The 87,134-nt window shown below is 70.9% G+C and carries 82 protein-coding genes, 3 tRNA genes, 1 pseudogene and 1 riboswitch (1 of these 87 cut by a window edge); of the genes and pseudogenes, 57 read left to right on the forward strand and 29 right to left on the reverse strand.

Annotated elements, in window-relative coordinates; all coding sequences use genetic code 11:
- The 4 genes from ACZ56U_RS33190 to ACZ56U_RS33205 all read left to right on the forward strand — a co-directional run.
- Window positions 1–1,099 carry the 3' end of a BTAD domain-containing putative transcriptional regulator gene (locus tag ACZ56U_RS33190; protein ID WP_469087630.1) on the forward strand. It extends 1,868 nt beyond the left edge of the window, so only the last 1,099 of its 2,967 coding nucleotides appear in the window; the start codon falls outside the window, past its left edge; it ends in the stop codon at window positions 1,097–1,099.
- Window positions 1,096–1,824: a prepilin peptidase gene (locus ACZ56U_RS33195; RefSeq protein ID WP_469087631.1), complete on the forward strand. Its 729-nt coding sequence runs from the start codon at window positions 1,096–1,098 to the stop codon at window positions 1,822–1,824. The genes ACZ56U_RS33190 and ACZ56U_RS33195 overlap by 4 nt, the downstream gene beginning before the upstream one ends.
- A gap of 91 nt (window positions 1,825–1,915) precedes the next feature.
- Window positions 1,916–3,115: a cyclic dehypoxanthinyl futalosine synthase gene (gene mqnC / locus ACZ56U_RS33200; RefSeq protein WP_391239898.1), complete on the forward strand. Its 1,200-nt coding sequence runs from the start codon at window positions 1,916–1,918 to the stop codon at window positions 3,113–3,115.
- A 7-nt stretch (window positions 3,116–3,122) separates the two neighbouring features.
- Window positions 3,123–3,569, forward strand: a complete 447-nt coding sequence (locus tag ACZ56U_RS33205) for an imidazolonepropionase-like domain-containing protein (RefSeq protein ID WP_469087632.1) — start codon at window positions 3,123–3,125, stop codon at window positions 3,567–3,569.
- Window positions 3,570–3,600: 31 nt separating this feature from the next.
- Here ACZ56U_RS33205 and ACZ56U_RS33210 read toward each other — a convergent pair whose 3' ends face one another.
- Complete coding sequence (locus ACZ56U_RS33210; RefSeq protein WP_469087633.1) at window positions 3,601–4,632, reverse strand: chitinase; 1,032 nt, start codon at window positions 4,630–4,632, stop codon at window positions 3,601–3,603.
- Window positions 4,633–4,939: 307 nt separating this feature from the next.
- On the opposite strand from ACZ56U_RS33210, the gene ACZ56U_RS33215 reads away from it, so the two are divergent.
- From ACZ56U_RS33215 to ACZ56U_RS33230, 4 genes are read left to right on the forward strand one after another with little or no spacing between them, the layout of a single operon-like run.
- Window positions 4,940–5,341, forward strand: coding sequence for a hypothetical protein (locus ACZ56U_RS33215; RefSeq protein ID WP_469087634.1), 402 nt, complete (start codon window positions 4,940–4,942; stop codon window positions 5,339–5,341).
- Window positions 5,342–5,360: 19 nt separating this feature from the next.
- Window positions 5,361–7,622, forward strand: coding sequence for a bifunctional polysaccharide deacetylase/glycosyltransferase family 2 protein (locus tag ACZ56U_RS33220; RefSeq protein ID WP_469087635.1), 2,262 nt, complete (start codon window positions 5,361–5,363; stop codon window positions 7,620–7,622).
- Window positions 7,619–8,920: an acyltransferase family protein gene (locus tag ACZ56U_RS33225; RefSeq protein ID WP_469087636.1), complete on the forward strand. Its 1,302-nt coding sequence runs from the start codon at window positions 7,619–7,621 to the stop codon at window positions 8,918–8,920. Before ACZ56U_RS33220 ends, ACZ56U_RS33225 begins: the two co-directional genes overlap by 4 nt.
- Window positions 8,917–9,612 carry a demethylmenaquinone methyltransferase gene (locus tag ACZ56U_RS33230; protein WP_469087637.1) on the forward strand — a complete coding sequence of 232 codons (696 nt, stop codon included), beginning with the start codon at window positions 8,917–8,919 and terminating at the stop codon, window positions 9,610–9,612. The genes ACZ56U_RS33225 and ACZ56U_RS33230 overlap by 4 nt, the downstream gene beginning before the upstream one ends.
- Window positions 9,613–9,826: 214 nt before the next feature.
- Here the strand turns inward: ACZ56U_RS33230 and ACZ56U_RS33235 are convergent, their stop codons facing one another.
- Window positions 9,827–10,138 carry a PASTA domain-containing protein gene (locus tag ACZ56U_RS33235; protein WP_469087638.1) on the reverse strand — a complete coding sequence of 104 codons (312 nt, stop codon included), beginning with the start codon at window positions 10,136–10,138 and terminating at the stop codon, window positions 9,827–9,829.
- A gap of 110 nt (window positions 10,139–10,248) precedes the next feature.
- The gene (locus ACZ56U_RS33240; protein WP_469087639.1) at window positions 10,249–10,776 is read right to left on the reverse strand and encodes a GNAT family N-acetyltransferase; all 528 of its coding nucleotides are present in this window, start codon (window positions 10,774–10,776) and stop codon (window positions 10,249–10,251) included.
- Window positions 10,777–10,873: 97 nt separating this feature from the next.
- Here ACZ56U_RS33240 and ACZ56U_RS33245 point away from each other — a divergent pair, with 97 nt between their 5' ends.
- Entirely contained in the window at window positions 10,874–12,181 is a 1,308-nt protein-coding gene (locus ACZ56U_RS33245) for a geranylgeranyl reductase family protein (RefSeq protein ID WP_469087640.1), read from the forward strand.
- A 260-nt stretch (window positions 12,182–12,441) separates the two neighbouring features.
- Here the strand turns inward: ACZ56U_RS33245 and ACZ56U_RS33250 are convergent, their stop codons facing one another.
- Entirely contained in the window at window positions 12,442–13,269 is an 828-nt protein-coding gene (locus tag ACZ56U_RS33250) for a C40 family peptidase (RefSeq protein ID WP_469087641.1), read from the reverse strand.
- 714 nt (window positions 13,270–13,983) lie between these two features.
- Here ACZ56U_RS33250 and ACZ56U_RS33255 point away from each other — a divergent pair.
- The 14 genes from ACZ56U_RS33255 to nuoN are packed head-to-tail and all read left to right on the forward strand — an operon-like array spanning window position 13,984 to window position 30,118.
- Window positions 13,984–14,343 carry an NADH-quinone oxidoreductase subunit A gene (locus ACZ56U_RS33255; protein ID WP_007383963.1) on the forward strand — a complete coding sequence of 120 codons (360 nt, stop codon included), beginning with the start codon at window positions 13,984–13,986 and terminating at the stop codon, window positions 14,341–14,343.
- A 14-nt stretch (window positions 14,344–14,357) separates the two neighbouring features.
- Window positions 14,358–14,912, forward strand: coding sequence for a NuoB/complex I 20 kDa subunit family protein (locus ACZ56U_RS33260; protein ID WP_056552623.1), 555 nt, complete (start codon window positions 14,358–14,360; stop codon window positions 14,910–14,912).
- Complete coding sequence (locus tag ACZ56U_RS33265; protein WP_469087642.1) at window positions 14,909–15,652, forward strand: NADH-quinone oxidoreductase subunit C; 744 nt, start codon at window positions 14,909–14,911, stop codon at window positions 15,650–15,652. The genes ACZ56U_RS33260 and ACZ56U_RS33265 overlap by 4 nt, the downstream gene beginning before the upstream one ends.
- Window positions 15,649–17,010: an NADH-quinone oxidoreductase subunit D gene (locus tag ACZ56U_RS33270; RefSeq protein WP_469087643.1), complete on the forward strand. Its 1,362-nt coding sequence runs from the start codon at window positions 15,649–15,651 to the stop codon at window positions 17,008–17,010. The genes ACZ56U_RS33265 and ACZ56U_RS33270 overlap by 4 nt, the downstream gene beginning before the upstream one ends.
- Window positions 17,007–17,924 (forward strand): NADH-quinone oxidoreductase subunit NuoE, encoded by a 918-nt coding sequence (gene nuoE, locus ACZ56U_RS33275; RefSeq protein ID WP_469087644.1) that lies wholly within the window; start codon window positions 17,007–17,009, stop codon window positions 17,922–17,924. Before ACZ56U_RS33270 ends, nuoE begins: the two co-directional genes overlap by 4 nt.
- Window positions 17,924–19,273: an NADH-quinone oxidoreductase subunit NuoF gene (gene nuoF, locus ACZ56U_RS33280; protein WP_391239861.1), complete on the forward strand. Its 1,350-nt coding sequence runs from the start codon at window positions 17,924–17,926 to the stop codon at window positions 19,271–19,273. The genes nuoE and nuoF overlap by 1 nt, the downstream gene beginning before the upstream one ends.
- The gene (locus ACZ56U_RS33285; protein WP_469087645.1) at window positions 19,270–21,774 is read left to right on the forward strand and encodes an NADH-quinone oxidoreductase subunit G; all 2,505 of its coding nucleotides are present in this window, start codon (window positions 19,270–19,272) and stop codon (window positions 21,772–21,774) included. Before nuoF ends, ACZ56U_RS33285 begins: the two co-directional genes overlap by 4 nt.
- On the forward strand, window positions 21,771–23,126 hold the full coding sequence (gene nuoH / locus ACZ56U_RS33290) for an NADH-quinone oxidoreductase subunit NuoH (RefSeq protein WP_469087646.1): 1,356 nt from the start codon (window positions 21,771–21,773) through the stop codon (window positions 23,124–23,126). The genes ACZ56U_RS33285 and nuoH overlap by 4 nt, the downstream gene beginning before the upstream one ends.
- The gene (nuoI, locus tag ACZ56U_RS33295) at window positions 23,119–23,769 is read left to right on the forward strand and encodes an NADH-quinone oxidoreductase subunit NuoI (RefSeq protein WP_469087647.1); all 651 of its coding nucleotides are present in this window, start codon (window positions 23,119–23,121) and stop codon (window positions 23,767–23,769) included. Before nuoH ends, nuoI begins: the two co-directional genes overlap by 8 nt.
- Window positions 23,766–24,614, forward strand: coding sequence for an NADH-quinone oxidoreductase subunit J (locus ACZ56U_RS33300; protein ID WP_469087648.1), 849 nt, complete (start codon window positions 23,766–23,768; stop codon window positions 24,612–24,614). The genes nuoI and ACZ56U_RS33300 overlap by 4 nt, the downstream gene beginning before the upstream one ends.
- Entirely contained in the window at window positions 24,611–24,910 is a 300-nt protein-coding gene (gene nuoK, locus ACZ56U_RS33305) for an NADH-quinone oxidoreductase subunit NuoK (RefSeq protein ID WP_004927567.1), read from the forward strand. Before ACZ56U_RS33300 ends, nuoK (ACZ56U_RS33305) begins: the two co-directional genes overlap by 4 nt.
- A gap of 15 nt (window positions 24,911–24,925) precedes the next feature.
- Window positions 24,926–26,896 carry an NADH-quinone oxidoreductase subunit L gene (gene nuoL / locus ACZ56U_RS33310; RefSeq protein WP_469087649.1) on the forward strand — a complete coding sequence of 657 codons (1,971 nt, stop codon included), beginning with the start codon at window positions 24,926–24,928 and terminating at the stop codon, window positions 26,894–26,896.
- Window positions 26,897–26,900: 4 nt separating this feature from the next.
- Window positions 26,901–28,472, forward strand: coding sequence for an NADH-quinone oxidoreductase subunit M (locus ACZ56U_RS33315; protein WP_469087650.1), 1,572 nt, complete (start codon window positions 26,901–26,903; stop codon window positions 28,470–28,472).
- Window positions 28,469–30,118: an NADH-quinone oxidoreductase subunit NuoN gene (gene nuoN / locus ACZ56U_RS33320; RefSeq protein ID WP_469087651.1), complete on the forward strand. Its 1,650-nt coding sequence runs from the start codon at window positions 28,469–28,471 to the stop codon at window positions 30,116–30,118. Before ACZ56U_RS33315 ends, nuoN begins: the two co-directional genes overlap by 4 nt.
- Window positions 30,119–30,190: 72 nt before the next feature.
- On the opposite strand, the gene ACZ56U_RS33325 is transcribed toward nuoN, so the two are convergent.
- The gene (locus tag ACZ56U_RS33325) at window positions 30,191–30,757 is read right to left on the reverse strand and encodes a hypothetical protein (protein ID WP_469087652.1); all 567 of its coding nucleotides are present in this window, start codon (window positions 30,755–30,757) and stop codon (window positions 30,191–30,193) included.
- Between the two features lie 279 nt (window positions 30,758–31,036).
- On the opposite strand from ACZ56U_RS33325, the gene recQ reads away from it, so the two are divergent.
- On the forward strand, window positions 31,037–33,070 hold the full coding sequence (gene recQ, locus ACZ56U_RS33330; protein ID WP_469087703.1) for a DNA helicase RecQ: 2,034 nt from the start codon (window positions 31,037–31,039) through the stop codon (window positions 33,068–33,070).
- A 359-nt stretch (window positions 33,071–33,429) separates the two neighbouring features.
- Here the strand turns inward: recQ and ACZ56U_RS33335 are convergent, their stop codons facing one another.
- The 6 genes from ACZ56U_RS33335 to ACZ56U_RS33360 all read right to left on the reverse strand — a co-directional run bounded on the left by ACZ56U_RS33335 (window position 33,430) and on the right by ACZ56U_RS33360 (window position 38,597).
- Complete coding sequence (locus ACZ56U_RS33335; protein WP_469087653.1) at window positions 33,430–34,371, reverse strand: M56 family metallopeptidase; 942 nt, start codon at window positions 34,369–34,371, stop codon at window positions 33,430–33,432.
- A 243-nt stretch (window positions 34,372–34,614) separates the two neighbouring features.
- Window positions 34,615–34,995, reverse strand: coding sequence for a GntR family transcriptional regulator (locus ACZ56U_RS33340; RefSeq protein ID WP_469087654.1), 381 nt, complete (start codon window positions 34,993–34,995; stop codon window positions 34,615–34,617).
- Between the two features lie 378 nt (window positions 34,996–35,373).
- A complete protein-coding gene (gene fahA / locus ACZ56U_RS33345; protein ID WP_469087655.1) occupies window positions 35,374–36,594 on the reverse strand; it encodes a fumarylacetoacetase in 1,221 nt (406 codons plus the stop codon).
- A 216-nt stretch (window positions 36,595–36,810) separates the two neighbouring features.
- A complete protein-coding gene (locus ACZ56U_RS33350; protein ID WP_469087656.1) occupies window positions 36,811–37,416 on the reverse strand; it encodes a hypothetical protein in 606 nt (201 codons plus the stop codon).
- A gap of 19 nt (window positions 37,417–37,435) precedes the next feature.
- On the reverse strand, window positions 37,436–38,002 hold the full coding sequence (locus ACZ56U_RS33355; RefSeq protein WP_469087704.1) for a glycosyl hydrolase 53 family protein: 567 nt from the start codon (window positions 38,000–38,002) through the stop codon (window positions 37,436–37,438).
- 28 nt (window positions 38,003–38,030) lie between these two features.
- Window positions 38,031–38,597: a glycosyl hydrolase 53 family protein gene (locus tag ACZ56U_RS33360; RefSeq protein ID WP_469087657.1), complete on the reverse strand. Its 567-nt coding sequence runs from the start codon at window positions 38,595–38,597 to the stop codon at window positions 38,031–38,033.
- Between the two features lie 290 nt (window positions 38,598–38,887).
- Between ACZ56U_RS33360 and ACZ56U_RS33365 the strand changes: the two genes are divergently transcribed.
- The gene (locus ACZ56U_RS33365) at window positions 38,888–39,703 is read left to right on the forward strand and encodes an HAD family hydrolase (protein WP_469087658.1); all 816 of its coding nucleotides are present in this window, start codon (window positions 38,888–38,890) and stop codon (window positions 39,701–39,703) included.
- Here the strand turns inward: ACZ56U_RS33365 and ACZ56U_RS33370 are convergent.
- On the reverse strand, window positions 39,700–40,146 hold the full coding sequence (locus ACZ56U_RS33370; RefSeq protein WP_391239819.1) for a transglycosylase SLT domain-containing protein: 447 nt from the start codon (window positions 40,144–40,146) through the stop codon (window positions 39,700–39,702). The genes ACZ56U_RS33365 and ACZ56U_RS33370 overlap by 4 nt on opposite strands.
- A 3-nt stretch (window positions 40,147–40,149) precedes the next feature.
- A riboswitch (cyclic di-AMP (ydaO/yuaA leader) is annotated at window positions 40,150–40,334 on the reverse strand.
- Between the two features lie 1,259 nt (window positions 40,335–41,593).
- Between ACZ56U_RS33370 and ACZ56U_RS33375 the strand changes: the two genes are divergently transcribed.
- The 4 genes from ACZ56U_RS33375 (at window position 41,594) to ACZ56U_RS33390 (ending at window position 46,137) form a co-directional block, all read left to right on the forward strand.
- Window positions 41,594–42,604 carry a polyprenyl synthetase family protein gene (locus ACZ56U_RS33375; protein ID WP_469087659.1) on the forward strand — a complete coding sequence of 337 codons (1,011 nt, stop codon included), beginning with the start codon at window positions 41,594–41,596 and terminating at the stop codon, window positions 42,602–42,604.
- A gap of 385 nt (window positions 42,605–42,989) precedes the next feature.
- Complete coding sequence (locus ACZ56U_RS33380) at window positions 42,990–44,219, forward strand: LolA family protein (RefSeq protein ID WP_469087660.1); 1,230 nt, start codon at window positions 42,990–42,992, stop codon at window positions 44,217–44,219.
- A 33-nt stretch (window positions 44,220–44,252) separates the two neighbouring features.
- The gene (locus tag ACZ56U_RS33385; protein ID WP_469087661.1) at window positions 44,253–45,245 is read left to right on the forward strand and encodes an ABC transporter ATP-binding protein; all 993 of its coding nucleotides are present in this window, start codon (window positions 44,253–44,255) and stop codon (window positions 45,243–45,245) included.
- The gene (locus ACZ56U_RS33390) at window positions 45,232–46,137 is read left to right on the forward strand and encodes an ABC transporter permease (protein ID WP_469087662.1); all 906 of its coding nucleotides are present in this window, start codon (window positions 45,232–45,234) and stop codon (window positions 46,135–46,137) included. Before ACZ56U_RS33385 ends, ACZ56U_RS33390 begins: the two co-directional genes overlap by 14 nt.
- A 7-nt stretch (window positions 46,138–46,144) precedes the next feature.
- On the opposite strand, the gene ACZ56U_RS33395 is transcribed toward ACZ56U_RS33390, so the two are convergent.
- Genes ACZ56U_RS33395 through ACZ56U_RS33405 form a run of 3 tightly spaced genes read right to left on the reverse strand, consistent with a single transcriptional unit; the run spans window position 46,145 to window position 48,410 of the window.
- The gene (locus ACZ56U_RS33395; protein ID WP_469087663.1) at window positions 46,145–46,729 is read right to left on the reverse strand and encodes a flavodoxin family protein; all 585 of its coding nucleotides are present in this window, start codon (window positions 46,727–46,729) and stop codon (window positions 46,145–46,147) included.
- A 35-nt stretch (window positions 46,730–46,764) separates the two neighbouring features.
- Entirely contained in the window at window positions 46,765–47,916 is a 1,152-nt protein-coding gene (locus tag ACZ56U_RS33400) for an amidase (RefSeq protein ID WP_469087705.1), read from the reverse strand.
- The gene (locus ACZ56U_RS33405) at window positions 47,913–48,410 is read right to left on the reverse strand and encodes a DUF6668 family protein (RefSeq protein WP_469087664.1); all 498 of its coding nucleotides are present in this window, start codon (window positions 48,408–48,410) and stop codon (window positions 47,913–47,915) included. The genes ACZ56U_RS33400 and ACZ56U_RS33405 overlap by 4 nt, the downstream gene beginning before the upstream one ends.
- 223 nt (window positions 48,411–48,633) lie before the next feature.
- Between ACZ56U_RS33405 and ACZ56U_RS33410 the strand changes: the two genes are divergently transcribed.
- Window positions 48,634–50,085, forward strand: a complete 1,452-nt coding sequence (locus ACZ56U_RS33410; RefSeq protein WP_469087665.1) for a tetratricopeptide repeat protein — start codon at window positions 48,634–48,636, stop codon at window positions 50,083–50,085.
- Here the strand turns inward: ACZ56U_RS33410 and ACZ56U_RS33415 are convergent.
- The 3 genes from ACZ56U_RS33415 to ACZ56U_RS33425 form a co-directional block, all read right to left on the reverse strand.
- Window positions 50,082–51,029 (reverse strand): M28 family metallopeptidase, encoded by a 948-nt coding sequence (locus tag ACZ56U_RS33415; RefSeq protein ID WP_469087666.1) that lies wholly within the window; start codon window positions 51,027–51,029, stop codon window positions 50,082–50,084. The genes ACZ56U_RS33410 and ACZ56U_RS33415 overlap by 4 nt on opposite strands.
- A 139-nt stretch (window positions 51,030–51,168) precedes the next feature.
- Entirely contained in the window at window positions 51,169–51,645 is a 477-nt protein-coding gene (locus tag ACZ56U_RS33420; RefSeq protein ID WP_469087667.1) for a VOC family protein, read from the reverse strand.
- Window positions 51,646–51,671: 26 nt separating this feature from the next.
- Window positions 51,672–52,181: a winged helix-turn-helix transcriptional regulator gene (locus tag ACZ56U_RS33425; RefSeq protein ID WP_469087668.1), complete on the reverse strand. Its 510-nt coding sequence runs from the start codon at window positions 52,179–52,181 to the stop codon at window positions 51,672–51,674.
- Window positions 52,182–52,345: 164 nt separating this feature from the next.
- On the opposite strand from ACZ56U_RS33425, the pseudogene ACZ56U_RS33430 reads away from it, so the two are divergent.
- Window positions 52,346–53,431, forward strand: a pseudogene (locus tag ACZ56U_RS33430) (MFS transporter); the annotation flags it as partial.
- An 80-nt stretch (window positions 53,432–53,511) separates the two neighbouring features.
- Here the strand turns inward: ACZ56U_RS33430 and rarD are convergent.
- The gene (rarD, locus tag ACZ56U_RS33435; RefSeq protein WP_469087669.1) at window positions 53,512–54,513 is read right to left on the reverse strand and encodes an EamA family transporter RarD; all 1,002 of its coding nucleotides are present in this window, start codon (window positions 54,511–54,513) and stop codon (window positions 53,512–53,514) included.
- Between the two features lie 128 nt (window positions 54,514–54,641).
- Window positions 54,642–55,496 carry an SDR family oxidoreductase gene (locus ACZ56U_RS33440; RefSeq protein WP_469087670.1) on the reverse strand — a complete coding sequence of 285 codons (855 nt, stop codon included), beginning with the start codon at window positions 55,494–55,496 and terminating at the stop codon, window positions 54,642–54,644.
- A gap of 93 nt (window positions 55,497–55,589) precedes the next feature.
- Here ACZ56U_RS33440 and ACZ56U_RS33445 point away from each other — a divergent pair, with 93 nt between their 5' ends.
- The 3 genes from ACZ56U_RS33445 (at window position 55,590) to ACZ56U_RS33455 (ending at window position 57,139) form a co-directional block, all read left to right on the forward strand.
- Window positions 55,590–55,994, forward strand: a complete 405-nt coding sequence (locus tag ACZ56U_RS33445; RefSeq protein WP_469087671.1) for a winged helix-turn-helix transcriptional regulator — start codon at window positions 55,590–55,592, stop codon at window positions 55,992–55,994.
- Window positions 55,995–56,328: 334 nt separating this feature from the next.
- Window positions 56,329–56,766 carry a DUF6082 family protein gene (locus ACZ56U_RS33450; RefSeq protein ID WP_469087672.1) on the forward strand — a complete coding sequence of 146 codons (438 nt, stop codon included), beginning with the start codon at window positions 56,329–56,331 and terminating at the stop codon, window positions 56,764–56,766.
- 115 nt (window positions 56,767–56,881) lie between these two features.
- Window positions 56,882–57,139, forward strand: a complete 258-nt coding sequence (locus ACZ56U_RS33455) for a hypothetical protein (protein WP_469087673.1) — start codon at window positions 56,882–56,884, stop codon at window positions 57,137–57,139.
- 55 nt (window positions 57,140–57,194) lie between these two features.
- Here ACZ56U_RS33455 and ACZ56U_RS33460 read toward each other — a convergent pair whose 3' ends face one another.
- The 5 genes from ACZ56U_RS33460 to ACZ56U_RS33480 form a co-directional block, all read right to left on the reverse strand.
- Window positions 57,195–58,274: a 2-oxoacid:ferredoxin oxidoreductase subunit beta gene (locus ACZ56U_RS33460; RefSeq protein ID WP_469087674.1), complete on the reverse strand. Its 1,080-nt coding sequence runs from the start codon at window positions 58,272–58,274 to the stop codon at window positions 57,195–57,197.
- A complete protein-coding gene (locus ACZ56U_RS33465; protein ID WP_469087675.1) occupies window positions 58,267–60,195 on the reverse strand; it encodes a 2-oxoacid:acceptor oxidoreductase subunit alpha in 1,929 nt (642 codons plus the stop codon). Before ACZ56U_RS33465 ends, ACZ56U_RS33460 begins: the two co-directional genes overlap by 8 nt.
- A gap of 288 nt (window positions 60,196–60,483) precedes the next feature.
- The gene (locus tag ACZ56U_RS33470) at window positions 60,484–61,173 is read right to left on the reverse strand and encodes a response regulator (protein ID WP_469087676.1); all 690 of its coding nucleotides are present in this window, start codon (window positions 61,171–61,173) and stop codon (window positions 60,484–60,486) included.
- A gap of 321 nt (window positions 61,174–61,494) precedes the next feature.
- Window positions 61,495–62,841 (reverse strand): sensor histidine kinase, encoded by a 1,347-nt coding sequence (locus ACZ56U_RS33475; protein WP_469087677.1) that lies wholly within the window; start codon window positions 62,839–62,841, stop codon window positions 61,495–61,497.
- 200 nt (window positions 62,842–63,041) lie between these two features.
- Window positions 63,042–64,322: a sensor histidine kinase gene (locus tag ACZ56U_RS33480; RefSeq protein ID WP_469087678.1), complete on the reverse strand. Its 1,281-nt coding sequence runs from the start codon at window positions 64,320–64,322 to the stop codon at window positions 63,042–63,044.
- Window positions 64,323–64,526: 204 nt separating this feature from the next.
- Here ACZ56U_RS33480 and ACZ56U_RS33485 point away from each other — a divergent pair, with 204 nt between their 5' ends.
- The 13 genes from ACZ56U_RS33485 to ACZ56U_RS33545 all read left to right on the forward strand — a co-directional run bounded on the left by ACZ56U_RS33485 (window position 64,527) and on the right by ACZ56U_RS33545 (window position 77,478).
- Window positions 64,527–64,934 carry an NADH-quinone oxidoreductase subunit A gene (locus ACZ56U_RS33485; protein ID WP_171146557.1) on the forward strand — a complete coding sequence of 136 codons (408 nt, stop codon included), beginning with the start codon at window positions 64,527–64,529 and terminating at the stop codon, window positions 64,932–64,934.
- Window positions 64,925–65,761: an NADH-quinone oxidoreductase subunit B gene (locus ACZ56U_RS33490; RefSeq protein WP_469087679.1), complete on the forward strand. Its 837-nt coding sequence runs from the start codon at window positions 64,925–64,927 to the stop codon at window positions 65,759–65,761. The genes ACZ56U_RS33485 and ACZ56U_RS33490 overlap by 10 nt, the downstream gene beginning before the upstream one ends.
- Complete coding sequence (locus tag ACZ56U_RS33495) at window positions 65,758–67,674, forward strand: NADH-quinone oxidoreductase subunit C (protein WP_469087680.1); 1,917 nt, start codon at window positions 65,758–65,760, stop codon at window positions 67,672–67,674. The genes ACZ56U_RS33490 and ACZ56U_RS33495 overlap by 4 nt, the downstream gene beginning before the upstream one ends.
- A complete protein-coding gene (locus ACZ56U_RS33500) occupies window positions 67,671–68,639 on the forward strand; it encodes a complex I subunit 1/NuoH family protein (protein ID WP_266889007.1) in 969 nt (322 codons plus the stop codon). The genes ACZ56U_RS33495 and ACZ56U_RS33500 overlap by 4 nt, the downstream gene beginning before the upstream one ends.
- Window positions 68,639–69,526 carry a NuoI/complex I 23 kDa subunit family protein gene (locus tag ACZ56U_RS33505; RefSeq protein WP_469087681.1) on the forward strand — a complete coding sequence of 296 codons (888 nt, stop codon included), beginning with the start codon at window positions 68,639–68,641 and terminating at the stop codon, window positions 69,524–69,526. The genes ACZ56U_RS33500 and ACZ56U_RS33505 overlap by 1 nt, the downstream gene beginning before the upstream one ends.
- Window positions 69,523–70,260 (forward strand): NADH-quinone oxidoreductase subunit J family protein, encoded by a 738-nt coding sequence (locus ACZ56U_RS33510; RefSeq protein ID WP_469087682.1) that lies wholly within the window; start codon window positions 69,523–69,525, stop codon window positions 70,258–70,260. The genes ACZ56U_RS33505 and ACZ56U_RS33510 overlap by 4 nt, the downstream gene beginning before the upstream one ends.
- Complete coding sequence (gene nuoK, locus ACZ56U_RS33515) at window positions 70,260–70,652, forward strand: NADH-quinone oxidoreductase subunit NuoK (RefSeq protein WP_469087683.1); 393 nt, start codon at window positions 70,260–70,262, stop codon at window positions 70,650–70,652. Before ACZ56U_RS33510 ends, nuoK (ACZ56U_RS33515) begins: the two co-directional genes overlap by 1 nt.
- Window positions 70,649–72,643: an NADH-quinone oxidoreductase subunit 5 family protein gene (locus ACZ56U_RS33520; protein WP_469087684.1), complete on the forward strand. Its 1,995-nt coding sequence runs from the start codon at window positions 70,649–70,651 to the stop codon at window positions 72,641–72,643. The genes nuoK (ACZ56U_RS33515) and ACZ56U_RS33520 overlap by 4 nt, the downstream gene beginning before the upstream one ends.
- Window positions 72,644–72,649: 6 nt before the next feature.
- The gene (locus tag ACZ56U_RS33525) at window positions 72,650–74,224 is read left to right on the forward strand and encodes an NADH-quinone oxidoreductase subunit M (RefSeq protein WP_469087685.1); all 1,575 of its coding nucleotides are present in this window, start codon (window positions 72,650–72,652) and stop codon (window positions 74,222–74,224) included.
- A complete protein-coding gene (locus ACZ56U_RS33530) occupies window positions 74,221–75,774 on the forward strand; it encodes an NADH-quinone oxidoreductase subunit N (protein ID WP_469087686.1) in 1,554 nt (517 codons plus the stop codon). The genes ACZ56U_RS33525 and ACZ56U_RS33530 overlap by 4 nt, the downstream gene beginning before the upstream one ends.
- Window positions 75,775–75,957: 183 nt before the next feature.
- Entirely contained in the window at window positions 75,958–76,821 is an 864-nt protein-coding gene (gene htpX / locus ACZ56U_RS33535; RefSeq protein ID WP_469087687.1) for a zinc metalloprotease HtpX, read from the forward strand.
- Complete coding sequence (locus ACZ56U_RS33540; protein ID WP_469087688.1) at window positions 76,818–77,213, forward strand: YccF domain-containing protein; 396 nt, start codon at window positions 76,818–76,820, stop codon at window positions 77,211–77,213. Before htpX ends, ACZ56U_RS33540 begins: the two co-directional genes overlap by 4 nt.
- 121 nt (window positions 77,214–77,334) lie before the next feature.
- Window positions 77,335–77,478, forward strand: coding sequence for a hypothetical protein (locus ACZ56U_RS33545; protein WP_469087689.1), 144 nt, complete (start codon window positions 77,335–77,337; stop codon window positions 77,476–77,478).
- 82 nt (window positions 77,479–77,560) lie between these two features.
- Here the strand turns inward: ACZ56U_RS33545 and ACZ56U_RS33550 are convergent, their stop codons facing one another.
- The gene (locus ACZ56U_RS33550; protein WP_469087690.1) at window positions 77,561–78,817 is read right to left on the reverse strand and encodes an APC family permease; all 1,257 of its coding nucleotides are present in this window, start codon (window positions 78,815–78,817) and stop codon (window positions 77,561–77,563) included.
- A 201-nt stretch (window positions 78,818–79,018) separates the two neighbouring features.
- Here ACZ56U_RS33550 and ACZ56U_RS33555 point away from each other — a divergent pair, with 201 nt between their 5' ends.
- Window positions 79,019–79,285, forward strand: coding sequence for a GlsB/YeaQ/YmgE family stress response membrane protein (locus ACZ56U_RS33555; protein ID WP_391239734.1), 267 nt, complete (start codon window positions 79,019–79,021; stop codon window positions 79,283–79,285).
- Window positions 79,286–79,439: 154 nt separating this feature from the next.
- Here the strand turns inward: ACZ56U_RS33555 and ACZ56U_RS33560 are convergent, their stop codons facing one another.
- The gene (locus tag ACZ56U_RS33560) at window positions 79,440–79,928 is read right to left on the reverse strand and encodes a YajQ family cyclic di-GMP-binding protein (RefSeq protein WP_353689719.1); all 489 of its coding nucleotides are present in this window, start codon (window positions 79,926–79,928) and stop codon (window positions 79,440–79,442) included.
- A 224-nt stretch (window positions 79,929–80,152) separates the two neighbouring features.
- On the opposite strand from ACZ56U_RS33560, the gene ACZ56U_RS33565 reads away from it, so the two are divergent.
- Window positions 80,153–80,234 (forward strand) — tRNA-Tyr (locus tag ACZ56U_RS33565).
- Between the two features lie 188 nt (window positions 80,235–80,422).
- Window positions 80,423–80,635 carry a hypothetical protein gene (locus tag ACZ56U_RS33570; protein WP_469087691.1) on the forward strand — a complete coding sequence of 71 codons (213 nt, stop codon included), beginning with the start codon at window positions 80,423–80,425 and terminating at the stop codon, window positions 80,633–80,635.
- Window positions 80,636–80,815: 180 nt separating this feature from the next.
- On the opposite strand, the gene ACZ56U_RS33575 is transcribed toward ACZ56U_RS33570, so the two are convergent.
- Together ACZ56U_RS33575 and ACZ56U_RS33580 are read right to left on the reverse strand one after the other, a co-directional pair.
- Complete coding sequence (locus tag ACZ56U_RS33575) at window positions 80,816–81,472, reverse strand: SDR family oxidoreductase (protein ID WP_469087692.1); 657 nt, start codon at window positions 81,470–81,472, stop codon at window positions 80,816–80,818.
- A 246-nt stretch (window positions 81,473–81,718) separates the two neighbouring features.
- Window positions 81,719–82,969, reverse strand: coding sequence for an amidohydrolase family protein (locus tag ACZ56U_RS33580; protein ID WP_469087693.1), 1,251 nt, complete (start codon window positions 82,967–82,969; stop codon window positions 81,719–81,721).
- 304 nt (window positions 82,970–83,273) lie between these two features.
- Between ACZ56U_RS33580 and ACZ56U_RS33585 the strand changes: the two genes are divergently transcribed.
- The 7 genes from ACZ56U_RS33585 to ACZ56U_RS33615 all read left to right on the forward strand — a co-directional run bounded on the left by ACZ56U_RS33585 (window position 83,274) and on the right by ACZ56U_RS33615 (window position 86,954).
- Window positions 83,274–83,346 (forward strand) — tRNA-Thr (locus ACZ56U_RS33585).
- 46 nt (window positions 83,347–83,392) lie between these two features.
- Window positions 83,393–83,465: transfer RNA gene (locus ACZ56U_RS33590), tRNA-Met, on the forward strand.
- A gap of 88 nt (window positions 83,466–83,553) precedes the next feature.
- Window positions 83,554–83,718: a 50S ribosomal protein L33 gene (rpmG, locus tag ACZ56U_RS33595; RefSeq protein ID WP_003948671.1), complete on the forward strand. Its 165-nt coding sequence runs from the start codon at window positions 83,554–83,556 to the stop codon at window positions 83,716–83,718.
- Window positions 83,719–83,844: 126 nt separating this feature from the next.
- Window positions 83,845–84,297, forward strand: coding sequence for an FAS1-like dehydratase domain-containing protein (locus ACZ56U_RS33600; RefSeq protein WP_391239722.1), 453 nt, complete (start codon window positions 83,845–83,847; stop codon window positions 84,295–84,297).
- Window positions 84,298–84,305: 8 nt separating this feature from the next.
- Window positions 84,306–84,734, forward strand: a complete 429-nt coding sequence (locus ACZ56U_RS33605) for a MaoC family dehydratase (RefSeq protein ID WP_469087706.1) — start codon at window positions 84,306–84,308, stop codon at window positions 84,732–84,734.
- A 116-nt stretch (window positions 84,735–84,850) separates the two neighbouring features.
- Window positions 84,851–85,420 (forward strand): TetR/AcrR family transcriptional regulator, encoded by a 570-nt coding sequence (locus tag ACZ56U_RS33610; RefSeq protein WP_469087694.1) that lies wholly within the window; start codon window positions 84,851–84,853, stop codon window positions 85,418–85,420.
- An 82-nt stretch (window positions 85,421–85,502) separates the two neighbouring features.
- Window positions 85,503–86,954, forward strand: coding sequence for an MFS transporter (locus tag ACZ56U_RS33615; RefSeq protein WP_469087695.1), 1,452 nt, complete (start codon window positions 85,503–85,505; stop codon window positions 86,952–86,954).
- The last annotated feature ends 180 nt before the right edge of the window (window positions 86,955–87,134 follow it).

Here is an 87,134-nt window from a genome sequence, read left to right on the forward strand (position 1 = left end):
TTGGGCCCCGCATCTCGTCCTGCTCGCCGCCGAGCCGTCCGCCGACGACGCGATGAAGCTCGCCGAGCTCGCCGCCGACGCCGGCCGGCTCGGCATCGGCTACCTCGTCGGCACCGAGAGCGGCGATCTGCCCGGCGCCGCCTGGGAGATGGAGATCACCGGCGAGGGCAAGCTGCTCGCCCCGCTGCTCGGCCTCGAACTCGACGCCCAGCTGCTGCCCGTGCCCCTCCAGCGCGCGGTCGTCGAGCTGTTCGTCGACTCCGACCCGGACCGCGACCCGCAGGGCCCGACCACCACGCCGCCGTTCCTCGTCGACATCAGCGAGCAGGGGCGGCCCGCGGTGTACGCGCGGCTCGTCGGACCGTACGAGATCATCGGCCTCGACACCCCCGACGGTGACCGCAGCGCCCTCCTCCACGAGGCGCTCGCCCTGCTGCTCCTGCACCGCGAGGGCGTCCACCCGCGCGTGCTGTCCTCCGCGCTGTGGCCGCGCGGTGTCACCGACGACGTCCGCGAGGCGCTCCTGGACCGGCTCCGCACCTGGCTCGGCACCGACCCCGACGGCAGCCCGCGGCTGCGGACCGACGCGACCGGGCGGCTCACCCTCGCCAAGTCCGTCGTCTCCGACCTGGACGTGCTGCGCTCGCTCTACCACGAGGCCACGCAGGGGCGCGGAGTCGACAGCCGGGTCGTGCGCGGGCGGCTGCTCACCGACGCGCTGGTGCTGGTGCGCGGCCCACTCCTCGCCGACCGGCCCGAGGGGCGCTACCGCTGGCTCACCCACGAGATCGTCGACGCCCAACTCCCGCTGCTGGTCGCGGACATCGGCCTCGCGCTCTCCGAGTTCCACCTGGTCAAGGACCGCGCGGAGAAGGCCATCGAGGCCCTCGGCGCCGCCCTCAACTCCGCGCCCGCCGACGAGCGGCTCTGGCACGAACTGCTCCGCGCCACCCACGCCACCGGCGACACCGACCGGCTCCAGGCCCTCGCCGCCGACCTCATCGCCCGCAGCGGGTCCCGCGGACTGCCGCCGCGCACCGAGGCACTCCTCGACGAGCTGCTGCCGACGTGGCGCGAGAACGTCGCGGCCGTGGGATGACCCTCCCGCTGATCGTCGCCGCCGCGCTCTGGGGCGCGGCGGCGGGCGCGTTCCTGCCGAGGGCCGCCTTCCGGTTCTCCGTGCCGGCGGGCGAGGCCTGGCGCGAGACCTGTCCCGCCGGCCACCCGATCACGGGGTGGCTCGGGCGGGGACGCTGCCGGCAGTGCGAGGGCGCGCCGTCCTACGGCCCTTCGGGCGCCCTCCTCGCCGCCGTCACCGCCGTCGTCTGCGCCGCCCTCGCCGCCGCCACCGGCACCCGGCCCGAGCTCGGCGTCTGGCTGCTGCTCGCCCCGCTCGGCGTGCTGCTCGCCGTCGTCGACCTGCGGGTCCAACGGCTGCCCGACCCGCTGACCCTGCCGCTCGCGGGCGCCGCTCCGGTGCTGCTGGGCGTCGTCTCCTTCGTGCCCGAGCACACCGGCGCATGGCTGACCGCGCTCTACGGCGCCCTCGCGCTGGGGCTCGCGTTCTTCGTGCTGTTCCTGATCAACCCCGCCGGCATGGGCTTCGGCGACGTGAAGCTGGCCCTCGGTCTCGGCGCGGTGCTCGGCTGGTACGGCTGGCCGACGGTCATGCTGGGCACCTTCGCCGGGTTCCTGCTGGGCGCGCTGTACGGCGGCGCGCTGGTCGTCGCGCGGAAGGCGGGGCGCAAGACGGCGATCCCGTTCGGACCGTTCCTGATCACGGGGGCGTTCGTCGGACTGCTGATCGGCGCGTACGCGGCCTGACGTCGGTGCCGCAAAGACGCTGGCGTAGGCTGGCCGGGTCCGTCCAATACCGATGGTTCCGTCCACAACCCTTGACGAAAGGGACACCCCGGTGACCGAGAAGGCCGACCTTCAGTCCGTCCTCGACCGCGCCGCCGCCGGTGGGCGGATCACTCCGGAGGAGGCGCTCGACCTCTACCGCGACGCCCCGCTGCACGCGCTCGGCGCGGCCGCCGACGCCGCACGCCGCCGCCGGTACGCCGGGACCGAGCACATCGCGACGTACATCATCGAGCGGAACATCAACTACACGAACGTCTGCGTGACGGCGTGCAAGTTCTGCGCGTTCTACGCCCCGCCGAAGGCCAAGGACAAGGGCTGGACCCGCGACCTCGACGACATCCTGCGCCGCTGCGCGGAGACCGTGGAGCTGGGCGGCACGCAGATCATGTTCCAGGGCGGGCACCACCCGGACTACGGCGTGGAGTACTACGAGGAGCACTTCGCCGCCATCAAGCAGGCCTTCCCGCAGCTGGTGATCCACTCCCTCGGCGCGTCCGAGGTCGAGCACATGGCGCGGATCTCGAAGGTGAGCGTCGAGGAGGCGATCCAGCGGATCCACGCCGCCGGGCTCGACTCCTTCGCGGGCGCGGGCGCCGAGCTGCTGCCCGAGCGCCCCCGCAAGGCCATCGCACCGCTGAAGGAGTCCGGCGAGCGCTGGCTGGAGATCATGGAGACCGCGCACCGGCTGGGCGTGGAGTCGACGTCGACCATGCTCATGGGCACCGGCGAGACCAACGCCGAGCGCATCGAGCACCTGCGGATGATCCGGGACACCCAGGACCGGACGGGCGGCTTCCGGGCCTTCATCCCGTACCTGTACCAGCCGATGAACAACCACCTGAAGGGCCGCACGCAGGCCACGATCCTCGAGTACCTGCGGATGATCGCGGTCGCCCGGCTCTTCATGGACAACATCGCGCACATCCAGGGCTCTTGGCTGACCACCGGCCAGGACGCGGGCCAGCTGACGCTGCACTACGGCGCGGACGACCTCGGCTCGGTGATGCTGGAGGAGAACGTCGTCTCGGCGGCCGGTGCCAAGCACCGCTCCAACCTCCAGGAAATGATCGACATGATCCGTACGGCGGGGCGGGTCCCGGCCCAGCGCTCCACCACATACGAGCACCTCGTCGTGCACGACGACCCGGCGAACGACCCGGTCGACGCGCGCGTGCAGTCCCACATCTCCTCGACGGCCATCGAGGGCGGGACGGCACACCCCGAGCTGAAGATCCTCGCGTCCAACTAGCCCGCCGATGGAGACCATTCACGCCGCCGACGCGGTCCGCTGCACCTGGGCCTCGGAGCCGATCAGGAACGGCGCCGTGCTGGTGGGGCGGGACCGGGTCGGCGCGGTCGGGACGCTGGAGGAGCTGCGGGAGCGGTTCCCGGGCGCCCGGGTCCGCGTCTGGCCCGGCGTCCTCGGACCCGCCCGAATCCACGAGGGGCCGCTCCCGGACGCCCCGACCCCACGGGAACGCATCCACGCCGTACTGAAGTCGGGTGCGGTGGCGGTCCTCGCGGAGTACGCCGACACCCCCGAACTCCGTGCCGCCGCCGAGCGGAACGACGTGGTCGTGCTCCCCCGCACACAGACCACCGCGATCAGGGAAGTGGGCCGCGCCGACCTGGCCGTCTTCGACGACGACGGCGAGTGCGTCGCGACCGTCTGCTCCGGCCGGCTGGTCCACCGCAGGCGCTGAGCGACCCCTCGGTGCCGACTGCCGGAGCCCCTCAGTTCTCCGCGAACGCCGCCGCGAAGGCGCCCGAACTCTGCTCCACCCCGCTGCAGTTCGTCAGCTCGTCGCCGTCGGCGCCGCACTCCTGGTCGCGGAAGGTCGACCACATCGACACCCAGGCGATCTCCTTCTCCTCGGCGTAGGACCGGACTTGGGCCGCGTCGGCGAGGGTGAACGTCTCGCCGTCGACGTCGTTGACCCCGATCATCGAGGTCAGCGCCATCGCGCGCCACGCCGTCGCCCCGGACGTGCCGAAGACGTCCATCAGCTGCGTGTGCGTGGCCTTGGCGGAGGCGATCGCGTAGCCGCCCATGTCCCCGTCGTAGGACTCGCTGTAGTTCATGGTCATGATGTTGACCGTCGAGACCTGTACGGAACTGTCGTTGGCGGACTCCAGCAGCGCGAGGCTGTCGTCGTCGAGCCCCGAGGGCATCACCGGCAGCGTGAACGACACCGTCAGGTCGCCGCGTTCCTCCTGGAGCAACGCGAGCGCCTCGGACCGCAGTTCCACCGACTCGGTGTCCGTCAGGGTGTCACCCTCGATGTCGAAGTCGGCCTGGGCGGAGCCGGCCGCGTCGAGTGCCGTGCCGTAGGCCTCGGCCAGCTCCGAGGCGCTGTCACAGCTCTCCGCGAGCTCCTTGCCGGAGGCACCGCCGAAGGAGACGCGGACGCTCGCGCCGTCCTCCTTGAGCTGCGAGATCCGGGACGCCACCGAGGAGTCGCCGATGGCGTGCGTGCCGTTCCAGGTGGGCGTGCACGTGCTGCCGTCCGCGATCACGAAGGCCAGGTTGTACGTCGTCGGCGAGCCGGCCGCGTCGTTGTCGGAGGCTTCGGTGGCGCTGACGTAGGGGGCGTAGGAGGTGCCGGAGGAGGTGCCGGAGGAGGTGCCGGAGGGGCTGTTCGTCGGGGGCGCCGACGTCGTGGTGGGTGCCGCGTCGGACGTGGTGTCGGTGTCGGCCGAACATCCCGCCGTGGCCAGGGCAAACAAGCAACCCAGCCCTGCCGCCGGCCTCAGGAAACGCCGCATTCCGCATGCACCCGCTCTCGTGATCTCTGTCTCAGGACGGAAACAAACCGTGTCGGCCGAGTGGAAATGTCTCACACCGGGCTGAGTCCCACGGGGACAGAATGCGCACAGCGAACCCATGGACATGGCGCCGCAAATCGGGCTCTTCGGGTGCCGAAAGCGGGCAATCGACGCCTTTCCGCTTCGCCGGAGTTGCGCAGGCTTTCCAGCAACCTCTCAGAGAAGAGACAGGTAAAGGCGTTTCTCATACGCGCCTCACAACGATCCCTGGGTTTTGGACACATAAAGACTCTCTAACGTCCGGGGAATGCATTCCGAGCCTGCCATCGAAAACCGCATCCCGCGCGGTCGCCGTCGCAAACGCCGCGGCAACGAGTCCGCCGAGGGGCCCGTGTTCGTTGACAACTCCGGACGCCGCTCCAGGCTGCTGCGCCGGATCGGCCTCCTCGTCGGCGTCCTGTGTGTCGGGTACGCCGTCGTCCTGGGCCTGGCCTTCCTGGGCATCGGCGCCTCGACCCCGTCCTCGCTGCTGCCCTTCGGTGGCGGCCAGGGCGGTCCGGGCGCCCAGAACGGCACCGGCCCCGGCACCGAGCCCCAGGGCGGCATCGGCGACAACGTGCGGCCCAGCGGCTCCCCGCCCGCCCCGCCCTCGGGCGCGCCCACGCCGTCCGACTCCGCGACCGCGACCGCGACCGCGACCGCGAACTGACCGGAGCGCAGCCACCGTTATGACGACGACTCCCTCCCGAGGCCGCCGCCGCGCCCCCTCCCGGCTCGGCCGGGCGGCGGGCCGGGCCGCGGCGCTCCAGAAGCCCCGCGTCCTGCTCGCGGGGCTGCTCCTGCTCGCACTGACCAGCGTGATGCTGCTCGACGGCTATCTGCGCGCCGAGGTCGGCGGCGACCAGCGGGTCCGCGACGGGGCCAGCTCCAGCAAGGTCCCCGACACGATCCTGAACGGCGGGCCGATCCTGACCTTCCGCGGCGGACAGGCCACGACCGTCTCCGTGCCGGACAAGACGATCGCGCTGACCTTCGACGACGGCCCCAACCCGACGTACACGCCACAGGTGTTGGAGATCCTGGAGAAGTACGACGTGCCCGCCACGTTCTTCGTGGTCGGCTCGATGGTGTCGCGCTTCCCGGACATCGTGAAGGACATGGTCGAGCAGGGGAACGAGGTGGGCATCCACACCTTCACCCACGTCGACCTCTCCTACCAGAGCGACGCCCGCGTCGACCGGGAGATGCAGCAGACCCAGCTGGCGCTCGCGGGCGCGGCCGGCATCACCACCACGCTGTTCCGGGCGCCGTACTCCTCGGAGACGGACGCCATCGACAACTACAGCTGGCCGGTCTACGAAAAGCTCGGCGCGGACGGCTACACCAGCGTCTTCGTCGACACCGACAGCGACGACTGGAAGAAGCCGGGCGTCTCGAAGATCGTTAAGTGGGCGACGCCGTCCCAGTCCAAGGGCGCGTCCGTGCTCTTCCACGACGCCGGCGGCGAGCGCTCGCAGACGATCAAGGCGCTGCCCGAGTACATCGAGAAGATGCGGGCGAAGGGGTACACCTTCACCACCATCAGCGGGGTGCTGGCCGCGGAGCGGACGGCCACCGGGCAGCTGCAGGCGGGCGCGCCGGCCGCCGTGAACGGGGAGCGGCCTGGTGCCGCGGGCAGCCTCCAGGCCGCCCACCGCGAGGCCACCGGCACGACCCTCTACGAGGGCAAGGCCTTGCTCGCGGCCGTCGCCGTCGCCGAGTACGCCGTCCCCACCCTGTCGGTCGGCCTCATGGTCGTCGGGGTCGCCGTCATGGGCCGGTTCGGGATGATGCTGATCCTCGCCCGCCGCCACTACAGACAGCGCAACAAACGCCGGTTCAGCTGGGGCCCCACGGTCGGCGGGCCGGTGAGCGTGATCGTCCCGGCGTACAACGAGAAGGAGTGCATCGCCAACACGCTGAAGTCGCTGGCGCGGAGCACCCATCCGATCGAGATCATCGTCGTCGACGACGGCTCCACCGACGGCACCTCCGAGATCGCCCGCGACGCCGCCCGCGCACTCGGCATGACCAACGTCCGGGTCATCCGCCAGGAGAACGCGGGCAAGCCCGCCGCCCTCAACCACGGGGTCCGCAGCGCCAGTTACGACATCGTCGTGATGATGGACGGCGACACCGTCTTCGAGCCGGACGCCGTGCACCAGTTGGTGCAGCCCTTCGCCGACCCCGCGGTCGGCGCGGTCGCCGGCAACGCCAAGGTCGGCAACCGCGACACGATCATCGGCGCCTGGCAGCACATCGAGTACGTGATGGGCTTCAACCTGGACCGCCGCATGTACGACCTGCTGCGCTGCATGCCGACGATCCCCGGTGCGATCGGCGCGTTCCGGCGCGAGGCGGTGCTCGAGGTCGGCGGGATGAGCGAGGACACCCTCGCCGAGGACACCGACATCACCATCGCCATGCACCGGGCGGGCTGGCGGGTCGTCTACCAGGAGCACGCCAAGGCCTGGACGGAGGCGCCGGGTTCGCTCAAGCAGCTGTGGTCGCAGCGCTACCGGTGGTCGTACGGGACCATGCAGGCGCTGTGGAAGCACCGCAAGTCCCTCACGGACAAGGGGCCTTCGGGCCGCTTCGGGCGGGTCGGCATGCCGCTGGTGGTGATCTTCCAGATCGTGACGCCGGTCTTCGCCCCGCTGATCGACGTCTTCACGGCGTACTCGATGATCTTCATCGACTTCGAGGCGGCGCTGCTGGCCTGGTTCGCGGTGCTGGCGGTCCAACTGGTCTGCGCGGCCTACGCCTTCCGGCTGGACCGGGAGAAGTACCGCTACCTGCTGATGATGCCGCTCCAGCAGCTGGCCTACCGGCAGATGATGTACCTCGTCCTCATCCACTCGTGCATCACGGCCCTCACGGGCGGCCGGCTGCGCTGGCAGAAGCTGAAGCGGACCGGCGAGGTCGGCACCCCGGCGGGGGCGAGCCGATGAGCTGGGAGCAGCAGGGGTACGAGTCCGGGTCCGAGTCCCATCCCGGCCACCAACAGAGTTACGCGTACGACTACGACTATGAGTACGGCTACGGCTATGGGTACGGGGGCCAGCAGCCGCCGTACCCGGACCACGGGCAGGCCACAGCGCCGCTGCCGGTCGTGGAGCCGGAGCCGGAACCCCAGCCCGTGCCGGAACCGGGGGAGGGGGCGGCGGAGGAGAAGCCGCCTGCCCTCTCCGCCGGTCGCGACCGCTACTTCGACACGCTCCGGGCGGTCGCCCTGATCCGGGTCGTCACCTATCACACCTTCGGGTGGGCCTGGTGCGGCCTGGTCTTCCCCTCCATGGGGATCATGTTCGGCCTGGCCGGCACCCTGATGGCGAAGTCCCTTCAGCGGCCGCCGCTGAAGGTGGTGCGCGGCCGCCTCCGACGGCTGCTGCCCCCCTTCTGGTTCTGGGGCTTCTTCGTGGTCCTGGCGATGCTGGTCCACGGCTGGATACCGCACTGGGACGTCGTCTACTGGATCGTGCCGTTCGGTGACCCGCCGGGCAGCCGGTGGGGCGTCCAGGCCTGGGAGATCCTCTGGTACCTGCGGACGTACCTCTGGTTCGTGCTGCTGTCCCCGCTCCTGCTGAAGGTGTTCCGGCTCGCCCCGCTCCCGGCGCTCTTCCTGTCCCTCGCGCCGATCCTGGTCCTGAACCTCGTGTGGCCCGGCCCCGACGGGCGGCTCGGCAACGAGATGTGGGACTTCTCCACGTACCTCTTCTGCTGGGTCCTCGGCTTCGCGCACCGCGACGGCGTGCTCCAGCGGCTGAGGCCGGCGCTGGTGGTCGCCCTGTCGTCGGCCGCGATCGGCTACGGCGGCTGGTACGCCTTCGCCCACCAGGGCGAGGTCGGCACCTACGACCTCGACGAGATCCCGCTGGCGCAGGCCTTCTGGTCAGCCGGGTACGTGATGCTGCTGATGTGGGCCAAGGCGTACTTCCGGATCGACTTCGCGTGGCTCACCCGCTTCCCGAGGCTCGACCGGGTCGTGACGGTCTTCAACGCGCGCGCGGTGACGATCTACCTCTGGCACGAGATCGCCTTGATCCTCGCCGTACCCCTGATCGACCAGTTCTGGAACGTGCCCGCCTTCGAGACGTATCTGCCGCTGGAGAGCCAGTGGTTCATGTTCGGGATCGGATGGGTGCTGATCGCGGCGTTCGTGCTGGTGTGCGGCTGGGTGGAGGACGTGGCCGGGAAGAAGAAGCCCCGGCTCGTGCCGGGAGGGCGGGCTGCAAGAATGGGCCCGTGACCCGCGCTTCCCTGAACAAGCAGCCGCACGAAGTCGCCTCGATGTTCGACGACGTGGCGGAACGGTACGACCTGACCAACGACGTGCTGTCGCTCGGCCAGGACCGGGCGTGGCGCAAGGAGGTCGCCAAGGCGGTCGACGCCCGGCCCGCGCAGAAGATCCTAGACCTGGCGGCCGGTACGGCCACCTCGTCCCTGCCGTTCGCGAGGACCGGCGCGTACGTCGTCCCCTGCGACTTCTCGCTGGGCATGCTCCGGGTCGGCAAGAAGAACCACCCGTGGCTGCCGCTGACGGCGGGCGACGCGACGAGGCTGCCCTTCAAGGACGACACCTTCGACGCGGTCACGATCTCCTTCGGGCTGCGCAACGTGCAGGACTTCGACGCCGCGCTGCGCGAGATGCACCGGGTGACCAAGCCCGGCGGCCGGGTCGTGATCTGCGAGTTCTCGCACCCGACCTGGGCGCCCTTCCGCACGGTCTACACCGAGTACCTGATGCGCGCCCTGCCGCCCGTCGCCCGCGCGGTCTCCTCCAACCCCGACGCCTACGTCTACCTCGCGGAGTCCATCCGCGCCTGGCCCGACCAGCCCGCGCTGGCCGAGCACCTGAAGAAGGCCGGCTGGTCGAAGGTGGCCTGGCGGAACCTGACCGGCGGCGTGGTCGCCCTGCACCGGGGATTCAAGGCGAGCTGAGGCCGTCCTGGGGCTTCTGGGCATGCCGGGGTCCTTGGGGACACTGGGTGCGCCGGGGGCCTCGGCGCGGGGCTGAGGGGGGCTCTGGGTGCGCCAAGGGCTCGGTGGGGCCGAGGACTCGGGGTACGCCGGGGTCCGCGGGGGCCGAGGGGGGACCCTGGGTGTGCCAAGGGCTCGGCGGGGCCGAGGACTCGGGGTGAGCGCTGAGGGGAACTCAGGACGGGCCCGCGACCGTACAGGGGTCTCCCGGCTCGTCCAGCTCGCGCCGCAGTCCGCCGCCCGACGGTTTCGGTGGGCGCGGCTCGCGGATGCCTCCGCCGCCGTCACCCGGGCCGACGTCGAACCACACGTAGACCATCGACTCCCGCGGCACCTCGGCACCGGGCTGCGGGTACTGGCGTACGACGTAGTCGACCACGGCGAGCGTGAGGTCCTGCCGGTCCGGCGTGCTGAGGAGCAGGCCCCGCGCCCGGGCCGTCTCGCGTGCGTCCACGGCCATCAGGCCGACCAGACGCGGTACGCGCACTTCGGGTGTTGCGGGTGTTATGCGCACAGATGTCACCCCCAGCGGTACTGGCAGGGTAACCGCACAGGGGTGCCGGTCGGAAGCGGCAGGTGTCTTTCCGTAGCCGACGGCTACTCGGAGTCACCGCGCGGAGCCAGATCCAGGCGGTAGCAGAGCGCGTCCTCCGCGAGCCGCGGGTGCGGGAACGTCTCCGCCAGCTCCATGCCCAGGCGCCGGGTCACCGCGACGGACCGCTCGTTGCCGGGTCTGACCATCGCCACGACGTTCCTGACGCCCGCCGCCCGGAGCCGTTCCAGCGTCATCCGCGCGGCGACCGTCGCGTACCCCCTGCCCCAGTACGCGCGCCCGAGCCGCCAGCCGATCTCGATCTCACCCGTCGGCCCCCAGTCCCGCGGCCACGGCTGGGCCCCGGTGAACCCGATGACCCGCTCGTCCTCGTCGACCATGGTCCACAGACAGAACCCGAGTTCGGCGTCGTGCCGGCGCTGGCGGGCGGTGAGTTCCTCGTAGACGGACAACTCCGCCGACCTGCCACCGTGGAACTCCATGACGTCCGGGTCGTCGAAGAGCCGGTGCCAGGCGACGGCGTCCTCGTCGGTGGGGACGCGCAGCCGTACTACGGGGAGAGCTCGGTTCACGGGGCAACCCTTCAGCCGGGTGATCAATCGTGCTGAATAGACTGCCCATGTCCAGTGCCGGTCGGCACGCAGATGTCGAACTTGGGGAGATCCCGCTGTGACCGAGCCCCACTCCGAGCCCGTCTCCGAGGCCCTTTCCGAGAACACCGCCGATGTGATCGTCGTCGGCGCGGGCCCGGCGGGCTCCACGACCGCGTATTACCTCGCCAAGGCCGGACTAGACGTACTCCTGCTGGAGAAGACCGCGTTCCCGCGCGAGAAGGTCTGCGGCGACGGCCTCACCCCGCGCGCCACGAAACAGCTCGTGGCCATGGGCATCGACATCTCCGAGGAAGCCGGCTGGCTGCGCAACAAGGGCCTGCGCATCATCGGCGGCGGCGTCCGCCTCCAGCTGGACTGGCCGGAGCTCGCCTCGTACCCCGACTACGGACTCGTCCGCAAGCGCGACGACTTCGACGAGCAACTCGCCCGCCAGGCCCAGAAGGCGGGCGCGCGACTGTACGAGCGGTGCAACGTCGGCGCGCCCATCGTCGACGACCGCACCGGCCGGATCACCGGCGTGCACGCCAAGCTGGGGGAGGACAAGCGGGAGGTCACCTTCCACGCGCCCCTGGTGGTCGCCGCCGACGGCAACTCCACCCGGCTGTCCCTGGCGATGGGCCTGCACCGCCGCGAGGACCGCCCGATGGGCGTCGCCGTCCGCACGTACTTCGAGTCGCCGCGCCACGAGGACGACTACCTGGAGTCCTGGCTGGAGCTGTGGGACCGCCGCGGCCCCGAGCCCCGGCTGCTGCCGGGCTACGGCTGGATCTTCGGCATGGGCGACGGCACCTCCAACGTGGGCCTCGGTGTGCTGAACACCTCCGACTCCTTCAAGGAGCTCGACTGGCGCGAGGTGCTCAAGGCCTGGTGCGCCTCGATGCCCGAGGAGTGGGGCTACACCCCCGAACACATGACGGGCCCGATCCGCGGCGCCGCCCTGCCGATGGCCTTCAACCGCCAGCCTCACTACACCAAGGGCCTGCTCCTGGTCGGCGACGCGGGCGGCATGGTGAACCCCTTCAACGGCGAGGGCATCGCCTACGCCATGGAGTCCGGCCAGATCGCCGCCGACGTCATCGTCCAGGCCCACGCACGGGCCACGCCGGCCCAGCGGGAGATCGCCCTCCAGCGCTACCCGCAGATCCTCAAGGACACCTACGGCGGCTACTACACGCTGGGCCGCGCCTTCGTGAAGCTCATCGGCAACCCGAAGGTCATGAAGATCGCGGCCCAGCGCGGCCTCACCCACCCGATGCTCATGAAGTTCACCCTGAAGATGCTCGCCAACCTCACCGACCCGACGGGCGGCGACGCGATGGACCGGATCATCAACGGGCTGAGCAAGGTGGCCCCGCGCGCGTGAGCGGGGGGAAGGCCTGAGCCTGGACCTGAATCAGGCCTTCCGCTTCTCGATGTCGGGGGCCCGGCGGGCGAGGACCTCGTCCCGCCGGGCCGCCACCTGCCGCTGCGCGTCCCCGCGTTCGCGCTGGTCCGTCCAGGCTCAGGGCACGCGGAGGGGCCGCTGGTCCGTCCAGGCTCAGGGCACGCGGAAGGGCCGCTGCCCCCGAGCGGCTGCGGCCCTTACGACGTTCCGTACGCGTGTGCGTCTTTGGTGCGGTCCCGTCAGAGTACGCGCACGGCACCCGAGGCCGGGTAGCCCGACAGGTCCTGGATGACGACGCCCTTGGACGGGTTGGCCGCGTCCAGGTACTGGCCGCCACCGATGTAGACACCCACGTGGTAGGCGGAACCCTTGCCGCCCCAGTAGAGGATGTCGCCGACCTGGATCTGCGACAGCGGGATGTCGGTGCCCCGCATCGACTGGTCCTGGGAGACTCGCGGCAGGTCGACACCGACCTGCTTGAACGCCGCCTGGACCAGGCTCGAACAGTCCCACGCGTTCGGGCCGGTGGCGCCCATGACATAGGCGTCGCCCACCTGCGCCTTGAGGAAGGCGATGACGGTCCCCACGGAGCCGCTGGCGGGCGCCGAGACGGTCGTGGAGGTCGTGGTGGCGGAGAGGGTGGTCCGCTCCGAGGAACGCGAGGCGGCGGCCTCAGCGGCGGCCTTACGGGCCTCCTCGGCCTTCTTCTTGGCCTCGGCCTTCTTCTTCGCCTCCAGCAGGTCCTTCTTGGCCTCCTTGGCGGCGGCCGCGGCGGCGGCGTCCCGCTCGGCCTGAAGCTCGTAGTTCGCGGCAGCCTGCTGCGTGGCGTCCGCGGACTCGGCGACCTGGGCGGCCAGGTCGGCCGTGAGCGTGGGCAGTTCGAGGGTCTGCGTGGTCTCGGCGGCGCTCGCCGAGGCCGACGCGCCCGCCGCTGCCATGCTGAGAACGCCACCGGCAACTCCGGCGCGCACGGCGAGCGATGTCGTCGCGCTGCGGCGGGGCTTCCGGTGGCTGCGTATGTGAGCGGTGTGGGACATGAGAACAACCGGTATCAGGGGCTCCTCCATACCTTCAAGAAACGTGTGGTGCGCCACAGTTGTTCAACCGACGCCCCAATTACCCCCCATGGCTTTCTTTATTGACGCCGTAACGGACATTGCGGACCTGGCCCTACACGGCTGTGATCATGCACTTTCGTGTTTACGTCCGAATTGCCCCGCGCCTACCATCGGTTGGGACAAGTGGCCAACCCCGGTTCTCACGGACCTCTCATCAATGTGGCGGAGGTCACGCAACGGTCACAGCGGCGGCTGCGTCTCGCGCGCATCTCTCGCCCTCGCTCGCTCGTGAACGCGTGCACGCGTCCACATCGCGCCTCACGACTCCTTCTGATGTGTGAACGCCGCGCACTATCAAGCCGCCGCGTCCAACGCCAATTTGCATGCAAGGGAATTGTCTTGATATGGAGACGCCCGCTCCCACGTGCGCCGACGAGCCAAAATGTCACCTCTGGTGATCACTCGGACGCTTCACGTGTGAAGATCACCGCTCATCCGACTTCATGATCCTTCGTCAGGTGGTGGAGATCACAAAGCTTGTGCAATACCCCGTGTCGCAGATCACAGACCGGCGGGCATAAGATGCGGGTCAGTTGGGCTTGTGACCTGCTTCACATGTTCGCGATCTTCGCCGGGACAGGCGGGACTTGCGAGGCGCGTGAGGCGGAAGCGAACCCGATGCCATCGCCAGCAGTCAGTGCCGACTGAGAGGAGCGAGGAGCGGTGAACGCGTATGCGCCCATCCTCGTACTGGGAGCCCTCGGGGCAGGCTTTGCGATCTTCTCCGTGGTCATGGCCACGCTGATCGGACCAAAGCGGTACAACCGAGCCAAGCTCGAGGCCTACGAGTGCGGGATCGAGCCGACCCCCACGCCGGCCGGCGGCGGGCGCTTCCCCATCAAGTACTACCTGACGGCGATGCTCTTCATCGTCTTCGACATCGAGATCGTCTTCCTCTACCCCTGGGCCGTCACCTTCGACGCCCTGGGTGTTTTCGGGCTCGTGGAGATGCTGCTCTTCGTGCTCACCGTCTTCGTCGCGTACGCGTACGTGTGGCGGCGCGGCGGCCTGGAATGGGACTGAGGGGCCTCTAACTCATGGGACTCGAAGAAAAGCTGCCGAGCGGCTTCCTGCTGACCACCGTCGAGCAGGCCGCGGGCTGGGTACGCAAGGCGTCCGTCTTCCCGGCCACCTTCGGCCTCGCCTGCTGCGCCATCGAGATGATGACCACCGGCGCCGGACGCTACGACCTGGCCCGCTTCGGCATGGAGGTCTTCCGCGGCTCACCCCGCCAGGCCGACCTCATGATCGTCGCCGGCCGGGTCAGCCAGAAGATGGCCCCGGTGCTCCGGCAGGTCTACGACCAGATGCCGAACCCCAAGTGGGTCATCTCCATGGGGGTCTGCGCCTCCTCGGGCGGCATGTTCAACAACTACGCGATCGTGCAGGGCGTCGACCACATCGTCCCGGTCGACATCTATCTCCCGGGCTGCCCGCCACGGCCCGAGATGCTCTTGGACGCCATCCTCAAGCTCCACCAGAAGATCCAGACCTCCAAGCTCGGCGTGAACGCCGAGGAGGCCGCCCGCGAGGCTGAGGAAGCGGCGCTCAAGGCCCTGCCCACGATCGAGATGAAGGGGCTGCTGCGGTGAGCGACGCGAAAGACACCAACGGAGCCAACCCGGAGAAGGAGCTGAGCGGCTCCAACCTCCCCGGCCAGCGCGGCGAGGGAGGTGAGGAGATCCGCGTCCAGCGCGGCATGTTCGGCGCGAACAACGGCGGCGACACCTCCGGCTACGGCGGCCTGGTCCGCTCGGTCCGGCTCCCCGGCCCCACCGCCCGCCCCTACGGCGGCTGGTTCGACGAGGTCGCCGACGAACTGGAAGGCGCCCTGGAGGAACAGGGACTGCTCCCCGACAACGCCATCGACAAGACGGTCGTCGACCGCGGCGAGCTCACCTTCCACATCGAGCGCGAGCACCTGCTGCGCGTCGCACAGACCCTGCGCGACGACCCCGCCCTGCGCTTCGAACTGTGCACCGGCGTCAGCGGCGTCCACTACCCGCACGACAAGGGCCGCGAGCTGCACGCCGTCTACCACCTGCGCTCGCTCACCCACAACCGGCTGATCCGTCTGGAGGTCAGCGCCCCGGACGCCGACCCGAAGATCCCGTCCCTGGTCTCGGTGTACCCGACCAACGACTGGCACGAGCGCGAGACCTACGACTTCTTCGGGATCGTCTTCGACGGTCACCCGGCGCTGACGCGGATCATGATGCCCGACGACTGGCCGGGCCATCCGCAGCGCAAGGACTACCCCCTCGGCGGCATCCCCGTCGAGTACAAGGGCGCCCAGATCCCGGCTCCGGACCAGCGGAGGTCGTACTCGTGAGCACTTCCCACGCATCCGCCTCGGACGCCTCGGCCGCTGCCGCCGCCGCGGCGGCAGCGCGCGAGACCACCGAGGGCGCCGTCTACACGGTCACCGGTGGCGACTGGGACGAGGTCGTCCAGTCCGCGGCCCGCGCCGACGACGAGCGCATCGTCGTCAACATGGGCCCGCAGCACCCCTCCACCCACGGCGTGCTCCGCCTGATCCTGGAGATCGAGGGCGAGACGGTCACCGAGGCCCGCTGCGGCATCGGCTACCTGCACACCGGCATCGAGAAGAACCTCGAGTTCCGCACGTGGACGCAGGGCACCACGTTCGTGACGCGCATGGACTACCTGACGTCCTTCTTCAACGAGACGGCCTACTGTCTCGCCGTCGAGAAGCTCCTCGGCATCGAGGACCAGATCACCGAGCGCGCCAAGATCATCCGGGTGCTCCTGATGGAGCTGAACCGGCTCTCCTCGCACCTGGTGTGCATCGCCACCGGCGGCATGGAACTGGGCGCCACCACGATCATGATCTACGGATTCCGTGATCGTGAAATGATTCTCGACATCTACGAGCTCATCACGGGCCTCAGGATGAACCACGCGTACATCCGCCCCGGCGGACTCGCCCAGGACCTGCCGCCCGGCGCGGTGGACCACATCCGCGAGTTCGTGAAGAAGATGAAGAAGAACCTCCCGGAGTACGACAAGCTCGCCACCGGGAACCCCATCTTCAAGGCCCGTATGCAGGACATCGGCTACCTGGACCTGGCGGGCTGCATGGCCCTCGGCGCCACCGGCCCCATCCTGCGCTCGGCCGGCCTGCCGCACGACCTGCGCAAGGCGCAGCCGTACTGCGACTACGAGACCTACGACTTCGAGGTCCCGACCGTCGACACCTGCGACTCCTACGGCCGCTTCCTGATCCGGCTGGAGGAGATGCGCCAGTCGCTGCACATCGTCGAGCAGTGCCTGGACCGGCTCCAGCCCGGTCCGGTCATGGTCGGCGACAAGAAGATCGCCTGGCCCGCCCAGCTCGCCCTCGGTCCCGACGGCCTGGGCAACTCCCTCGACCACATCAAGAAGATCATGGGCACCTCCATGGAGGCCCTGATCCACCACTTCAAGCTGGTCACCGAGGGCTTCCGGGTACCGCCGGGACAGGCGTACGCGGCCGTCGAGTCGCCCAAGGGCGAACTCGGGGTGCATGCCGTGTCCGACGGCGGCACCCGTCCCTACCGGGTCCACTTCCGTGACCCGTCCTTCACCAACCTTCAGGCCATGGCGGCGATGTGCGAGGGCGGCCAGGTCGCCGACGTCATCGTCGCTGTCGCGTCCATCGACCCCGTGATGGGAGGCGTCGACCGGTGACCACCTCTTCTTCGGAGCGGGGCGTCAGCCTGGGCATGCCCGAACTGCCCGCACCCGCCTACCCGGACGACGTCCGGACCCGGCTCGAGGCGGACGCGCGCGAGATCATCGCGCGCTACCCCGACTCCCGGTCCGCACTCCTGCCGTTGCTGCACCTCGTGCAGTCGGAGGAGGGCCATGTCACGCGCACCGGAATGCAGTTCTGCGCGGACGTGCTGGGCCTGACCACGGCCGAGGTCACCGCGGTCGCCACCTTCTACACCATGTACCGGCGCCGGCCGAGCGGTGACTACCAGGTGGGTGTCTGCACCAACACGCTCTGCGCGGTGATGGGCGGCGACGCGATCTTCGAGGAGCTCCAGGAGCACCTCGGCGTCGGCAACGGCGAGACCACCGAGGACGGCAAGGTCACGCTGGAACACATCGAGTGCAACGCGGCCTGCGACTTCGCGCCGGTCGTGATGGTGAACTGGGAGTTCTTCGACAACCAGACCCCGACGAGCGCCAAGCGCCTCGTCGACGACCTGCGCGCGGGCCGGACCGTGGAGCCCACGCGCGGGGCGCCGCTGTGCACCTTCAAGGAGACCGCGCGGATCCTCGCCGGCTTCCCCGACGAGCGGCCAGGGGCCGTCGAGGCGAGCGGCGGTGCGGGACCCGCGTCACTGGTGGGTCTCCGCCTGGCCAGGGGAGAGACCGCACCCGCGCGCGTGGTCCATCCGCGGGACGGCGGCCCGCACGACGAGCCGCAGGACCGGGCGGCACATGACCGCGCGGCACACGACCGCGCGGCACCGGGCAGGGGCGTGCACGAGCCCTCGCCGAGCGAGCACTTGAGCTCCCACGACGCACCGCACGACACGTCGGCCTCCGACCCCGCCCACCCGGCAGGGCCCGCCGCCGAGGAGGGGGAGTGATGACCTTGGCACCCGAGCTGAAAGACACCAGCCCCGAAAAGCTGCTCGCACCCGTGCTGTCGGCCTTCTGGGACGAGGACAGGTCCTGGTCGCTGGACGTCTACCGAAGGCACGAAGGGTACGAGGGGCTCCGCAAGGCGCTCGCGATGTCACCGGACGACCTGATCGCGTACGTCAAGGACTCCGGTCTGCGCGGCCGTGGCGGCGCGGGATTCCCCACCGGGATGAAATGGCAGTTCATTCCCCAGGGTGATGGAAAGCCGCACTATCTAGTTGTCAACGCCGACGAGTCGGAGCCGGGAACCTGCAAGGACATCCCGCTCCTCTTCGCGAACCCGCACAGCCTCATCGAGGGCATTGTCATCGCGTGTTACGCCATCAGGTCTTCGCATGCCTTCATCTATCTGCGTGGTGAAGTCGTCCCAGTGCTGCGGCGGTTGCACGAGGCCGTGCGCGAGGCCTACGCGGCGGGCTACCTCGGCGAGAACATCCTGGGCAGCGGACTCGACCTGGAACTCACCGTGCACGCCGGCGCGGGCGCGTACATCTGCGGTGAGGAGACCGCACTGCTCGACTCGCTCGAAGGCCGCCGTGGTCAACCGCGGCTCCGTCCCCCTTTCCCTGCGGTCGCAGGCCTCTATGCCTGCCCGACTGTTGTGAATAACGTGGAGTCGATCGCGTCGGTTCCCGCGATCCTGAACAAAGGAAAAGACTGGTTCAGGTCGATGGGCAGCGAGAAGTCCCCCGGCTTCACGCTCTATTCGCTCAGCGGCCATGTCGCCAATCCCGGCCAGTTCGAGGCCCCGCTCGGCATCACGCTCCGCCAGCTGCTCGAGATGAGCGGCGGAATGCGCCCCGGGCACCGGCTGAAGTTCTGGACGCCGGGCGGCTCCTCCACGCCGATGTTCACCGACGAGCACCTCGACGTCCCCCTCGACTACGAGGGCGTCGGCGCCGCCGGCTCCATGCTCGGCACCAAGGCCCTCCAGTGCTTCGACGAGACGACCTGCGTGGTCCGCGCCGTCACCCGCTGGACCGAGTTCTACGCCCACGAGTCCTGCGGCAAGTGCACCCCCTGCCGTGAAGGCACGTACTGGCTCGTGCAGTTGCTGCGCGACATCGAGGCCGGCAAGGGCGTCATGTCCGACCTCGACAAGCTGAACGACATCGCCGACAACATCAACGGCAAGTCCTTCTGCGCCCTCGGCGACGGCGCCGCCTCGCCGATCTTCTCCTCGCTCAAGTACTTCCGCGAGGAGTACGAGCAGCACATCACGGGCCGTGGCTGCCCCTTCGACCCGGCCAAGTCCACGGTCTGGGCCGACTCCCGCACGGAGGTGAACGCATGACCGTGACCACCAACGCTCCCTCCGGTGGGGGAGAGGCGGCGGTCCCGCCGGAGGATCTCGTCTCGCTGACGATCGACGGCGTCGAGATCAGCGTGCCCAAGGGCACCCTGGTCATCCGCGCCGCCGAACAGCTCGGCATCGAGATCCCCCGCTTCTGCGACCACCCCCTGCTCGACCCGGCCGGCGCCTGCCGGCAGTGCATCGTCGAGGTCGAGGGCCAGCGCAAGCCGATGGCCTCCTGCACCATCACCTGCACCGACGGCATGGTGGTGAAGACCCACCTCACCTCGCCGGTCGCCGAGAAGGCCCAGCACGGTGTGATGGAGCTCCTCCTCATCAACCACCCGCTGGACTGCCCGGTCTGCGACAAGGGCGGCGAGTGCCCCCTGCAGAACCAGGCCATGTCCCACGGCCAGGCCGAGTCCCGCTTCGAGGGCAGGAAGCGGACCTACGAGAAGCCCGTCCCCATCTCCACCCAGGTGCTGCTCGACCGTGAGCGGTGCGTGCTGTGCGCCCGCTGCACCCGCTTCTCCAACCAGGTCGCGGGCGACCCCATGATCGAACTGATCGAGCGGGGCGCCCTCCAGCAGGTCGGCACCGGCGAGGGCGACCCCTTCGAGTCGTACTTCTCCGGCAACACCATCCAGATCTGTCCGGTCGGCGCGCTCACCTCGGCGGCCTACCGCTTCCGCTCGCGCCCCTTCGACCTGGTGTCCTCCCCGAGCGTGTGCGAGCACTGCTCCGGCGGCTGCGCCACCCGCACCGACCACCGGCGCGGCAAGGTCATGCGCAAGCTCGCGGCCAACGACCCCGAGGTCAACGAGGAGTGGATCTGCGACAAGGGCCGCTTCGCCTTCCGGTACGCGCAGCAGCGTGACCGGCTGGAGACGCCCCTGGTGCGCAACGCCGAAGGCGTCCTGGAGCCCGCGTCCTGGCCGGAGGCCCTCGATGCCGCCGCCCAGGGACTGACCGCGGCCCGCTCCCGGACCGGTGTCCTCACCGGCGGCCGGCTCACCGTCGAGGACGCCTACGCGTACAGCAAGTTCGCGCGCGTGGCCCTCGACACCAATGACATCGACTTCCGCGCGCGCGTGCACAGCGGTGAGGAGGCCGACTTCCTCGCCTCGCGGATCGCCGGACGCGGCCGTGACCTCGACGGCAGCGGCGTCACCTACACCGCCCTGGAGCAGGCGCCCGCCGTGCTGCTGGTCGGGTTCGAGGCCGAGGAGGAGGCGCCCGGCGTCTTCCTGCGGCTGCGCAAGGCCTGGCGCAAGCACGGGCAGAAGGTGTTCTCCCTCGCCACGCACGCCACGCGCGGTCTGGAGAAGGCCGGCGGCACGCTGCTGCCGGCGGCCCCCGGCACCGAGACCGAGTGGCTGGACGCGCTCGCGGCCGGAGTCGGCCTGGAGGCGGACGGCGCCCTGGCCGCGGAGGCGCTGCGCGCGGAGGGCGCGGTGATCGCCGTCGGCGAGCGGCTGGCCGCCGTGGCCGGCGGACTGACCGCCGCGGTACGGGCCGCCGCCGCGACCGGCGCGCAGCTGGTGTGGATCCCGCGCCGGGCGGGGGAGCGCGGTGCCGTCGAGGCGGGCGCGCTGCCCTCGCTGCTGCCGGGCGGACGTCCGGCCACCGACCCGCGCGCGCGTGAGGAGGTCGCGAGCGCCTGGGGCGTCGCCGAACTCCCGCACCGCTACGGCCGGGACACCAGCCAGATCGTCGAGGCCGCCGCCACCGGCGAGCTGCGGGCGCTGGTCGTCGCGGGCGTCGAGATCGCCGACCTGCCCGACCCGGCACGCGCGCGTGAGGCCCTGACCGAGGTCGGCTTCCTGGTCTCGCTGGAGCTGCGGCCCAGCGAGGTCACCGCGCACGCGGACGTGGTGCTGCCGGTCGCCGCGGTCGCCGAGAAGGCGGGCACCTTCCTCAACTGGGAAGGCCGGGTGCGCTTCTTCGAGGCCGCCCTCAAGCCCGACCAGATGACCCGCCGCCTCGCGCCCACCGACGCGCGCGTGCTGCAGATGCTGGCCGACGCCATGGACGTCCACCTGGGACTGCCGGACCTGCGCACCGTGCGCGGCGAGATCGACCGGCTCGGCGCCTGGGACGGTCCCCGGGCCACCGACCCCCTGGAGAGGGCCGCCCAGCTGCCTCGGCCGGCCGCCGGGGAGGCCGTACTGGCCGGGCACCGGCTGCTGCTCGACCAGGGCCGCCTCCAGGAGGGCGACGAGGCGCTCGCCGGGACGCGACACGCGGCCCGCGCGCGCGTGTCGGCGCCCACCGCCGCCGAGGTCGGGGTCAAGGACGGCGACGTGCTCGCCGTGACCGGACCGGCCGGAACCGTCGAACTCCCGCTCCAGATCACCGAGATGCCCGACCGTGTGGTCTGGCTCCCGCTGAACTCCGCGGGCGGGGGCGTCGCCTCCGACGCCGGTGTGGCGCCCGGCTCACTCGTCCGCATCGGCCCGGCGACGCTCGCCGCCGAAGCCCCCAAGGAGGTGGAGGCATGAGCCCGTACCTCGCCGCTGAAGACCTCTCGATGTTCGGCCGCGACGTCTGGTGGCTGGTCGTGCTGAAGGCGGTGTTCTGCTTCGCCTTCGTGGTGCTGTCCGTGCTGCTGGCCATCGTCTGGGAACGCAAGGTCGTCGCTTGGATGCAGCTGCGCATCGGCCCCAACCGCAACGGCCCCTGGGGCATGCTCCAGTCGCTCGCCGACGGTGTGAAGCTGATGCTCAAGGAAGACCTCGTCGTCAAGCGTGCCGACAAGGTGGTCTACGTCCTCGCGCCGATCATCATGACGGTCCCGGCCTTCATGGCGATCGCGGTGATCCCGTTCGGCCCGGCCGGCAACGAGGTCTCGATCTTCGGTGAGCGCACCACGATGCAGCTCACCGACCTGCCGATCGCGATGCTCTTCATCCTCGCGACCGCCTCCGTGGGCATCTACGGCATCGTCCTCGCGGGCTGGAGCTCCGGCTCGACGTACCCGCTGCTCGGCGGTCTGCGCTCCTGCGCCCAGATGATCTCCTACGAGATCGCCATGGGCGCGGCGTTCGCCTCCGTCTTCCTCTACTCGGGGTCGATGTCGACGTCCGCGATCGTCGAACAGCAGCAGGACCGCTGGTACGTACTGCTGCTGCCGGTCTCGTTCATCCTCTACATCGTCACGATGATCGGCGAGACCAACCGCGCCCCCTTCGACATGCCGGAGTCCGAGGGCGACCTGGTCGGCGGCTTCAACACCGAGTACACGTCCATCAAGTTCGCGCTGTTCATGCTCGCCGAGTACGCGAACATGATCACTGTCTCGGCCGTGGCGACCACGCTGTTCCTCGGCGGGTGGCGGGCGCCCTGGCCGATCAGCACCTTCTGGGAGGGCGCGAACCACGGCTGGTGGCCGATGCTCTGGTTCTTCCTCAAGGTCCAGGCGTTCCTGTTCCTGTTCATCTGGGTGCGCGCCTCGCTCCCACGGGTCCGCTACGACCAGCTGATGAAGCTCGGCTGGAAGGTCCTCATCCCGGTCTCCGTGGTGTGGCTGATGCTCGTCGCGACCGTGCGGACCCTGCGCAACGAGAACTACGACTTCGCCGACATCGCCCTGTACGTCGGCGGTGGTGTCGTGGCGCTGCTGCTGCTCTCCTTCGTCGCCGACATGTTCCGCGGCAAGCCGAAGGAGGAGCCCGCCCCGGCCGTCGCCTTCGACCCGATGGCCGGTGGATTCCCCGTACCGCCGCTGCCCGGACAGGAGTTGCCACCCGTGCCCAGGCGCCGCCCCCGCCGGGAGCGGGAGCTGATTGTCAGTGGTGGGCCCGATACTCAGAGTGACGGATCTCTGGATGGAAAGGAGGCGTCCGATGGCTGAGGAGCCCAAGGAGGCCGGGCAGACGACGCCCGGATTCCAGAACCCGGTGGCCGGCTTCGGTGTGACCTTCAAGGCCATGTTCAAGAAGCGGCTGACCGAGCAGTACCCGGAGCAGGAGAAGACCACCGCTCCGCGGTTCCACGGACGGCACCAGCTCAACCGCCATCCGGACGGCCTGGAGAAGTGCGTCGGCTGCGAGCTGTGCGCCTGGGCCTGCCCCGCCGACGCCATCTACGTGGAGGGCGCGGACAACACGGACGAGGAACGCTACTCGCCGGGCGAGCGGTACGGCCGCGTCTACCAGATCAACTACGCCCGCTGCATCCTGTGCGGCCTGTGCATCGAGGCGTGCCCCACGCGCGCGCTGACGATGACCAACGAGTTCGAACTCGCCGACTCCAGCCGCGCCAACCTCATCTACACCAAGGAGCAGCTCCTCGCAGGCCTGGAGGAGGGCATGGTCGACAGTCCCCACGCGATCTACCCGGGGACCGACGAGCAGGACTACTACCGGGGGCTGGTCACCGAGGCCGCGCCCGGCACCGTCCAGCAGCCGGCCGTCTCCAAGGGCGAGACCGTGCAGGAGGGCGAGTCGACCTTCGGGGCGGACGAACCGGCGTCGGGGAAGGTGATCGGCCGATGAGCGCCCCCCTTCAGCTCGCCGCCTACTCCACCTCCACCGGCGAGGCCTTCCAGTTCTGGGTGCTCGGCACCGTCGCCGTGATCGGCGCCCTGTGCACCGTCTTCATGAGGCGGGCCGTGCACAGCGCGCTCTGTCTCGCCGGCACCATGATCATCCTGGCGGTGTTCTACCTCGCCAACGGCGCCTACTTCCTCGGCGTCGTGCAGATCGTCGTCTACACCGGCGCGATCATGATGCTGTTCCTGTTCGTGGTGATGCTCGTCGGCGTCACGGCCGCGGACTCCCTGAAGGAGACCATCAAGGGCCAGCGCTGGCTGGCCCTGCTGTGCGGGCTCGGATTCGGCATCCTGCTGGTCGCCGGCATCGGCAACGCCTCCCTGACGGAGTTCAACGGCCTGGCGCAGGCCAACGCGAACGGCAACGTGGAGGGCCTCGCCCGCCTCATCTTCACCAAGTACGTGTTCGCCTTCGAGATCACCGGCGCCCTGCTGATCACGGCCGCCGTCGGCGCCATGGTGCTCACCCACCGCGAGCGCACCGAGCGCGCCAAGACCCAGCGCGAACTGGCCGAGCAGCGGGTCCGCGAGGGCACGCACTTGCCGCCGCTGCCCGCCCCCGGTGTCTACGCCCGGCACAACGCCGTGGACGTCGCGGGCCTGCTGCCCGACGGCACCCCCTCCGAGCTCACCGTCAACAAGACGCTGCGCGACCGCGGTCAGATCCGTGACGTCTCCACCGAGGCGCTCAACGATCTGCGGGCGCTGGAACAGCGTGCGGAGGACCGTCTGGAGCGGACCGACCTGGCGCCGGCGAACCTCAAGCGGGCCGAGGAGGCGTCGAAGTGAACCCCGTCAACTACCTGTATCTCGCGGCCCTGTTGTTCACGATCGGTGCCACCGGCGTGCTGATCAGGCGCAACGCGATCGTGGTGTTCATGTGTGTCGAGCTCATGCTCAACGCCTGCAACCTCGCGTTCGTCGCCTTCTCCCGGATGCACGGCAACCTCGACGGCCAGATCATCGCCTTCTTCACGATGGTCGTCGCCGCCGCGGAGGTCGTGGTCGGGCTCGCGATCATCGTGTCGCTGTTCCGATCCCGCCACTCGGCCTCGGTCGACGACGCCAGCCTGATGAAGCTGTAAGGGGCGCTGGACCGTATGAATGCTGAGAACCTGATCGCGCTGCTCATCGCGGCGCCCCTGCTCGGAGCGGCGGTCCTGCTGACCGGCGGCCGGCGGCTGGACGCCGTCGGCCACTGGATCGGCACGATCCTCGCCGGCGCCTCCTTCGTGGTCGGCGCCGTCCTCTTCGCCGACCTGCTCGGCAAGGACGCCGAGCACCGCACGCTCACCCAGCACCTGTTCAGCTGGGTGCCGGTCGAGGGCTTCCAGGCGGACATCGCCTTCCGCCTCGACCAGCTGTCGATGACGTTCGTGCTGCTGATCACCGGCGTCGGCACGCTGATCCACCTGTACTCCATCGGGTACATGGAGCACGACGAGCGCCGCCGCCGCTTCTTCGGCTATCTGAACCTGTTCCTCGCGGCGATGCTGCTGCTCGTCCTCGCCGACAACTACCTGCTGCTGTACGTCGGCTGGGAGGGCGTCGGTCTCGCCTCCTACCTGCTGATCGGCTTCTGGCAGCACAAGCCCAGTGCCGCGACGGCCGCGAAGAAGGCCTTCCTGGTCAACCGCGTCGGCGACATGGGCCTGTCGATCGCGATCATGCTGATGTTCACGACGTTCGGCACCTTCGCCTTCGGCCCGGTCCTCGGCAGCCACGAAGAGCCCGGCCTCGTCACCGGCGCCTCCGAGGCCACACTGACCGGCATCGCCCTGATGCTGCTGCTCGCCGCGTGCGGCAAGTCCGCCCAGGTGCCGCTGCAGTCCTGGCTCGGGGACGCGATGGAGGGCCCGACCCCGGTCTCGGCCCTCATCCACGCCGCGACGATGGTGACCGCGGGTGTCTACCTGATCGTCCGCTCCGCCAACATCTTCAACCTCGCCCCGGACGCCCAGCTCGTCGTCACCATCGTCGGTGCCGTCACGCTCCTGTTCGGTGCGATCGTCGGTTGCGCGAAGGACGACATCAAGAAGGCCCTCGCGGGCTCGACCATGTCGCAGATCGGCTACATGGTCCTCGCTGCCGGTCTCGGCCCCATCGGCTACGTCTTCGCGATCATGCACCTGGTGACCCACGGCTTCTTCAAGGCCGGGCTGTTCCTCGGCGCGGGTTCGGTCATGCACGGCATGAACGACGAGGTCGACATGCGGAAGTACGGCGGCCTGAGGAAGTACATGCCGGTCACCTTCGTGACGTTCGGCCTCGGCTACCTCGCCATCATCGGCTTCCCGGGCCTGTCCGGCTTCTTCTCGAAGGACAAGATCATCGAGGCGGCGTTCGCCAAGGGCGGCACCGAGGGCTGGATCCTCGGCGCCTGTGCCCTGCTGGGCGCGGCCATCACGGCGTACTACATGACGCGCGTGATGCTGATGACGTTCTTCGGCGAGGAGCGCTGGCGCAACCAGCCCACCCGCTCCCCGCAGGCCCCGAGCGCCGAGCCCGCCGCCGAGCACCACGGCGAGCACGCCGAGCCGCACCCGCACGAGTCGCCGAAGTCCATGACGATCCCGATGATCGTGCTGGCCTTCGGATCGGTCTTCGCCGGTGGCCTGTTCAGCATCGGTGACCGGTTCCTGCACTGGCTGGAGCCCATCACCGGGCACGACCACGGCGACGCGCCGATCAGCGCCGCCACGGTCACGGCGTCCACGGTGGCCGTCATGGTCATCGGCGTCGCGACCGCCTGGGCGCAGTACGGCCGCCGCCCCGTCCCGGTCGTCGCCCCGCGCGGGTCGCTGCTCACCCGGGCCGCCCGGCGCGACCTGCTCCAGGACGACTTCAACCATGTCGTCCTGGTCCGCGGCGGCGAGCACCTCACGCGCTCCCTGGTGTACGTCGACCACACCCTGGTCGACGGGGTGGTCAACGGTACGGCGGCCTCCATGGGCGGTCTCTCCGGACGGCTCCGCAAGCTGCAGAACGGCTACGCGCGGTCGTACGCGGTCTCGATGTTCGGCGGTGCGGCAGTGCTGATCGCCGCGACCCTGCTGATGAGGGCGGTCTGATCCGATGTCCTTTCCTCTGCTGACAGCGACGGCGGCGCTCCCGGCCATCGGCGCGATCGCCACGGCCGCCGTACCGGCCGCGCGACGCACCACCGCCAAGTGGCTCGCGCTGCTCGTCTCGCTCGCCACACTCGTGCTCGCCGCGATCGTCCTGGTCCGCTTCGACCCGGACGGCGACCGCTACCAGCTCACCGAATCCCACTGGTGGATCAAGGAGTTCGGGGTCAGGTACGAGCTGGGCGTGGACGGCATCGGGGTGGCGCTCATCGCGCTGACCGCGCTGCTGATCCCGTTCATCATCCTCGCGGGCTGGCACGACGCCGACCCGCTGGAGACCGGCAACACCCGGTGGCGGCCGACGCAGGGCTTCTTCGCCCTGATCCTCGCCGTCGAGGCGATGGTGATCCTCTCGTTCGAGGCCACGGACGTCTTTTTGTTCTACATCTTCTTCGAAGCCATGCTGATCCCGATGTACTTCCTCATCGGCGGCTTCGGGGACCGGGCCCATGAGCACGGCGAGGAGACGGCGTCGACGCAACGGTCGTACGCCGCCGTGAAGTTCCTCCTCTACAACCTGGTCGGCGGTCTGATCATGCTGGCCGCGGTGATCGGCCTGTACGTGGTCGCCGGGAGCTTCTCGCTCCAGGAGATCGCCGAGGCGCGGGCCAACGGCTCGCTGGAGATGGCGACGAACACCGAGCGCTGGCTCTTCCTCGGGTTCTTCTTCGCCTTCGCGGTGAAGGCCCCGCTGTGGCCGCTGCACACCTGGCTGCCCAACGCGATGGGGGAGGCCACCGCCCCGGTCGCCGTCCTCATCACGGCGGTCGTCGACAAGGTCGGCACCTTCGCGATGCTCCGCTTCTGCCTCCAGCTGTTCCCGGAGGCGTCGAAGTGGGCGACGCCCGTGATCCTCGTCCTCGCGGTGATCAGCATCATCTACGGGGCGCTGCTCGCGGTCGGCCAGCGGGACATCAAGCGGCTGGTGGCGTACGCGTCGATCTCGCACTTCGGCTTCATCATCATGGGCATCTTCGCGATGACCAGCCAGGGCCAGTCCGGGGCGACGCTCTACATGGTCAACCACGGTATTTCCACGGCCGCGTTGATGCTGGTCGCCGGGTTCCTGATCTCGCGGCGCGGGTCGCGGCTCATCGCCGACTACGGCGGGGTGCAGAAGGTCGCCCCGGTGCTCGCCGGCACCTTCCTGATCGGTGGTCTGGCGACCCTGTCGCTGCCGGGTCTCGCCCCGTTCGTGAGTGAGTTCCTGGTCCTGGTCGGCACGTTCGCGAACTACCCGGTGATCGGCATCATCGCCACCTTCGGCATCGTGCTCGCGGCGCTCTACACCCTCGTCCTCTACCAGCGGACGATGACGGGTCCGGTGAAGCCCGAGATCGCGACCATGCCCGACCTGCGGGTGCGGGAACTGGTGGTGGTGGCGCCGCTGGTCGTCCTGCTGATCTTCCTGGGCGTCTACCCGAAGCCCGTCACGGACATCGTGAATCCGGCGGTCAAGCAGACCATGTCGGACCTCGAAAAGAAGGACCCCCAGCCCGAGGTGGAGGCGGCCAAGTGAGCGCAACAGTCGTCCACAGCCTGTGGACAACCGCGGCCGACCCGATCTCGAAGATCGACACGCCGAAGATCGAATACGGACAGTTGTCACCCACGTTGATCGTCGTCGGTGCGGCGATCATCGGAGTGCTGATCGAGGCGGCGGTACCGCGCAAGCAGCGGTACCACGCCCAGGTGTTCCTGTCCGCCGTAGCGCTGATCTCGGCCTTCGCCGCGGTCGTCGCGCTCTCGGCGAACGGGTACGCCACCACCAAGGCGGGCATCGCGGCCATGGGCGCGATCGCCGTCGACGGACCGGCGCTCTTCCTGCAGGGCACCATCCTGCTGGCGGGACTGGTCGGCCTGTTCACCTTCGCCGAACGCCGCCTGGACCCCGTGGAACACGGCAAGCAGGTCGACTCCTTCGCCGCGCAGGCCGCCTCGGTGCCGGGCAGCGACAGCGAGAAGGCCGCGGTGAAGGCCGGGTTCACCACCACCGAGGTGTTCCCGCTGCTGCTGTTCGCCGTCGCGGGCATGCTGATCTTCCCGGCGGCCAACGACCTGCTGACGCTGTTCATCGCGCTGGAGGTCTTCTCGCTGCCGCTGTACCTGATGTGCGCGCTGGCCCGCCGCAAGCGGCTCATGTCGCAGGAGGCCGCGGTCAAGTACTTCCTGCTCGGCGCGTTCGCCTCCGCGTTCACCCTCTTCGGCATCGCGCTGCTCTACGGCTACGCGGGCTCGGTGTCCTACGCGACCATCGCGCGGGTCGTCGACGGCACGGTCACCACCGTCGACCCGGCGCTCGCGGACACCATGGGCAACGACGCGCTGCTGTTGATCGGCACCGCGATGATCGTCATGGGCCTGCTGTTCAAGGTCGGCGCGGTCCCGTTCCACATGTGGACGCCGGACGTGTACCAGGGCGCGCCGACGCCGGTGACCGGGTTCATGGCGGCGGCGACCAAGGTCGCAGCCTTCGGCGCGCTGCTGCGCATCCTGTACGTCGTGCTGCCGGGTCTGCGCTGGGACTGGCGGCCGGTCATGTGGGGCGTCGCGATCGTCACCATGCTCGGCGGTGCGATCGTCGCGATCACGCAGACGGACATCAAGCGGCTGCTGGCGTACTCGTCGATCGCGCACGCGGGCTTCATCCTCGCGGGCGTCATCGCGACCACACCGGACGGGGTGTCGTCCGTCCTCTTCTACCTGGCGGCCTACTCGTTCGTGACGATCGGCGCGTTCGCGGTGGTCACGCTGGTGCGGGACGCCGGTGGCGAGGCGACGCACCTGTCCAAGTGGGCCGGGCTGGGCCGTCGTTCACCGCTGGTGGCCGCCGTGTTCGCGGTGTTCCTGCTGGCCTTCGCCGGCATCCCGCTGACCTCCGGCTTCGTGGGCAAGTTCGCCGTGTTCAAGGCGGCGGCGGAGGGCGGGGCGGCACCGCTGGTCGTGGTCGGTGTGATCTCGTCGGCGATCGCGGCGTTCTTCTACATCCGCGTCATCGTGCTGATGTTCTTCAGCGAGCCGCGTCCGGACGGGCCGACGGTCGCCGTGCCGTCGCCGCTGACGATGGCGGCGATCGGGGTCGGCGTGGCGGTCACGCTGGTGCTCGGTGTGGCGCCGCAGTACTTCCTGGACCTCGCGGGCCAGGCGGGAGTCTTCGTGCGCTGACCCGCGGCGCCCGTACGGCGGCCCCGGTTCCCTGCGGTGGGAGCCGGGGCCTACGTGTTGCGTGCCGAGGGTTCAGCCGGTCGTCCGGTCGAGGTTCTCCAGATCCGCCACCCAGTCGGGCAGGGTGGTGACCGCGGGCGACGCCGGTGTGGTGGAGCACTTCACGTCGGAGTTGAAGGCGGTGAAGAGCCCCTTGGGGTTGGCCTTGTGGATCCACGCGTGGAGCGTCCAGGCCTTCAGCGCGCCGTTTTTCTCGAACGGTGTGTCGAACAGCTCCGGTGCCTTGCTCTGGCCCGTGTCCGGGACCATCCACTCCACCCCGACCAGCTGCCGAGCGCTCCGGTCGGCCCCGCCCTCGTACAGCAGGGCCGCCGGCGTGCCCGCATCGAGGGAGCCGACGTACTTCTCGTTGACGTAGCGGTAGCCCGCCTCGGGCACACAGACGTCGGTGGGGACGTAACCGCCCTCCGACGAGGCCCACGGCTCGTAGGCGTAGACGGCGGTGTCGGCGTACGCCGTGGTCAGGTCCCCCCGGATGTCCGTGACAGGGTCGGGCGCCGCATGGGCGGGCGACGCGGTCAGGGAGAAGGCTCCGGCTACCGCCACGGCGATGGCGGCCTTGAGGGGCCGAGAGGACATGGTGGGGCTCCTTGAAGCGGAAGAGGCGCGCGCACCGGGTCAGGCGCGCTGTGCGAGGGCGGGACCTGCCCGTCCCGCCCTCGCAGCATGTCCCGGCGGCTACCGGGCCTCCATGTGACGCGGACCATTCGAGTGAGTGCACAGAGCCAGTGCACAGAGCGAGTGCACAGAGCGAGTGCACAGGGCGATGGGGCGGGCCTGTGGATAACTCCGTCGCTGTCGGTGCGGACCCCTATCGTGGACGCAGTGGTCGAGGTGCGACGGACGGGGGACACGGCGATGGGTGGGACGGGCGGGATCGGTGCAATGACAGCGGTATCCGAGAGCGAGGCACTGGCCACGCTCCACAAGGTCTTCGGATACGAGGCCTTCCGCGGTGAGCAGGAAGCGGTCATCGAGCATGTGGTCGCGGGCGGCGACGCCGTGGTCCTCATGCCGACCGGTGGCGGCAAGTCCCTGTGCTACCAGATCCCCGCCCTGGTCAGACCCGGCACGGGCATCGTGGTCTCGCCGCTCATCGCCCTCATGCAGGACCAGGTGGACGCGCTGCGGGCGCTCGGTGTGAACGCCGGGTTCATGAACTCCACGCAGGACTTCGACGAGCGGCGGGTGGTGGAGGCCGAGTTCCTGGCGGGCGAGCTGGACCTGCTCTACCTGGCGCCGGAGCGGCTGCGGCTCGACTCCACGCTGGACCTCCTCTCCCGCGGCAAGATCTCGGTCTTCGCGATCGACGAGGCGCACTGCGTGTCCCAGTGGGGCCACGACTTCCGGCCCGACTATCTCTCCCTCTCCCTGCTCGGCGAGCGCTGGCCGGACGTCCCGCGGATCGCCCTGACGGCGACGGCCACCCACGCCACGCACCAGGAGATCACCCAGCGGCTGCACATGCCGACGGCCCGGCACTTCGTGGCGAGCTTCGACCGGCCCAACATCCAGTACCGGATCGTGCCCAAGGCGGACCCCAAGAAGCAGCTGCTGACCTTCCTGCGCCAGGAGCACGAGGGCGACGCGGGCATCGTGTACTGCCTGTCGCGCAACTCGGTCGAGAAGACCGCCGAATTCCTCAGCGCGAACGGCATCGAGGCCGTGCCGTACCACGCGGGCCTGGACGCGGGGACGCGCGCGGAGCACCAGTCGCGGTTCCTGCGCGAGGAGGGCCTGGTCGTGTGCGCGACCATCGCCTTCGGCATGGGCATCGACAAGCCGGACGTCCGTTTCGTCGCCCACCTCGACCTGCCCAAGTCGGTGGAGGGCTACTACCAGGAGACGGGCCGCGCCGGGCGGGACGGGCTGCCGTCCACGGCCTGGATGGCGTACGGCCTCAACGACGTCATACAGCAGCGCAAGATGATCCAGTCCAGCGAGGGCGACGAGGCGTTCCGCCGCCGGGCCGCCGCTCACCTGGACTCGATGCTGGCGCTGTGCGAGACGGCCGAGTGCCGACGCGGGCAGCTGCTCAACTACTTCGGTCAGGAACCGGACCCGGCGGGCTGCGGAAACTGCGACACCTGCCTCACACCGCCGGAGACCTGGGACGGCACCGTCGCCGCGCAGAAGGTGCTGTCGACGGTGGTGCGGCTGCAGCGGGAGCGCGGGCAGAAGTTCGGCGCGGTGCAGATCGTCGACATCCTGCTCGGCAAGCGCACCGGCAAGGTCATCCAGTTCGACCACGACCAGCTGTCGGTGTTCGGCATCGGCGAGGAGCTGTCCGAAGGTGAATGGCGGGGCGTCGTACGGCAGTTGCTGGCGCAGGGGCTGCTCGCGGTCGAGGGGGAGTACGGCACGCTGGTGCTGACCGAGGCGAGCGGCGCGGTGCTGCGCCGGGAGCGGGACGTGCCGCTGCGCAAGGAGCCGAAGAAGGCGGCGCCCTCGCGTACCTCCGGCTCCGGTGCGTCGGGCTCCGGGCGCGGCAAGGCGAAGGCCGCCGTCGCCGAGCTGCCCGAGGCACTGCTGCCGGCCTTCGAGGCGCTGCGGGCATGGCGGGCCGAGCAGGCGCGGGAGCAGGGCGTCCCGGCGTACGTGATCTTCCACGACGCCACGCTCAGGGAGATCGTCTCGGTCTGGCCGACGTCGGTGGCCCAGCTCGGGACGGTGAACGGGGTCGGCGAGAAGAAGCTGGTGACGTACGGGGAGGGCGTGCTGGAGGTACTCGACGGCCTGGGGGCGCCGGCGTCGGCCGGGGCGGCGTCGTCCGGAGCGGCACCGGAAGGGACCGGGGACGCGGTGGGGAACGCGGCGGGGGACGTGGACCCGGGCGCGGACGACTGGCCGGAGATGGAGCCGGAGCCTGACCCGGAGGACGACTGGATGTAGACGGGCGGGGGTGGCGAGCCGGGGCATGCGGACTGGGCAGGTGCCGCTCGGGTGGGTCGGGCGGACCGGGGCAGGTGTGGCTCGCCGGTCAGGTGGAGCCCGCAGGTGCTGTCCGTGTGGGTCGGTGGACCGGGGCAGGTGCCGCTCGCCGGTCAGGTGGAGCCGAACACGTACGGCCAACCGCCAGGCAGACACGGCTTGGCTCACCGGCGGGCAGGCTCGGCTCACCGCGAGGCGCAGCTCACCGGCGGGCAGGCTCGGCTCCCCGCCAGGCGCAGCTCACTGGCGGGCAGGCTCGGCTCACCGCGAGGCGCAGCTCGCCGGTCAGGGCCCCTCGTCGCTGGGGTCGGCCGGGGCGGTTACGCCAGTGCCGTCAGGCCCGGGCCGAAGACGATCAGCAGGGGGAGCAGCGGTACCAGTGCAGCCACCGTCGCGGTGAGGGCGCGGTGTCGGCGCAGGAGGCGTGGGCGGGGGTCCAGGAGGCGGTCGACGCGCTCGCCGAGGAGGCGGTGGCTGGAGGCACAGGACAGGACGCCGCGGTGCTGGTTCAGCTCGATCAGCGCCAGGGCCGTGGTCAGGTGGCCGCAGCGACGGGAGGCCGTGTCGTCGGCCGCGAGTTCCACCAGACGGTGGGTCTGGTCGCAGAAGTGGGCGAAGAGCGGGATGCGGGGGAAGCCGGTGGCGAGGGCCGTCGACAGGTGGAGCAGCCAGTCGTGGTGGGCGCGGGCGTGGTCCCGCTCGTGGGTGAGGACCGCGTCCAGCTGAGGGTCGGTGAGGCGGTGCAGGGCGCCCGTCGTCACCACCAGCTGGGGCGGGTGGCCCGGCATCCACCAGGCGTCCGGGTACTCGTCCTCCAGCACCAGCAGCGGACCGCGCGCGGCCTTCTCCAGGCCGCCCGGCAGTTCCGGGGCGCGCTCGCGCAGATGGGCTCGCGCCTGACCGCGGTGGCGGCGGGCCTCCACCAGTTCTCGACCGAGCATCGCCGTCGTCCAGGCGGCGCCGCAGGCCAGCAGCAGGGTCAGCAGAGTCGCCCAGGCGGGCGCCGCGGACAGGTCGTACGCCGCGGTGACCGCCGGTGGGGCGGGGGCGAAGACATGGTCGCGGACGGTGTGGAAGACGGCGGCGGCGCCCAGGACCAGCGCGGTCAGGCAGCACATCAGTACGGTTGCGACCAGGCACTGCCAGACCCAGAGGGCGACGACGGGTTCCCGTTCGGGCCAGGTCGCCCGGGTCAGCGCACGGGGTGCCGGCACGGCGGCCGCCAGCGCGACGGCGCTCAACAGGAGCAGGCAGAACGTCATCCCACGGGCTCCGGATCCTGGTCGGAAGGGAAGGGCGGCTGCGGGGCGGCGCGGTGTGGCCCACGTGCCGTGCCACGCCACGCAACGTCGCGTGCGGCGCGTACGCGTCACATCGTCGCCCGCCGCCAGTATGACGGCCCGGACGAGCGGAGTCAGGGGACAGAACGGACAGCCTGCCCGTCGGCGTCCCTCTCGCCCCTCATCGTGCCGCCGCCTCGCCCCGGACCCTCACCCCCGAGCCCCTCACTCCCGCAACGCCTCCGCCACGGCCGCCGAGATCGCCGGGTCCGGTGCCCCGGCGGCTCGTGCGGCGGTGACGAACGCCCGGGCCAGTTCCGCCAGTTCGGCGGCATCGGGGCCTTGGCGAAGGTCCGCGGGGAGGGAGGCGACCCGGGTCCCGGCCCCCCGTCTGGTCCGGATCAGGGCGGCGGCCTCCAGCTCCCGGTACGCCCGGGCCACCGTGCCCGGCGCGAGCCCGAGATCGGCGGCGAGCTGCCGTACCGTCGGCAGCCGCTCGCTCTCCGGGAGGCGACCCGAGGTGATCAGGCCGGAGAGCTGGGCACGGATCTGCTCGTACGGCGGGACGGGACTGGCCGTGTCGACACGTACGGCCGCGCCGCTCACCGGCCCTCCGTCCGACCAGCCTCGGCCCCCGGACCGGCCGGACCTGCCTCGGCCCCCGGACCGGCCGGACCTGCCTCGGCCCCCGGACCGGCCGGACCAGCCTCGGTCCCCGGACCTGCCGGTCCCGGACCTGCCGGACCTCCCGAACCCGCCTGCTCCGGCGACCTTGCCCACTCCGCCGAATCTGCCCGGCCTGCCGCGCCCGCCCGCCCCTCCCGGCCTCCTTCGCGCACCGGGTCTCCTTCGCGCCCCCGGTCTCCTCCGCGCCCCCAGCCTCCTCCGCGCACCCCGTTCTCACCGCGCGTCTCGCCCGCAACGGCCGCCTCCACACCGCAGCCGTCCGCACGGGACCCTCGCCCAACCGCCCCGCAGGGCACCTCACCCCCCAGTCACCACCCGCCCCGCGACCTCTCCCAACCCCACGCGCACCCCATCCGGTCCAGGTGCCCAGGCCGACAGTGTCACCACGTCCCCGTCCTCCAGGAACGTCCGCTTGCCGTCGGGGAGTTCGAGGGCGTCGCGGCCGTTCCAGGTGAGTTCCAGCAGTGAGCCGCGCTCCGACTCGGAGGGGCCGCTCACGGTCCCGGAGCCGTACAGGTCGCCCGTGCGCAGCGAGGCACCGTTCACCGTCATGTGGGCCAGTTGCTGCGCGGCGGTCCAGTACATGGTGGAGAAGGGCGGCTCGGACACCACGTGGCCGTTGATCGCGACGGAGATCCGCAGGTCGTAGCCGCCGGGCTCGTCGACGAGCCCGGAGTCGTCCAGGTAGGGCAGCAGGGGGTGGGTCCGCTCCGGCGGCGCCACGCGGGCCTCGTCCAGCGCGTCCAGTGGGGTGATCCACGCCGACACCGACGTGGCGAAGGACTTGCCGAGGAACGGGCCGAGCGGGACGTACTCCCAGGCCTGGATGTCGCGCGCGGACCAGTCGTTGAGCAGGCACAGTCCGAAGACGTGCTCGCGGAAGTCGCCCAGCGCCACCGGTGAGCCCATCGTCGACGGCACCCCGACCACGAAGCCGACCTCCGCCTCGATGTCCAGGCGGACGGACGGGCCGAAGACCGGTTCGGGGTCCGCGGCGGCCTTCCGCTGCCCCGAAGGCCGTACGACATCCGTGCCCGACACCACCACCGTTCCCGAGCGGCCGTGGTAGCCGATCGGGAGGTGCTTCCAGTTGGGGGTGAGGGAGTCGGCGGCGTCGGGGCGGAAGATCTGGCCGACGTTCCGGGCGTGGTTCTCGGAGGCGTAGAAGTCGACGTAGTCCGCGACCTCGAAGGGGAGGTGCAGGGTCACCGAGGTCAGCGGATGGAGGAACTCCGCGACGGCCGACTGGTGCGAGGGCACCGTCACCCAGGCCGTCAAGGCGCGCCGGACGTCCGACCAGGCGGTGCGGCCCGCCGCGAGGAGCGGGTTGAGGGTGGGGCGGGCGAGCAGGGTGGCGTAGGGGGAGCCCAGCGCGTGGGCCGCCGCGCCCGCGTCGAGGACGTGGTCGCCGAGCCGGACGCCGACGGTCCGCTCGGTGGAGTCGCGCCGCGAGAAGACGCCGTACGGGAGGTTGTGCGGGCCGAAGGGGTCGCCCTCGGGGAGATCGAAGGGGGGCATGGGGTGCTGCCTCGCTCTCAATCGCTGCGTATGCCATGTGGTCGCGCCACACGTTACGTGCGAGCCGCCTGGATGGGGAGGGCTTAAAGGGGTGACCGGGAGGGGGTGAAGAGTCCGTGATGCCCGATTGAGGGATGGCGGAGGCGGCCGGCGGTTCCGCCTTGCTGCCCTTGCCGCCCGCGGCGCCCCCGGCACCCTTAGGGGCTGCGGGCGGTTCTAGAACTCCCCGGCGGCCAGTTGCCAGGCCATGAACTCCCGTACCAGCTCGGGCGGGTTGGCGGCCTCGGTGGCGTGCAGCTCCCAGCCGGGGTGGGACATGTCGAAGACGACCACGGGCAGCGGCCGGCCGAGTAGCCGCTCGATCACCCCGTCGGCGTGCAGATGGCGGGCGAGGTCGATGACGGCGTCGTAGAAGTGGTGCCGCAAGAGGTCGGCCCGGGCGGCCACGTCCTCGTCGTCCCGTACGCGGTCGAGGTCGAAGTCGCCGTCGTACCAGGCGCCGAGCCGCCTGACCTCCTCGACGTAGACCTGGCCGCCCACCGGGTCCTCGGGGACGTTGCCGAGGGTCTCGAAGCCGTCGAGGAGCCAGTAGGCGTAGTTCCAGCGGACCTCGCCCTCGTCGCCGGGGTACTTCTCCCGCTCGTACTGGCTCTCGGTCTGGTAGCCGATGGCGACGTACGGTCGGCGGTCGTCGTCGTCCACGCGCCAGATGCGGAAGGACAGGGCGTACATCTCGGGCCTGAGGTCCGCGGGGAAGCGTTCGAGCACGCCGACCGCCGCCGTCCGCAGATGGGCGAGGAAGGTCTCCGGCAGGTCCGTCATCCGGGGAGCATCCCATCCGCTACGACCGGTAGCGGCCCAGGGTTCTCAGACCCGGCAGTGCCCGGTCGTAGAAGTCGAACAGCGCCAGGTTCTCCCAGGCGTTGCCCGAGCCCGGGTCCTGGGGGTCCCAGCCGCTGCCGGCGCGGTAGGTCCAGGCGCCCTCCCAGTAGCAGTAGCCGAGGCCCTGTCCGTCGGGGACGCCCGCGGTGAGGTCGGCGACCGCGCGCAGCCAGGCGGCCTGGCCCTCGGGGGTGGCGGGGAAGCCGGGGGTGAGCTGCGCGGGGCTGTTGAGGATGTCGTTGACGTCGTCCTCACTGCCGAGCGTGAAGGGGTACGCGGTCTCGGCGATGACGACCGGCTTGCCGTAACGGGCGGTGAGATCGGCGAGGTTGGCGGCGGCGGTCTGCGGAGTGCCGTGCCAGAAGGGGTAGTACGACTGGGCGATGACGTCGAAGTCGACGCCGTGGGACACCACGTTGTCGAACCACCAGCGGGACGTGCCGTTGTCGCCGCCCGAGGCGATGTGCAGCAGAGTGCGCACGCGGGGCGTGGTGTCGCGGGCGGCGCTCAGGCCCGCCTTGAGCAGGGCGGTGAGATTGCCCCAACCGCCGCTGTCACTGCCCCAGTTCTTTGCCCTCGGGCCAGAGCATGCCGCCGTTGATCTCGTTGCCGACCTGGACGAGGTCGGCGGGCGTCCCCTGCCGGCGCAGCGCGCCGAGGACGTCGGCGGTGTGGTCGTACACGGCCCGGGTGAGCCCGGCGATGTCCAGGTCCGCCCACGCGGCCGGCTTGGTCTGGTGCGCCGGATCGGCCCAGGTGTCGGAGTAGTGGAAGTCGACCCAGATGCCGATACCGGCCCGGCGCAGGCGGCGGGCCAGCGGCAGCACACGTGCCTTGGTGTTGTAGCCGTCGGCGGGGTTCACCCAGACCTTCAGCCGGGCATGGGTGACGCCGGCGCGGGCGAGGAGACGGACCGGGTCCTCGCGGCGGCCGTCGGCCGTGCGGTACACGGCGCCGTGGTCCTCGTTCTTGGGCAGCGAGGAGATGTCCATGGCGCGTACCTCCAGGCGCCGGCGCCCACTTGAGGTGTCGGCGGCCGCGGGCGTGGCCCCCAGCACGGGCACGGCCAGCGCGGCGGCTCCGGCGGCTCCGGCGGCGGTGAGAACACTGCGTCTGCGCATCTCTCGGGTCCCTTCGGCGGGCGGTCACGGAAAGATCGGCGCCGGATGAGCCTGTGAGCGTGCACAGTCGAGGCCGTCGCTGATGTTCTGAGCTCCAAGTAAGTAACCTCACAACCTCTGTGCTGACAAGAGGTTGCACCGTCTTCGTTCTGTGCACGATCACAGTTACATCAGCACAGTGACAGGAGTGCATCGGCAGGCGGAACCGGAGCGGCGGTCAACGCATGTGAAGGCTGCGCCCGTCCGGTTCGCGTCGAGTCGGCAGGGGTTTCCATCCGTATTCTCTGATCATGGCCGCACCCACCGCATATTCACTCATCGCCACTGACCTGGACGGGACCCTGCTCCGGGGCGACGACACGCTCTCCGACCGGTCGCTCGCCGCGCTCGCCCGGGTGGCGGAGGCCGGGGCCCGGCATCTGGTGGTGACCGGCCGTCCGGCCCCGAGGGTGCGGCCGCTCCTCGACGACCTGGGCAGCACGGGGCTCGCGGTGTGCGGGCAGGGCGCGCAGGTCTACGACGCCGGCGCGGACCGTCTGCTCTGGTCGGTCACCCTGGACCGGGAGTTGGCCGAGACCGCGCTCGGCAAGATCGAGGCCGAGGTCGGGCAGGTGTACGCCGCCGTCGACCAGGACGGGGTGCACGGGCTCACCCTCATCGAGCCCGGCTATCTGATGCCGCACCCGACCCTGCCCGCCGTGCGGGTGGCGCGCCGCGACGACCTGTGGTGCGAGCCGATCAGCAAGGTGCTGCTGCGCCATCCGTCGCTGTCCGACGACGAGTTGGCGGCGACTGCGCGCACCGTCGTCGGTTCCCTCGCGACCGTGACGATGTCGGGCCCCGGCACCGTCGAACTCCAGCCATGCGGCGTCACCAAGGCGACGGGCCTGGCGATGGCCGCCGGACACCTCGGCCTCGGTCCCGAACAGACCGTCGCCTTCGGGGACATGCCCAACGACATCCCCATGTTCGACTGGGCGGCCCACGGGGTCGCGATGGCCAACGCCCACCCCGAACTCAAGGCCGTGGCCGACGAGGTGACCTTGTCGAACGAGGACGACGGCATCGCCGTCGTCCTCGAAAGACTCTTCCCCGCCGCGTTCTAGTAAGCGCCCCACACGTTGTCGATCGACCCGTACCGCTGCGCCGCGTAGTTGCAGGCGGCGGTGATGTTGGCGACCGGGTCGTAGGGGTCCCACGAGGTGTTCGCGACGTGGTACGCCTGGAACGTCGGGTCGATGACCTGGAGCAGGCCCTTGGACGGGGTGCCCGCGGCGGCGTTGGAGTCCCAGTTGTTGATGGCGTACGGGTTGCCCGAGGACTCGCGGATGATGTTGCGGTAGATGCCGTTGTAGCTGCCGGGGATGCCGTTCTGGGCCATGACCTGCAGCGAGGCGCGGATCCAGCCGTCGAGGGTGTTGGAGTAGCCGAGCGAGGTCGCGGTGGACACCGTCGGGGTGGCCGCGGAGGCGCTGGTGGCGCCGACGAGCGGAAGGGCGAGCAGGGCTATGCCGGTACCGGCGATGGCGAGCTTGCGGGGCAGACGCATGACGAAGTTCCTCTCCGGCGCCTACGAGGTGAGCTGTCGGGTTCGGGCGGGAGCTGCCCGGTCATGCCGGAGAAGGCACGACTACACCCCGAGCCGTACCGGATCGCCCTGAGACGTCCGGATTCGGCGACTTACCTGGGTCCCCCGCTCCTGCCGTACGTGTTTCGTTGAGTGAGCGGAATCGGGCGGCGGCAGGATTAGGCGTCCGCCCGGGCCCGGAACGTATGCGAGAGCACATGTCCGGAACAAGTACCGAATTCACAGATCACACTTGTTGACCTTGGTGTGCGGTTTGTCGCCCGCGGAATTCCAAGGGAGTCGGGTGTGCGGACGTGAGTCAACTCACTGGCGAGCGCAAGCACGGCATATCGGGCAATGATGCCCAACTGGCAGTTATCCGGCGGCCCGTGGGGTTCGCTTCTGCCACGCCCGACGGAGGACCACCTCGCCGCCCTCCGCGCAGATCACCTCGTCCGACGTCAGGGAGCGCGTCCCGTCGCAGGTGATCTCCGAGCGGGTTCGGACGGCGGCGGTGTCCCACGCGTGAGGCGTCCTCAGGCGTTGCCTTCGACGAGCCCGAGCGGTCTCGGCCGCTGGGCGTGGATGTCCCCGCCGTGCTGGACGAACCCCGCCCCGAGCCGCCCACCGTCAGGACCCGCCGCGTCGATCGCGCCGTAGTCCGCACGGACACGGTCGTGCCGCCAGTGATCGTCCCGGGTCCGGCGGGCCAGCCAGGGGTGGACCGATGGCTCGTACCGCTCGTACCGCTCCAGCCGCTCCAGCCGGTCGAGCCACAGGCCCCGTCAGGCCGGGCTCGGGTGCCGGGGGTCCGGCGGGTGGGCGGCGTACGGATGCGCGGGCTCATCGGGATGCGCGGGCTCATCGGGGTGACCTCGGTGGACGGGGTGCGTAGTGCGGCGCAGCCACGGGGCGCCGCCCTCGCGGCCGGGCCCGCAGCCACCGTGATCGCGCCGTTGACGCCGAAGCGGGCATGCGTTCGGTGACCGGCACGAGGTGGACCAGGGGGGCCGTACGCGGCGGAGACGGACGCGGCCGGCCCTGCACGTCGCCGACCCCGTGGCTCACAGCAGCATGCGCATGTCACCCAGGCGGGGGCGGCCCGCATGTCCAGGAACGAGAACCGTTCCCCGTACCTCCAGGTCGGAGGGGGTGGGCAGAGCCTCGGGGCCGGCCGAAGCGGCCCGCCGGCGGGCTCCACATCGACGGCCGTGCGCGACGGGCTCTGCCGCTTTCGTCCAAGTGTGCAGATAACCGGTCTTTTCAGGTGATCAGAAACATACCGGTCGTGGTCCCATACCGCCCGTGCTGCTCGGGTGGGTGGCATCGGTGATCGAAAGGTGACCGGATACGCTGACTTGAGTGATGGCAGCGACCTATCGACAAACCGCGTAATCGCCAGTAGACACCAGCAGACAGGAGACCCCTCGTGACCGTCGTCGGGCCGTTCGGGCTGAGCGTGCGGGACCAGGCTCTGGAAGCCGATGTCCAGGCCGGGTTGGCGGCCGTCGAGGAGGGTTTGCTCGAAGCCACCAAGAGCGAGGTCCCCTTCATCACGGAGGCCGCGCAGCATCTCGTCCGGGCGGGCGGAAAGCGCTTCCGCCCGTTGCTGGTGATGCTCGCCGCCCAGTTCGGCGACCGCTACGCCCCCGGAATCGTGCCGTCGGCCGTGGTGGTGGAGCTGACCCACCTGGCGACGCTGTACCACGACGACGTGATGGACGAGGCGGCCGTACGGCGCGGGGTCGACAGCGCGAACACCCGCTGGGGCAACTCGGTCGCCGTCCTCACCGGCGACTTCCTGTTCGCCCGCGCCTCCCACATCCTGGCCGACCTCGGTCCGGAGGCCGTCCGGGTCCAGGCCGAGGCGTTCGAGCGGCTGGTCACCGGGCAGATCCTGGAGACCGCCGGACCGGTGGACGGCCGGGACCCGGTCGAGCACTACCTGGACGTGCTCGGCGGCAAGACCGGCTCGCTGGTCGCGGTCTCCTGCCGCTTCGGCGCGATGATGTCGGGCGCCGACGAGACGGTGGTCGACGTCCTCACGCAGTACGGCGAGCGCCTCGGCGTCGCCTTCCAGCTCGCCGACGACGTGCTCGACATCGCCTCCGACTCCCACGAGTCCGGCAAGACCCCGGGGACGGACCTGCGCGAGGGCATCCCGACCATGCCGGTGCTGCGGCTGCGCGAGCGGGCGGCCCGGCTGGGGCTGGCGGAGGACATCGCGCTCTGCGAGCTGCTGGACTCCGACCTGACCGACGACGCGCGGCACGCGCAGGCGCTGGCCGCGCTGCGGGCGCATCCCGCGCTGGAGCAGGCGCGGCGGGACACCGTGCGGTTCGCGGAGGAGGCGCGCGGGGCGCTGGCCCCGCTGCGGGAGTGCGACGCGAAGGCCGCGCTGATGGAGATGTGCGACGCGGTGGTGCATCGGGCGGGGTAGTTCCTGCCGGATCGCCGTTGGTTGCCGCCTGCCGCCTGCCGCCTGCCGCCTGCCGCCTGCCGCCTGGCGCTTGTTGCCGGGCTGGCGGCGGGCGTAGTCGCCTTCCGCGCCCGCGCGGTGGAGCCGCCCAGTGGCACAGTCTCCCGTGTCCGACCCCTACGGGTCGGGGCAGGCGACGCCTTGCCGTGTCATACCGCAGGTGTACGTGGAGTTGAGCCCGCGGGCTGACGTCTTTCCCTGGCCGATTTGGTCAGATGGACATCACGGAAAACACCACTCCTCACCGATTCGGGTGAGAATGGCGGCTACGGGGTGGCCGTGAGGCCATCCCCCTCGGGGGAGCCAGTAGTTGGAAGCCGCCGCCCAACACGGAGGTAGGGCACACATGGCACCGTACGGATCCGACGACAGCACGACGGCGGACGAGGCTGACGACCTGCGCGCCGGCCGGCGCAAGGCCGCGCGGTACGTCGTCCCGGTCGCGGTCGTGGGGGTGGCCGCGGCGACCATCGGGCTCGTCCCGGCGCTCGCCGACTCCGGCGACCCGGACCTGCCGAAGATCAGCGCACAGCAACTCATCGAGAAGATCGCCGCGTCCGACGTGGAGCGGCTGACCGGCACCGTGAGGATCAACACCGACCTGGGGCTGCCGGACCTCGGCGGACTGGAGAGCGGCCTGACCGGCGGTCGCGGCGGTTCGGGTGACGGCTCGTCGGCCGATCCGACGTCCAAGCTCCTCGAACTGGCCACCGGCTCCCACACCCTGCGTGTCGCCGCCGACGGCCCGGACCGGCAGAAGATCTCGCTGCTGGAGGACGCCGCCGAGTACAGCCTCATCCACAACGGCAAGAACGTCTGGGGCTACGACAGCGCCTCCAACGAGGTCTTCCACGCCACCGCCGACGAGGGCGACGGCAAGAAGGGCGGGCAGGGCAAGGAGCAGGAGCTTCCGGCCACGCCCAAGGAGCTCACCGAGGACGCCCTGAAGGCGGTCGACGACACGACCTCCGTGACCGTCGACGGCACCGCGCAGGTCGCCGGCCGCGACGCCTACCGGCTCGTCATCAAGCCCAAGGACTCCGGGTCCACCGTCGGCCAGATCACCGTGGCCGTGGACGCGAAGACGGGGCTGCCGCTGAAGTTCACCCTGACCCCGGCGAGCGGCGGGGCCGCGGTGGTCGACGCGGGCTTCACACAGATCAGCTACGCCGCGCCGGCTGCCTCCACCTTCGACTTCACGCCTCCCAAGGGTGCGAAGGTCACCGAGGAGGACGCCACCAAGGCGCCCGAGCACTCCGGCCGGCACTCCGGCGAGGACTTCGGCCGGGACTTCGCCAAGGGCGCCGGCCCCGAGGGGCTCGACGTCATCGGCGAGGGCTGGAACTCCATCGCCGCCTTCGACACCGGCGGCGAGGGCATGCCGTCCGGCTCCGAGGCGGGTGGCGCGTTCGGCGGCTTCCTCGACTCCCTCGGCGACCAGGTCAGCGGCAAGTTCGGCGAGGGCACCGTCTTCAAGACCCGTCTGATCAACGCCCTGATCACCGACGACGGCAAGGTGTACGTCGGCGCGGTGACCAAGGACGCGCTGGTGAAGGCGGCGGACGAAGCCAGGTAACCGCCGTACGCGCACGACGAATCGAGGGAGCCGATGGACCAGCCGCCCGCCACGGAGTCACATCCGGAGGGCGACGGCGCGAGCGCCGACGCGGGTGACAGCGTCATCCACACCCGCGCGCTCACCAAGCGCTACCGCGGCGGGCAGCTCGCCGTCGACGGTCTCGACCTGACCGTCCCGGCGGGCAGCGTCTTCGGCTTCCTCGGTCCGAACGGCTCCGGCAAGACCACCACCATCCGCATGCTGATGGGCCTCATCGAGCCGACCTCCGGGTCGGCCCGCGTGCTCGGCCGCCCCATGCCCCGCTCGGCCCGCGCAGTGCTCCCGCAGGTGGGCGCCCTCATCGAGGGCCCCGCCCTCTACGGCTTCCTCTCCGGCCGCGACAACCTGATCCGCTACGACGCCGCCGACCCGACCGCCGACCCCCGCACCCGGCGCACCCGCGTCGCGGCGGCCCTGGACCGGGTCGGGCTGTCAGCCGCCGCCGGCAAGAAGGCGAAGGCGTACTCGCTGGGCATGAAACAGCGCCTGGGCCTCGCGGCCGCGCTCCTCCAGCCCCGCCGGCTCCTGGTCCTCGACGAACCGACCAACGGCCTCGACCCGCAGGGCATGCGTGAGATTCGTTCCCTGGTGCGGGAGTTGGCGTCGGACGGCACGACCGTCTTCCTCTCCTCACATCTGCTGGACGAGATCGAACAGGTCTGCACGCACGCCGCGGTCATGGCGCAGGGCCGGCTGATCACCCAGGGCCCGGTGGCGGAGCTGGCCGCGGGCGCGCGGGGCCGGCTGGTCGTGACGAGCCCCGACGCGGCGGAGGCGGCGCGGGTGCTGAAGGAGCACGGGGTGGGGGACGTCGTCGTGGCGGACGACACCGTGACCGCCGATCCACCGGACGGCGAACTGGCCGACCTCAACGCCGCGTTGGTGGCGGCGGGCGTGCGCGTGCGCGCCTTCGGGGTGCAACGGGCCACACTGGAGGACGCCTTCGTGGCGCTGACGGGGGAGGGCTTCGATGTCGCGGGTTGAGGTGGACGCCCCCGAGCGGCGCCCGGACCGGCCCCGCCCCACCGACGGTCGCCGGACGACCTTCTACGGCGCCCTCCTGCGCAACGAGCTGCTCACCACCTTCCGCCGCTGGCGCACCCTCGCCCTGCTCGCGGTCCTCGCCGCCGTCCCCGTCCTCGTCGGCATCGCGGTCAGGATCGAGACCGGCGACGGCGGCGGCGCGGGCCCCGGCGGCGGTGGCGGCCCGGCGTTCATCTCGCAGATCACCAACAACGGCCTGTTCCTGGTCTTCACCGCCCTCGCCGCGACCCTGCCGTTCTTCCTCCCCATGGCGATCGGCGTGGTCGCGGGCGACGCGATCGCCGGTGAGGCGAACGCCGGCACCCTGCGCTACCTCCTGGTCGCCCCGGCCGGCCGCACCCGCCTGCTGTTCACCAAGTACGTGACGGTGATGGCGTTCTGTCTCCTGGCCACGCTGGTGGTCGCCGTCTCGGCGCTCATGGTCGGCGCCCTGCTGTTCCCCCTCGGTGACCTGACGACGATCTCCGGCACACAGATCAGCTTCGCCGAAGGACTCGGCAGGGCCCTCCTGATCGCCCTGGTCGTCGCCGCGTCACTGACCGGCGTGGCGGCGCTCGGCCTGTTCGTGTCGACCCTGACCGGCAGCGGCATCGCGGCGATGGCGACGACCGTCGGGCTGCTCATCACCGTCCAGATCCTCGACCAGATCCCCCAGCTCCACGTGATCCAGCCGTACCTCTTCTCCCACTACTGGCTGTCCTTCGCCGACCTCATGCGCGAACCGGTGTACTGGGACGACCTGGTGAAGAACCTCGGCCTGCAGGCCCTGTACGCGGCCGTGTTCGGCTCGGCGGCATGGGCGAGGTTCACCACCAAGGACATCACCGCCTGAGGACCGGTCAGGGGGTGTCGTAGGGGAAGCGGGCGAGCGGTGCCTCCTGGGCGAAGAACGTCTTCGCGCGGGCCAGCGCCTCGGTGTCGTTCAGGACGTCGCCGGGCTTGCTGCCGTTGCCGAGCAGCACCCCGCCGAAGCGCATCCCCATGTACGCGGCCGAGTGGTTGAGGGTGCCGATCAGCGGGTCGGCGACCTCCAGCTCCTCGTGCGCGAGCGCGGTGACGCCCCACAGGGTGCGTCCCGCGAGGGTGGCCTTGAAGTCGGCCCCGGGGGTGCGCAGCCAGCCCGACCAGTAGTCGAGGTACCGCTTGGCCTGGGCGGACAGCGAGTACCAGTACAGCGGGGACGCGATCACGATGTCGGTCGCCGCGAGCGTGGCGTCGAAGAGGAGCCCGACGCTGCCCTCCGTCGGCCGCCGGTGGTCGCTGTCGTGCCGCAGGTCCTCGAAGTCGGGCAGCGGATGCTCGTTGAGGTCGATCCACCGCTGCTCGACGTCACCTGCCAGCTGCTCGGCCGCCTTGCGAGCCAGCAGCTCGGTGTTGCCATCGGCGCGGCTGCTGCCGAGCACGAACAGGAAGCGGCGTGTCATGGAATCCCCCAAGCCGATCGATGAATGTACGGAGATTATATGCGCGTGCATTTAGTTGTCCAGGGGATGGTGGCGGCTCGGGCCACCTGGAGCAGCAGCGCCTCCGCACCGTGCCGCGCGACCAGCTGGAGCCCGACCGGGCAACCGTCCGGACCGAGACCCGCGGGGATGCTGATCGCCGGATGCCCGCTCAGGTTGAACGCCCAGGTCAGCGAGGTGGAGTAGCGCTCACCGGGGCCGTCGTGGCCATGCGGTCCGGTGGGTGCCGTGGGGGTCAGCAACACGTCCGTCCCGGCGAAGAACGCGGCCAGCAGCCGGTCGTTCACGGCCCGGACACGGGCGGCCGGGGCCGGGTCGGCTCCCGGGGTGCGCAGGGCCCGCCAGGCCGGGGCGGGATCACACAGCCGCAGCCGCGCCCCGTCACCCGCGAGGCGTACGGCACCGGCCTCGGCGAGCCGCAGGGCGGCGGCGTGGGCCACGGCGACGATGCCGGGGTCAGGGGTGTCGTAGCCGAGGTCGGGGGACCAGAGGGCGCCGGGGGCGGGCCCCGGGGGGACGTTCGTGGCGGCGGCGCCGGCCATCACCCTCCAGTAGGCCGCCGCGTCCCGCGCGCATCCCGCGAGCACGCCGTCCGCGGCGAGCCCCGTCCGGTCGGGCGACGGCAGCCGGCCGTTGGTGACCTTCAGCCCCACCACCCCGCACCAGGCCGCCGGGATCCGCACCGACCCCGCCCCGTCGCTCCCGGTCGCCAGCGGCACCAGCCCCGCGGCCACCGCCGCCGCGGAACCGGCCGAGGAGCCGCCCGGCGTACGGTCGGCCCGCCACGGGTTGACGGTACGGCCGCCCGCGCCGAGCCCCCAGGTCTGCCAGGGTGTTCCCGGTCCCGGGACGGCCGTGGCGCCGACCGCCACACACCCCGCGGCGAGCAGCGGGGCGGCCCGGCGCAACCCCCCGCGCCCCTTCACCCCGATCGGCACGCCGGCCAGCGCCGGCCGCTCCCCGGCGGCCACCCGCGCGTCCACCTCCGCGGCGCACCGCAGGGCGGCCTCGTCCCACACCTCGCGGAAGGCGTGCAGCGCGGGCTCGGCCCGGCGGACCCGCTCCAGGGCCCGGGCGACGGTCTCGACGGCCGACAGCGACCCGGTCCGTACCGCCGCGGCGATCTCCTCGGCGGACAGCGGCGTCAGCGCGACCGCCCGGACACACCCGTGAGCCGGGCCAGCGGCTCGGTCTCCCGCGGCGGACGGCCACCGAGGTCGCCGAGGCGCCACTCGGTGACCCACGGCACGCGATAGACGTCGATCGCCGACTCGATCACCTTCACCTGGTGGGCCAGCGGCTTCGGCAGCCGGCCCGGGGCGTCCGCGACCAGCACCACCGCGTCCAGGTCCAGACCGTGCGGGGCGGCCCCGCGCCGGAAGGTGTCCAGGGTGCGCAGGGCGGCGGCCAGCCCGCTGGCGTGGGTGCGGGCGACGAGCAGTACGGACGGGGGAGCGTCGGGGCCGGGCCAGTCCCGCCCGCAGTCGTGACCGCCGTAGACGGCGGCCAGTGTGGAGACCCCGGCGCCGCCGTGCGTACCGACGAAGGAGAAACGGCGTGCCGAGGCGTGCGCGACGGGCTCCGGACGTCCCCGCGGCGGGGGTACCGGTCCGCGGACCCAGATCTCCGGTCCCTGCTGCACGTACGGTCTCCTTCCCGAGGCGTCGGCGTCCCCCCGGCCGGCCTGGGACGAGCCTGTGACGTCACGGTGACGTGAGAACCAGGAGCGAACGGAGAGACTACTCAACAGTATGTGTACGACCGGCTCTTGACGCCGGGGGCGCATCGGCCCGGCCGGCGGAGGGACCACCATGGAACCCGAGCACGCCGTCCGCCACGCCTCGACGGATCCGAGTGAGGGAACCATGTCGCGACTCAGCCGCGAGAAGCGGGAACAGCAGGGCGCCGTACAGCCGGCGGTGCTCGCGGCGGCGCCGCTCGACGTCCTCGTCGGCGCGGGCGGGGCCGTTGTGGGAGGCGTACCCGTGACGCCGGTCCCGGGCGAGGAACTGCACCACACCGTCCTCGACCACCTCCACCGCATCGCCCTCGCCACCGGACACCCCGTCCACGCCACGGTCCACGACGACCGCATCGGCTATGTGGTCGCCCTCCGCATCGACGCGGACGGATCGAGCCGCTTCACGGCGGAGCCGGTGGAGACGGGGGCGGGGCCGGCGGGGGAAGCGGAGCCGGTGTCGTCGCCCACACCGCCGGGACCGCCCGCCCTCCCCGCCGCACCGGCGGAGTTCAGGTCCAAAGCCGTCGAGGCGTCCGGAGCGTCCCACGACGAGCCCACCCACCTCCTCCGCCAGACCGAGCCCCGGACCCAGGCGCGCCCCGAGCCCCGGCCCCAGCCCGGGCGCGAGGACCGCACCCGCACCCCCGAGCCCCCCACCTTCCCGATCCGTGCCGTGTCGGACCCGGAGGGGCAGGAGCCGCGGGACGCTGTGCCGACGTTCCGGCTGCGGGCCGTGCCCGGGTGGGTGGCGGAGGCGGCACCGGGTACGGTCGCGCCCCCCACCGGCCAGTTCGGGCCACCGCCGGTCATGGACGCGTCACCCGTGACGGGCGTACGCCCCGCACACGCCCCGGCGGCGGGCGCCGTACCGGAAGCCTCCACCTGGCCCGAACCGGCCACTGACCCCGAGCCCGCCCCGGACCCCGGGCCCGAGCCGACCTCCGGGCTCACACCCGCCCCGGGGGCGACGCCCACCCCCGCGCGCAGGTCCCTCCCCGGCTTCCCCCCGCCCCTCCGCGACGACCCCGACCCCAAGCCGGCCCCGCCCCGCGGGTTCGACGCCGTGGCCGAGGCCGTGCTCGGGGACGACCCCGTGGCGGCCCATGACGGTGGCGCTGCCGCGTTCGTCGCCGGACCGAAGGCGCGGATCAACGAGGCCGTGAAGGCGGGGCGGACGGACGAGGCCGCGCAGTTGGCGGAGCAGACGGTGGCCGAGGCGTCCCGGACACTGGGCCCGGACCACCCCGAGGTGCTGCGGCTCCTCGAACTGACCGCTTACATCGCCTACTTGAACGGTGACCCGGCCCGCGCCTTCGCCCTCTCGCTCGACCTCGCCCGTACCCGCCACCACGCCGGGGACCCCGAGGCCGCGTACGGCAACGTCCAGAGCGCGGCGACCGCCTGGCGTGCCGTACGCGACCCGGAGCACGGGCTGCGCTTGGGGGTCGAACTCATCGGGCTGTGGACCGAGTTGACGCGGGAGGAGGGCACGGCTGTGGAGGACATCGAGGAACTCGAGTCCGCCCAGGCCCGCATGGCCCGCCTCGCCGCGCGCGCCGGGAAGCTCGACTCCTAGGAGGACAGCTCCCAGACCGCGTACGCCAGCGCGTCACTGTTCCGGTTCAGGGCGGTGTCGTTGATGTTCGACGTCGTGTCGCAGGAGGAGTGGTAGCAGCGGTCGAAGGCCTGCCCCGAGGTGCCGCCCCACTTGGCCGCCTGCGCCGCCGTCTTGGTCCGGCTCGCGCCCGTGAACAGCCCGCCCACCGGCACCCCCGCGCTCTTGAACGGCGCGTGGTCGGAGCGGCCGTCGCCCTCGGTCTCGATCTCGGTCGGGACGCCGAGGCCGGTGAAGTAGTCCTTGAAGGTCTTCTCGATCGCGGGATCGTCGTCGTAGACGAAGTAGCCGGGGTTGGGCGAGCCGATCATGTCGAAGTTCAGGTAGCCGCTGATCCTCGCGCGGTTGGTGGAGGACAGGTTGTTGACGTAGTAGCGCGAGCCGACCAAACCGAGTTCCTCCGCGCCCCACCAGGCGAACCGCAGATGACTGGTGGGTTGGTACCCGGCTCTCGACACGGCCAGCGCGGTCTCCAGGACCGCCGCCGAACCGGACCCGTTGTCGTTGATGCCCGCCCCGGAGCTGACGCTGTCGAGGTGCGAGCCGGCCATGACGACCTGGTTGGTGTCGCCGCCCGGCCAGTCGGCGATCAGGTTGTAGCCGACGCGGCCGGAGGAGGTGAACTGCTGGATGGCCGTGGTGTATCCGGCGGCGTCGAGCTTGGCCTTCACATAGTCGAGCGAGGCCTTGTACCCGGCGCGGCCGTGCGCCCGGTTGCCGCCGTTGGCGGTGGCTATGGACTGGAGCTGGGCGAGGTGGGCCTTGACGTTGGCCACGGGGATGTCGGGCGCGGCGGCGGTCACCTCGGGGGCGGGCGCCGCGCCGGCTATGGATCCGCCGGTCAGCAGCAGGACGGCCGTGACAAGGCCGGCCGTCGACGCGCGCCCGGAAACGGAGAGCTTCATGGTGGGGGGCTCCGGATTCCTCGGGAATCACAGGGATTCCACAGCGAATGGGGTGCCTGGATGGTGAAGCTGTGACTAACTCTCCGTCAAGAGCGGTATCAGGACAGCGAGTTCGGAATCCGGAACCGGGCGCGGTTGCCTACTGCACGCAGAACTCGTTCCCCTCCGGGTCCGCCATCACCACCCAGGCGCCCTGCGCCTGCCGCACCTCCTGCAGCACCTTCGCGCCGAGCCCCGTCAGCCGTTCGACCTCGGACTCCCGCCGCCCGTCACCCGGGTGCAGGTCGAGATGGAGCCGGTTCTTCACCGTCTTCTCCTCCGGCACCCGCTGGAACAGCAGCCGCCGCCCGAGGCCGGTACCGCTGTGCTCGTCGTAGGGGTCGTCCGGATGCCGTACGGCGACGAGGTCGCGGAAGGCGAGACGGGCGTGGAAGTCGACGGTCGCCTCGCGTGGCAGCGCGCCCAGGTCCAGCAGCCGCCGGATCAGCGCGTCGTTGTCCTCGACCTCGTAGTGCAGCGCGGCGGCCCAGAAGTCGGCCTGGGACTGCGGATCCGCGCAGTCGATCACGAGCTTCCAGTGGACGGGTACGGGTGTCACGGGTGTCGTCTGCGTCATGCGGTCACTTATAGCGGCGCTTGCGGTCAGCCACTGTCCGCGACTCGGACCCCGGCGTCCCTGTCCGTGAGGCGCCCGCGCCCGACGCCCCCCTCCTCGACGCCCGCGTCCCCGGCCACCCGCCTGTCGTACGCCGTCCGGGCCGCCGCGATCTCCTCCTGGTGTGCCTCGGTCCAGGTCACCAGGGACCGGATCGTGGTGTGCAGGGTCCGGCCGAGCGCGGTGAGCTCGTACTCCACGCGCGGCGGCACCACCGGGTAGACCGTCCGCCGCACCAGCCCGTCCCGCTCCAGCGAGCGCAGCGTCACCGTGAGCATGCGCTGGCTGACGCCGTCGATCTCGCGGCGCAGCTCGGTGAAGCGCAGCCGGCGGTTCTCCAGCAGGGCGATGACGAGAAGGGACCACTTGTCGGCGACCCGGTCGAGGATCTGCCTCACCTGGCAGTCCGCGCGGGTGTCCCATTGGAAGGGATCGGTGTCACCGTGGTCCACGGTGCCCTCGCAGTAACCGGGTGACTTCGAAGTGCCTTCTTCCATGTCCGTCGATGCTGCCGGAGGCTGAAGGCGGTTACAAGAGGGAACCGACCCTCATGCGGGTAACCACCCCTTCTCCCTGGAGTGTTGCCATGGGCACGCGTGCGTGGGCGCTGTTACTCGTCCTCTGCGGAACGATCTTCCTGGAGGGCGCCGACATCGCGATGATGGCGATCGCGATCCCGTCGATCAGATCGGACCTGGGCCTGGAGACGGACACCGCGGCCTGGGTGATGAGTTCCTACGTCCTCGGGTACGCCGGTTTCACCCTCCTCGGCGGCCGCGCCGCCGACCTCCTGGGCCGCCGCCGCATGTTCCTGCTCTGGCTGGCGGTCTTCCTCGCCTTCTCGGGCCTCGGCGGCTTCGCGACCGAGGGCTGGATGCTGGTCGTCGCCCGCTTCGTCACCGGGATGGCCGCGGCGTTCATGACCCCGGCCGCCCTCTCCCTGATCACCACCTCCTACGAGGCGGGCACGCAGCGCGACAAGGCCCTGCTCGTCTACGCCGGTACCGCCGCCGGCGGCTTCTCGCTCGGCCTGGTGATCGGCGGCCTGCTCACCTCGCTGGACTGGCGCTGGGTGTTCTTCGCCCCGGTGCTGATGGCGGGCGTCCTGCTGGCGGCGGCCGCACGGCTGATCCCGCACCAGGACCCGCCGCCCGCCCACACCGGCCCGCGCGGCTTCGACCTCCCGGGCACCCTCACCGTGGCCGGCGCCATGCTGCTGGCCGCCTACACCGTCGTACGACTGGAGCACGGCTCGCGCGGCTGGCCGCTCACGGCGGCGTCGGCCCTCGGGGCGCTGCTGCTGGCCGCCGTCTTCGTGGCCGTCGAGCGCCGCAGCGCCCGCCCGCTCGTCCGGCTGGGCATCCTGCGCCACCGGTCGGTGGTCCGCGCCGACATCGGGGCACTGCTGTTCGTCGGGGCGTTCTTCGGCTTCCAGTTCGTGGTGACGCTGTATCTGCAGGAACTGCGCGGCTGGTCCTCGCTGCGGACCGCGATCGCCCTGGTGATCCTGGGCTGCGACGCGATCCTCGCCCCCACGCTCACCCCGAGGCTGGTCGCCCGGTACGGCTATCCGCGCGTGATCGTCGGCGGTTTCGCGCTGGCGGTCGCGGCGTACGGGCTGTTCCTGCCGGTCGGCATGGACTGGCCGTATCCGGCGATGTTCCCGACGCTGATCATCGCGGGCACCGCCTTCGCACTGGCGTACGGGCCGCTGACGATCGCGGCGACGGACGGCGTCGCCGAGCACGAGCAGGGCCTCGCGAGCGGGCTGCTGCACACGGCGACCCAGTTCGGCTCGGCGATCGGGATCTCGGCGGTGACCGCCGTCTACGGCTTGGCGTCGACCGGGCCGGGGCCCGAGGCGACGCTGTCCGCGTTCCGTACGGCGCTGGTGGTACCCGTCGCGATGGTGACGCTGGGCCTGCTGCTCTGGCTCCTGAGCCTGCGGGCGGTGCGCAGCGCGTCCCAGGTCAGCAGCGACAGCGCCAGCCAGACCAGCGCGAATCCGGCCCAGCGCTCGGGCGGCATGGCCTCGTGGAAGTAGACGATGCCGAGCAGGAACTGGAAGACCGGCGCGAGGTACTGGAGCAGGCCGAGGGTGGACAGCGGGACGCGGATCGCGGCGGCCCCGAAGCAGATCAGGGGGAGCGCGGTGACCAGGCCGGTCCCGGCGAGCAGGGCGGCGTGGCCGGGGCCCTCGGTGACGAACGCGGACTCGCCGCGCGCGGAGAGCCACACCAGGTAGCCCAGCGCGGGCAGGAACTGGATGGCCGTCTCGGCGGCGAGCGACTCCAGCCCGCTGAGGTTGACCTTCTTCTTCACCAGCCCGTAGGTCGCGAAGGAGAAGGCGAGGACGAGGGAGATCCAGGGCGGCCGCCCGTACCCGACGGTGAGCACGACGACGGCACCGAAGCCGATCCCCACCGCCGCCCACTGCACGGGCCGCAGCCGTTCCTTCAGGAGCAGCACGCCCATCGCGATGGTGACCAGGGGGTTGATGAAGTAGCCGAGCGAGGCCTCGACGACCCGGTCGTTGTTCACGGCCCAGATGTAGACGCCCCAGTTCACCGCGATGACAGCCGCGGCGACCGTGACCAGCGCGAGCTTGCGCGGCTGCCGCAGCAGTTCACCGGCCCACTTCCACCGCCGTAGGACGAGCAGCGCCAGGGTGACGACGAGGAAGGACCACGCCATCCGGTGGGCGAGGACCTCGGTGGCCCCGGCGGGCTTCAGCAGCGGGAAGTAGAGCGGGAACAGCCCCCACATCCCGTACGCGGCGAAGCCGTTCAGCAGTCCTATGTGCCGCTCACCCTTGGGCTTCCCGCTCATGGGCCCTCCTCCTCACGCCGACCTCGCCTGCACGAAGGTAACGCCGAGCACCCCCGCCTGTCATGCCCGTATCGCTATACGGTCATGACAGGCGGGGGTCGTAGGCTCAAGGGCCGTTAGGGGAGTGATCAGCCCTTGAGCGCGACTGTGATCGCCTCGGACAGCGGGGTGGTCGGACGGCCGGCGAGCCGGGAGAGGTCGCCGGAGGAGACGACGAGCTCACCCTTGGCTATGGAGGCGTCCACGCCCGCGAGGACCGCGGCGAGCGGCGCGGGCAGCCCGGCGCCGGCCAGGACGCCGGTGTACTCCTCGACCGAGACGGGGTTGTAGGCGATCTCCTTGCCGGTCTGCCCACTGAGCTCGGCCGCGTACTCGGCGAAGCTCCAGGCCTCGTCGCCGCCCAGCTCGTACGTCTGGTTCTCGTGGCCCTCGCCGGTCAGCACGGCGACCGCGGCGGCCGCGTAGTCGGCGCGCGAGGCGGAGGAGACCCGGCCCTCGCCGGCGGCCTGGGTGACGGCGCCGTACTGGAGGACGGGGGCCAGGTTCTCGGTGTAGTTCTCGTGGTACCAACCGTTGCGCAGCAGCGTGTACGGCAGACCGGAGGCCAGCAGCGCCTCCTCGGTGGCCCGGTGGTCGTCGGCGAGGGCGGCGGTGAGGGTGCCGGGGGCGCTGGTGTAGGCGAGCAGCGCCACGTTCGCGGCCTTGGCGGCGTCGATGACGACCTGGTGCTGGCCGGGGCGGCCCTTGTCGAACTCGTTGCCGGAGATCAGCAGCACTTTGTCGCCGGCGGCGAGGAGGCCGTCGAAGGTCTCGGGGTTGTTGTAGTCGGCGACCGCTATCCGCACGCCCTTCTCGGCGAGATCGGCGGCCTTCTCCGGGGTGCGGACGACGGCGGTGACCTGCTCCGCCGGAACCTTCTCCAGCAGCTGCTCGACGACGTGACGGCCGAGGTGTCCGGTGGCTCCGGTGACGACGATGCTCATGATCTGCGATCTCCTGGTGGTCTGGGCGATGTCACTAACCCTAGGGTAGGCGCTAACTCCGCGAAAGTACCCACTTTGAAGTAAGGTACTGGCATGGCAGTAAGTAATGCGCGCCCGACGACCGGCGAGGCGATGTGCCCCCACCGGCTCGTCCTGGAGCACGTCACCAGCCGCTGGGGCGTCCTGGTCCTGATCGCCCTCCTGGACCGCTCGTACCGCTTCAGCGAGCTGCGCCGCGCGATCTCCGGCAACGGCAGCCGGACGGTGAGCGAGAAGATGCTCACCCAGACCCTCCAGACCCTGGAACGCGACGGCCTGCTCCACCGCGCCGCCCAACCGGTGATCCCACCCCGCGTCGACTACTCCCTGACCGACCTGGGCCGCGAGGCCGCACAACAGGTACGGGACCTGGCCGCGTGGACGGAAGCGCGGATGGGGGCGGTACAGGAGGCGCGGGAGGTGTATGACGCGCGGAAGGGGGGTTCTGAGCAGGGATGACGTGTGCGGTGAGGCCTGGCTGAACGAATGCGGGCGGCGCTCGCTGGGCACATACATGTCAGGACGCCGGTCGACGTGAGCGGTACGTCCACCCATGCGCCCCCTCTCCGCCTCCCGCTCGGGGTTGAGCTGCCCGGCATGCTGGGGGCGGGGCGCAGTGCCCAACCGTGCGCCGGTCATCACGCCGACGACCGACGCCCGGACTCCTGACTCGGGGGTCGCCTTGGCCACACAGAATCCGGACGCCCGCAGGATCGGTTCTGCAATGCGGGCGAGGGCGGGGCGAGTGCGCAGGTCGTTCCCGCGCCCCGCACGGCGCCAGCGTCAGGAGGAGTTGGCGCTCGACGTGCTACGGCACCTCGTCTCCCTGACTCAGGAGATCCGCAACGCGAATCTGATCCAACTGCACCGCCTCGCCGCCGAGCAGGCGGGCCGCGCGATGGCGGATCCCGCCCTGGCGGAAGCCATGAGCACACTGGACAACCTGTCGGAACGGCAGCGGCGACAGGTGCTCTTCCTGAACGCGCAGTACAGCGTCATCGTGCTGAACCATCGGCTCGGTGCCATCACCTGGGACGAACTCATCGGGCACCTGCGCGTGTGGTGCGTCAACAGCACCTTCCAGGAGTATTGGCAACTGACGCGGGACCATCGCAAGAGTCTGCCTCGGGAGTCGCTGGAAGCTCGCATCGGCGAGGCTGTCGACGTCATACTCGACGAGCTGTCCGATGGGCCGGACGATTGGTGGGTCGTGGGCCCATCGAGTGAATGATGGGTGCGCCCCCGTGCCTCACAGCCAGGCGGTAAAGTTCCCCCGGTCGACGATTCAACTTCCCGTTCCCAGACCGGACTTCGTTCCGCTCGGCATTTAGACAGAGGGCTCCCGCGTGCACAGCGAACTCCCCGCCGCCAGTATCGTTCGTCGCCTCGGGGATTCGCCCCGACAACGCGGGAGCCTGTCGGGCGAAACATGTCCCGACCTCTTCGAGCTGAGCGACGGCAGCTTCGCGGTCATTGGTACCGACCGCACCGATGAACTGGACGCGCTGCTTCCGGCGGACGCCGCTCGCGCTGACTACGAACGCATTGTCGTGATCACCCGGGAGACCCTCCTCCGCGCCAAGAGAGACATCCCCGACGCCTGACGCCGAGGGCCCGGATGCCGTAGCGCGTCCGGGCCCTCCGCGTGTTCGCCGACCGTCAGCCCACCACGGTCCAGGTGTCGCCGCCCGCCAGCAGGGCCGCCAGGTCGCCCTTGCCGTTCTGTTCGATCGCGGTGTCCAGTTGGTCGGCCATCTGGGTGTCGTAGACCGGGCGGTCGACCGAGCGGAGGACGCCGATCGGGGTGTGGTGGAGGGTGTCCGGGTCGGCGAGGCGGGAGAGGGCGAAGGCGGTGGTGGGGGAGGGGGAGTGGGCGTCGTGGACCAGGATCCGGGACTCGGTGTCCGGGGTCACGTCGACCACCTTGAGGTCACCCGTCACCGGGTCCCGCACCACCCCGCGCGACCCGTCCGCGCCGAAGCGGATCGGCTTGCCGTGCTCCAGGCGGATCACCGCCTCCTCGGCCTGCTGCTTGTCCTTCAGCGCGTCGAAGGCGCCGTCGTTGAAGATGTTGCAGTTCTGGTAGATCTCGACCAGCGCCGTACCGGGGTGGGCGGCCGCCTGGCGCAGGACCTCCGTCAGGTGCTTGCGGTCGGAGTCCACCGTCCGCGCCACGAAGGACGCCTCCGCGCCGATCGCCAGGGACACCGGGTTGAACGGGGCGTCCAAAGAGCCCATCGGCGTCGACTTGGTGATCTTGCCGACCTCGGAGGTGGGGGAGTACTGGCCCTTGGTCAGGCCGTAGATCCGGTTGTTGAAGAGGAGGATCTTCAGGTTCACGTTCCGCCGCAGGGCGTGGATCAGGTGGTTGCCGCCGATGGACAGGGCGTCACCGTCACCCGTGACCACCCATACCGACAGGTCGCGGCGCGACGCCGCCAGGCCCGTCGCGATCGCCGGCGCCCGTCCGTGGATCGAGTGCATGCCGTACGTGTTCATGTAGTACGGGAAGCGCGACGAGCAGCCGATGCCCGAGACGAAGACGATGTTCTCCTTGGCCAGGCCCAGTTCCGGCATGAAGCCCTGGACCGCGGCGAGGATCGCGTAGTCCCCGCAGCCGGGGCACCAGCGGACCTCCTGGTCGCTCTTGAAGTCCTTCATGGACTGGCGACCCTCGGCCTTGGGAACGAGGGAGAGCGCCTCGATCGTGCCCGTGCCTTCCGTGGACGTCTCAGCCATCGATGGCCTCCTTGAGAGCCGTGGCGAGCTGTTCGGCCTTGAACGGCATTCCGTTGACCTGGTTGTACGAGTGCGCGTCCACCAGGTACTTCGCCCGGATCAGCGTGGCGAGCTGCCCGAGGTTCATCTCGGGGATCACCACCTTGTCGTAGTGCCCCAGCACCGTGCCGAGATTGCGCGGGAACGGGTTGAGGTGGCGCAGATGCGCCTGGGCGATGGACTCGCCCGCGGTACGCAGCCGCCGGACCGCCGCCGTGATCGGGCCGTACGTCGAGCCCCAGCCCAGCACCAGCGTGCGTGCCCCGTGCGGGTCGTCGACCTCCAGATCGGGGACCTCGATGCCGTCGATCTTGGCCTGCCGGGTGCGGACCATGAAGTCGTGGTTGGCGGGGTCGTAGGAGATGTTGCCCGTGCCGTCCTGCTTCTCGATGCCGCCGATGCGGTGTTCGAGACCGGGGGTGCCGGGGACCGCCCAGGGGCGGGCGAGGGTGTGCGGGTCGCGCTTGTACGGCCAGAAGACCTCGCTGCCGTCCTCCAGGGTGTGGTTCGGTCCCTGGGCGAACTGCACGGTCAGATCCGGGAGTTCGTCGATCTCCGGGATGCGCCAGGGCTCGGAGCCGTTGGCCAGGTAGCCGTCGGAGAGCAGCATGACCGGGGTGCGGTAGGTCAGCGCGATACGGGCGGCTTCCAGGGCGGCGTCGAAGCAGTCGGCGGGGGTCTGCGGCGCGACGACCGGAACCGGGGCCTCGCCGTTGCGGCCGAACATCGCCTGGAGCAGGTCCGCCTGCTCGGTCTTGGTCGGCAGGCCCGTGGAGGGCCCGCCGCGCTGGATGTCGATCACCAGCAGGGGGAGTTCGAGGGAGACCGCGAGGCCGATGGTCTCCGACTTCAGCGCCACACCCGGACCGGACGTGGTCGTCACCGCCAGGCTGCCGCCGAAGGCCGCGCCCAGCGCCGCCCCGATGCCCGCGATCTCGTCCTCGGCCTGGAAGGTGCGCACGCCGAAGTTCTTGTGGCGGCTCAGCTCGTGCAGGATGTCCGAGGCCGGGGTGATCGGGTACGAGCCGAGGAACAGCGGCAGATCCGCCTGCCGCGAGGCCGTGATCAGGCCGTAGGACAGGGCGAGGTTCCCGGAGATGTTGCGGTAGGTGCCGGTCGGGAACGCGGCGGCGGCCGGCGCGACCTCGTAGGAGACCGCGAAGTCCTCGGTGGTCTCGCCGAAGTTCCAGCCGGCGTGGAACGCCGCCAGGTTCGCCTTCATGATCTCGGGCTTCTTGGCGAACTTCGTCTTCAGGAAGCGTTCGGTGCCCTCGGTGGGCCGGTGGTACATCCATGACAAGAGGCCGAGCGCGAACATGTTCTTGCTGCGCTCGGCCTCTTTGCGGCTGAGGTCGAATTCCTTGAGGGCCTCGACCGTCAATGTCGTCAGGGGCACCGGATGGAGGCTGTAGCCGTCGAGGGAGCCGTCCTCGAGCGGGCTCTGCTCGTAGCCCACCTTCTGCATCGCGCGTTTGGTGAACTCGTCGGTGTTGACGATGATCTCCGCGCCCCGCGGCACGTCCCCGATGTTGGCCTTCAGGGCCGCCGGGTTCATGGCCACCAGCACGTTGGGCGCGTCGCCCGGGGTCAGGATGTCGTGGTCGGCGAAATGGAGCTGGAAGGAGGACACGCCCGGCAGGGTCCCGGCAGGCGCCCGGATCTCGGCGGGGAAGTTCGGCAGGGTGGACAGATCGTTGCCGAAGGAGGCCGTCTCCGAGGTGAAGCGGTCGCCGGTGAGCTGCATACCGTCACCGGAGTCCCCCGCGAAGCGAATGATGACCCGGTCCAGCCGGCGGACGTCCTTCGTCCCTGCCGGTTTGCGCTGCTCTCCCACGACGGCTTCGTCGGCCTGCTCCGCTGGGCTACTGACCTGGCTGGTCACTGAACTGGACCTCCCTCGAGGCGGCTGTCCGGGACAGGCCCTCCCGCAGGCCCACCCAGGATCAACCCTACGTCCGTAAGGGTCGCCTTCCTGTGGCCAATCGCATGTTGGACACGATTTCGAGACGGCCCGCTGCCCTGACTTGTCATGATCTGCTCGCCCCCCGGCGCTCGCCTACAAGACGCTCCCCGCTCACCTTCGGTTCTGGGACGTACGCACACCGTTCGCGTGTCGCCCCATGTCGTACGCATCGGGTGTCACCCGTATGGCTGACACGGTGTCAGGACATCAGGAGTTCAGGTAGGTGAGAACAGCGAGAACACGTCGGTGATCCCCGTCACTGGGGGACAGCCCCAGCTTCAGGAAGATGTTGCTGACGTGCTTCTCCACGGCGCCGTCGCTCACCACGAGCTGCCGCGCGACCGCCGAGTTCGTCCGCCCCTCGGCCATCAGCCCCAGGACCTCCCGCTCGCGCGGGGTGAGTCCCGCGAGCACGTCCTGCTTGCGGCTGCGGCCCAGCAGCTGCGCGACCACCTCGGGGTCCAGCGCCGTACCCCCCTCGGCGACCCGGACCACCGCGTCGACGAACTCACGCACCTCGGCTACCCGGTCCTTCAGCAGATAGCCGACCCCACGACTGGAACCGGCCAGCAACTCGGTCGCGTACCGCTCCTCCACGTACTGCGACAGCACCAGCACCCCGAGCCCCGGATGCGCCTTGCGCAGCTGTACGGCCGCCCGCACCCCCTCGTCGGTGTGCGTCGGCGGCATCCGTACGTCGGCGACCACCACGTCGGGCAGCTCACCCTGCGCGTCCAGCTCGGTGACGGTCTTGACCAGCGCCTCCCCGTCACCGACCCCGGCGACGACGTCGAGCCCACGGTCGGTCAGCAGCCGGGTCAGCCCTTCCCTGAGCAGAACCGAATCCTCGGCGATGACCACCCGCACCCTGTCCTCCACGATCCCTCTGTCCCCCATACCAGCCTCCGCACCCGCCTCACCGACGGGCAAGGCCCAGCATTCCAGCATTCGCCTGCCGGTGGGCCGGGGGAGGGGGAATCGGTTCAGGTCAGGCTCTTCCAGGCTGTCCGAGGGGGTGGGGGTGGGGGTGGGGGAGGGGGGCGCCTTGCGGGCACGGGTGGGGGCGCCTTCGGGCAGGGATGGGGGGCGCCTTTCGGATCCGGAACGGCGCGAGGGCGGCGGGGGCCAGAACAGCCGGCCCCACGCCGCCCACGTGCCACAGGCACCCGTGCCACAGGTACCCGTGCCACAGGTACCCGTGCCCTCACCTCGGCGCGCTCACCCCAGCGACCGCTCCCCCCGCCAAGGCAGCTCCGCGGTGACCCGTGTGGGTCCCCCCACCGGCGAGTCCACCACCAGAATCCCGTCCACCGCGTCCAGCCGTTCCGCCAGCCCGGCCAACCCGGACCCCGCCGTGGTGTCCGCGCCGCCCACCCCGTTGTCCACCACCTGGAGCATCAGGCGGCTCTCCACCCGCCACACGTCCACCGCCGCCCACGTGGCCCGCGAGTGCTTGCTGATGTTCTGGAGCAGCTCCGACACCGTGAAGTACGCGATCCCCTCGATCGCCGGCGCGGGCCGCTCCACCAGGTCCACCTCCACCTGCACCGGCACGGTGCACCGCGAGGCGACGGCCGACAGCGCCGCGTCCAGCCCCCGGTCCGTCAGCACGGCCGGATGGATCCCACGAGCCAGATCCCGCAGCTCCTGCAACGCCGTCTTCACCTCACCGTGCGCCTCGTCCACCATCCGCGCCGCGGCCTCCGGGTCCTCCGTGAGCTTCTCCTTGGCCAGTCCCAGGTCCATCGCCAGCGCCACCAGCCGGGCCTGCGCCCCGTCGTGCAGGTCGCGCTCGATGCGCCGCAGGTCCGCCGCCGCCGTATCGACGACGACCCCCCGGTCGGACTCCAGCTCGACCACGCGCGTGGCCAGCCGGGAGGGCCCGAGCAGCCCGTGCACCATGACCCGGTCCACCATCGTCAGCGCCCGCACGATCCACGGCGTCGCCAGCGTGAAGAGCAGTCCCACCAGCGCGGTCACACCGATCTCGAAGGGGTTGTCGAGGTAGATGTGGTGGGTCTCGTCGCCGTACAGCTGAAGCCCGTCCTGACCGCCGTACACCGGGAAGAGCCAGAACCACAGCGGATACGTCAGCAGCGCCCAGCCGTAGACCCAGAAGTTCACGGCGACGACGAAGGAGAACACCGACCACGGCAGGTGGATCACCGAGTACAGCAGCGCCCGCCAGGACGTGCCGCTCTTGAGGACCGCGCCCATCCAGGCGAGGAAGCCGCTGCCGCGCATCCGCAGCGGTTCGGGGTCGGCGACCTCGAGCCCCAGCAGACCACGCGCCCGCGCCCGTTCCATCGCCCCGAAGCCCCGGCAGCCGGCCAGTCCCGCCGCCAGCACCGGGACACCGAGGAAGGTGACCAGCAGCCCGGCGCCGACCGCCGCCATCGTCACCGCGTACGTGAACAGCACGATGCTGATCGGCAGGCTCAGCAGCACATATCCGAACTCCCGCCAGGCACGCCCCTCGAACGGCGCCCTGAGCCCCATCGGCAGCCGGTGCCGCCGCGTCCCCTCGTCGAGGAACCCGTAGCTCTGTCCGTATTCCGTGGCCATCGGCGTCGTCCTTCTCTCGTCCCGCGCCTGGGTGTCACATCGGTGTCTGTCGTATCTCCACCCTGCTGCGCCGCAGGTCCGCGGACCATGGAGTCCGTCGGCGTCTTGGGAGGGGGGTTTTCCCTACCACCCGTGTTTCCTTGGGTCCCGGCCGCTGGTCGCGCCCCTCGGCGCGCTTTGGTCCCGGCGGGCCGGGCGCGTCACCTGTGGCCGGTGTGGCCGGTGTGGCCGGTGTGGCCGGTGTGGCCGGTATGGCCGGTATGGCCGGTGTGGCCGGTGTCGAAGGACCGGTCCCGCCACGGCAGCTCCGCCGTCACCGACGTAGGGCCGCCCGGCGGGGAGTCGATGACGAACAGGCCGTCGACGGCGTTCAGGCGTTCCGCGAGGCCGCGCATGCCGGTGCCGCCGTCGAGGCGGGCGCCGCCGCTGCCGTCGTCCCACACCTGGATGAGCAGCCGGTCCTCCGTGCGCCACACGTCGACCGACGCCGACCGCGCCCCGCTGTGCTTGCTGACGTTCTGGAGCAGCTCGGAGACGGTGAAGTAGGCGATGCCCTCGATGGCCGCGGCCGGCCTGGCGCCCAGGTCGGCGGTCACCTTCACCGGCACCGTGCAACGCGAGGCGACCGAGGACAGCGCGGCGTCGAGCCCGCGGTCGGTGAGGACGGCGGGATGGATGCCCCGCGCGAGATCCCGCAGCTCCTGGAGCGCCAGCTTCACCTCGCCGTGCGCCTCCGCGACCATCGCCTGCGCGTACTCCGGGTCCTCCAGCAGCTTCTCCTTCGCCAGGCCGAGACCCATGGCGAGGTTGACCAGCCGGGCCTGCGCCCCGTCGTGCAGATCCCGCTCGATACGCCTCAGATCGGCCGCGGCCGTGTCGACCACGACCCCCCGGTCCGACTCCAGCTCGGCGATCCGCCGCTCCAGCTCGTCCGAGGGCGACAGCAGTCCCCGCACCATCGCCCGGTCGGCGTTGGCCAGCCCCCGCGCGATGAACGGCAGCACCGGCCACAGCACGAACAACGAGGTCAGCGTGATGACGAAGGTGAGGATGCCCCACGGCAACCGGATGAAGTCGTACAGGAGCGTCCGCCAGCCCACCGGGTCCTTCAGCATCATCCACAGCTGCCGGAAGAACCCCGAGTTGCGCGTCCTCAGCGGCAACGGGCTCGGCTCGTCGATCCGCACCCCGAGCAGCGCCCGGGCCCGCGCCCGCTCCATCGCGCCGAGCTTCCGCGCCCCCATCAGCCCCGCCGCCAGCAACGGGAACCCGACCACGGTCACGGTCAGCCCGAAGCCGGCGGACACCACCGTCGTCGCATAGACGAACCCGAGCAACGCCACCGGAAGGTTGATCAGGAGATACGCGATCTCCTTCCAGGTGTGCGCGTCGTAGGCGAACCGGACCGGCGGAAGCGGCGGCGGGCCGGAGTCGGCTCCCGGGTGTGGCGTGGAGCGATGAAGGCTGGGGCGTTCGGTCATATGGGCTAGCGTGCCGCGCGGCGCGCCCGCGCGCCATGAGGCGGACCGCCGCGATCCCCTGGGGAAAACCCCACCCCGGCATCTTGAGCCGTGACGGGCTGCTTACGGTCTCTTTAGCAGGCCCTAGACTCCCGTGCGTACAGATCGTCGAACAGCGGGTGTCCAGCGATCTTCGGTGTGTTCACAGGGAGCGAGGGGACGGACGTGCCGGAACCGACCGTCGGGTCGACCGTCGTCGTTGCGGCGGACTACTTCCAGTCGTACTCGGTCGTCGGACTGCTCGCCGTCGTCGGCGTGCTGTTCGTCGCCGTCGCCTTCGGCGCGGGCCGCCTGCTGCGCCCCGTCGTCCCGACCCCGGAGAAGCTCCTGACGTACGAGTGCGGCGTCGACCCCGTCGGCGAGGGCTGGGCCCACACCCAGGTCCGCTACTACGTCTACGCCTTCCTCTACGTCATCTTCGCCGTCGACTCGATCTTCCTGTTCCCGTGGGCCACGGTCTTCGCCGCCCCCGGCTACGGCGCCGCCACCCTCGTCGAGATGTTCATCTTCCTCGGCTTCCTGGCCGTGGGTCTGCTGTACGCATACAAGAAGGGCGTCCTGACATGGACGTAACCCCCGAGACCGAGACCGGGTCCGTGCCGGTGCTGCTGCCGGAGCCGAAGCGGCTGGGCGCGCTCGCCCGCCTCGCCCCCGAGCCGATGAAGGTGGTGCTCAACTGGGGCCGCCGGTACTCCCTCTGGGTCTTCAACTTCGGCCTCGCCTGCTGCGCGATCGAGTTCATCGCCGCGTCGATGGCCCGCCACGACTTCATCCGCCTCGGTGTCATCCCCTTCGCGCCGGGACCCCGCCAGGCCGACCTGATGGTCGTCTCCGGCACGGTCACGGACAAGATGGCCCCCGCGGTCAAGCGCCTGTACGAGCAGATGCCGGAACCCAAGTACGTCATCTCCTTCGGCGCCTGCTCCAACTGCGGCGGCCCGTACTGGGACTCCTACTCCGTGACCAAGGGCGTCGACCAGATCATCCCGGTCGACGTCTACGTCCCCGGCTGCCCGCCCCGCCCCGAGGCGCTGCTCCAGGGCATCCTCAAACTCCAGGAAAAGATCGCCCGCGAGTCCCTGGGGGAGCGGTACGGGGTGACCGGGGGGCGGCCCTCGGTGGGGGCTTTGCAGAGCGGGTTGGTGGAGGGGCCGGGGGCCGGGGCGGGGGCCGGTGCGGTGTCTGTCGCGGGGGCGGCTGGATCGGGTGTGGGGGCTGCGGCCGGCGCGGGGGCCGAGGCCGGTACGGAGGCCGGTGCGGAGGCCGGTACGGAGGCTGGGTCGAGCTCGGGTTCCGGGTCGGGCTCGGGGGTCGGTCCTGCCGCGAGCGGGGCCGCTGACCCCGCCGCCTATCCGGCTCCCGGGTCGACCGACCGCCCCGCCCCGGAGGAGGAACGATGACCACGGTGGGCTGGCTGCCCGCCCCCGCCGAGGAGCTCTTCGGCGCGGAGGCCACGGCCGAGGAGTCCTACGAGGTCCTGACGGTGGACGTGCCGCCGGCATCCTGGATCACCGCACTGGAGACAGCCCGCGACGCACTGGGCTGCACCTACTTCGACTGGCTCAGCGCGGTCGACGAGCCGGGCACGGGATTCCGAGTGGCCGCGCACATCGCCGCCCTCTCACCCGCGCCGGTACGCCGACTGCTGCTCCGCACGACGGTCCCGCACGAGTCCCCGACGCTGCCGAGCGCCGTCAACGTCTTCGCGGGCGCCGCCTGGCACGAACGCGAGACGCACGAAATGTTCGGCGTCACCTTCGAGGGCCACCCCGCCCTGGACCACCTCCTCCTCCCCGAGAACTTCGAGGGCCACCCGCTCCGCAAGGACTTCGTCCTGGCAGCCCGGGTCGCCAAGGCCTGGCCCGGCGCCAAGGAACCGGGCGAGTCCGACCACGGCGGCCCCAAGCGCCGTCAGATGCTCCCCCCAGGCGTCCCCGACCCGAACGAATGGGGCCCCCTCAAGGGCCAACTCCCACCACCCCCGACCCGCCCCACCCGAGCAGCCGGAACCAGGGCGGGGAGAGCGGCGGCGGCTGGAACCGGGGCGGCTGGAGCCGGAGCCCGGGCGGCAGGAGCTGCTGGGGCTGGAGCGGCTGGGACTGGGGCGGCTGGAGAACGCGCCGCCCGAGTCACCGGTGACCGCCCGGTACGCCGTACCCGCTCAGCCGCAGAGGGCTCCGCCAGCCAGACCGACGCCACGGAGACGCCGACGGCGGCCGGTCCTCGCCAGGTGGAGGGCGGGGGCGCTCCTGCTGGCGGTGAGCGTCGTGCCGGTGCGGCTGCGGAGGGTTCCGCGGGTCAGGCGGGGGTGCCTGGGTCGCCGGGTGGGTCGGCGGCTGGGGCGCGGCGTGCCCGTACGGCTGCGGAGGGTTCGGCGAGCCAGGTGGAGGGCGGGGGCGCTCCTGCTGGCGGTGAGCGTCGTGCCGGTGCGGCTGCGGAGGGTGCCGCGGGTCAGGCGGGGGTGCCCGGGTCGCCGGGTGCGTCGGCGGCTGGGCCGCGGCGTGCTCGTACGGCTGCGGAAGGTTCCGCGAGCCAGGCGGCAGCGAGCCCGGAGTCCCCGGCGCCCATGCCCGACGACGCCGCATCCGACACCGGTACGCCCCCGGCGGCAACCGGCGCCCCCGCCTCGCCGCGCCGTGCGCGCAGCCAACGCCCCACACCCGGTGCCCCGGCAACCCCGGCCTCGACCGACGCCGACCCCGCCCCCGGCACCGAGACCACACCCCCGAAGCCCGCCACAGCCCCCCGCAGCCCGGACGCCCCGTGGCACCACGCCCGCCCGGCCTTCGACGAACCCGAAACCGCCCGAAAGCCGGACGCGACGACCCGCCCACAGCCCGAGCCCCGAGCCGAGCCGGAAGCACAGTCCCGGCGGGAGCCCGAGTCCGGAGCCGGGGCGGGAGCGCAGTCCGCTCCGGACCCTGAGTCCGGGTCTGGGTCTGGGTCTGGGTCTGGGTCCAAGTCCGGACGTGGGCTGGAGGGCCGGCCCGAGCCGGAGCCCGAGTCTCGGCCGGGTGCCGAGTCTCGTCCCGAGGACGAGCAGAGCACCGGAACAGGAACCGGACCGCGCACGAAGGCCGAGGAGCCGTCCACGGATCCGCAGCCGCAGCCGCAGCCGCAGCCGCAGCCGCAGCCGCAGCCGCAGCCGCAGCCGCGGTCCCAGTCGCAGCCGAAGACTGGGGTACGTCCCGACGCGCAGCCGACAGCCGAACCGCCCGCCGCACCCCCTCAAGGACCCGCACCCGCACCCGCAACCCCCGACGCCCCCACAGACCCCGAAGCTCCCGACACCCCCGCAGGAGGCCCGCAGTGAACGACGCTCTAGACGTCGCCCTGCGACTCCTGATCGTCTTCGTCGTCTTCCTCACCTTCCCCCTGATCGTCGGCCAGACCGAGCACAAGGTCATGGCTCACATGCAGGGCCGCCTCGGCCCCATGTACGCGGGCGGCTTCCACGGCTGGGCCCAACTCGTCGCCGACGGCGTGAAGTTCGTGCAGAAGGAAGACGTCGTACCCGCGGGCGCGGACCGTCGTATCTTCCAGCTCGCCCCCGCGGTCGCCCTCCTGCCCTACCTCCTGGTCCTCCTCGCCATCCCCATCGGGCCCGGCGAGGGAGCCGTCGGCGAGGTCATCGACGCCGGCGTCTTCTTCGTTCTGGCCGTCATGGGCGTAGGCGTCCTCGGCTCGCTCATGGCCGGGTGGGCCAGCGCCAACAAGTTCTCCCTTCTCGGCGGCCTCCGCACCGCCGCCCAGCTCCTGGCCTACGAACTCCCGATGCTCCTGACCGCCGCCTCCGTCGCGATGGCGGCCGGCACGGTCTCCCTCCCCGGCATCGTCGACGCCTTCGAGTGGTGGTGGCTGCCCTGGCAGATCGTCGGCGCGATCGTCTTCTTCGTCGCCGGTCTCGCCGAACTCCAGCGCCCGCCCTTCGACATGCCCGTCGCCGACTCGGAGATCATCTTCGGCGCGTACACCGAGTACACCGGCCTTCGTTTCGCCCTGTTCCTCCTCGCCGAGTACGCCGGGATCGTCGTCCTGTGCGGCCTGACCACCGTCCTCTTCCTGGGCGGATGGCACGGCCCATGGGGTGCCGACGGCCTCGGTTGGGTCTGGACCCTGCTCAAGGCCGCGATCCTCGCCTTCCTCGTCATCTGGCTGCGTGTGACCTATCCCCGCCTGCGCGAGGACCAGCTCCAGAAGCTCTCCTGGACCCTCCTCGTCCCCCTTTCCCTCGCCCAGATCGCCCTCACCGGCATCGTCAAGGTGGTGATCTCCTAGTGGCCCCGTTCCCCGGCTCCGGCCTCGCCAAGGGCCTGGCCGTCACCCTCCGCACGATGACGAGGAAGACCGTCACCGAGCAGTACCCCGACGTTCAGCCCGACCTCCCGCCGCGCACCCGCGGTGTCATCGGCCTGTTCGAGGAGAACTGCACGGTCTGCATGCTGTGCGCCCGTGAGTGCCCGGACTGGTGCATCTACATCGACTCCCACAAGGAGACGGTCCCGGCGGCCACCCCGGGCGGCCGCGAGCGCAGCCGCAACGTCCTAGACCGCTTCGCCATCGACTTCTCCCTGTGCATGTACTGCGGTATCTGCATCGAGGTCTGTCCTTTCGACGCCCTGTTCTGGTCCCCGGAGTTCGAGTACGCCGAGACCGACATCCGCGACCTCACCCACGAACGCGACAAGCTCCGCGAGTGGATGTGGACCGTCCCGGCCCCGCCTGCCCTCGACCCCGCCGCCGAGGAGCCGAAGGAGATCGCCGCCGCCCGCAAGACCGCCGAGAAACTGGCAGCGACCCAGGCCAGCCCCGAACCGACCACCCCCACGCCGCAGCGGACGGCACGTCAGCCCCGGCCGACGGAATCAGCAGCCGAGCCTCCCGAGCCCCAACCCGGCTCGACGGAGCTCAAGCCCGGTTCAAGGGAGCCGCAGTCCGCCCCGACTGACCCGCAGTCCGCCCCGACCGGCCCGCAGTCCGCCCCGACCACCCGGCAGCCCCGTTCCGCTGAGCCGCGGTCCGGCCCCACCGACCCGCAGCCCGGTCCGGCCAAGCCGCAAACCGGCCCCACGGATCCGCAGTCCACCCCGACCGACCCGCAGCCCCGCCCGACCGACCCCACCGGTCCGACCAACCCGTCCGCACCCGAGGGAGGCACGTCATGACCCTCGCCGCAGCCACCGCCGGGTCGGCGCACGCCGCCCTCACCACGGCCGCCACCGAGAGCCAGGGCTTCCTCTCCCCGAGCGGGGTCGAGATCGCGTTCCTCCTCGTCGGCCTGGTCACCTTCGCCGCCGCGATCGTCACCGTCACCACCCGGCAGCTGGTGCACGCCGCCCTGTGGCTGGTGGTGACCCTCGGCGGTATCGCCGTCGAGTACCTCCTGCTCACCGCGGAGTTCATCGCCTGGGTGCAGGTCCTCATCTACGTGGGTTCCGTCGTCGTCCTCCTTCTCTTCGGTCTGATGCTCACCAAGGCCCCCATCGGCCGCTCCCCGGACGCCGACTCCGGCAACCGCTGGGCCGCCCTCACGGTCGCCGTCGCCTCGGCCGCCGCCCTGGTCTGGGTCGTCGTCGACGCCTTCCGCACGACCTGGATCGACCTGGACGGTCCCGCCGCCGGCTCCACCGAGGCCACCGGAGCGAGTCTGTTCCAGAACTGGGTTCTTCCCTTCGAGGCCCTCTCCGTCCTTCTCCTCGCCGCACTGGTCGGCGCGATCGTCCTGTCCCGCAAGGCGAAGGCCGAATCGAACTCTCCCCTGGTGAACTCCCGGCCCGCGACCGGTAGTTCCCCTTCCGCACCGAATTCCCGTAACCACCCGATCGGGCGAAATGGGCAAGGCGCGGGAACCACATCGGCCACTGAAGGCACCCCGGCCGAGCAGGAAGGCGCCCACTGATGCACCTCGCCTATCCCGCCGTACTCGCCGCCCTCCTCTTCTGCACCGGCCTCTACGGCGTCCTCGCCCGCCGCAACGCGATCCTGGTCCTGATGTCGGTCGAGCTGATGCTCAACGCCGTCAACCTCAACCTGGTCGCCTTCGACGTCTGGCTCAGCAAGGCCGCCGAGGAGACCCTGCACTCCGGCCAGGCCCTGACGCTGTTCACCATCGCCATCGCCGCCGCCGAGATCGGCATCGGTCTCGCGATCGTCCTCGCCGTCCACCGCAACCGGGGCACCGCGGACATCGACAGGCTCCGCGACACCGCCGAGGGCCACGAACCCGACGGCCCCCACCACGTCGACGACTCCGACGCCCCCGCGGCCGAGAAGGCTGAGGCCACCGCGTGACCACCACCACCCTCGCCGTGCTCGTCCCCCTCCTTCCGTTCCTGGGTGCCGCCGCCGGCCTGCTCCTGGGCCGCACGGCCCCCGGGTTCGTCCGACCCCTCGCCGTCCTGCCGCCGCTCGCCTCTCTCGCCCTGGCCGCGGTGGTCGCCGTACGCCAGGGCGGCGACGAGGCCGTGAACGCCGCCACCGAGCTGACTCCCACCGGCTCGGTCCCGATCGAACTCGCCCTGCACATCGACGGCTTCGCCGCCCTCGTCGCCGTCCTCGTCGGCCTGGTCGCCACCTGCGTGCAGATCTACTCGACGGGCTACCTGCGCGACGACCCCCGCTACCCCTCCTACGCCGCCCTCGTCTCCCTCTTCACCTCCGCGATGCTCCTCGTCGTCTACTCCGGCGACCTGATGGTGCTGCTGGTCGGCTGGGAGATCATGGGCATCTGCTCGTACTTCCTGGTCGGCCACTACTGGGAGACCCCGGAGGCCCGCGCCGCCTCCATCAAGGCCTTCCTGGTCACCAAGCTCGGCGATGTCCCTTTCCTGATCGGCCTGTTCGCGCTCGCCACCGACGCCGGGTCCTTCCGCATCACGAGGGTCCTCGGCGCCGTCGCGCACGGCGGGCTCGACCACCCGACGCTGATCGCCCTGCTGCTGCTCGCGGGAGTGGCCGGCAAGTCCGCGCAGTTCCCGCTGCACACCTGGCTCCCGGACGCGATGGCGGGCCCCACCCCCGTCTCCGCGCTCATCCACGCCGCGACGATGGTCGCCGCCGGTGTCTACTTCATCGCCCGTCTCCTCCCGGTGTTCGAGGCCTCGCAGGCCGCGATGGTGGTCCTCGCCGTGATGGCCGCCGTGACGATGACCGGCTCCGCGCTCGCCGCCCTCGCCCAGGACGACATCAAGCGCGTCCTCGCCTACTCCACGATCGGCCAGCTCGGCTACATGACCGGCGCCCTCGCCGTCGCCGACCGCGGTGCCGCCGTCTTCCACCTCCTGTCACACGGCGCCTTCAAGGCGCTGCTGTTCCTCGCGGCAGGCGTGATCATCCACGCCTCCGGCACCAACTCACTGGCCGCCATGTCCCGCATGGGCCACCTCCGCGACCGTGTCCCCGACGCCTTCTGGACGATGACCGTGGCGCTCCTCGCGCTCGCCGCGATCCCGCCCTTCAGCGGGTTCTTCTCCAAGGAGTCCGTCCTCGGTGCCGCCGAGCACGTCGCCACCGGCCACACCGAGCACGCTCCCGGCGCCGCGGGCTGGGTCGTCCTCGTCGCCGGCCTGCTCACGGCCCTGCTCACCGCGGCGTACGCGACGCGTCTGTGGCTGCTGGGCTTCCACGGCCGGGGCGCCGAGGCTCCCGACCACGGCCGTCAGCCCCTGACGATGACCGCGGTGCTGTGGGTGCTCGCCGTCCCGTCCCTCGCCGTCGGCGGATTCGCCTACCGCGTGCTGCCGGACTGGTTCGACGGAGGCGACCTCGCCCCGACCCTCGCCACGTCCGTCCTCGGCACGGGCGTCGCCCTGGTCGGCGGCATCGTCACCTACGCCGCCTGGCGGCACACCACCGCGCTCGCCGCCCGCGTCCCGCTGGGCGCGGTCGCGGCCCACCCGGACGGCGACGCCGGACACGTCGAGGCCGAGGCCATCGCCAGCCACCAGCCCGCCTACGGTGACGTGGCCCACGCGCCCGACCCTGCGGACCCGGGCCGACTGCTGCTCGGCCCGCTGCACCGGCACGCGGCCGTCGGCTTCCACCTCGACGCCGTCTACACGGCACTCCTCGTCCGCCCGGTCCAGGCCGGAGCAACCCTCGTCCGGTTCCTCGACCGCGAGGTCGTCGAGACCTACGTACGCGGTGCGGGCGCACTGCCCCGGCTGCTGGGCGCGGCCGTACGGCGGGCCCAGACCGGCAATGTGCAGACCTATGTGAGCGCGCTGCTCGCCGGCACCGTCGTCCTGGTGGTCGCCGCCGTCCTCGTCGCCACGGGAGCGTGAGCAGGCGTGATCGATATCAACGAGTCCGTGATGCAGTTCCTTCTGGCGTTCGTCGTCGTCGGCCCGCTCCTCGGCGCCGTCGCGGCCCTGCTGCCGGCCCCGCCCGGACTGAAGGGGAAGTCGCCCGAGCAGGCGGTCCTCCGGCACGGTGTGACCGTGACCGGCGCGATCCTCGTCGCCGCGATCGTCCTCGCGCTCGGGTTCGACCACGACCACCCGTCGAAGATGCAGGCCACGACCGACATCAGCTGGATCCCCGCACTCGACGTGCGGATCCACCTCGGCATCGACGGCATCTCGCTCCCCCTTCTGGTCCTGACCGCGCTGCTGACCTTCCTGTGCGCGCTCTACTCGTACTTCAAGCTGCCCGCGGGCCCCACCCCGAAGGCCTTCGTCGCCCTGCTGCTCGTCCTGGAGTCCGGCACCCTCGCGACCTTCGCCGTCCTCGACCTGCTGCTGTTCTTCCTGGCGTTCGAGATGGTGCTCATCCCGATGTACTTCCTCATCGCCCGCTGGGGCGGCGCGGACAGGATCCAGGCCGCCTGGCGGTTCATCCTCTACACACTGCTCGGTTCGGTCGTCATGCTGCTCGGCCTGCTCCTGATCGGGATCAAGGCGGGCACGTTCGACATGGTGGCACTCGCCACTGACAACGGCCGGTCACTGACCACATCCGTGCAGGTCATCGCCGTTCTGGCGATCGGGATCGGGCTCGCGGTGAAGACCCCGATGTGGCCCCTGCACAGCTGGCTGCCCGACGCCCACACCGCCGCCCCGACCGTCGGCTCGGTCCTGCTGGCCGGCGTGCTGCTGAAGATGGGTACGTATGGTTTCGTCCGAATCCTCCTGCCCATCGCGCCGGACGGCTTCCGCGACTTCGCGCCCTACCTCGCCGCCTTCGCCGTCGTCGGGATCATCTACGGATCCCTGGCCTGCCTGGCCCTCGCCAAACAGGGCGCGAAGGGCGACCTCAAACGCCTCATCGCCTACTCCTCCGTCGGCCACATGGGCTTCGTCCTCCTCGGCATCGCCACCATGACCCCGACCGGCGTGAACGGCGCCCTGTTCGCCAACATCGCCCACGGCCTCATCACCGGCCTGCTGTTCTTCCTGGTCGGCGCATTGAAGGACCGCACCGGGACCACCGACCTCGACGCCCTCGCCGAACAGACCGGAGCCGCGCTCTACGGCAAGGCCCCGCGTCTCGGCGGCCTGCTCGCCTTCGCCGCGGTCGCCTCCCTCGGCCTGCCCGGCCTCGCCGGGTTCTGGGGCGAGATGCTGGCCCTGTTCGGCGCGTTCGACCCCGCCGACGGCCTCAGCCGCCCGGCGTTCCTGACCTTCATGGCGATCGCGGCCTTCGGCACCCTCCTCACCGCCGCCTACCTGCTCGCCGTGGTCCGCCGCGTCTGCATGGGCGCCGTACCGCAGGACGCCCCGCGGCTCGCCGACGTCCACACGTACGAGTTCGCGGCCTGGACCCCGCTCGTCGCCCTCACCGTCGTAGCCGGCCTGTGGCCGAAGGCCCTCCTCGGGCTGACCGACCCGGTCGTGCAGCAGCTCCTCTCAGGAGGCACCCGATGAGCTCCCTGGCCGCCGCGGCCCAGCCCCTGGCCCCTTCGGCCCAGCCGCTCGCCGCGAACCTCGTCCAGTCCGTCGACTGGCTCGCCATCGCACCGCCCACCATCACGGCGGTCGTCGGCCTGGTCGTCCTCGTCGCGGACCTCTTCGTGGGCGACCACAAGAAGGCTCTCCTCGGCTGGCTGTCCGTCGCGGGCCTGACCGCCTCCACGGCGATGCTGCTGCCCCTCCTGGACGGCGACCGCGCCACCTTCTGCCTGACCGGCACCCCCGACGTCTGCAGCTACACCGCCGACCGCTTCACCCTCGTCCTCCAGCTCCTGGTCCTCGGGGGAGCTCTGCTGGCGGCCCTCCTGTCCGTCACCGCCCTCAAGGACGCCGACAAGGGACTCCCCGAAGGCGAGTACTGGTTCCTGCTGCTCTCCTCCGCGGCCGGCGCCGCCCTGCTGCCCGCCTCCCGCGACCTCGCCACCCTGATCGTCGCCCTGGAAGTCGCCTCCTTGCCGGCCTTCGCACTGGTCGGCCTGCGCCACGGCGACCGCAAGTCCTCCGAAGCGGCCCTGAAGTTCTTCCTGTCGTCGGTCACCGCGACAGCGGTCAGCCTCATGGGCGTCAGCTTCGTGTACGCCTCCACGGGCACCCTCTACCTCACCCAGATCGCCGACCGGATCCAGCACGTCGACGGCCAGCTCCACACCCTCACCCAGACCGGCGTCGTCCTCACCCTCATCGGCTTCGCCTTCAAGACGGCCGCCGTGCCCTTCCACTTCTGGGTCCCGGACACCTACGTGGGCGCGCCCCTCCCGATCGCCGCCTACTTGTCGGTCGTCGGCAAGGCGGTCGGCTTCTCCGGCCTGATCCTCCTCACGGTCGTCGCCCTCCCGTCGTACGCCGACGTCTGGGGCCCGGCGCTGGCCGCCCTGGCCGCCCTCACGATGACCGTGGGCAACGTCGGCGCCCTGCGACAGCAGCCCACGCGCGCGTACAGCGCCGTACGCCTGCTCGCCTGGTCCTCCGTCGGACAGGCCGGCTACCTGCTGGTGCCGATCGCCGCCGCCGCGTACTCCGACGACCCCGAAGGCTCCATCGGCTCCACCGTCGCCTACGCCCTCATGTACGCCGCCGTGAACCTCGGCGCCTTCGCGGTGGCCGCACTGGTCGGCCGTACCAGAGCCCTCAACCGCCTCACCGACTACCGCGGCCTCTACGCCTCGAACCCGGCGGCCGCGCTCCTCCTGGCCTTCTTCCTGCTCTGTCTCGCCGGTCTTCCCCCGGGCATCATCGGCCTCTTCGCGAAGGTCACCGTCTTCTCCGCGGCCGTCGACGCGGGCCTCGGCTGGCTCGCCGTGGTCATGGCCGCCAACGTCGTGATCGCGCTGTTCTACTACCTCCAGTGGACGGCCCTGCTGTTCCGCGCCCCCGAGGGCGAACCCGCACCGCACCGGATCCCGGCCCCGCTCACCGCCGCGATCGCCGTGACCGGCGTCCTGGGCATCGCCCTCTCCGGCGCGCCGCAGCTGGTCCTGCGCTTCGCCGACACCGGGCTCTTCTGAACCCGGAGCCGCAGATCCTCCGAGCCTCACCCGGACGGCGCACACCCGCCCCCGCACGCACAAGGGAACTAGCCGCTCTCGCCTGGCGTTGACCAGTACGGGAGGGTCCACTGGAGTGACACCAGAAGGACCGCAGATCAGCAAGCAAAGGGTTCCCCTGCTGCACGACTTGGAGGGCGTACCGTGCACCGCCGGCACAACGGGCTCAGGACCGCAGTACTCCTCGGGGGACTGTCCGCACTCATCATCGTCATCGGCAGCTTCTTCGGCCGTATGGGGCTCGTCGTCGCGGTCCTGATCGCAGTCGGCACCAACGCGTACGCGTACTGGAACAGCGACAAGCTCGCGCTACGCGCGATGCGCGCGCGCCCGGTCAGCGAGTTCGAGGCCCCCGCGCTGTACCGCATGGTGCGCGAGCTCTCCACCCAGGCCCGCCAGCCCATGCCGCGCCTGTACATCTCGCCGACGGAAGCACCGAACGCCTTCGCGACCGGCCGCAACCCGCGCAACGCCGCCGTGTGCTGCACCGAGGGCGTCCTGCGGATCCTCGACGAACGCGAACTGCGCGGCGTCATCGGCCACGAACTCAGCCACGTCTACAACCGCGACATCCTCATCTCGTCGGTCGCCGGCGCCCTCGCCTCCGTGATCATGTTCCTGGTCAACTTCGCCTGGCTGATCCCCGTCGGCCGCTCCAGCGACGACGACGGCCCCGGCGCCCTCGGCATGCTGCTCATCGTGTTCCTGGGCCCGCTCGCCGCGGGCCTCATCCAACTGGCCATCAGCCGCTCCCGGGAGTACGAGGCTGACGCGTCCGGCGCCCAACTCACCGGCGACCCGCTGGCCCTGGCCAGCGCGCTGCGCAAGCTCGAGATGGGCACCAAGCAGCTTCCGCTGCCCCCCGAGCCGCGGATCGAGACCGCGAGTCACATGATGATCGCGAACCCCTTCCGCCCGGGTCAGGGACTCTCGAAGATGTTCTCCACGCACCCGCCGATGGCGGAACGCATCGCACGCCTCGAGAAGATGGCAGGTCGCCCCCAGTGAAAACCATCCTGAACGTCATATGGCTCGTCCTGAGCGGCTTCTGGCTGTTCCTCGGCTACCTGCTCGCCGGGGCGTTGCTGTGCGTCACGATCATCGGCATCCCGTTCGGCATCGCTGCCTTCCGTATCGGCGTCTACGCCCTGTGGCCCTTCGGGTACACGACGGTCGAACGCCGCGACGCCGGTGCCCCCTCGTGCGTCGGCAACGTCCTGTGGCTGGTCCTCGCGGGCTGGTGGCTGGCGCTGGCCCACATCGTCACCGGTCTCGCCCTGTGCGTCACGATCATCGGCATCCCGTTCGGCCTCGCCAACTTCAAGCTGATCCCGGTGTCCCTGGTCCCGCTGGGCCGCGAGATCGTGCCGACCGACCAGCCCTTCTCCTCCCGCTGGTAGGCGGCGCCCGGCGGCGTGCCAGGCGAGCGCGGACAGGCGACGCCGACACGGGAGTTGTCCACAGCCCGGCGGTTGTCCACAGGCCCACCCGACTGTCAGTGGCGACCCGCACCATGAACCCATGACCGCGAACGAGCAGTTGCGGCCACAGCGGGAAACCGGGATGTACAACGCCCGGCCGCTGGGCCGCACTTCACCACAGCCCTACGACCCCACCGACGCCGGCCCTCACCCTGCGTACATATCCGCCCCGGCGGCCCGCTGAGCCTGCTGTTCCTCACCCCCGTACGGCCCGCGGGAACCCAGCGGACGTGGAGGCAGGAGCCGCCGTCCCGCCGTACGTCGACCTACCGCTCCCGCGCCCCCACCCACCGCCGTACGGCGTACGCCGCCACACCCACCATCAGCACGCCCGCGCCCACGGTCACCGAGACCCCCGGCAGGGCGAACGCGAGCACCAGGCACCCGAGCAGCCCCACCGCCGGCACCACACGTGCCACGGGGGTCGAATCAAGCGTCCAGGCGGAGGCGTTGGCCACCGCGTAGTACGCGAGCACACCGAAGGAGGAGAACCCGATCGCGCCCCGGACGTCCACCGTGGCGGCCAGGACCGCGACGACCGCGCCCACGGCCAGTTCCGCCCGGTGCGGAACCTGGAACCGCGGATGTACGGCCGCCAGCGCGCCCGGCAGATGCCGGTCACGGGCCATGGCCAGCGTCGTCCGCGAGACGCCGAGGATCAGGGCGAGCAACGAACCCAGCGCGGCCACGGCGGCGCCCACCCGCACCACCGGCACCCACCCCGGCACGCCCGCGGCCCGCACGGCCTCGGTCAGCGGCGCGCCGGCCTGCCCCAGACCCTCCGCCCCCAGCACGGAAAGGACGGCCACCGCCACGCACGCGTACACACCCAGCGCGATGCCGAGAGCCAACGGAATCGCGCGCGGAATGGCGCGCGCGGGATCCCGCACCTCCTCCCCGAGGGTCGCGATCCGCGCGTATCCGGCGAACGCGAAGAACAGCAGACCGGCGGCCTGGAGCACGCCGCCCGGGCCGCCCGAGGCGCCGCTGTCCAGCCGCCCGGCCTCGGACACCTCGGACCCCAGACACACGACCACCACGGAAGCGAGGACAGCCAGCACGACCGCCACGATCGCCCGCGTCAGCCAGGCGGACTTCTGGACGCCGCCGTAGTTCACCGCGGTCAGCGCCACGACCGCCGCGACCGCCACGGCATGGGCCTGCTCCGGCCAGACGTACGCGCCCACGGTGAGCGCCATCGCCGCGCAGGAGGCCGTCTTCCCGACCACGAACGACCAGCCCGCCAGATAGCCCCAGAATGGCCCGAGCCGCTCGCGCCCGTACACGTAGGTGCCGCCGGAAGCCGGATACAGAGCGGCCAGTCGCGCCGAGGAGGTGGCGTTGCAGTAGGCGACCACGGCGGCCACCGCGAGCCCGAGCAGCAGCCCGGACCCGGCCGCGCGTGCCGCGGGCGCCAGCGCGGCGAAGATCCCCGCCCCGACCATCGAACCCAGCCCGATGACCACGGCGTCGCCGACCCCCAGGGTCCGTCGCAGTTCGGAGGCAGAGCCGGAAGGTGTCATGCGCCGCACCCTACTGATCAGTGCAACCGAGGGATGTACACGTGGCGTCCTCCACACCAACGCGGCACCAATGGTGCCGCCGCCGACGGACGAGAGCACCAAGCACGACCCATCGGCACACGGCCCGTCCGGATCTTGATCTGGATCTGGATCACAGTCCCGGGACAGCGTGGGCACAGTGCGGAAGGACAGGTTCAGGGCATGAGCATCATCGGTTGGATCATCCTGGGACTCCTGGCCGGGGCCATCGCCAAGTTCCTGCTGCCCGGCCGCGACCCGGGCGGTTTCCTCGGCACGACCGTCATCGGCATCGCGGGCGCGTTCATCGGTGGCTGGATATCGGCCCGCTGGATGGATCACCCGATCAGCAAGGACTTCTACGACGGAGCCACCTGGGCGGCCGCGATCGGAGGCTCGCTCGTCCTCCTGATCGGCTACCGCATCCTGTTCGGAAACTCGCGCGACTGAACAGCCCCTCAGCCGCAGCCAGCAGGCGAGAAGGGTGGGCACCGGCCAGGCGCCCACCCTTCCTCGTACGGCATCGAGCGGCATCCAGCGGCGTGGAACGACGTGGAGCCGCGCGGGTTCAGCTCTGCGGAGGCCGAGCTGAACGGGCCGTGACCTACCGGTAGTTCACGAACTGAACGGCGAAGTCGAAGTCCTTGCCCTTGAGCAGGGCGATGACGGCCTGGAGGTCGTCACGGCTCTTCGAGCTCACCCGCAGCTCGTCACCCTGAACCTGAGCCTTCACGCCCTTGGGGCCCTCGTCGCGGATGATCTTCGCCACCTTCTTCGCGTTGTCCTGGGAGATGCCCTCCTCGATCGACGCGAAGATCTTGTACTCCTTGCCGGACAGCTGCGGCTCACCGGCGTCCAGCGCCTTCAACGAGATCCCGCGCTTGATCAGCTTGGACTGGAAGACATCGAGGACAGCGTTCACCCGGTCCTCGGAGTTCGCTTCCATGAGGATCTTGTCGCCGGACCACGAGATCGAGGCACCCACGCCCTTGAAGTCGTAGCGCTGTGAGATCTCCTTGGCGGCCTGGTTGAGGGCGTTGTCGACCTCCTGCCGCTCGACCTTCGAGACGATGTCGAAACTGGAGTCGGCCATGTCCTGTGGCTCCTTGTATCGGGTGCGTATCGGGCTGCGTATCGGCGTGCGTGGGGCGACCGCCGAGCCCGGCGTAGACCCCGGGCCGCATCCGCACAAGCCTAGCCACCCCACGTCCCCCGAGCGCTGATCAATCGGGTGGCGAAGCACCCCTCCCCATCGGGTATTGTTTACGTCGTTGCCACGGAGCACCGCCGAAAGACGGTTCGAAGGGCAGCAACCCCGGCGGTGTGCCCGAGCGGCCAAAGGGAGCAGACTGTAAATCTGCCGGCTCAGCCTTCCCAGGTTCGAATCCTGGCGCCGCCACATGAAGGTAGACCCCCTCCGAACTGCGGAAACGCAGAGTGGAGGGGGTCTCTTCGTTTTCGGGGGCACGCGTTGCCGACGAGGGACTGGGAGGGCGGTGGCGCGGCTCCTCGCGCGCGGTCGGCCCCCCCCCGGCGGTCACCCGTCCGACATGCACGACACCTGTCCGCGCGGGGCACACTGACCCCATGTCCACCCGTCGCAGGAACTGCCCCGAATGCCGTCGTGAGATCGCCGTCGTCGCCGGTCGTTTCGCGCGGCACGATCCGCCCGGTGCTCGCGAGAGCGGCGAGCTCGTCTCCTGCCCCGGCTCCCGTCGACAGGCGCAACTCGGCGCTGCTCAGCCGTCGTTGGACGGTTACGTGATCCCGGAGATGCCGGGCCAGATGCCTCTGTTCTGACGAGGGTGGGTGGGGCCGTCAGCCCGTGGTCCGATGCCCCGGCTCGCATATCCATGTGACGCCCGGTCGCGAACTGCCGCGCCCAGTAGGCCCGTACCGCCGCGTGCCCGTGCAAGCCCCCGCAAAAGGGGCCGCCGCCGCAGCTCCTCGCGCGCGGTCGGCGCCCCTCCGCAGCCGCCCTCAGTTCCCGGCCACGGCCTTCACCGCGACGGACACCGGTGTCGACCCGCTGACCAGCTCCAGGGTCAGGCCGGCCGTCGCCGGGGTGTCCAGCAACTCCGCCACCACGGCGGCCACGTCGTCGCGCGGGACCGGACCGCGACCCGTGTGCGCCTCCAGGCGTACGAGACCGGTGCCGGCGTCGTTCGTCAGTGCGCCGGGGCGCAGGATCGTCCAGTCCAGGGCGTCCTGGGCCCGGACGTAGTCGTCCGCCTCGCCCTTGGCGCGCTGGTAGACGTCGAACACGTCGTCGCCCTGGTGCTTCGCGTCGGCGCCCATCGACGACACGACCACATGACGGCGTACGCCCGCCCGGACCGCCGCCTCCGCGAACAGCACCGCCGCGCCCTTGTCCACCGTCTCCTTGCGGGCCGTGCCGCTGCCCGGACCCGCGCCCGCCGCGAAGACCGCCGCGTCGGCGCCCTGAAGACGGTCCGCGACCTCCTCGACCGAGGCCGACTCCAGGTCCAGCAGGACCGGTTCGGCGCCCGCTTCCCTCAGGTCGTCCCCCTGCTCGGCCTTCCGGATGATTCCCGCGACCTCGTGTCCGCGCGCGGTGAGCAGCCGCTCCAGCCGCAACGCGATCTGACCATGACCACCAGCGATGACAATGCGCATGCCTTCGACCGTACGCCCGGACGACCGCATCCGCCGCATGACTTGAGCCCCGCCCCAGGCGGCGCGCTCGCAGAGGACTGAGGACTTGGGAGACCCCGGGGGTGACGTGAACCTGGCGGCCCGCCGCCACACAGCGCACGCCTCCGAGCCCCCTCCGAGTGGAATGGCCGCACCGTTTCGGCCGTGCGGGCGTACGACGCGCGCACCACCTACCGCGCCCCGCGCGGACTACGCCCCCCGCGCGGACTACGCCCCCCGCCCCTGCCGCGGCAGCCCCAACTCCACCGCCGCCGCCGAGTCGCAGAACTCCCGTACCGCGCTCGTCCGTGCCACCACGCGCCCCCGGTGCACGACGATCCGGCTGTACGCGAGCGACAGCGCGCCCGCCAACCGGTCGCCCCGCACCGCCAGCAACTCGGCCGGGAAGCCCGCCTCTACGCGTACCTCGGGCAGTCCGAGGACGGCCCGCGCGGAGGCGCTCACCGCGTCGTAGGCGTCCTCGGGGCGCGTGCCGTACCGGGAGGCCAGCAAGTAGGCCGCCTCCAGCGGGTCCCCGCGGCCCACGGGGTTCGAGACGTCCCGCAGTGCGCCGCTGCCGGCGGCCACCCGCACGCCGGCCGCGCGCAGCAGCCGTACGGGCGCCGTGCCGCGCCGTTCGACGCCCCCGCAGCCGCCCTGCGGCAGGCAGACCACGGCCACGCCGGCCGCGGCGAGCTGGTCGGCGGTGCGGGAGGCGACCTCGGAGGGCAGGCGGCCCAGCGAGCCGCACGGGCCGAGGGTCACTCCGGGGCGCAGCCCGCCGGCCATCGCCGCGAGCCGGGCGAGGCGGGCCGGGTCGGTGGCGTCGGTGTGCAGATCGACGGGGCAGCCGTGCTCGGAGGCGACGTCCAGCACCGCCTGCACATAGCCGGTCGGGTCGGGGTCGAGGTCCGGGCAGCCGCCCACCGCCGCGGCGCCCATCTTCACCGCGTCCCGCAGCATCGCGAGCCCCTCCGCCCCGGCCACCCCGGTCAGCACCCGGGGCATCGCCACGGCGGTCAGCTCGGTGAGCCCGCGCAGTGAACGCCGTGCCTGGAGTACGGCGGCCAGCGCGCCCAGCCCCTGGACGTCACCCACGCGCACGTGCGCCCGCAGCGCGGTGGCCCCGTGACCGAGCTGGAGCAGGGCCGCCTCGGTCGCCCGGCGTTGGACGTCCTGGGGGTCGTACGAGACGGGGCCGTCCTCGTCGGCCGAGAGCGCCGTGTCGCCGTGGGTGTGCGGCTCGACCGGCGCGGGCAGCAGCAGATAGCCGCTGAGGTCCACACGCGTGCCGCACGCGCGCGTGCCGCTCGCCGCCAGGCTGCCCGCCGTGCCGACCGCCTCGATGCGTCCGCCGCCCAGCCGTACGTCCACGGTCCTGCCGTCGGTCAGCCGTGCCCCGCACAGCAGGAGCGAGCCGGTGTCGGCCGGGCCCGGCGAGGACGACGAGTGGGGTGGCTGCGGCTGGCTGTCGGGCATCGCGCTCCAGGGGCTCAAGGCTCGTGGCTCGGGGTTGCGCACGGGGGACGCAAGATCACGCAGAGTGAGTCGAGCCTAGAAGGGTGATCCGCTCGCGGCGGGGAGGAGCGCAATAGTCGTACTGGTGTGGTTCGTCGTGGGGGAGGGGCTCGTGAGGCTGGTGGGAGAAGGGCGGAACAGCGCAGGACAGACCGCTGTGCGGGCCGTTCCGTGGCCGTGGCGCAGGCCCGCGAACGGGCCGCGGAGAGGGCCTGGAAACGGATTTGGGTGAACGGCGGCCGAGCGTGTAATGTCTTCATCGCTCGCCCCAATAGCTCAGTCGGCAGAGCGTCTCCATGGTAAGGAGAAGGTCTACGGTTCGATTCCGTATTGGGGCTCTGGTGTGTGAGGTTCCCGTCGCAAGGCGGGAACGGATCGCATCGCAGCGGTGTAGCTCAGTCGGTAGAGCAAGCGGCTCATAATCGCTGTGTCACCGGTTCAAGTCCGGTCACCGCTACAGACAGTAGCCGATTGCGGGGTCGGTCCTTCGATCGGCTACTCTTCTATGCGTTAATCGTCCCATCCGTTCGTCAAGGAGCACTCCTGTGGCTGCCACCGACGTCCGCCCGAAGATCACGCTGGCCTGCGTGGAGTGCAAGGAGCGGAACTACATCACCAAGAAGAACCGGCGTAACAACCCGGACCGACTGGAGATGAAGAAGCACTGCCCGCGTTGCAACGCGCACACCGCGCACCGCGAAACGCGATAAATCAGGCTCGTACGTGAGGCCGCCCCCAGCAGTCAGGGGGGCGGCCTCACGTCGTTGATGAGCCCGATACCGGCCAGTACGCCCGATCAGCGAGTGATCGGCGAGTGATCAGGAGGTGCCGAGCCCATGGCGCTCGACCAGTCCTTCGTAGGACGGAGCTACCCGCCCACCGACCCCTATGAGGTGGGCCGGGAGAAGATCCGCGAGTTCGCGGAGGCCGTGGGGGACGCCAACCCGGCGTACACCGACCCGGACGCCGCGAAGGCGCTCGGTCACCCGGATGTGATCGCACCGCCGACCTTCGTCTTCGCGATCACCTTCAAGGCCGCGGGCGTGGTCATCGCCGACCCCCAGCTGGGCCTGGACTACAGCCGCGTGGTGCACGGCGACCAGAAGTTCGCCTACACCCGCCCGGTCCGCGCCGGCGACCGTCTGACGGTCACCTCGACCATCGAGGCCATCAAGTCCATGGCCGGCAACGACATCCTGGATGTACGCGGCGAGGTCCACGACGAGGCCGGGGAGCACGTCGTGACGGCCTGGACGAAGCTCGTCGCGCGCGCGGCAGAGGAGGCGTGAGAAAGACCATGACGGCGAAGATCGCTTACGACGACGTCGAGGTCGGCACCGAACTGCCCGCCCAGACCTTTCCCGTGACCCGCGCCACTCTCGTCCAGTACGCGGGCGCCTCCGGGGACTTCAACCCGATCCACTGGAACGAGAAGTTCGCCAAGGAGGTCGGACTGCCGGACGTCATCGCGCACGGCATGTTCACCATGGCCGAGGCGATCCGCGTGGTGACGGACTGGGTCGGCGACCCGGCCGCCGTCGCGGAGTACGGGGTCCGCTTCACCAGGCCCGTCGTCGTCCCGAACGACGACCAGGGCGCCCTCATCGAGGTCAGCGGCAAGGTCGCCGCCAAGCTCGACGACAACACGGTCCGCGTCGACCTCACGGTGACCAGCGCCGGGCAGAAGGTCCTGGGGATGTCCAGGGCGGTCGTACGACTGGCCTGACCCGCAGGTGACGTAAGGGGCGCTCTCCATGGCGGAGCGCCCCTTACCTGTTCCCCTGAAGCCTTGTTTTATCGACCTCCTTGCCAAGTTAGTGATTGAGTACTAACTTCCTCTGCATGGTCAGGATGAGCGCGGAGGAGCGGCGTGAGAGCGTCATCCGTGCGGCGATGAGCGAGTTCGCCCGCGGTGGGTACCACGGCACGTCGACCGAGGCGATCGCCAAGCGGGTCGGTGTCTCGCAGCCGTACCTCTTCCGGCTCTTCCCGGGCAAGAAGGCGATCTTCCTGGCGGCGTCCACGCGCTGCATGGAGGACACCATCCGCACCTTCGCGGAGGCCTCCGAGGGGCTGAGCGGCGAAGAGGCCCTGCATGCCATGGCGAACGCGTACACCAAGGTCATCGCGGAGCACCCGGAGCGGCTGCTGATGCAGATGCAGACGTACGTCGCCGTGGGGGCCGCCGAGGAGGAGGGCGACCACGAGTTCGGGGAGGCCGTGCGGGACGGCTGGATGCGGCTGTGGGACACGGTCCATCTGCCGCTGGGCGGCGACGCCAACGAGACGACGGTCTTCCTCGCGTTCGGGATGCTCATCAACTGCCTGGTGGCGATGGGGTTTCCGCCCGGGCACCGGGTGTGGGAAGGCATGTATCCGTCGGCGCGGCTCAAGGGCCGGCTGGAGAAGTGAGCGGTGACGGGCGTTGTCGGCGCCTTTTCATGAGCACAAAAGTTAGTGATCAATAACTATCCGAGTCGGCTCTGGGGGAGCGATGTCACAACAAGCCATACAGAAGACGCCACGCGGGGGAGCGGTCTGGGCCCTCGTCATCACCAGCGTAGCCGGATTCATGGCGGCCCTCGACAACCTCGTCGTCACCACCGCCCTGCCCTCGATCCGTGAGGACCTCGGCGGCGGACTGCACGACCTGGAATGGACGGTGAGCGCCTACACACTCACCTTCGCCGTCCTCCTGATGTTCGGCGCGGCCCTGGGCGACCGCTTCGGCCGCCGCAGGCTGTTCCTCGTCGGGCTGACGATCTTCACGGGGGCGTCCGCCGGCGCGGCGCTGGCCCCGGGCATCGACAGCCTCATCGCGGCCCGCGCGGTGCAGGGCGTGGGCGCGGCCATCATGATGCCGCTGACCCTCACGCTCCTGACGGCGGCCGTTCCCGCGGCCAAGCGCGGGATGGCGTACGGCATCTGGGGCGCGGTCAACGGTCTCGCGGTCGCCTCCGGACCGCTGATCGGCGGCAGCCTGACCGAACACCTCTCCTGGCAGTGGATCTTCTGGCTGAACGTCCCGCTCGGCGTCGCCCTGCTCCCCCTCGCCCGCCTCCGCCTCGCGGAGTCCCACGGCACCGGCGCGCCCCTCGACCTCCCCGGCACCCTGCTCGCCAGCGGCGGTCTCTTCGGCATCGTCTACGGGCTGGTGCGCGGCCCCGCGGACGGCTGGACGGACCAGGTGGTCCTGGCGTCACTGTTCGCCGGTACGGCGCTGCTCGCCGGGTTCGTCATCTACAGCACGCGGGCCAGGAACCCCATGCTGCCGATGCGGCTGTTCCGCTCCCGGGCCTTCTCCGGCATCAACGCGGCCAGCCTGCTGATGTTCCTCGGGATGTTCGGGTCGATCTTCCTGCTGAGCCAGTACATGCAGGGGGTCCTCGGGTACTCGCCCACCGAGGCGGGGCTGCGGATGCTGCCCTGGACCGGAATGCCGATGCTGGTCGCGCCGATCGCGGGCATCCTCTCGGACCGTGTCGGCGGGCGTCCGGTCGTGGCCACGGGGCTCTTCCTCCAGGCGGCGGGTCTCGCCTACCTGGCGGCCGTGATCACGGTGGACGCGTCCTACTCGATCCAGCTCCCCGGGCTGATCATCAGCGGTATCGGCATGGCACTCTTCTTCGCCCCCGCCTCCCACCTCGTCATGTCCAGCGTCCGCGGCTCCGAGCAGGGGATCGCTTCCGGCGCGAACAACGCGCTGCGTGAGGTGGGTGGGGCGCTCGGCATCGCGATCATGGGGTCGATCTTCTCGGCTCAGGGGGGTTACGAGACGGGGCAGGCGTTCGTGGACGGGCTGCGGCCCGCGCTGGTCACGGGGGCGGCGGTGGTCGCTCTCGCGGGGGTTGCGGCTCTGCTGATCCCGTCCGGGCGGGCGGTGGGCGGGGCGCTGCCGGGAGAGAGGCGGGAACCGGCGCCGGTTCTGGAGGGCATGGCCGGCTGACCTCACGCTCACGGGACGGCTCCGCCTGGGGGAGGGCGGGGCCGTCCTGCGTGTGCGCCACAGTCGGGACCGGCCTTGAGCGTCTCTCGCCCCCGCCGCCCCTACCCGTCCCATCCCCAGGGGCGCTGCCCCTTCAACCCCGCCCAAACCCTGGGGGCTGCGCCCCCAGACCCCCATCGG

The organism is Streptomyces sp. NPDC034103 (assembly GCF_055575395.1).

Bases quoted from the DNA above. Each gene is read 5' to 3' on its own strand.
- ACZ56U_RS33410 (WP_469087665.1), top strand. From the start codon at position 48,634: ATGTCGCGACTCAGCCGCGAGAAGCGGGAACAGCAGGGCGCCGTACAG.
- ACZ56U_RS33600 (WP_391239722.1), top strand. From the start codon at position 83,845: ATGGCGCTCGACCAGTCCTTCGTAGGACGGAGCTACCCGCCCACCGAC.
- ACZ56U_RS33285 (WP_469087645.1), top strand. From the start codon at position 19,270: ATGACCGTGACCACCAACGCTCCCTCCGGTGGGGGAGAGGCGGCGGTC.
- ACZ56U_RS33360 (WP_469087657.1), bottom strand. From the start codon at position 38,597: ATGCGCAGACGCAGTGTTCTCACCGCCGCCGGAGCCGCCGGAGCCGCC.
- ACZ56U_RS33250 (WP_469087641.1), bottom strand. From the start codon at position 13,269: ATGGAGGAGCCCCTGATACCGGTTGTTCTCATGTCCCACACCGCTCAC.
- ACZ56U_RS33555 (WP_391239734.1), top strand. From the start codon at position 79,019: ATGAGCATCATCGGTTGGATCATCCTGGGACTCCTGGCCGGGGCCATC.
- ACZ56U_RS33205 (WP_469087632.1), top strand. From the start codon at position 3,123: ATGGAGACCATTCACGCCGCCGACGCGGTCCGCTGCACCTGGGCCTCG.
- ACZ56U_RS33570 (WP_469087691.1), top strand. From the start codon at position 80,423: ATGTCCACCCGTCGCAGGAACTGCCCCGAATGCCGTCGTGAGATCGCC.
- ACZ56U_RS33370 (WP_391239819.1), bottom strand. From the start codon at position 40,146: ATGCGTCTGCCCCGCAAGCTCGCCATCGCCGGTACCGGCATAGCCCTG.
- nuoK (WP_469087683.1), top strand. From the start codon at position 70,260: ATGCACCTCGCCTATCCCGCCGTACTCGCCGCCCTCCTCTTCTGCACC.
- ACZ56U_RS33470 (WP_469087676.1), bottom strand. From the start codon at position 61,173: ATGGGGGACAGAGGGATCGTGGAGGACAGGGTGCGGGTGGTCATCGCC.
- ACZ56U_RS33580 (WP_469087693.1), bottom strand. From the start codon at position 82,969: ATGCCCGACAGCCAGCCGCAGCCACCCCACTCGTCGTCCTCGCCGGGC.
- ACZ56U_RS33260 (WP_056552623.1), top strand. From the start codon at position 14,358: ATGGGACTCGAAGAAAAGCTGCCGAGCGGCTTCCTGCTGACCACCGTC.
- ACZ56U_RS33350 (WP_469087656.1), bottom strand. From the start codon at position 37,416: ATGACGGACCTGCCGGAGACCTTCCTCGCCCATCTGCGGACGGCGGCG.
- ACZ56U_RS33390 (WP_469087662.1), top strand. From the start codon at position 45,232: ATGTCGCGGGTTGAGGTGGACGCCCCCGAGCGGCGCCCGGACCGGCCC.
- ACZ56U_RS33215 (WP_469087634.1), top strand. From the start codon at position 4,940: ATGCATTCCGAGCCTGCCATCGAAAACCGCATCCCGCGCGGTCGCCGT.
- ACZ56U_RS33365 (WP_469087658.1), top strand. From the start codon at position 38,888: ATGGCCGCACCCACCGCATATTCACTCATCGCCACTGACCTGGACGGG.
- ACZ56U_RS33490 (WP_469087679.1), top strand. From the start codon at position 64,925: ATGGACGTAACCCCCGAGACCGAGACCGGGTCCGTGCCGGTGCTGCTG.
- ACZ56U_RS33545 (WP_469087689.1), top strand. From the start codon at position 77,335: ATGACCGCGAACGAGCAGTTGCGGCCACAGCGGGAAACCGGGATGTAC.
- ACZ56U_RS33195 (WP_469087631.1), top strand. From the start codon at position 1,096: ATGACCCTCCCGCTGATCGTCGCCGCCGCGCTCTGGGGCGCGGCGGCG.
- ACZ56U_RS33495 (WP_469087680.1), top strand. From the start codon at position 65,758: ATGACCACGGTGGGCTGGCTGCCCGCCCCCGCCGAGGAGCTCTTCGGC.
- ACZ56U_RS33480 (WP_469087678.1), bottom strand. From the start codon at position 64,322: ATGACCGAACGCCCCAGCCTTCATCGCTCCACGCCACACCCGGGAGCC.
- ACZ56U_RS33425 (WP_469087668.1), bottom strand. From the start codon at position 52,181: ATGGAAGAAGGCACTTCGAAGTCACCCGGTTACTGCGAGGGCACCGTG.
- ACZ56U_RS33385 (WP_469087661.1), top strand. From the start codon at position 44,253: ATGGACCAGCCGCCCGCCACGGAGTCACATCCGGAGGGCGACGGCGCG.
- nuoF (WP_391239861.1), top strand. From the start codon at position 17,924: ATGACCTTGGCACCCGAGCTGAAAGACACCAGCCCCGAAAAGCTGCTC.
- ACZ56U_RS33560 (WP_353689719.1), bottom strand. From the start codon at position 79,928: ATGGCCGACTCCAGTTTCGACATCGTCTCGAAGGTCGAGCGGCAGGAG.
- ACZ56U_RS33610 (WP_469087694.1), top strand. From the start codon at position 84,851: ATGGTCAGGATGAGCGCGGAGGAGCGGCGTGAGAGCGTCATCCGTGCG.
- ACZ56U_RS33550 (WP_469087690.1), bottom strand. From the start codon at position 78,817: ATGACACCTTCCGGCTCTGCCTCCGAACTGCGACGGACCCTGGGGGTC.
- ACZ56U_RS33315 (WP_469087650.1), top strand. From the start codon at position 26,901: ATGTCCTTTCCTCTGCTGACAGCGACGGCGGCGCTCCCGGCCATCGGC.
- ACZ56U_RS33605 (WP_469087706.1), top strand. From the start codon at position 84,306: ATGACGGCGAAGATCGCTTACGACGACGTCGAGGTCGGCACCGAACTG.
- ACZ56U_RS33460 (WP_469087674.1), bottom strand. From the start codon at position 58,274: ATGGCTGAGACGTCCACGGAAGGCACGGGCACGATCGAGGCGCTCTCC.
- ACZ56U_RS33615 (WP_469087695.1), top strand. From the start codon at position 85,503: ATGTCACAACAAGCCATACAGAAGACGCCACGCGGGGGAGCGGTCTGG.
- ACZ56U_RS33300 (WP_469087648.1), top strand. From the start codon at position 23,766: ATGAGCGCCCCCCTTCAGCTCGCCGCCTACTCCACCTCCACCGGCGAG.
- nuoI (WP_469087647.1), top strand. From the start codon at position 23,119: ATGGCTGAGGAGCCCAAGGAGGCCGGGCAGACGACGCCCGGATTCCAG.
- rarD (WP_469087669.1), bottom strand. From the start codon at position 54,513: ATGAGCGGGAAGCCCAAGGGTGAGCGGCACATAGGACTGCTGAACGGC.
- ACZ56U_RS33210 (WP_469087633.1), bottom strand. From the start codon at position 4,632: ATGCGGCGTTTCCTGAGGCCGGCGGCAGGGCTGGGTTGCTTGTTTGCC.
- ACZ56U_RS33445 (WP_469087671.1), top strand. From the start codon at position 55,590: ATGGCAGTAAGTAATGCGCGCCCGACGACCGGCGAGGCGATGTGCCCC.
- ACZ56U_RS33380 (WP_469087660.1), top strand. From the start codon at position 42,990: ATGGCACCGTACGGATCCGACGACAGCACGACGGCGGACGAGGCTGAC.
- ACZ56U_RS33220 (WP_469087635.1), top strand. From the start codon at position 5,361: ATGACGACGACTCCCTCCCGAGGCCGCCGCCGCGCCCCCTCCCGGCTC.
- ACZ56U_RS33475 (WP_469087677.1), bottom strand. From the start codon at position 62,841: ATGGCCACGGAATACGGACAGAGCTACGGGTTCCTCGACGAGGGGACG.
- ACZ56U_RS33530 (WP_469087686.1), top strand. From the start codon at position 74,221: ATGAGCTCCCTGGCCGCCGCGGCCCAGCCCCTGGCCCCTTCGGCCCAG.
- ACZ56U_RS33510 (WP_469087682.1), top strand. From the start codon at position 69,523: ATGACCCTCGCCGCAGCCACCGCCGGGTCGGCGCACGCCGCCCTCACC.
- recQ (WP_469087703.1), top strand. From the start codon at position 31,037: ATGGGTGGGACGGGCGGGATCGGTGCAATGACAGCGGTATCCGAGAGC.
- ACZ56U_RS33415 (WP_469087666.1), bottom strand. From the start codon at position 51,029: ATGAAGCTCTCCGTTTCCGGGCGCGCGTCGACGGCCGGCCTTGTCACG.
- ACZ56U_RS33575 (WP_469087692.1), bottom strand. From the start codon at position 81,472: ATGCGCATTGTCATCGCTGGTGGTCATGGTCAGATCGCGTTGCGGCTG.
- ACZ56U_RS33395 (WP_469087663.1), bottom strand. From the start codon at position 46,729: ATGACACGCCGCTTCCTGTTCGTGCTCGGCAGCAGCCGCGCCGATGGC.
- ACZ56U_RS33225 (WP_469087636.1), top strand. From the start codon at position 7,619: ATGAGCTGGGAGCAGCAGGGGTACGAGTCCGGGTCCGAGTCCCATCCC.
- ACZ56U_RS33335 (WP_469087653.1), bottom strand. From the start codon at position 34,371: ATGACGTTCTGCCTGCTCCTGTTGAGCGCCGTCGCGCTGGCGGCCGCC.
- nuoL (WP_469087649.1), top strand. From the start codon at position 24,926: ATGAATGCTGAGAACCTGATCGCGCTGCTCATCGCGGCGCCCCTGCTC.
- ACZ56U_RS33440 (WP_469087670.1), bottom strand. From the start codon at position 55,496: ATGAGCATCGTCGTCACCGGAGCCACCGGACACCTCGGCCGTCACGTC.
- fahA (WP_469087655.1), bottom strand. From the start codon at position 36,594: ATGCCCCCCTTCGATCTCCCCGAGGGCGACCCCTTCGGCCCGCACAAC.
- ACZ56U_RS33420 (WP_469087667.1), bottom strand. From the start codon at position 51,645: ATGACGCAGACGACACCCGTGACACCCGTACCCGTCCACTGGAAGCTC.
- ACZ56U_RS33325 (WP_469087652.1), bottom strand. From the start codon at position 30,757: ATGTCCTCTCGGCCCCTCAAGGCCGCCATCGCCGTGGCGGTAGCCGGA.
- nuoH (WP_469087646.1), top strand. From the start codon at position 21,771: ATGAGCCCGTACCTCGCCGCTGAAGACCTCTCGATGTTCGGCCGCGAC.